This window comes from Gammaproteobacteria bacterium, from assembly GCA_030949385.1.
Taxonomy (GTDB): Bacteria; Pseudomonadota; Gammaproteobacteria; order JAUZRS01; family JAUZRS01; genus JAUZRS01.
Window position 1 is genome coordinate 1 of record JAUZSP010000010.1, and the last position, 113514, is coordinate 113514.

112 protein-coding genes, 3 tRNA genes and 6 pseudogenes (1 of these 121 only partly in view) are annotated in these 113514 nt (G+C 50.8%); 73 read left to right on the forward strand and 48 right to left on the reverse strand.

Features of this window, described 5'->3' with window-relative positions; all coding sequences use genetic code 11:
- The first annotated feature begins 115 nt into the window (after positions 1–115).
- The 4 genes from Q9O24_13280 to Q9O24_13295 are packed head-to-tail and all read left to right on the forward strand — an operon-like array spanning position 116 to position 1299.
- A complete protein-coding gene (locus Q9O24_13280; GenBank protein ID MDQ7076084.1) occupies positions 116–535 on the forward strand; it encodes a nucleotidyltransferase substrate binding protein in 420 nt (139 codons plus the stop codon).
- On the forward strand, positions 528–863 hold the full coding sequence (locus Q9O24_13285) for a nucleotidyltransferase domain-containing protein (protein MDQ7076085.1): 336 nt from the start codon (positions 528–530) through the stop codon (positions 861–863). The genes Q9O24_13280 and Q9O24_13285 overlap by 8 nt, the downstream gene beginning before the upstream one ends.
- Positions 863–1036, forward strand: a complete 174-nt coding sequence (locus Q9O24_13290) for a hypothetical protein (protein MDQ7076086.1) — start codon at positions 863–865, stop codon at positions 1034–1036. Before Q9O24_13285 ends, Q9O24_13290 begins: the two co-directional genes overlap by 1 nt.
- A gap of 59 nt (positions 1037–1095) precedes the next feature.
- Positions 1096–1299 (forward strand): hypothetical protein, encoded by a 204-nt coding sequence (locus tag Q9O24_13295; GenBank protein ID MDQ7076087.1) that lies wholly within the window; start codon positions 1096–1098, stop codon positions 1297–1299.
- A 211-nt stretch (positions 1300–1510) separates the two neighbouring features.
- Here Q9O24_13295 and Q9O24_13300 read toward each other — a convergent pair whose 3' ends face one another.
- Positions 1511–1882, reverse strand: a complete 372-nt coding sequence (locus tag Q9O24_13300) for a type II toxin-antitoxin system VapC family toxin (GenBank protein ID MDQ7076088.1) — start codon at positions 1880–1882, stop codon at positions 1511–1513.
- A 153-nt stretch (positions 1883–2035) separates the two neighbouring features.
- On the opposite strand from Q9O24_13300, the gene Q9O24_13305 reads away from it, so the two are divergent.
- The 18 genes and pseudogenes from Q9O24_13305 to pyrF all read left to right on the forward strand — a co-directional run bounded on the left by Q9O24_13305 (position 2036) and on the right by pyrF (position 19841).
- Positions 2036–2320, forward strand: coding sequence for a type II toxin-antitoxin system HigB family toxin (locus tag Q9O24_13305; GenBank protein MDQ7076089.1), 285 nt, complete (start codon positions 2036–2038; stop codon positions 2318–2320).
- Between the two features lie 12 nt (positions 2321–2332).
- Positions 2333–3535 (forward strand): ImmA/IrrE family metallo-endopeptidase, encoded by a 1203-nt coding sequence (locus tag Q9O24_13310; GenBank protein ID MDQ7076090.1) that lies wholly within the window; start codon positions 2333–2335, stop codon positions 3533–3535.
- A gap of 247 nt (positions 3536–3782) precedes the next feature.
- Positions 3783–4040, forward strand: a complete 258-nt coding sequence (gene rpsP / locus Q9O24_13315; GenBank protein MDQ7076091.1) for a 30S ribosomal protein S16 — start codon at positions 3783–3785, stop codon at positions 4038–4040.
- A gap of 3 nt (positions 4041–4043) precedes the next feature.
- Positions 4044–4559 (forward strand): ribosome maturation factor RimM, encoded by a 516-nt coding sequence (rimM, locus tag Q9O24_13320; protein ID MDQ7076092.1) that lies wholly within the window; start codon positions 4044–4046, stop codon positions 4557–4559.
- A 3-nt stretch (positions 4560–4562) separates the two neighbouring features.
- Positions 4563–5297 carry a tRNA (guanosine(37)-N1)-methyltransferase TrmD gene (gene trmD, locus Q9O24_13325; GenBank protein MDQ7076093.1) on the forward strand — a complete coding sequence of 245 codons (735 nt, stop codon included), beginning with the start codon at positions 4563–4565 and terminating at the stop codon, positions 5295–5297.
- A 39-nt stretch (positions 5298–5336) separates the two neighbouring features.
- Positions 5337–5681: a 50S ribosomal protein L19 gene (rplS, locus tag Q9O24_13330; protein ID MDQ7076094.1), complete on the forward strand. Its 345-nt coding sequence runs from the start codon at positions 5337–5339 to the stop codon at positions 5679–5681.
- A 23-nt stretch (positions 5682–5704) separates the two neighbouring features.
- A complete protein-coding gene (locus Q9O24_13335) occupies positions 5705–7423 on the forward strand; it encodes a hypothetical protein (GenBank protein MDQ7076095.1) in 1719 nt (572 codons plus the stop codon).
- Between the two features lie 132 nt (positions 7424–7555).
- Positions 7556–10171: a DNA gyrase subunit A gene (gyrA, locus tag Q9O24_13340; protein ID MDQ7076096.1), complete on the forward strand. Its 2616-nt coding sequence runs from the start codon at positions 7556–7558 to the stop codon at positions 10169–10171.
- Positions 10172–10247: 76 nt separating this feature from the next.
- Positions 10248–11330 carry a 3-phosphoserine/phosphohydroxythreonine transaminase gene (serC, locus tag Q9O24_13345; GenBank protein ID MDQ7076097.1) on the forward strand — a complete coding sequence of 361 codons (1083 nt, stop codon included), beginning with the start codon at positions 10248–10250 and terminating at the stop codon, positions 11328–11330.
- A gap of 40 nt (positions 11331–11370) precedes the next feature.
- On the forward strand, positions 11371–12456 hold the full coding sequence (gene pheA / locus Q9O24_13350; protein ID MDQ7076098.1) for a prephenate dehydratase: 1086 nt from the start codon (positions 11371–11373) through the stop codon (positions 12454–12456).
- The gene (gene hisC / locus Q9O24_13355) at positions 12457–13569 is read left to right on the forward strand and encodes a histidinol-phosphate transaminase (protein MDQ7076099.1); all 1113 of its coding nucleotides are present in this window, start codon (positions 12457–12459) and stop codon (positions 13567–13569) included.
- A complete protein-coding gene (locus Q9O24_13360) occupies positions 13566–14417 on the forward strand; it encodes a prephenate dehydrogenase/arogenate dehydrogenase family protein (protein MDQ7076100.1) in 852 nt (283 codons plus the stop codon). Before hisC ends, Q9O24_13360 begins: the two co-directional genes overlap by 4 nt.
- Positions 14418–14601: 184 nt before the next feature.
- Positions 14602–15927: pseudogene (aroA, locus tag Q9O24_13365) on the forward strand (3-phosphoshikimate 1-carboxyvinyltransferase).
- Positions 15924–16596: pseudogene (cmk, locus tag Q9O24_13370) on the forward strand ((d)CMP kinase). The pseudogenes aroA and cmk overlap by 4 nt, the downstream one beginning before the upstream one ends.
- A gap of 110 nt (positions 16597–16706) precedes the next feature.
- A complete protein-coding gene (gene rpsA / locus Q9O24_13375) occupies positions 16707–18377 on the forward strand; it encodes a 30S ribosomal protein S1 (protein ID MDQ7076101.1) in 1671 nt (556 codons plus the stop codon).
- 158 nt (positions 18378–18535) lie between these two features.
- Positions 18536–18823: an integration host factor subunit beta gene (gene ihfB, locus Q9O24_13380; protein ID MDQ7076102.1), complete on the forward strand. Its 288-nt coding sequence runs from the start codon at positions 18536–18538 to the stop codon at positions 18821–18823.
- An 11-nt stretch (positions 18824–18834) separates the two neighbouring features.
- Positions 18835–19098 carry a LapA family protein gene (locus Q9O24_13385; GenBank protein ID MDQ7076103.1) on the forward strand — a complete coding sequence of 88 codons (264 nt, stop codon included), beginning with the start codon at positions 18835–18837 and terminating at the stop codon, positions 19096–19098.
- A 29-nt stretch (positions 19099–19127) separates the two neighbouring features.
- Positions 19128–19841, forward strand: a complete 714-nt coding sequence (gene pyrF / locus Q9O24_13390) for an orotidine-5'-phosphate decarboxylase (GenBank protein ID MDQ7076104.1) — start codon at positions 19128–19130, stop codon at positions 19839–19841.
- Between the two features lie 52 nt (positions 19842–19893).
- Here the strand turns inward: pyrF and Q9O24_13395 are convergent, their stop codons facing one another.
- The 3 genes from Q9O24_13395 to Q9O24_13405 form a co-directional block, all read right to left on the reverse strand.
- Complete coding sequence (locus Q9O24_13395; GenBank protein MDQ7076105.1) at positions 19894–21603, reverse strand: proline--tRNA ligase; 1710 nt, start codon at positions 21601–21603, stop codon at positions 19894–19896.
- A 79-nt stretch (positions 21604–21682) separates the two neighbouring features.
- Complete coding sequence (locus Q9O24_13400) at positions 21683–22135, reverse strand: DUF4124 domain-containing protein (protein ID MDQ7076106.1); 453 nt, start codon at positions 22133–22135, stop codon at positions 21683–21685.
- Between the two features lie 75 nt (positions 22136–22210).
- Positions 22211–23413 (reverse strand): HDOD domain-containing protein, encoded by a 1203-nt coding sequence (locus Q9O24_13405; GenBank protein ID MDQ7076107.1) that lies wholly within the window; start codon positions 23411–23413, stop codon positions 22211–22213.
- Between the two features lie 139 nt (positions 23414–23552).
- Here Q9O24_13405 and queD point away from each other — a divergent pair, with 139 nt between their 5' ends.
- Positions 23553–23939, forward strand: a complete 387-nt coding sequence (queD, locus tag Q9O24_13410; protein ID MDQ7076108.1) for a 6-carboxytetrahydropterin synthase QueD — start codon at positions 23553–23555, stop codon at positions 23937–23939.
- A 25-nt stretch (positions 23940–23964) separates the two neighbouring features.
- Complete coding sequence (gene folE2 / locus Q9O24_13415) at positions 23965–24738, forward strand: GTP cyclohydrolase FolE2 (protein ID MDQ7076109.1); 774 nt, start codon at positions 23965–23967, stop codon at positions 24736–24738.
- Here folE2 and sthA read toward each other — a convergent pair.
- From sthA to dapA, 4 genes are all read right to left on the reverse strand, one after another.
- A complete protein-coding gene (gene sthA / locus Q9O24_13420; protein ID MDQ7076110.1) occupies positions 24735–26201 on the reverse strand; it encodes a Si-specific NAD(P)(+) transhydrogenase in 1467 nt (488 codons plus the stop codon). The genes folE2 and sthA overlap by 4 nt on opposite strands.
- Positions 26202–26284: 83 nt before the next feature.
- The gene (locus tag Q9O24_13425; GenBank protein MDQ7076111.1) at positions 26285–27043 is read right to left on the reverse strand and encodes an MBL fold metallo-hydrolase; all 759 of its coding nucleotides are present in this window, start codon (positions 27041–27043) and stop codon (positions 26285–26287) included.
- Positions 27044–27059: 16 nt separating this feature from the next.
- Entirely contained in the window at positions 27060–27299 is a 240-nt protein-coding gene (locus tag Q9O24_13430; GenBank protein MDQ7076112.1) for a hypothetical protein, read from the reverse strand.
- A gap of 2 nt (positions 27300–27301) precedes the next feature.
- A complete protein-coding gene (gene dapA / locus Q9O24_13435; protein MDQ7076113.1) occupies positions 27302–28192 on the reverse strand; it encodes a 4-hydroxy-tetrahydrodipicolinate synthase in 891 nt (296 codons plus the stop codon).
- A gap of 139 nt (positions 28193–28331) precedes the next feature.
- Between dapA and Q9O24_13440 the strand changes: the two genes are divergently transcribed.
- Positions 28332–28799 (forward strand): peroxiredoxin, encoded by a 468-nt coding sequence (locus tag Q9O24_13440; protein ID MDQ7076114.1) that lies wholly within the window; start codon positions 28332–28334, stop codon positions 28797–28799.
- A gap of 138 nt (positions 28800–28937) precedes the next feature.
- Positions 28938–31428, forward strand: a pseudogene (locus tag Q9O24_13445) (glycogen/starch/alpha-glucan phosphorylase).
- Between the two features lie 2 nt (positions 31429–31430).
- Here Q9O24_13445 and Q9O24_13450 read toward each other — a convergent pair.
- Genes Q9O24_13450 through Q9O24_13465 form a run of 4 tightly spaced genes read right to left on the reverse strand, consistent with a single transcriptional unit; the run spans position 31431 to position 34214 of the window.
- Entirely contained in the window at positions 31431–31832 is a 402-nt protein-coding gene (locus tag Q9O24_13450; protein ID MDQ7076115.1) for an antitermination protein NusG, read from the reverse strand.
- Positions 31822–32910 carry an AI-2E family transporter gene (locus tag Q9O24_13455; protein ID MDQ7076116.1) on the reverse strand — a complete coding sequence of 363 codons (1089 nt, stop codon included), beginning with the start codon at positions 32908–32910 and terminating at the stop codon, positions 31822–31824. The genes Q9O24_13450 and Q9O24_13455 overlap by 11 nt, the downstream gene beginning before the upstream one ends.
- Complete coding sequence (locus Q9O24_13460) at positions 32910–33254, reverse strand: hypothetical protein (protein MDQ7076117.1); 345 nt, start codon at positions 33252–33254, stop codon at positions 32910–32912. Before Q9O24_13460 ends, Q9O24_13455 begins: the two co-directional genes overlap by 1 nt.
- A gap of 24 nt (positions 33255–33278) precedes the next feature.
- Complete coding sequence (locus tag Q9O24_13465; GenBank protein MDQ7076118.1) at positions 33279–34214, reverse strand: LysR family transcriptional regulator; 936 nt, start codon at positions 34212–34214, stop codon at positions 33279–33281.
- Positions 34215–34630: 416 nt separating this feature from the next.
- Here Q9O24_13465 and Q9O24_13470 point away from each other — a divergent pair, with 416 nt between their 5' ends.
- The 13 genes from Q9O24_13470 to Q9O24_13530 all read left to right on the forward strand — a co-directional run bounded on the left by Q9O24_13470 (position 34631) and on the right by Q9O24_13530 (position 48241).
- A complete protein-coding gene (locus Q9O24_13470; GenBank protein ID MDQ7076119.1) occupies positions 34631–35308 on the forward strand; it encodes a polysaccharide biosynthesis/export family protein in 678 nt (225 codons plus the stop codon).
- Between the two features lie 126 nt (positions 35309–35434).
- On the forward strand, positions 35435–36916 hold the full coding sequence (locus Q9O24_13475) for a hypothetical protein (protein ID MDQ7076120.1): 1482 nt from the start codon (positions 35435–35437) through the stop codon (positions 36914–36916).
- A 64-nt stretch (positions 36917–36980) separates the two neighbouring features.
- Complete coding sequence (locus tag Q9O24_13480; protein ID MDQ7076121.1) at positions 36981–37868, forward strand: polysaccharide biosynthesis protein; 888 nt, start codon at positions 36981–36983, stop codon at positions 37866–37868.
- 38 nt (positions 37869–37906) lie between these two features.
- The gene (locus tag Q9O24_13485; GenBank protein ID MDQ7076122.1) at positions 37907–39271 is read left to right on the forward strand and encodes a hypothetical protein; all 1365 of its coding nucleotides are present in this window, start codon (positions 37907–37909) and stop codon (positions 39269–39271) included.
- A 209-nt stretch (positions 39272–39480) separates the two neighbouring features.
- Entirely contained in the window at positions 39481–39768 is a 288-nt protein-coding gene (locus tag Q9O24_13490) for a hypothetical protein (protein ID MDQ7076123.1), read from the forward strand.
- Positions 39769–39935: 167 nt separating this feature from the next.
- A complete protein-coding gene (locus tag Q9O24_13495) occupies positions 39936–40238 on the forward strand; it encodes a hypothetical protein (GenBank protein ID MDQ7076124.1) in 303 nt (100 codons plus the stop codon).
- Positions 40225–40986, forward strand: a complete 762-nt coding sequence (locus Q9O24_13500) for a polysaccharide deacetylase family protein (GenBank protein MDQ7076125.1) — start codon at positions 40225–40227, stop codon at positions 40984–40986. Before Q9O24_13495 ends, Q9O24_13500 begins: the two co-directional genes overlap by 14 nt.
- A 28-nt stretch (positions 40987–41014) precedes the next feature.
- Positions 41015–42841, forward strand: a complete 1827-nt coding sequence (locus Q9O24_13505; GenBank protein MDQ7076126.1) for an aminoglycoside phosphotransferase family protein — start codon at positions 41015–41017, stop codon at positions 42839–42841.
- 161 nt (positions 42842–43002) lie between these two features.
- Positions 43003–44457 (forward strand): oligosaccharide flippase family protein, encoded by a 1455-nt coding sequence (locus Q9O24_13510; protein ID MDQ7076127.1) that lies wholly within the window; start codon positions 43003–43005, stop codon positions 44455–44457.
- Between the two features lie 81 nt (positions 44458–44538).
- Positions 44539–45408, forward strand: coding sequence for an O-antigen ligase family protein (locus tag Q9O24_13515; protein ID MDQ7076128.1), 870 nt, complete (start codon positions 44539–44541; stop codon positions 45406–45408).
- A gap of 134 nt (positions 45409–45542) precedes the next feature.
- A complete protein-coding gene (locus Q9O24_13520) occupies positions 45543–45698 on the forward strand; it encodes a hypothetical protein (protein MDQ7076129.1) in 156 nt (51 codons plus the stop codon).
- A 247-nt stretch (positions 45699–45945) separates the two neighbouring features.
- A complete protein-coding gene (wecB, locus tag Q9O24_13525) occupies positions 45946–47073 on the forward strand; it encodes a UDP-N-acetylglucosamine 2-epimerase (non-hydrolyzing) (protein ID MDQ7076130.1) in 1128 nt (375 codons plus the stop codon).
- Positions 47074–47086: 13 nt separating this feature from the next.
- A complete protein-coding gene (locus Q9O24_13530; protein MDQ7076131.1) occupies positions 47087–48241 on the forward strand; it encodes a glycosyltransferase family 4 protein in 1155 nt (384 codons plus the stop codon).
- Positions 48242–48319: 78 nt separating this feature from the next.
- Here Q9O24_13530 and Q9O24_13535 read toward each other — a convergent pair whose 3' ends face one another.
- From Q9O24_13535 to Q9O24_13545, 3 genes are read right to left on the reverse strand one after another with little or no spacing between them, the layout of a single operon-like run.
- Positions 48320–49030 carry an RraA family protein gene (locus Q9O24_13535; GenBank protein MDQ7076132.1) on the reverse strand — a complete coding sequence of 237 codons (711 nt, stop codon included), beginning with the start codon at positions 49028–49030 and terminating at the stop codon, positions 48320–48322.
- 26 nt (positions 49031–49056) lie between these two features.
- A complete protein-coding gene (locus Q9O24_13540; protein ID MDQ7076133.1) occupies positions 49057–50097 on the reverse strand; it encodes an Ldh family oxidoreductase in 1041 nt (346 codons plus the stop codon).
- Positions 50075–51313 (reverse strand): ATP-grasp domain-containing protein, encoded by a 1239-nt coding sequence (locus tag Q9O24_13545; protein MDQ7076134.1) that lies wholly within the window; start codon positions 51311–51313, stop codon positions 50075–50077. Before Q9O24_13545 ends, Q9O24_13540 begins: the two co-directional genes overlap by 23 nt.
- A gap of 305 nt (positions 51314–51618) precedes the next feature.
- Between Q9O24_13545 and Q9O24_13550 the strand changes: the two genes are divergently transcribed.
- Positions 51619–52029 (forward strand): S4 domain-containing protein, encoded by a 411-nt coding sequence (locus Q9O24_13550; GenBank protein MDQ7076135.1) that lies wholly within the window; start codon positions 51619–51621, stop codon positions 52027–52029.
- A gap of 13 nt (positions 52030–52042) precedes the next feature.
- On the opposite strand, the gene Q9O24_13555 is transcribed toward Q9O24_13550, so the two are convergent.
- The 4 genes from Q9O24_13555 to Q9O24_13570 all read right to left on the reverse strand — a co-directional run bounded on the left by Q9O24_13555 (position 52043) and on the right by Q9O24_13570 (position 53854).
- Complete coding sequence (locus Q9O24_13555) at positions 52043–52480, reverse strand: universal stress protein (GenBank protein ID MDQ7076136.1); 438 nt, start codon at positions 52478–52480, stop codon at positions 52043–52045.
- 85 nt (positions 52481–52565) lie between these two features.
- On the reverse strand, positions 52566–52802 hold the full coding sequence (locus Q9O24_13560; GenBank protein MDQ7076137.1) for an SAP domain-containing protein: 237 nt from the start codon (positions 52800–52802) through the stop codon (positions 52566–52568).
- 132 nt (positions 52803–52934) lie between these two features.
- Positions 52935–53690, reverse strand: a complete 756-nt coding sequence (locus Q9O24_13565) for a LysR substrate-binding domain-containing protein (protein MDQ7076138.1) — start codon at positions 53688–53690, stop codon at positions 52935–52937.
- Positions 53687–53854 (reverse strand): LysR family transcriptional regulator, encoded by a 168-nt coding sequence (locus Q9O24_13570; GenBank protein ID MDQ7076139.1) that lies wholly within the window; start codon positions 53852–53854, stop codon positions 53687–53689. The genes Q9O24_13565 and Q9O24_13570 overlap by 4 nt, the downstream gene beginning before the upstream one ends.
- Positions 53855–53969: 115 nt before the next feature.
- Between Q9O24_13570 and Q9O24_13575 the strand changes: the two genes are divergently transcribed.
- The 6 genes from Q9O24_13575 to Q9O24_13600 all read left to right on the forward strand — a co-directional run bounded on the left by Q9O24_13575 (position 53970) and on the right by Q9O24_13600 (position 58038).
- Positions 53970–54314, forward strand: a complete 345-nt coding sequence (locus Q9O24_13575) for a TusE/DsrC/DsvC family sulfur relay protein (GenBank protein ID MDQ7076140.1) — start codon at positions 53970–53972, stop codon at positions 54312–54314.
- 165 nt (positions 54315–54479) lie between these two features.
- Entirely contained in the window at positions 54480–54713 is a 234-nt protein-coding gene (locus Q9O24_13580) for an ATP-binding protein (GenBank protein MDQ7076141.1), read from the forward strand.
- A 118-nt stretch (positions 54714–54831) separates the two neighbouring features.
- Positions 54832–55809, forward strand: a complete 978-nt coding sequence (locus tag Q9O24_13585; protein MDQ7076142.1) for an endonuclease/exonuclease/phosphatase family protein — start codon at positions 54832–54834, stop codon at positions 55807–55809.
- Between the two features lie 23 nt (positions 55810–55832).
- The gene (locus tag Q9O24_13590; protein MDQ7076143.1) at positions 55833–57353 is read left to right on the forward strand and encodes a S8 family serine peptidase; all 1521 of its coding nucleotides are present in this window, start codon (positions 55833–55835) and stop codon (positions 57351–57353) included.
- A gap of 55 nt (positions 57354–57408) precedes the next feature.
- A complete protein-coding gene (locus Q9O24_13595) occupies positions 57409–57690 on the forward strand; it encodes an SH3 domain-containing protein (protein ID MDQ7076144.1) in 282 nt (93 codons plus the stop codon).
- A 9-nt stretch (positions 57691–57699) separates the two neighbouring features.
- Positions 57700–58038 (forward strand): DUF2956 domain-containing protein, encoded by a 339-nt coding sequence (locus tag Q9O24_13600; protein MDQ7076145.1) that lies wholly within the window; start codon positions 57700–57702, stop codon positions 58036–58038.
- Here the strand turns inward: Q9O24_13600 and Q9O24_13605 are convergent.
- Positions 58018–58344, reverse strand: a complete 327-nt coding sequence (locus Q9O24_13605; protein ID MDQ7076146.1) for a hypothetical protein — start codon at positions 58342–58344, stop codon at positions 58018–58020. The two genes, Q9O24_13600 and Q9O24_13605, sit on opposite strands and share 21 nt — an antisense overlap.
- Before the next feature lie 121 nt (positions 58345–58465).
- Here Q9O24_13605 and Q9O24_13610 point away from each other — a divergent pair, with 121 nt between their 5' ends.
- The gene (locus tag Q9O24_13610) at positions 58466–59005 is read left to right on the forward strand and encodes a hypothetical protein (protein MDQ7076147.1); all 540 of its coding nucleotides are present in this window, start codon (positions 58466–58468) and stop codon (positions 59003–59005) included.
- Positions 58986–59117 (forward strand): hypothetical protein, encoded by a 132-nt coding sequence (locus Q9O24_13615; GenBank protein ID MDQ7076148.1) that lies wholly within the window; start codon positions 58986–58988, stop codon positions 59115–59117. Before Q9O24_13610 ends, Q9O24_13615 begins: the two co-directional genes overlap by 20 nt.
- On the opposite strand, the gene Q9O24_13620 is transcribed toward Q9O24_13615, so the two are convergent.
- Positions 59092–59523: a thioredoxin domain-containing protein gene (locus tag Q9O24_13620; protein ID MDQ7076149.1), complete on the reverse strand. Its 432-nt coding sequence runs from the start codon at positions 59521–59523 to the stop codon at positions 59092–59094. The two genes, Q9O24_13615 and Q9O24_13620, sit on opposite strands and share 26 nt — an antisense overlap.
- 101 nt (positions 59524–59624) lie before the next feature.
- Here Q9O24_13620 and ilvD point away from each other — a divergent pair, with 101 nt between their 5' ends.
- Entirely contained in the window at positions 59625–61472 is a 1848-nt protein-coding gene (gene ilvD / locus Q9O24_13625; protein MDQ7076150.1) for a dihydroxy-acid dehydratase, read from the forward strand.
- A 35-nt stretch (positions 61473–61507) separates the two neighbouring features.
- On the opposite strand, the gene Q9O24_13630 is transcribed toward ilvD, so the two are convergent.
- Positions 61508–62050, reverse strand: coding sequence for a rhomboid family intramembrane serine protease (locus Q9O24_13630; GenBank protein MDQ7076151.1), 543 nt, complete (start codon positions 62048–62050; stop codon positions 61508–61510).
- Positions 62047–62508 carry a YaiI/YqxD family protein gene (locus tag Q9O24_13635; protein ID MDQ7076152.1) on the reverse strand — a complete coding sequence of 154 codons (462 nt, stop codon included), beginning with the start codon at positions 62506–62508 and terminating at the stop codon, positions 62047–62049. The genes Q9O24_13630 and Q9O24_13635 overlap by 4 nt, the downstream gene beginning before the upstream one ends.
- Positions 62509–62606: 98 nt before the next feature.
- On the opposite strand from Q9O24_13635, the gene Q9O24_13640 reads away from it, so the two are divergent.
- A complete protein-coding gene (locus tag Q9O24_13640) occupies positions 62607–64163 on the forward strand; it encodes a SulP family inorganic anion transporter (protein ID MDQ7076153.1) in 1557 nt (518 codons plus the stop codon).
- On the opposite strand, the gene Q9O24_13645 is transcribed toward Q9O24_13640, so the two are convergent.
- The 5 genes from Q9O24_13645 to Q9O24_13665 all read right to left on the reverse strand — a co-directional run bounded on the left by Q9O24_13645 (position 64084) and on the right by Q9O24_13665 (position 67944).
- Positions 64084–64941 (reverse strand): metal ABC transporter permease, encoded by an 858-nt coding sequence (locus tag Q9O24_13645; GenBank protein MDQ7076154.1) that lies wholly within the window; start codon positions 64939–64941, stop codon positions 64084–64086. The genes Q9O24_13640 and Q9O24_13645 overlap by 80 nt on opposite strands.
- Complete coding sequence (locus Q9O24_13650) at positions 64938–65843, reverse strand: zinc ABC transporter substrate-binding protein (protein ID MDQ7076155.1); 906 nt, start codon at positions 65841–65843, stop codon at positions 64938–64940. The genes Q9O24_13645 and Q9O24_13650 overlap by 4 nt, the downstream gene beginning before the upstream one ends.
- Positions 65844–65854: 11 nt before the next feature.
- The gene (locus Q9O24_13655) at positions 65855–67036 is read right to left on the reverse strand and encodes a hypothetical protein (GenBank protein ID MDQ7076156.1); all 1182 of its coding nucleotides are present in this window, start codon (positions 67034–67036) and stop codon (positions 65855–65857) included.
- 45 nt (positions 67037–67081) lie between these two features.
- On the reverse strand, positions 67082–67402 hold the full coding sequence (locus tag Q9O24_13660; protein MDQ7076157.1) for a hypothetical protein: 321 nt from the start codon (positions 67400–67402) through the stop codon (positions 67082–67084).
- A gap of 89 nt (positions 67403–67491) precedes the next feature.
- Entirely contained in the window at positions 67492–67944 is a 453-nt protein-coding gene (locus tag Q9O24_13665; protein MDQ7076158.1) for a hypothetical protein, read from the reverse strand.
- A 120-nt stretch (positions 67945–68064) separates the two neighbouring features.
- Between Q9O24_13665 and Q9O24_13670 the strand changes: the two genes are divergently transcribed.
- Positions 68065–69009 carry a L,D-transpeptidase family protein gene (locus Q9O24_13670; GenBank protein ID MDQ7076159.1) on the forward strand — a complete coding sequence of 315 codons (945 nt, stop codon included), beginning with the start codon at positions 68065–68067 and terminating at the stop codon, positions 69007–69009.
- A gap of 33 nt (positions 69010–69042) precedes the next feature.
- On the opposite strand, the gene Q9O24_13675 is transcribed toward Q9O24_13670, so the two are convergent.
- From Q9O24_13675 to hemA, 6 genes and pseudogenes are all read right to left on the reverse strand, one after another.
- Positions 69043–69354 carry an alanine-zipper protein gene (locus Q9O24_13675; GenBank protein ID MDQ7076160.1) on the reverse strand — a complete coding sequence of 104 codons (312 nt, stop codon included), beginning with the start codon at positions 69352–69354 and terminating at the stop codon, positions 69043–69045.
- A gap of 115 nt (positions 69355–69469) precedes the next feature.
- Positions 69470–70213: a molybdopterin-synthase adenylyltransferase MoeB gene (moeB, locus tag Q9O24_13680; protein ID MDQ7076161.1), complete on the reverse strand. Its 744-nt coding sequence runs from the start codon at positions 70211–70213 to the stop codon at positions 69470–69472.
- 2 nt (positions 70214–70215) lie between these two features.
- The gene (locus tag Q9O24_13685) at positions 70216–70611 is read right to left on the reverse strand and encodes a hypothetical protein (GenBank protein MDQ7076162.1); all 396 of its coding nucleotides are present in this window, start codon (positions 70609–70611) and stop codon (positions 70216–70218) included.
- Between the two features lie 16 nt (positions 70612–70627).
- Positions 70628–71470: pseudogene (gene prmC / locus Q9O24_13690) on the reverse strand (peptide chain release factor N(5)-glutamine methyltransferase).
- A 36-nt stretch (positions 71471–71506) separates the two neighbouring features.
- Positions 71507–72595 carry a peptide chain release factor 1 gene (gene prfA / locus Q9O24_13695; protein ID MDQ7076163.1) on the reverse strand — a complete coding sequence of 363 codons (1089 nt, stop codon included), beginning with the start codon at positions 72593–72595 and terminating at the stop codon, positions 71507–71509.
- Complete coding sequence (hemA, locus tag Q9O24_13700; GenBank protein MDQ7076164.1) at positions 72592–73857, reverse strand: glutamyl-tRNA reductase; 1266 nt, start codon at positions 73855–73857, stop codon at positions 72592–72594. Before hemA ends, prfA begins: the two co-directional genes overlap by 4 nt.
- 227 nt (positions 73858–74084) lie before the next feature.
- Here hemA and Q9O24_13705 point away from each other — a divergent pair, with 227 nt between their 5' ends.
- The 9 genes from Q9O24_13705 to Q9O24_13745 all read left to right on the forward strand — a co-directional run bounded on the left by Q9O24_13705 (position 74085) and on the right by Q9O24_13745 (position 80969).
- The gene (locus Q9O24_13705; GenBank protein ID MDQ7076165.1) at positions 74085–75797 is read left to right on the forward strand and encodes a tetratricopeptide repeat protein; all 1713 of its coding nucleotides are present in this window, start codon (positions 74085–74087) and stop codon (positions 75795–75797) included.
- On the forward strand, positions 75794–76420 hold the full coding sequence (gene lolB, locus Q9O24_13710) for a lipoprotein insertase outer membrane protein LolB (GenBank protein MDQ7076166.1): 627 nt from the start codon (positions 75794–75796) through the stop codon (positions 76418–76420). The genes Q9O24_13705 and lolB overlap by 4 nt, the downstream gene beginning before the upstream one ends.
- Before the next feature lie 31 nt (positions 76421–76451).
- On the forward strand, positions 76452–77312 hold the full coding sequence (gene ispE / locus Q9O24_13715) for a 4-(cytidine 5'-diphospho)-2-C-methyl-D-erythritol kinase (GenBank protein ID MDQ7076167.1): 861 nt from the start codon (positions 76452–76454) through the stop codon (positions 77310–77312).
- Positions 77313–77318: 6 nt separating this feature from the next.
- Positions 77319–77393, forward strand: a tRNA-Gln gene (locus Q9O24_13720).
- Positions 77394–77434: 41 nt separating this feature from the next.
- Positions 77435–78373, forward strand: coding sequence for a ribose-phosphate diphosphokinase (locus tag Q9O24_13725; protein MDQ7076168.1), 939 nt, complete (start codon positions 77435–77437; stop codon positions 78371–78373).
- A 91-nt stretch (positions 78374–78464) separates the two neighbouring features.
- Positions 78465–79106 carry a 50S ribosomal protein L25/general stress protein Ctc gene (locus Q9O24_13730; GenBank protein MDQ7076169.1) on the forward strand — a complete coding sequence of 214 codons (642 nt, stop codon included), beginning with the start codon at positions 78465–78467 and terminating at the stop codon, positions 79104–79106.
- Positions 79107–79116: 10 nt separating this feature from the next.
- Entirely contained in the window at positions 79117–79701 is a 585-nt protein-coding gene (gene pth, locus Q9O24_13735; protein ID MDQ7076170.1) for an aminoacyl-tRNA hydrolase, read from the forward strand.
- A gap of 34 nt (positions 79702–79735) precedes the next feature.
- Entirely contained in the window at positions 79736–80827 is a 1092-nt protein-coding gene (gene ychF / locus Q9O24_13740) for a redox-regulated ATPase YchF (protein MDQ7076171.1), read from the forward strand.
- 65 nt (positions 80828–80892) lie between these two features.
- A tRNA-Met gene (locus Q9O24_13745) sits at positions 80893–80969 on the forward strand.
- A gap of 37 nt (positions 80970–81006) precedes the next feature.
- On the opposite strand, the gene Q9O24_13750 is transcribed toward Q9O24_13745, so the two are convergent.
- Genes Q9O24_13750 through Q9O24_13760 form a run of 3 tightly spaced genes read right to left on the reverse strand, consistent with a single transcriptional unit; the run spans position 81007 to position 84366 of the window.
- Positions 81007–81828, reverse strand: a complete 822-nt coding sequence (locus Q9O24_13750) for a citrate/2-methylcitrate synthase (protein ID MDQ7076172.1) — start codon at positions 81826–81828, stop codon at positions 81007–81009.
- Positions 81821–82642 (reverse strand): citryl-CoA lyase, encoded by an 822-nt coding sequence (locus Q9O24_13755; GenBank protein MDQ7076173.1) that lies wholly within the window; start codon positions 82640–82642, stop codon positions 81821–81823. The genes Q9O24_13750 and Q9O24_13755 overlap by 8 nt, the downstream gene beginning before the upstream one ends.
- Positions 82642–84366, reverse strand: a complete 1725-nt coding sequence (locus tag Q9O24_13760; GenBank protein MDQ7076174.1) for a thiamine pyrophosphate-binding protein — start codon at positions 84364–84366, stop codon at positions 82642–82644. The genes Q9O24_13755 and Q9O24_13760 overlap by 1 nt, the downstream gene beginning before the upstream one ends.
- 308 nt (positions 84367–84674) lie before the next feature.
- Here Q9O24_13760 and Q9O24_13765 point away from each other — a divergent pair, with 308 nt between their 5' ends.
- The 4 genes from Q9O24_13765 to Q9O24_13780 all read left to right on the forward strand — a co-directional run bounded on the left by Q9O24_13765 (position 84675) and on the right by Q9O24_13780 (position 86952).
- Complete coding sequence (locus tag Q9O24_13765) at positions 84675–85490, forward strand: enoyl-CoA hydratase-related protein (GenBank protein ID MDQ7076175.1); 816 nt, start codon at positions 84675–84677, stop codon at positions 85488–85490.
- Between the two features lie 80 nt (positions 85491–85570).
- The gene (locus Q9O24_13770) at positions 85571–85939 is read left to right on the forward strand and encodes a glutathione S-transferase N-terminal domain-containing protein (protein MDQ7076176.1); all 369 of its coding nucleotides are present in this window, start codon (positions 85571–85573) and stop codon (positions 85937–85939) included.
- 3 nt (positions 85940–85942) lie between these two features.
- A complete protein-coding gene (locus Q9O24_13775) occupies positions 85943–86326 on the forward strand; it encodes a hypothetical protein (protein ID MDQ7076177.1) in 384 nt (127 codons plus the stop codon).
- Positions 86327–86409: 83 nt separating this feature from the next.
- Positions 86410–86952 carry a cytochrome b gene (locus Q9O24_13780; GenBank protein MDQ7076178.1) on the forward strand — a complete coding sequence of 181 codons (543 nt, stop codon included), beginning with the start codon at positions 86410–86412 and terminating at the stop codon, positions 86950–86952.
- 61 nt (positions 86953–87013) lie between these two features.
- Here Q9O24_13780 and lpdA read toward each other — a convergent pair whose 3' ends face one another.
- The 3 genes and pseudogenes from lpdA to aceE form a co-directional block, all read right to left on the reverse strand.
- Positions 87014–88765, reverse strand: a complete 1752-nt coding sequence (gene lpdA / locus Q9O24_13785) for a dihydrolipoyl dehydrogenase (GenBank protein ID MDQ7076179.1) — start codon at positions 88763–88765, stop codon at positions 87014–87016.
- Positions 88766–88780: 15 nt separating this feature from the next.
- A pseudogene (aceF, locus tag Q9O24_13790) lies at positions 88781–90102 on the reverse strand (dihydrolipoyllysine-residue acetyltransferase).
- Positions 90103–90113: 11 nt separating this feature from the next.
- Positions 90114–92776: pseudogene (gene aceE, locus Q9O24_13795) on the reverse strand (pyruvate dehydrogenase (acetyl-transferring), homodimeric type).
- A 293-nt stretch (positions 92777–93069) separates the two neighbouring features.
- On the opposite strand from aceE, the gene Q9O24_13800 reads away from it, so the two are divergent.
- The 3 genes from Q9O24_13800 to Q9O24_13810 all read left to right on the forward strand — a co-directional run bounded on the left by Q9O24_13800 (position 93070) and on the right by Q9O24_13810 (position 100631).
- Positions 93070–95154, forward strand: a complete 2085-nt coding sequence (locus tag Q9O24_13800; protein ID MDQ7076180.1) for a TonB-dependent receptor — start codon at positions 93070–93072, stop codon at positions 95152–95154.
- A 74-nt stretch (positions 95155–95228) separates the two neighbouring features.
- Positions 95229–96170: an ABC transporter substrate binding protein gene (locus Q9O24_13805; GenBank protein MDQ7076181.1), complete on the forward strand. Its 942-nt coding sequence runs from the start codon at positions 95229–95231 to the stop codon at positions 96168–96170.
- A 21-nt stretch (positions 96171–96191) separates the two neighbouring features.
- Entirely contained in the window at positions 96192–100631 is a 4440-nt protein-coding gene (locus tag Q9O24_13810; GenBank protein ID MDQ7076182.1) for an EAL domain-containing protein, read from the forward strand.
- On the opposite strand, the gene Q9O24_13815 is transcribed toward Q9O24_13810, so the two are convergent.
- Both Q9O24_13815 and Q9O24_13820 read right to left on the reverse strand, forming a co-directional pair.
- Positions 100632–101141 carry a hypothetical protein gene (locus tag Q9O24_13815; GenBank protein MDQ7076183.1) on the reverse strand — a complete coding sequence of 170 codons (510 nt, stop codon included), beginning with the start codon at positions 101139–101141 and terminating at the stop codon, positions 100632–100634.
- Complete coding sequence (locus Q9O24_13820) at positions 101129–101368, reverse strand: hypothetical protein (protein ID MDQ7076184.1); 240 nt, start codon at positions 101366–101368, stop codon at positions 101129–101131. The genes Q9O24_13815 and Q9O24_13820 overlap by 13 nt, the downstream gene beginning before the upstream one ends.
- Positions 101369–101578: 210 nt before the next feature.
- Here Q9O24_13820 and Q9O24_13825 point away from each other — a divergent pair, with 210 nt between their 5' ends.
- The 4 genes from Q9O24_13825 to Q9O24_13840 all read left to right on the forward strand — a co-directional run bounded on the left by Q9O24_13825 (position 101579) and on the right by Q9O24_13840 (position 106261).
- Positions 101579–102358 (forward strand): Ig-like domain-containing protein, encoded by a 780-nt coding sequence (locus Q9O24_13825; GenBank protein ID MDQ7076185.1) that lies wholly within the window; start codon positions 101579–101581, stop codon positions 102356–102358.
- Positions 102359–102545: 187 nt separating this feature from the next.
- The gene (locus Q9O24_13830) at positions 102546–103463 is read left to right on the forward strand and encodes an Ig-like domain-containing protein (protein MDQ7076186.1); all 918 of its coding nucleotides are present in this window, start codon (positions 102546–102548) and stop codon (positions 103461–103463) included.
- Between the two features lie 247 nt (positions 103464–103710).
- Positions 103711–104343 carry a right-handed parallel beta-helix repeat-containing protein gene (locus Q9O24_13835; protein ID MDQ7076187.1) on the forward strand — a complete coding sequence of 211 codons (633 nt, stop codon included), beginning with the start codon at positions 103711–103713 and terminating at the stop codon, positions 104341–104343.
- Positions 104321–106261: a metallophosphoesterase gene (locus tag Q9O24_13840; protein MDQ7076188.1), complete on the forward strand. Its 1941-nt coding sequence runs from the start codon at positions 104321–104323 to the stop codon at positions 106259–106261. Before Q9O24_13835 ends, Q9O24_13840 begins: the two co-directional genes overlap by 23 nt.
- A gap of 38 nt (positions 106262–106299) precedes the next feature.
- On the opposite strand, the gene xseA is transcribed toward Q9O24_13840, so the two are convergent.
- The 4 genes from xseA to Q9O24_13860 all read right to left on the reverse strand — a co-directional run bounded on the left by xseA (position 106300) and on the right by Q9O24_13860 (position 110471).
- Positions 106300–107649 (reverse strand): exodeoxyribonuclease VII large subunit, encoded by a 1350-nt coding sequence (xseA, locus tag Q9O24_13845; protein MDQ7076189.1) that lies wholly within the window; start codon positions 107647–107649, stop codon positions 106300–106302.
- A gap of 101 nt (positions 107650–107750) precedes the next feature.
- A complete protein-coding gene (locus Q9O24_13850) occupies positions 107751–109472 on the reverse strand; it encodes an EAL domain-containing protein (GenBank protein ID MDQ7076190.1) in 1722 nt (573 codons plus the stop codon).
- Positions 109473–109484: 12 nt separating this feature from the next.
- Positions 109485–110102 (reverse strand): hypothetical protein, encoded by a 618-nt coding sequence (locus tag Q9O24_13855; protein ID MDQ7076191.1) that lies wholly within the window; start codon positions 110100–110102, stop codon positions 109485–109487.
- A 15-nt stretch (positions 110103–110117) separates the two neighbouring features.
- Positions 110118–110471, reverse strand: coding sequence for a response regulator (locus Q9O24_13860; GenBank protein ID MDQ7076192.1), 354 nt, complete (start codon positions 110469–110471; stop codon positions 110118–110120).
- Positions 110472–110664: 193 nt separating this feature from the next.
- Between Q9O24_13860 and Q9O24_13865 the strand changes: the two genes are divergently transcribed.
- Together Q9O24_13865 and Q9O24_13870 are read left to right on the forward strand one after the other, a co-directional pair.
- On the forward strand, positions 110665–111417 hold the full coding sequence (locus Q9O24_13865) for an ATP-binding protein (protein ID MDQ7076193.1): 753 nt from the start codon (positions 110665–110667) through the stop codon (positions 111415–111417).
- Complete coding sequence (locus Q9O24_13870; GenBank protein ID MDQ7076194.1) at positions 111407–111865, forward strand: response regulator; 459 nt, start codon at positions 111407–111409, stop codon at positions 111863–111865. Before Q9O24_13865 ends, Q9O24_13870 begins: the two co-directional genes overlap by 11 nt.
- 4 nt (positions 111866–111869) lie before the next feature.
- On the opposite strand, the gene Q9O24_13875 is transcribed toward Q9O24_13870, so the two are convergent.
- Both Q9O24_13875 and Q9O24_13880 read right to left on the reverse strand, forming a co-directional pair.
- Positions 111870–111946, reverse strand: a tRNA-Arg gene (locus Q9O24_13875).
- Positions 111947–111968: 22 nt separating this feature from the next.
- Positions 111969–113514 carry the 3' portion of an AAA family ATPase gene (locus Q9O24_13880; protein MDQ7076195.1) on the reverse strand. 23 nt of this gene lie beyond the right edge of the window, so 1546 of the gene's 1569 nt are visible here — the last part of the coding sequence; its start codon lies off the right edge, out of view; its stop codon occupies positions 111969–111971.

A 113514-nucleotide genomic window follows, 5' to 3' on the forward strand; every position in this document is an offset into this window, starting at 1 on the left:
GCAGGTGCAATGCCCTTCGGTTATTGCACCCTACGGAATGTGGAGGTCATAAATTTTGAGGTGGGTATAATATGATGCTCATGTTTCATGACCCAAAATGCAGTGAGGCCATTTTATTATGCAGCCGGACGTTCGTTGGAAGCAGCGTTTTCAAAATTATGTGAATGCCTTAGCTGAGTTGTCGGAAGCGATTGAGCTACAGCAGCAGAGGCCATTGTCAAAGCTGGAAAAACAGGGCTTTGTGAAAGCGTTTGAATTTACTCATGAGTTGGCTTGGAACGTCATCAAGGACTATTTTTTCTATCAGGGTAACAGTCAAATTATGGGCTCGCGGGATGCAACCCGTGAAGCCTTTCAAAAAGGTTTGATTACGGATGGCGATAATTGGATGCGCATGATCAAAACGCGCAACAAAGCCGTACATACCTACGATGAAGAGATGGCGCGTGAGGTGATCGAAACCACCACGACGCTGTATTACCCCTTGTTTGTTGATTTAGAAAAGGTCATGGCAGGGCTGGCGTTGCATGATTGATTTGAGCAAAACAGGCTTGCCCGCCAAGAGCATCGAAAAAATACAGCATGTGTTCTCTCATTATTCCGAAATCCAGCAGGTAATTTTGTACGGTTCCCGAGCAAAGGGCACGTATCGTCGCGGTTCTGATATTGATATGACGGTGATGGGTGACGAACTCAGCGGTGCGGCACTGTTGCAGCTTGAGGTGGAGCTGGATGATCTGTTGTTGCCCTATAAAATTGATTTAAGCCTGTTTCGACAGATTTCAAATGTGGCCTTGAAAGAGCACATTGAACGGGTTGGGGTTGAGTTTTATAACGTCAAAATTGATTTTCCTGTTCGCTGATGTTGGATCGCGTGGGTGTAGGGGCGAATTCTATATTCGCCCTTTTTATTTACGGTGATGTGATTGAGGCAAGGGCGGAAATGGATTCCGCCCCTACGGTGGTGATGTTCCAATGTTTGGGTTGGTTACAGCAGGTGCAATGCCCTTCGGTTATTGGCACCCTACGATCTTGAAAAACAGCTGAATGGGGTTAGGATGGGGTGGTGATCATTTATCAAGGGAGAACGTGTTGATGTCTAGAACAGTAGAGGAACTTGAGGCGGAGGTGACTCAGCTACCAAAGGATCAGTTGGCGCTGTTTCGTGCTTGGTTTGAAGCCTTTGATGCGCATCATTGGGATAAGCAGGTTGAGGCAGATGTGGCGGCAGGTAAGTTGGATGCTCTTGCTGATGCTGCGTTGGCGGAGCATCGTACTGGTAAGACGAAGCGTTTGTGATGGATCACTTTGCTAGCTTAAAATTGCGTGCATAATTTTCATCGTGCTGAAGGTTGGGTCGCGTGGGTGTAGGGGCGAATTCTATATTCGCCCTTTTATTTACGGTGATGTGATTGAGGCAAGGGCGGAAATGGATTCCGCCCCTACGGTGGTGAGGTTTACCTATTGGGTCTGTTTTATCGCAGGTGCAATGCCCTTTGGTTATTGCACCCTACGGTGCAACCATCTCAAGCGCATGAATAAAGCGAAAATCTTTTCTGTTGTAGGTAAGCAGCGGGATGCGGTGTTCAAGAGCGGTGGCGGCAATTAGGCTGTCGCTCATCTCCAAAGTGTGGCTTTTAGCGTAACGGCGCATCAGCGTGAGGGCGGTGGCTGAAATGGCGCTGCTGAGCTGGAGCGTCTCGAAGACGCGCAGAAAGTGTTCGATGTTCGCCACCTCCTGTTTGTTGTGTGCGCCGTGAATCAATTCCATGATAGAAAGTACCGAAATGCGGGGCGGTTGGCTCAGGGTGCAGATCTGCGCTTGGGTCTGAGGGTTTCGTTTCAGCAGCTCAATCAGCACATTGGTATCCAACAAAGTCATGCTCTTCCTTCTGTTTTGCAACTCAATTGTGTGTTGCTATAGTGCCATAGAGTTGCTTAAAATTCCCCGCTGCGTGATTCAGGTGAAGAAAAACAAAACTTCCCTTTTTTATAACTTTGTCTATACTTCCCTTTAAGGGAACTTTGAGGTGGCATGAAGCTTTTGGGTCGGGATAAACTACAAAAGTTTGGTAACAAGCATGATCGCGCCAAAAGTGCTTTGGATGCTTGGTTCAATGAGGTGGAAAATTCCGACTGGAAAACACCTCAAGAGATCAAAAATCGTTACAACAGCGCCGATTTTCTCTCAGGTAATCGGGTGATCTTTAACATCAAAGGCAATCATTATCGTTTGGTGGTAAAGGTGCGCTATAAAAATGGCATTGTGGTAATCCAATGGGTTGGCACACATGCGGAGTACGATAAACAGAGTTTTTAAAGGGGAAATGTGATGAATCACATCAAACTCATTTGCTCCGATGAGGAGCACGAAAAAGCGATGGATCGCTTGATGGATCAGATGGATCTGGAGCCAAAAGAGGGCAGCCGTGAAGCCGATGATTTGGAGCTGTTGGCTTTCTTGATTGAAGCGTACGAAAAAGAGCATTTTCCAATGGATCTACCCGATCCCATTGCTGCGATTCAGTTTCGCATGGAACAGCAGGGCTTGCGTAAAAAAGACCTGATCCCCTACTTAGGATCAGCATCGAAAGTGACCGAAGTATTGAACGGTACTCGTGGACTGAGCACCCAGATGATTCGCCGTCTTAGCGAAGGTCTCTGTATTTCGGCACAGGTCTTGATTCAAGCCCCAAAGCCGGTTAATAGCCATGCTCCAAAATTGGAGGGTGAACAGTTTCCATTGGCTGAGATGCACAAACGAGGCTACTTTAAAGCGTTTAAGGGCTCCTTGAGTGAGCTAAAAGCCAACGCCAGCGAGCAGATGCGCTGCTTTTTGCAGTCAGTGCAGGGCGGATTAGAGTTGCAACCAGCACTGCTGCGAAGCAGTGCGCAACGCAGTGGCAGCCATCGAGAGGTGGATTCGATGGCCGTTTGGGCGTGGCAGGTGAAGGTCTTACAACAGGCGGAAGCGGAGTCGTTGCCAGAGTATCGTGAAGGCTGTGTGACCCCTGAATGGATGCAGACCTTGGCGCAACTGTCGTGGTCAGAGCAGGGGCCAAAATTGGCCAAGGAGTATCTGAACCGTTATGGCATTCATCTGATTTTTGAGCAACATCTGCCTAAAACTTATCTGGATGGAGCAGCGCATCGGCACACAGGCTGCAATCCCGTGATTGCATTGACCTTGCGCTACGACCGAGTGGATCATTTTTGGTTTAGCTTGCTGCATGAGTTGGCGCATCTGGCGCTGCATTTGACTGAAGAGCAGTCGTGGTTTGTGGATGATCTGTACAGCGGAGAGCAAACGGATCAGCGAGAGCAGGAGGCCGATGCGTTGGCGCAACGGATCTTGTTGCCTATTGAAGAGGCTGAGTTGTTGGCCGTGAGTGAGGTTGATGAGGTGAAGGCTTTGGCGCAAAAGCTCAATGTTTCGGCCTGCATTGTGGCGGGTCGGTTGCGTCATGAGCGTGATAACCATCGTTTGTTTGGTAAACGTTTTCGGGATCGTCTGCCTGAGTGGGTTAAAACGTAAGGCTGTGTCAGGTGCAATGCCCTTTGGTTATTGACACCCTACGGTGGTTGGGTTGAACGGATAGGCTGTGAGAACGGCTGGGTAGGGCAGTTGAATCACATGTTTTTCCCACTCAAAACACCTTTTGGCAATTAATTTCTCTTTATCCCTTCACATTTGCCAGATTTCGAGTAAAATCCGCCGATCCATGTAAGGCTGCCGTGTGCAGCCCTTTTTTATGTTATGCAGATTTTGAGGTTTTGACCCGATGGTAACCATTCGTCTTTCCCGTGGTGGCGCTAAAAAGAAGCCGTTTTATCAAGTAGTTGTAACCGACAGCCGTAACCGTCGTGATGGCCGTTATATTGAGCGTGTTGGTTTCTTCAACCCAATGGCTCGCGGTCAGCAAGAACGTGTTCGTTTGGACATGGAGCGTGTAGATCACTGGATTGGCAATGGTGCACAGTTGTCTGATCGTGTTGCTAGCATTGTTAAAGAAAATAAAAAATCCCAAGCCAGCAGCTAAGACGTGAGTCAGCTGGAGTCCGATGACAGCCCCGTTATTTTGGGTACCGTCTCTGGGCTTTACGGTGTTCGGGGTTGGGTGAAGGTCTATTCTCACACGCAGCCTCGTGACGGTATTTTGGACTACAATCCGTGGTTGTTAAAAACCGCTCAGGGTTGGAAGTCCGTTAAGCGCATTGGCGGACGAGTACACGGCAAAGGCATTGTGGTCTGTTTTGAGGGCTATCAAGATCGTGACCTCGCAGCCACCTTGCTGAGTGCGGAGATTGCGGTACGTCCCGAACAACTGCCGGATCTGCACGATGAGGTCTACTGGCGCGACTTAGTCGGTCTGCGCGTTGAGACGATCAACGGAGTGCAGCTTGGTACCGTGGATCATCTGTTTGAAACCGGTGCCAACGATGTGATGGTGGTCAAAGGTGAGCGGGAACGCTTAATCCCTTGGTTGCCAAAGCAGGTCATCGTTGATGTGGATCTGGCCGCTGGTCTGATGCAGGTCGATTGGGATCCGGACTTTTAGCCGATGCGTTTTGATGTCATCACACTGTTTCCCGAGTTGGTGCAGAGTGTGACTGCTTGCGGTGTGGTGGGGCGAGGGCGAGACCAGCAGCGTTTGAGTCTCACCTGTTGGAACCCACGGGATTACAGCCACAATCGTCATCGTCGTGTGGATGATCGTCCTTACGGCGGTGGTCCTGGGATGGTGATGCAGCTGCCACCGTTGCGAGATTGCCTTGAGGCAGTCAAACAGCAGGCGTCGCAGAGCCGTGTGATCTATCTCAGTCCACAAGGGCGCAAGCTGGATCAGGCGGGGGTTTCGGAGCTGGCGCAGACGTCGGGTTTGATTTTTATCGCTGGACGTTATGAAGGCGTTGATGAGCGTTTTATTCAACGCTACGTTGATGAGGAGTGGTCACTGGGTGATTACGTTCTCAGTGGTGGCGAGTTAGCGGCGATGGTGATGATTGATGCCATCAGCCGTTTTATCCCTGGGGTTTTGGGGGATGCGGAATCGGCGCAACAGGACTCCTTTATGGAGGGTCTGTTGGACTGTCCGCATTACACCCGCCCAGAACAGGTGGACGGTGACACGGTGCCTAAGGTGCTGTGCAGCGGCGACCACAAAGCGATTAAACGCTGGCGTAGAATGCAGGCGTTGGGACGAACGGAGTTACGGAGGCCGGAGTTGTTGGACGGTCTGGAATTGAGTGAAGAGGATCGTTTGTTGTTGCAGCAATTTCAAGCGCAGCAGAGCTGATTTTTTTACAGCGATTATTATTGAGTTTTGGAGAAAGAGATGAGCAACATCATTGCAGAAATAAACGCGGAACAGATGGGCCAGGAAATTCCTGCCTTTTCTCCTGGCGATACGATTGTCGTTCAGGTTAAAGTAAAAGAAGGCACTCGTGAGCGTTTGCAGGCGTTCGAAGGCGTTGTGATTGCCAAACGTAATCGTGGCTTGCACTCTGCCTTCACCGTGCGCAAAATCTCTCACGGTGTGGGTGTTGAGCGTGTGTTTCAGACCTACAGCAAAATCATTTCTGAGATCGAAATCAAACGTCGCGGTCGGGTTCGCCAAGCGAAACTCTACTACTTGCGCGGTTTGACCGGCAGAGCGGCGCGTATCCGCGAAAAGCTGTAAGGCTTTTTATCAGCATGTTGTTGATGCCGATCAAAAACGGGCGGGTGATGCAGATCACTCGCCCGTTTTGCGTTGTGGCGGCGCTCTGTTTTGCTGGCTCGAATGTGGTCAGAGCCGATTCGGTGGCCGATTTACAGTCTCTATTGGACGGCGGCCAGCCGCAGTTGGCGCTGGCTTTGGCTGAGCGTTCATCTGATCCCAAGCTGGAAAGAGCTTCTATAGAGTGGCTGTTTCAGGCGCGTTTGTGGTCGCAGTTGGAGTCACGACTGAGACAGTCACAGCAGAGTGATGATCCGCAAACCGTTTTGTGGAGCCAAGAGCAGCAGGTCAGAATGGCGCTGCGACGGGGGCAAGGTGAGACCGCCTTGGCTCTGTTGCGAGAGTTGCTCTGGACTAAAGAGGCGACTGCAAGTGACGTGTCGCGCTGGCGGTTGCAGATTGTGCAAGCCTATCTGTTGATGCACAACGTCGCCGATACGGAGAGCGCATGGCGACGTTTTCAGCTTGATTACCCGCAGCAGGCGAGTCAGCACACTTTGTTGCAGGCGCGTCTGTTATTGATGGCGGGGCGTTTTTCTGAAGTGCTGAAACTGCCAAAACAGAGGTCGGCTCCGTGGTTGGCGTTGCAGGGTTTGGCGCAGCTGCAAGGCGAAAAAGAGTCTTCAGGTAAGCTGTATCGTCAGTTCAAAAAACGCGCTGAGAAAAACTCCAACAGCGATCAACAGCGTGCTTATTTTTGGTTGCTGGCGGCCAAAGCCGCGCAAGCGCAGGGTGAGTTGGTCAATATCGCTCTGGCGAGTGATTTTGCCCTGCGTTTTCAGAGCACCTTGTCCGTTGAGTTGTTATTGCAGATTAAGCCCAGAGAGGTTTGGCAGGCGTATTTAAACTACGGTCAGCGGCTGGGTAACGAAGCAAATTTGCTGCTGGGTGACGATGGGGCTTGGTTTACCGAGGTGGCGGCCTCTTTGCCACTGCACCCTGTTCGAGCCAAATCTTTGCTTGCGGTGGTGGCCTTGATGGGCGGCAGTGAGGCGGCACGAGCGCAGGCGCATTGGCAGCTGTTGGAATTGCTGCGTGGCGATGAATTGGGTGAAGCGCAGATTCGGGCGCTCTATCTCAATTCGGCGCGTTTTCCAGCAACGAGCGATGTTCCACTGGTGGTGCGTTTACACCTGCAACAACAGGCGCTGGATGATTCTGATGTGCGATTAGCCAAGCGGCTCGCCTTGCCGTTGCAGCCGTTGCCGGAGGGATTTGCTGGTATTGACCTTGGTCTGTCGCGGGTTTTGGCGCTGTTGTTGGTCAACGAGGTGCAGCAGGCCGCTGCACAAATGAGTGAGCTGCTGGCGTTTGAATCGGTCTGGACGTTGGCGCAACGGCTGCGTTTGCACGGTTTTGTTGCCGATCTGCTGGCACGTCAGCAGCCCCAGTTGGCCGCTGAATTGTTGGAGCAGATGGCGCTGTTGCCCCAAACGCGCTCCGAGCGGGTGCAGTGGTGGTTTGCGATGGCGCAGGTGAAGCAGGCCGAGGCTGAGTTGCTTTGCGCCAGTCGTTTTTATTTAAAGGCGGCGGAGTTGAGCGGGGGCGCACAGCGTTGGCGGCATACATCCTTGCGCCGCGCCGCGCAGAGTTTGAAACAGGCCGGTCTGCTGGCGGATGCACGGCGGCTTTATCGGCGTTTGTTGTCTGAGAGTCAAGATGCCTTTCAGCGCGCTGAGTTGATTGCTGAGATGGAGGGGTAGGGCAAATATTTTTTGGCTCTTAGAAGGCGTCTTTCCCTTGGAAATCCGCTTTGTCTCTGTTCCCAGAGCCATTTTGTGCTAGAATTCGCGCCTTTATTTATCCCCCTTCTCTGTCCAGGATAGCCCCTTTCAATGGTTGATGACACGCAAGAGATCCTACCGGTAAACCTCGAAGATGAGATGAAGCAGTCCTATTTGGACTACGCCATGAGCGTCATTATTGGTCGCGCATTGCCCGACGTTCGTGATGGTTTGAAGCCGGTTCATCGGCGTGCACTCTACGCCATGAGTGTTTTGGGTAACGATTGGAACAAAGCCTATAAAAAGTCCGCTCGGGTGGTGGGGGATGTGATTGGTAAGTACCACCCGCATGGTGATTCAGCGGTTTACGACACCATCGTGCGAATGGCTCAGCCGTTTTCGCTGCGTTACATGCTGGTGGACGGCCAAGGTAACTTTGGTTCTGTGGACGGTGATGCTCCAGCGGCGATGCGTTACACCGAAGTGCGCATGGCGCGCATTGCTCATGAGTTGATGGCCGACCTTGAGAAAGAGACGGTGGACTTCGTACCCAACTACGACGGCACCGAAAGTGAACCTGCGGTTTTTCCAACCCGTCTGCCTAACTTGTTGATCAACGGCTCCACCGGCATCGCTGTGGGCATGGCGACCAACATTCCGCCGCACAACATCAATGAAGTGGTTAACGCCACCATCGCTTTGATCGACGACCCTGAGCTGGACATTGCCGCTTTGATGCAGCATCTACCTGGGCCGGACTTTCCCACTGCGGGCATCATCAACGGTGCGCGCGGCATTCGAGAGGCCTACAACACCGGTCGAGGGCGTATCCATGTGCGCGCCAAGGCGGAGATTGAGACCAATAAAAAAGGCCGTGAGAGCATCATCGTCACCGAATTGCCTTATCAGGTCAACAAAGCCCGTCTGTTGGAAAAAATTGCCGAGTTGGTAAAAGATAAAAAACTGGAGGGTATCTCCGGTTTGCGTGACGAGTCGGACAAAGACGGTATGCGGATGGTGGTGGAGCTGAAACGCGGGGAGATGGCCGAGGTCATTCTCAACAACCTGTATCAGCAGACTCGAATGCAGTCGGTGTTCGGCATCAATATGGTTGCTCTGATCGACGGTGAGCCACGTCTGCTGAATCTGAAACAAATTTTGGATGCCTTTATTCGTCACCGGCGTGAAGTGGTCACCCGCCGGACGCTCTTTGAGCTGCGCAAAGCCCGTGAACGCACCCATGTTCTGGAGGGGCTGGCCATCGCCTTGGCCAACATTGATCCGATTATTAAAGTCATCAAAGACGCGCCGAATCCCGCTACGGCCAAAGAGCGTCTTTTGGCGACCCACTGGCCGCTCGGGCTGGTGGCGGATATGTTGCAGCGTTCTGGTGCTGATGCGTCACGGCCTGAACATTTGGCGGCGGAATTTGGTCTGCAAGAGAACGCCGAATACCGGCTTTCGCCCGTGCAAGTGCAGGCTATTTTGGATCTGCGTCTGCATCGCTTGACGGGGCTAGAACAGAATAAGATCCTGCAAGAGTACAATGAACTGCTGGCAAAAATCGCCGATCTGTTGGACATCTTGCGTAATCCTGAGCGTTTGATGCAAGTGATTCGGGACGAACTGGAACAGGTGTTAGAGCAGTTTGGTGATGAACGTCGCACCCAGATCTTGATTGATCACTCCGATCTGACCGTGGAAGACCTGATCACCGAAGAGGATGTGGTGGTGACCCTCTCTCATGCCGGTTACGCCAAAGCGCAACCGCTGTCCGATTACGCCACTCAGCATCGAGGCGGGCGTGGCAAGTCTGCGACGCGGATGAAAGACGAAGATTTTATCGACAAGCTGTTTATCGCCAGCACTCACGACACCATGCTTTGTTTCTCCAGCTTGGGCAAAGTCTACTGGAAGAAGGTCTATGAACTGCCGCTGGCCAGTCGCGGCTCTCGCGGTCGTCCCATCGTCAATCTGCTACCGCTGGAAAAGGAAGAGCGGATTAACGCCATTTTGGCGGTGCGCGAGTTCTCCGAGGATCAGTTTATCTTTATGGCCACCCGTAAGGGCGTGGTGAAAAAGACCCCGCTGTCGCACTTCTCGCGGCCACGCAGCAACGGCATTATCGCCCTTGATTTGCGCGACGGGGATCAGCTGATTGGGGTTGATCTCACCGATGGCGAAAAGGATGTGATGCTGTTCTCCAGCGGCGGTAAAGCGATTCGCTTTAAAGAGGAGACGGTACGTGCCATGGGTCGTACTGCGGCGGGCGTGCGTGGCATTCGTCTTGGCGAAGAGCAGCAGGTGATCTCCTTGATTGTGGTTAATGAAGGTGAAATTCTGACTGTGACTGAAAACGGTTACGGCAAACGCAGCCCAGTGGATGAGTACCGCTTGATCGGTCGCGGTGGCCAAGGGGTGGTTTCGATTCAGACCTCTGAGCGCAACGGCGCGGTGGTGGGGGCGATTCAGGTGCTGGAGGAGGATGAGATCATGCTGATCTCCGATCACGGCACTTTGGTGCGCACCGCCATCAACGAAGTGCGCAGCATGGGGCGCAATACCCAAGGGGTGCGCTTAATTCGACTCTCTAAAGGTGAGCTGCTAGCCGAGGTTGAGCGAGTGGTAAAAGAAGAGGGTGAGGAGACAGAGGAAAATGCAGATGCCAAACAGGCGGGTTCTGCTCTTGATTCTGATTCGTCTGATGTTACAGAAATACCGTCGTAATACCGGTCATTCCCGCGTGTCAGCGGGAAGCCATTATTCACTAAGCATTTTTTGATCTTCTGAGGACACCTTTGTTATGTCACGACTGTTTAACTTTAGCGCGGGTCCCGCCACGCTGCCCAGTGACGTTTTGCAGCAAGCCAGTGATGAGATGTTGGACTGGCGCGGCAGCGGCATGTCTGTGATGGAGATGAGTCATCGCGGCGAGGCATACACCGCCATTGCCAAACAGGCGGAGGCAGATCTGCGTGAGTTGTTGGCGATTCCAGATAACTACAAAGTGTTGTTTCTGCAAGGGGGGGCATCGAGTCAATTTGCCATGGTGCCGATGAACGTACTGCGTGGCAAAGGCAAAGCGGATTACTTCAATACGGGGCAGTGGTCGAAAAAGGCCATTAAAGAGGCGAGTCGTTACTGCAAAGTGAATCTGGTTGCCTCCAGCGAAGCAGATAACTTCAGTACTGTGCCCGATGCTGCCAGTTGGAATTTCAGTGACGATGCAGCGTACATTCACTACACCCCTAATGAGACCATCGGTGGGGTGGAGTTTGATTGCATCCCCAGTAACGGTGAGGTGCCGGTTGTTGCGGACATGTCTTCTACCATTTTATCGCGTCCCATTGATGTCAGCCGTTTTGGTGCAATTTACGCGGGGGCGCAGAAAAACATCGGCCCTGCGGGTTTGACCATTGTCATTGTGCGTGATGATCTGATCGGCCAGACCATCGCCGGTACGCCGAGCATGTTTGATTATAAAAAACAGGCTGACAACGGTTCCATGCTCAATACCCCCGCCACCTACGGCTGGTATTTGGCCGGTTTGGTTTTCAAGTGGCTGAAAAAACAGGGCGGTTTGGCGGCGATGGCAGAGGTTAACGAACGTAAAGCGGCCAAGTTGTATGCCGCCATTGATGGCTCTGATTTTTACGCCAATCCGGTGGTGCCTAAATACCGCTCTTGGATGAACGTGCCGTTCAGTTTGGCCAATGGGGATCTGGACGCTGAATTTTTGCGCGGTGCAGCAGAGGTGGGTTTGCTTACCCTTAAAGGCCATCGCACGGTGGGCGGAATGCGCGCCAGCATTTACAACGCCATGCCCGAAGCGGGGGTGGATGCGCTGGTGGCGTACATGGCTGATTTTGAAGCGCGCAAGGCTTAAGTTTTTGCGGCGCAGCTTTGATGAAAAATGGAACAGTGGCATGAGTGAAGAGAAAAGCCTAGTGCAGTTACGCGATGAAATCGACGGCATTGACCGTCAGATTCACACCTTGCTTAATCGGCGCGCCGAGTGCGCTCAGCAGGTGGCGCTGGTGAAACGGCGCAGCGATGCGGCGGCGGTTTTTTATCGTCCTGAACGCGAAGCACAGGTGCTGCGCGCGGTGGCCCAGCGCAATTCAGGGCCACTGCCCGATGCGAGTGTGGCGCGTCTGTTTCGAGAGATCATGTCCGCTTGTTTGGCGCTGGAACAGCCGATGACCGTGGCCTATTTAGGTCCCGAAGGCACCTTTACCCAAGCGGCGGTGATCAAGCAGTTTGGCCATGCGGTGGCGACTCAACCCCTTGCGGCGATCAACGAGGTGTTTCATGAGGTGGAGTCGGGGCGCGCCGCCTACGGTCTGGTGCCGGTGGAAAACTCCATCGGGGGCATGGTGACGCACACCTTGGATCTGTTTGTGAACTCGGCCTTGAACGTCTGCGGTGAGGTGGTGATTCGCATTCACCAGCAACTGTTGAGCAAAGTCGAGCAGCTCTCCGAGATCAAACGGGTTTACTCCCATCAACAATCTTTGATGCAGTGCCGTGATTGGTTGCAGAAAAATTTGCCTGAAGTCGAACGCATCGAGGTCAGCAGCAACGCCGAGGCGGCGAAGCTGGCTGCCGCTGAGCAGGGCAGCGCGGCAATTGCCAGTGAAAGCGCCGCTGAGCTGTATCAACTGCCCATCTTGGTGACCAACATCGAAGACAACGCCGACAACACCACCCGTTTTTTGGTCATCGGTGAAGATCAGGTGGCGGCCAGTGGCAAGGATAAAACCTCCTTGCTGGTCTCTACTGCCAACCGTCCTGGGGCGCTGTTTGAGCTGTTGCAACCTTTGGCGGAAGCGGGCTTGAGCTTGAGCCGGATTGAGTCTCGCCCCAGCGGCGAGGGTTTATGGAAGTATCTGTTTTTTATTGATCTGGAAGGGCACGCTGACGATGAAGAGGTCAAGTCGGCCTTGGCGCACCTGCAAGAGCAGGCGGCGCTGTTTCGTCTCTTGGGCAGCTACCCACAAGCGGTGTTGTAGATGAAGATGGAAGCCGTGGTTTGTGATGCGGTGGCGCACTTGACCCCCTACCTGCCAGGCAAGCCGATTGAGACCTTGCAGCGTGAGTTGGGTCTGACAGAGATCATTAAATTGGCCTCGAATGAAAATCCGCTGGGAGCCTCGCCGCTGGCACAAAACGCCCTCACAACGGCGCTGACGGAGTTGCACCGTTACCCTGATGGTTCGGGGTTTTTGCTGCGCCAAGCGTTGGCGGGCAAATTTAACCTACAGGCGGGACAGATCACGCTGGGCAACGGCTCCAACGATGTTTTGGATCTGATTGCGCGTACCTTTTTGACCACGGGTTGTAACGCGGTTTTTTCTGAGCAGGCCTTTGCTATTTATCCCATCGTCACTCAAGCGGTGGGAGCACAGGCGCGAGTGGCGAAAGCCTATCCTGCTGATCACGCCATGCCCTACGGTCACGATCTCGATGCGCTGCTGGCGCAGGTGGACGAAAAAACGCGATTGATTTTTATCGCCAACCCAAACAATCCCACTGGCACGTGGTTTGAGCGCCCCGCGTTGCTCGACTTTTTACAGGCCGTGCCGGAGCAGGTCGTGGTGGTGTTGGATGAGGCCTACACAGAGTACGTTGAAGACGACAATTTTCCCGATGGTTTGGCGCTGTTGGCGCAGTTTCCCAACCTGATCGTGAGCCGAACCTTCTCTAAAATTTACGGCTTGGCCGGTTTACGCTGCGGTTATGCCGCCTCTTCAGCGGAAATCGCCGACTATTTGAACCGAATCCGCCAGCCTTTTAATGTCAACAGTTTGGCTCTGGCCGCCGCGACAGCGGCGCTGGGTGACGACGATTTTGTCCAGCGCAGTGCGGAGCATAATCGCCTTGGTTTGAAGCAATTGAGAGACGGCGTGAGGGCGTTGGCGTTGAGCGGTCTGCCGTCGGTGGCCAACTTTATCACTGTGGACCTGAATCAAGTGGCGCAGCCGGTGTTTGCTGCCTTGCTGAAAAAAGGCGTGATCGTCAGGCCAGTGGCCAACTACGGTTTGCCCAATCATCTGCGCATCAGCGTGGGTTTGCCGGAAGAGAACCGGCGTTGTTTGGCCGCTCTGGCTGAGGTTTTGGCGTGAAACGCATTGTCATTGTCGGTGTGGGTCTGATCGGCGGCTCCTTTGCGTTGGCCTTGAAGGCGAATGGCTTTAAGGGTGAAATTGTCGGTGCGGGGCGCAGCGCCACTCGGTTGCAGGTCGCGCAGGATCTGGGCGTGATCGACCGCTTTGAGACCGATCTGGCCGAGGCGGTTCGGGGCTGTGAGTTGGTGCTGTTGGCCGTGCCGATGGGGGCGATGCGCAGCACCTTGTTGGCGCTGCGGTCGGGGTTGAGCGATGAGACGATTATTAGCGATGCGGGCAGCGTCAAAGGCAGTTTTGTTGCCGATGTGCGTTCGGTGCTGGCAAATTGCGCACGGGTGGTGCCTGGTCATCCCATTGCGGGTACGGAAAACAGCGGCGTGGAGGCGGCTTTTGCCACTTTGTATCAAGGCCGTCGAGTGATTTTAACCCCCCTCGAAGAGAGCGAACCCAGTGCGGTGGCGGCGGTGCAGGCGCTCTGGCAACAGACCGGCGCGCAGGTGGAGTGTCTCGCCGTTGAGCATCACGACCGTGTGTTGGCGGCCACCAGCCATCTGCCCCATCTGCTGGCGTTTTCGCTGGTGAACACCTTGACTGAGCTGCAAGAGCGCGAGGAGATTTTCCGTTACGCTGCCGGTGGTTTTCGGGATTTTAGTCGCATTGCCTCCAGTGATCCGCGCATGTGGCGTGACATCTCGTTGGCCAATCAAGAGGCTCTGTTGGCGGTGTTGGGTAATTTTCAGGCGAACCTTTCTCAATTGGCTGAGTCGATTCGCCAGCGCGACGGCGAGGCCATCGAGCAACGCTTTCAACGCGCCAAACTCAGTCGAGACGGTTTTTGCGGCTGAGATACTGTATTTATTGTAGGGGCGGATTCCATATCCGCCCTTGATGGAATATCAGCAAAGGTTAGCAGGGCAGATATGGAATCTGCCCCTACGGATCGGTGGATAGCACAGATCATAAATTAATGTTCGTGGGTGGTTTTTGCCACCCCTTTTTTTTATCTGCACTTTTTAACAAAGGTCCAAAGCTATGTCTGGATCAAAATTGCGTTATCAGCTTCAAGCGGGCGGTAAACTCTGTGGGGAGTTGCGTGTGCCTGGGGATAAATCCATTTCGCACCGTTCGATTATGTTGGGTTCTCTGGCCAACGGCACGACCCGCATCACGGGGTTTTTGCAGGGTGAGGACAGCCTGAATACCTTGCGTGTGTTTCAGGCCATGGGGGTCGAGATCGACGGCCCGACGCAGAGCGGCGAGGTGATGATTGAGGGCGTGGGGCTGCACGGCCTCAAAGCGCCGACGGGGGTGCTTAATGTGGGCAACTCCGGTACCTCCATGCGCCTGCTGTCGGGGCTGTTGGCGGCACAGAAATTTGATTGCGAACTGGTGGGGGATGATTCGCTCAGCAAACGTCCGATGCGGCGGGTGATCGAGCCACTAACACAGATGGGGGCGCAGATTGAAAGTGCTGAAAATGGCGCGCCGCCGTTGAAAATTCACGGTGGGGCGAGTTTGAAAGGCATTGAATACGAAATGCCGATGGCCAGTGCGCAGGTGAAATCGTGTCTGCTGCTGGCGGGGCTGTACGCCGAAGGTGAAACGGCGGTGTTGGAACCCGCGCCGACCCGTGACCACAGCGAACGCATGTTGCGTGGTTTTGGTTATGAGGTAACGGTGGAGGGCAACCGTGCCCGTTTGCGCGGCGGCGGTGAGCTGAGCGCCACGGAGATCGACGTGCCTGCGGACATCTCTTCGGCGGCGTTTTTTTTGGTCGCGGCCAGCATTGCCGAAGGCTCGGATTTGACTCTGCGCCATGTGGGAGTGAACCCGACTCGCACCGGCATTATTGATATTCTCAGACTGATGGGGGCGAACATTCAGCTGCAAAATGAGCGGTTGGTGGGCGGCGAGCCGGTGGCGGATTTGCGTGTGCGTTCAGCGTCGTTGCGGGGCATTGATATTCCCCGCGAATTGGTGCCACTGGCGATTGATGAGTTTCCGGTGCTGTTTGTCGCCGCCGCTTGTGCCAAAGGCCGTACGGTGTTGACCGGAGCGGAAGAGCTGCGGGTGAAAGAGAGCGACCGCATTCAGGTGATGGCCGATGGTCTGCACATTTTGGGCATTGATGCGCTGCCGACCAGTGATGGCATGATCATCGAGGGTGGGCGTTTGACCTCGGGTACGGTGGATTCTGCCGGTGATCATCGCATTGCGATGGCCTTTGCAGTGGCTTCTTTGCGTTCGCAAGGCTCGATTAGGATTGATGATTGTGACAATGTGAACACGTCGTTTCCTGATTTTGTTGCTCTGGCGGGACGTGTGGGTCTCTATGTGCGGGAGAGCAAAGTATGAGCATTCCAGTGATTACCATTGATGGCCCGAGTGGTTCGGGTAAGGGTAGCATTGCTCAGCGAGTGGCCACGGCGTTGGGCTTTCATCTGTTGGACAGCGGGGCGTTGTATCGCCTCACGGCGTTGGCGGCGAGTAAAAAAGGCGTTTCGATGCAGGCGGAAGCAGAGTTGGCGACGTTGGCCGAAGAATTGGACGTGCAGTTTGTGGCGCAAGCTGAGGGTGAAGCGCAGGTGCTGCTGGCGGGTGAAGAGGTCAGCTTGGCGATTCGTGAAGAGCAGTGCGGCATGAACGCCTCTAAAATTGCGGCTTTGCCGTCGGTGCGAGCGGCGTTATTGCAGCGCCAACGTGATTTTTGCCAAGCGCCAGGGCTGGTGGCCGATGGGCGTGATATGGGTAGCGTGGTCTTTCCCGAGGCGGTTTTAAAAGTTTTTTTTAACCGCTTCGGCAAAAGAACGCGCCAGTCGGCGTTTTTTACAGTTGAAGGCGCGGGGAATTGATGTTAGTTTGCGCGGCTTGGTAAAGGACATTGAGGAGCGCGATGCGCGGGACATCAACCGCAGCGTTGCCCCTCTGAGACCCGCCGACGACGCTGTTTTGCTCGACTCCACCTCCATGTCCATTGACGCGGTGGAAGCAAGAGTGTTGTCTTTGGTGGCGTCCATAAGCTAATTGCAACGAAAGGGTCGGAGTACCGGTTTCGTTATTTTTCATAACCGTACGGCTTGATAAGGATGTTGTGCAAGTCTGTATTGCTCGTTTAACTCAAGGTTACTATCTAAATGTCTGAATGTTTTGCGGATCTCTTCGAAGAAAGCTTAGCCACAACCCAAATGAAACCGGGTTCCATCCTCATGGGCACCGTGGTCGAAATCAATCAAGATTTTGTCATGGTCAGTGCAGGTCTAAAATCAGAGGGTGTGATTCCTCTGAACCAATTCTTCAATGAAAAAGGTGAATTGGAAGTTGCGGTTGGTGATGAGGTGGAAGTGGCGCTGGATTCCGTCGAAGACGGTTTTGGTGAAACTCGTCTCTCGCGTGAAAAAGCCAAACGTGCGCGTGCTTGGACGGTGCTGGAAGAGGCGCAAGAGTCTGACGAAATCATCAAAGGCATGATCACCGGTAAAGTCAAAGGCGGCTTCACCGTTGAGATCAACGACATCCGTGCGTTCTTGCCTGGTTCCTTGGTTGATGTGCGTCCCGTGCGTGACACCGCGTACTTGGAAGGCAAAGAGCTGGACTTTAAAGTCATCAAATTGGATCGTCGTCGCAACAACGTGGTGGTTTCACGTCGTGCAGTGGTGGAATCTGAGTTCAGCCAAGAGCGTGAAGAGCTGCTGAAAAACTTGCAAGAAGGTCAAGACGTTAAAGGCATCGTCAAGAACCTCACCGATTACGGTGCGTTCTTGGATCTGGGCGGCATCGACGGTCTGTTGCACATCACCGACATGGCTTGGAAACGGGTCAAACATCCTTCCGAAGTGGTTGAAGTCGGTGATGAAGTCATGGTTAAAGTGCTCAAGTTCGACCGCGAGCGCAACCGTGTTTCTCTTGGTCTGAAACAGCTGGGCGAAGATCCTTGGGTCGAAATCAGCCGTCGTTACCCTGTGGGCAGCCGCCTGTTCGGTAAGGTCACCAACATCGCCGATTACGGTTGTTTTGTTGAGATCGAAGAGGGTGTTGAAGGTTTGGTTCACGTTTCCGAAATGGATTGGACCAACCGCAACGTCAATCCTTCTAAGGTTGTGCAGTTGGGTGATGAGTCTGAAGTGGTCATTCTGGACATCGACGAAGAGCGTCGTCGCATCTCCTTGGGGATGAAGCAGTGTCAGTCCAACCCTTGGGACGATTTTGCAGTGAACAACAGCAAAGGCGACCGTGTTGCCGGTAAGATCAAATCCATCACCGATTTTGGTATCTTCATCGGTCTGGAAGGCGGCATCGACGGCTTGATCCATCTCTCTGATCTTTCTTGGAGCGAAACCGGCGAAGAAGCCGTACACAACTTCAAGAAAGGCGACGAGATCGAAGCGGTTGTGTTGTCCGTTGATCCTGAGCGTGAGCGCATCTCCTTGGGTGTTAAACAGTTGGACAAAGACCCCTTCGCTAACTTCGTGGCCGATAACCCCAAACGCAGCATTGTGACCGGTAAGGTTCTTTCTGTTGATGCTAAGGGTGCGATCATTGATCTGGGCGACGGCGTGGAAGGCATGTTGCGTTCTACTGAACTCTCTCGTGACCGTGTTGAAGATGCGCGCAGCATTTTGAACGAAGGTGACGACGTGGAAGCCAAGTTCATCGGCATCGACCGCAAAAACCGCGTCATCAGCCTCTCTATCAAAGCGAAAGAGAGCGATGAAGAAGCGGAAGTGTTGCAGGATTACAGCAACACCGCTCCTGCGGGCAGCACCACTTTGGGCGACATTCTCAAAGAGCAGATGAGCAAGAAATAAACCTCTGCTCAACAGTGAGAGGCGGATATCGCCTTTCATCTGATTTTATAGGGTTAAGCAGTTGTTTCTATTAACCTTATCAACGAAAGCCGCCCTTGTTTAAGGGCGGCTTTCGTTGTATGGTTTGTCGTGCCGTTTATGATTTTTAGGAAAAAAGCATGACGAAGTCTGAATTGATCGAAATACTCTCTAGAAAACAGAGCCATCTGGCACAAAAGGACGTTGAGCTGGCGGTGAAAAGCTTGCTTGAGAAAATGAGTCAAGCACTTGCTGGCGGAGATCGCATCGAGGTGCGCGGCTTTGGCAGTTTTTGCCTGCACTTTAGGCCGCCACGTTCGGGGCGAAACCCAAAAACAGGTGAATCGGTGCTGCTCGATGGCAAATACGTGCCGCATTTTAAGCCCGGAAAAGAGCTGCGCGAGCGGGTCAATAACGGCGCTAAATAGGATTGATCTCAATGTTACGTCTGTTGTGGATTTTGGTGGTGATGGCGCTGCTGGCTTTGGTGGCGGTGTTTGCTTATTTTAACGCCACCCCCGTTGAGCTGAGTTACCTCTCTGGTGAGGTGAGTATGCCACTCTCTCTGATTGTGGCGGTGGCCTTTGCCCTCGGGTGCATCTTCTGTTATTTCCTCTATCTGCCGTTTTTCTTCGGTCAAAAAGCAGAGATCCGCCGCCTTCAGCGTTTGGATCGAAAAACGCTTGAGCGTAAAAAAGTCTAATTCCTACCTTTAAAACAGAACCCTGAAAGATGAATCTGCCTGAAAAAACCCCGCGCGTTATTGTTGCTCTTGATTACCCCCGTGCTGAATCTGCGCTGGCGTTTGTGGCCAAGTTAGAACCGAAACTGTGCCGTCTGAAAGTGGGTAAGGAGTTGTTTACCCGCGCAGGACCCAAGCTGGTTTCACAGTTGGTGGGTCAGGGTTACGACGTTTTTCTTGATCTAAAGTACCATGATATTCCCAATACCACCGCCGCTGCCTGTCGTGTGGCCGCTGATCTGGGGGTCTGGATGATGAACGTGCATGCCTTGGGTGGTTCACGCATGATGCTGGCGGCTCAAGAGGCGTTGGATAAAAGCAGTGGCCAAACGCCGCTTCTGATCGCAGTGACCATTCTCACCAGTATGCAGCAGCATGATTTACAGGAGTTGGGCATCAGTGATGCACCTGCCGAAATGGTACGGCGTTTGGCGGGGCTGGCTCAGCAGAGCGGCTTGGATGGGGTGGTCTGTTCGGCACAAGAGGCGAGTGTGTTGCGTCAGCAGTGTGGGGAGGGCTTCTCTCTGACCACCCCAGGGATTCGTCCAGCGGGTGCGGATGTCGGGGATCAAAAACGGGTGATGACGCCCGCAGAGGCGTTGCAAGCGGGCAGTGATTATTTGGTGATTGGGCGACCGATTACGCAGGCGGCTGATCCTTGTCAGGCCTTGCTGGATGTTAATGAGTCGATTGAGGTGATTTAGGTGTGAGAGGACGAAAGGGCGGAACATTTTCCGCCCCTACCGTGCGGGGGATTTACAACTTTTGCTGTAAAAACTCAATCACGTTGGCCAAATCAATGTCTTGGCTTTTTTCATCGGAACGACCTCGGTACTCCAGTTTGCCCTCTTTCAAGCCGCGATCACTGATGACGATGCGGTGCGGAATGCCGATCAGCTCCATGTCGGCAAACATGAAACCCGGACGGGCTTGGCGGTCATCCAACAGCACCTCAATGCCCGCTGCTTGCAGTTGCTGGTAGAGTTTGTCGGCTTCGGCTTTCAGCCCTTCTGATTTGTGCATGTTGATTGGTACCAGAGCGACCTGAAACGGGGCGATGGCGTGTGGCCAAAGAATGCCGTTGTCGTCGTGGTTCTGCTCGATGGCGGCAGCCACCACGCGGGAAACGCCGATGCCGTAACAGCCCATGCTCATGACCTGCGGTTTGCCTCTTTCATCCAATACCTTGGCTTCCAGTGCGGTGCTGTATTTGTCACCCAGCTGGAAGATGTGGCCTACCTCAATGCCGCGCACAATCTCCAGTTTGCCCTGTCCGTCGGGGCTGGCATCACCGGCTTGTACGTTACGCAGATCGGCAGCGCTGGCTTCGGGCAGATCTCGTTGCCAGTTCACCCCAGTGAGATGTTGGCCGTCTTGATTGGCGCCACAGACAAAATCGGCCACGTTCAAGGCGCTGTGATCGGCAATCACGGGGATCTCTAGGCCACGAGGGCCGATGGAGCCGGGCGCACACCCGGCAGCGTCTTGCACCGCCGCTTCGCTGGCAAATTCAAAGGGTTCGGCCACTTGCGGTAGTTTTTCTGCTTTGATTTCGTTCAGCTCGTGATCGCCACGCAGCACCAGCGCCACCACGGGAGCCTCTTCCTCTGCACCCACCACCAGCAAGGTTTTTAGGCAGTGAGCGGCAGGCACCTTGAGGAACTGGCTTAGCTCTTCGATGCTGTGTTGGTTGGGGGTTTCGACGGTGCTGAGTTTGGCGCTGGCCGCAGGGCGAGGTTCGGTGGGGGGCAAGGCTTCGGCTTTCTCTACGTTGGCGGCGTAGTCGCTGCTGTCAGAGACGGCGATGGCGTCTTCACCGCTGTCGGCCAGCACATGGAACTCGTGGGAGGCGTTGCCGCCGATGCTGCCGGTGTCCGCTTGCACTGGGCGGAAGTTCAGCCCCAGCCGAGTGAAAATACGCTGGTAGGCAGAAAACATATCGTCGTAGGTCTGTTGCAGTGATTCTTGAGTCAGATGAAACGAGTACGCGTCTTTCATTAGAAATTCACGGGCGCGCATCACCCCAAAACGGGGGCGGATTTCATCGCGGAATTTGCTCTGAATCTGGAAAAAATTGATCGGCAGTTGTTTGTAGCTTTTCAACTCGCGGCGCGCCAGATCGGTGATGATCTCTTCGTGAGTGGGGCCAAAGCAAAAATCGCGCTGGTGACGGTCTTTAAAGCGCAAAAGTTCAGGGCCATATTGCTGCCAGCGTTCCGACTCTTGCCACAGCTCTGCCGGTTGCACGGCGGGCATCAGCAATTCGATGGAGCCTGCCGCTTCCATCTCTTCGCGCACGATGCGCTCCACTTTGCGCAGTACGCGCAGCCCCAGGGGCAACCAAGTATAGAGACCAGAGGCGAGACGGCGGATTAATCCGGCGCGCAGCATCAGTTGGTGGCTGCTGATTTCGGCATCAGCAGGGGTCTCTTTGAAGGTGGAGATATGAAATTGGGATACGCGCATGGTGATGGAATCGTCCGCTAAAAAAGCCGCCATTGTAGCAGTTATGGCGTTTTTTTCGTGGGCAAAAATGAAGCGGAGATTATGGGCAGTGTTCTGCTATTTGCGCTCTGATTTTTTGAATTTTGGCGGCTTTCTGTTCCGCACCGAGAGCGATGATGCTGCCGTCAGGGGCTTTTTCGGAGATGTGTTGGCGGGTTTGCAACATGTTGATGTTTTGGCGCGATTTTTCGCAGAAGGCTTGACGTTGTTGCTGCTCTTTTTTCTCTTTGGCGCTGAAGGTTTGGGTGAGGTTTTTCAGCTCTCGTCGTTCAGCGAGGCCGTCGGTTTGCTGTCGCAGCGTGTCTTGTGCTTTGGTTGCGGCGCGGTAGTGGCGTTGGCTGATTTTTTCAGCGGGTCGTCCCAAGGGGGGGTGTTGGGTGTATTGGGTTACGCCTTGATCGTCAGCCCAGCGATAAACAGCGTTCTCTGCGCTGGCGCTGAGGGTGAACAGAAACAGCAGGCCGCCAAGCAGCCAGTGGGAAGGTGTGGGCATCGCGTCGGTTCCTCATGCAGCACAGGTGGAGAGTGGGGTGACGCGATCCACTTTAGCAGAAAATCTTCCTTAGGTTTAGAGGGCTTTCATCGCTTCGTCGCTCCAGTGCAGTGAGAGCAGATAGAGCGAGGTGATCTCTGACCACTCTAAAGATTGAAACTGCACTTGATCGCTGTTGCCCATCTCCAGATCAAGGGCGCATTGCAGTGCTTTGCCTTTGTCGCCTTTCAGATGCAGCAGCGCCTCTTGCAACTCTTGGGTTAAGGGCAAAGTGGCTAAGATCTCTTCCATCGGGCTGTTTAACATGGTATCTAAGGCGGAAAACAGGCCGACGGTGAAGTAGGCATCGGGGCCTTCCATGTCGGCCTGTTTGGCCAGCTCTTCGCAGGTACGAGCGCGCACCAGAGCGGTGGTCATCAGTTCTTGAGGGCTGTCGCCGACACCGGCCAGTACGATCAGTGTGACCCATTTTTTAATGCTGTCGCGCCCCATAAAAATAACCGCTTCACGAATGGATTCGACTTCGCGGCGCAGGCCGGTGGAGGGTGAGTTCATAAAGCGTAAAATTTTGGTGCTCAGGCCGATGTCCAGACTGATGAGCTGTTCCAATTCATCCACTTCCACGTCGGGGTTGTTGACCTTGGCCAAGAGCTGCAACAGGGTGACGCGGTTGCTAGATAGGCTGCCTTGGCTGAGGGTTTTGGGTTTGCCCAGCAGCTGCCCCTGAAAATAGTCAAAAGGCAGCGTGGTGAGGTAGGTCAGTTCTTCGGGCGTTTCGATTTTGCTGGCAATCAAACGGCAGTCGCGGTCTTTGAGCGGTTCGATCTGCGCTTCGATCTCAGCATGAGAGAGGCCGTGGATGTCGATTTTAATGATGTCGGCCAGATCCACCAAGGGGTCCAGATGAGGCTGATAGACAAAGTTATCCAGAGCGATGGGGTAGCCGGAGGCGGAGAGTTTGCGCAGTGAATCGGTCACCTCGGGATCACAGCCGATCTCTTTGGGCACCTCGATCACCGTCTGTTCGGGGGGGAAGCAGATCAGCTCGGGGTCGTCGATAAAGGTGCGGCTGAGATTGAAAAAAGCCAATTGATCCCCTACCGCTTGTTCCAAACCCATCTCCATAAATGTGTTGATCAGAACCTGTGAGGTGGCGCTGTCGTCGTTGTCACTGGCGTTGCTTTTGGCATCGGGGCTGTCGCGGTAGAGCAACTCGTAGGCGTAGAGGTTGAGTTTGTCATCAAAGATTGGTTGGCGGCCAATAAAAATTTTGTTCATTTTCAGTTCCTTGATTGGGGTCTGGATAAACGTAGGCATAGGCAGTGCCAGAAACTACACCGTTAGTAGGATTGCCAAATTCCCCGCTGTAACGTAATATCCAACCCCTTTTGTCGGACACTCATTTAATCATCTTGTTATGGCTGCTATTTACACCCTAAAAGTGCTGACGGAGTTCGCCTCCGCCCACACCCTTCGAGATTACCCAGGGGCGTGCAGTCGTCTGCACGGTCATAATTGGAAGGTTGAAACCGAAGTGCAGGCGCGTGCTTTGAACGCCGTTGGCATGGCGGTGGATTTCAAAACCATTCGCCGAGCAGCGCATGAGATTGGTGAGCGTCTTGATCACTATTATCTGAACGAAATCGAGCCTTTTACCGAGATCAACCCAACGGCTGAAAACATCGCGGCTTATTTTTATCGTGAACTTGCCAGCCAGTTGAACGACGATTCGGTTAAGGTCCATGCGGTCACCCTTTGGGAAACGGATCGCGCCTGCGTACGCTACAGCGAAGAGGAGGCTTAGTACTTTGGTGGCTAACTTCAATGAAATGCCCGATGTTCAAGGTCATGCGGATACCCGCGAGATTGCCATTCAACGGGTGGGTATTAAAGACATTCGCCATCCGATTACGGTACACGACCGTTCTGGAGCGCAGCACACCGTTGCCACGGTGACGATGGCGGTGCATCTGCCGCATCATCTGAAAGGGACGCACATGTCCCGTTTTGTGCAGATTCTCAACGAGCAGGAATTTAATCTCTCGGTGGGGCATTTTCGCTCCATGTTGGCGGACATGCGTCAGCGTTTGGAGTCGGAATCCGGTTATGTGGAGATGACCTTTCCTTTCTTTGTGCGTAAAAAAGCGCCGGTCACAGGCGTTGAGAGCGTGTTGGATTACGAAGTCACCTTTATGGGTGAAATTGACGGCGATCAGACGACGATCAACATTAAATTGGTTGCGCCGGTCACCAGCCTCTGCCCCTGTTCGAAAAAGATTTCCGACTACGGTGCGCACAATCAACGCTCCCACGTCACCATTAATGCTCGGATTGAGGGTGAATACTGGATTGAAGATCTGATTGAGTTGGCGGAGAAAGAGGCTTCGTGTGAGCTTTACAGCTTGCTCAAACGCCCTGATGAGAAGTACGTCACGGAAAAGGCGTACGATAACCCCAAATTTGTGGAAGATATGATTCGGGACATTGCCGCTCAGCTAAACAAAGAAGAGCGGATTCGCGCGTACTGTTTGGAAGTGGAAAACTTTGAAGCGATCCACAACCATTCAGCGTACGCCATGATTGAGTTGGATAAAGAGACCTAAGCGGGTTCGACCTCTTTTTTAGCCTCGGATGGTGTGTCTGAGGTCTCTGGTTTTTTAAGCTCGCACTGGCGCGGATAGGTGGTGTTGAGTTGGTTGCTACAGGCCAGCGCCGCTGTTTTGTAACATTCGGCCAGCGTTGGGTAATTAAAAACGTGCTCCGCCAAATCATCGACGCTGCCGTCAAAATTCATCACCATTTGGCCGATGTGGATTAACTCACTGGCCAATTCACCCACAATGTGTACCCCCAGCAGTTTTCGACTCTGGCAATCCACCAATACTTTTAGTAGGCCGTTATTGTCGCCAATAATTTGCCCGCGCGCCGTTTCTCGATAAAGCCCTTTGCCTGATACGTATTTAATGCCCTGTTTGTCCAGTTGCGCCGTTGTTTGACCGACCCAAGCCACTTCGGGAATGGTGTAAATCGCCATCGGCAGGTGTTTGGCGGCTACTTTAGAGCTGGCATCACAGGCGTGAATGGCGGCAATGCGCCCTTGCTCCATGCCGGTGGCCGCCAGTGCCGGTGGACCGATTAGGTCGCCCACGGCGTAAATATGGGGAAGGTTGGTTTGGTACTGATCATTGACCTGCACCCAACCGTGAGGCTGGGCTTCGATACCTAAGTGTTCTAAACCAAGCCCATCACGGTTGGGGGTGCGCCCCAGCGCGTAGAGCAAGCAGTCGCTTTCCAAGCTGGTTTTATCACTCTCCACAATGACTTTGGTGCCGTCACAGCGGATGGTTTCAATCCGCTGCTGCATGTGAAAATTAATCCCCATATTGAGCATGGAGGATTTTAGGTTGGCGGAGATGTCGTTGCAGAGAAAGGCCAGAATTTGTGGGTGGCTGTCAATAATGGTGACTTTGACCCCCAAGGAGGCGTAGATGGTGGCAAATTCGCAGGCGATCACGCCACCGCCCACCACGGTTAAAGTCTGTGGCAGGCGGCGCATGTGCAAAATGGAGCTGGAATCGAGCACCCGTTCGTTATCAAAAGGGACGTTGTCGGGGCGGCGTGGACGGGAGCCGGTGGCGAGAATAATCTGATCTGCTTGCAGACGTTGCTCAGCGCCATGAGGGCGGCTGATCAGCAAGGTATGCGCATCTTCAAAACGAGCGCTGCCAGGGATTAGGGAGACGCCGTTGCGCAGCAGTTGGTTGAGGATGACCGACTCTTGTTTGTCGATAATCACGTCTTTTTTATCGACGGATTCACCTAAAAAGTTGTGTTGGCGCGGCATACTTTTGTAAATATCCCGCATACCGTGGCTGGTGCCCATGGTGCTGCTGTAGGCAATTTCGCGCAGGGATTTGCTCGGGATGGTACCGGTCTGTAGTCCGGCTCCGCCGATGCGCGCTTTGCGATCAATCAGACCCACACGTTTGCCGTATTTGGCCGCTTGAATGGCAGCACGTTGTCCCGCTGGGCCGGAACCGATCACCAAAATATCAAAATGACGCATAACCTCTCCTTGTGAAATCACTGCACAACGCCGTTGTGCCTGTGGAGGTTAAAAGCAGGTTTAAGGCCATTTTTGCGGGTGGTTTAAGTCAGTTCTTGCCACTCACCACCTTGTTGCTGATCTAAAACAGTCAGCCATTCCGGTTGGCCGATGACGTTTTGAATGGCCGCCAGAGCCAATTCAGGGCGGTTGTTTTTTTCACTCAGATGGCCGAGAGCCAATTTTTTCAAGCGGCTGCGATCCATGCGTTGCAGCAGATCGGCGGCTTGGCTGTTTTCCAGATGACCGTAATTGCCACCGACTCGGGCTTGTAAATAGTCGGGGTAGGGGCCCGTGAGCAGCATGTCACGGTCGTGATTGCACTCCAGTAGCAGGGCGTCACAACCTGCCAGAGAGTCCACCACAAAAGGGGTGATGCTGCCCAGATCGGTGAGCAGACCAAATTTTTGTTTGTTCTGTTCAAAGACAAATTGGCAGGGTTCAGCGGCATCGTGAGGAACGGGAAAGGGGCGCACAGTCAGGGAGCCGATTTGAAAGCTTTGATGGGCGTGAAACAGTTTCAGGTTGGGGATTTTGACATCCCGCGCTTTACGGTGAGTGCCGTGGGTCATCCAGACGGGGAATTTATAACGCCGTGCCAGTGGTGCCACACCGGAGAGGTGGTCGCCGTGTTCGTGGGTTACCAACAGGGCATCAAGGTCATCGGGGGTAAGCTCAAAACGCTGTAACCGTTTGACCGTTTCTTTAATACTGAAGCCACAGTCGATCAGCAGCCGAGTGCCATCTGCTTCAATTAGGGTGGCGTTGCCAGAGCTGCCACTGCCCAAAGAGGCGAATCGCATCGCTTATGCGCGCCGCTTAGGGTGAGGTGGCGAGATTGGGTGGGTAGTCACTGACTTTGATCGGGGTAGCGTTGGTCTTTTTTAGCTCAGGAATGATAAAGGCTGTTGGCTCTTTTTTAATCTTTAAGTCGCTGGGCAGCTGTAGAGCGGGGTGTGAGGTGGCGCTGAAGTAATCCACCAACGGCTTGTCTTTTCCCGAACTACAGGCGCTGAGCATCAGTAGGGGTAAGAGCATGAGAGACAATAAATGTTTCATGCTTATGGTTGCTCCGTGGTGAGGCAATCGGCAGCCTGTAGAGCCGCGCGCAGGGTGTTTTGATGCTGTTTTGCCAATGGGGTCAGAGGCAGGCGAATGCCAGCGGGAATCAGCTCCATCTCCAGCAGCGCCCATTTGACCGGAATGGGATTGGCTTCCAAAAACAGGTTTTGGTGCAATCCCAAGAGAGGCTCATTGAGGGTCGCGGCTTTTGCTGCATCGCCTGCTAAGGCCAAGGCGCACATCTGTTGCATCGCTTTGGGAGCCACGTTGGCGGTCACCGAGATGTCGCCTTTGGCACCGAGCAGAATGCACTGCATCGCGGTTTCGTCATCACCACTGTAAAGTTCAAAGTCATCACCACAGAGCGTCATGACCTCTTTGGCGCGTTCCAGATCGCCGGTGGCTTCTTTAATGCCGATGATGTTGTCGATGCTGGCCAGACGTGCCACGGTCTCGGGCAGCATGTCCACAGCGGTGCGTCCGGGGACGTTGTAGAGAATTTGTGGGATCGCAACCGCTTCGGCTATGGCCTTGAAGTGCAGATACAAACCCTCTTGGGTGGGTTTGTTGTAATAGGGGGTCACCAGCAGGCAGGCATCGGCTCCGGCTTCGTAGGCAAAGCGGGTTAACTCAATGGCCTCGCGAGTGGCGTTGGCACCGGTACCGGCGATGACCGGTAGGCGGCCATTGACCAGTTTGATGATCAGTGCCATCAGAGCGCAATGCTCTTTAAAGCTGAGGGTGGCTGACTCACCGGTGGTGCCCACTGCAACAATGGCGTTGGTGCCACTCTCTACGTGGAATTCGATTAAGTTTGCCAAGGAGGCCTCATCAAGAGAGCCGTCATCGTGCATGGGGGTTACTAGCGCTACCATACTGCCGTGAAACATTGTTCTACACCACTCTAAAATCAAGGTCGTTATGGTACTTGGCATGAGGAAAGTTGACAAGTGAACTGTGGATTTTCAATGCCTTTCTGCACGGTGTACACTGCCTTCTTTTCTCGATTAATGAATTTTAGGAGTAGTAATGGACGATAGCCTATTGGGTAAACGCGCCCCCGATTTTGAATTGCCTGCCACTGGTGAACAGAGTGTGCGTCTTTCTGATCTTAAAGGTCAAAATGTGGTGCTCTATTTTTATCCGCGTGACAACACCTCAGGGTGTACCACCGAGGGATTGGATTTTGGTGAGAATATCGAGGCGTTTAAGGCCGCCAATACGGTGATCTTTGGGCTTTCCAAAGACAGCGTAAAGAGCCACGAAGGTTTTAAAGAGAAGCAGGACTTTCCTTTTGAGCTGCTTTCCGACGAGAACAGCGATGTTTGTGAAAAATACCTCTGTTTCAAATTGAAGAAAAATTACGGCAAAGAGTACATGGGCATCGAGCGCAGCACCTTTTTGATCAACGCCGAAGGGGAAGTAGTGCAGGAGTGGCGCAAGGTGAAAGTGCCGGAGCATGTGCTTGAAGTGTTGGCAGCAGCAAAAGAGCTTTAATTCTTCTTTGATGCAAAATATGGATCACCCTTTGCTCTGAGAATATCTACACTTTGTACCGTATGGAGGTGTCTGTGAGATTGCTTTGTGTGATGATCAGGCTTCTCCCCTTCTACCTCAACTTCAAGAGAATCGACAATGACCGCCAATACTCCCCTTCAGCCAACCGATCTGCCACCTTTGGGTATGGATGAAACCAGTCTGGTGCATGATTTTCAGCACTACTTCAGCCACACCTTGGGGCGTGATAAATATTCGCCTCATCTGCACTACGCTTATGAAGCCTTGGCGCTGACGTTGCGAGATCGGCTCATGGAACGCTGGCGAAACACCCGTCAAGCCTATGAAAGCAGCGGTTGCAAGCAGACGTTTTATCTCTCTTTGGAGTTTCTGATGGGGCGGGCGCTGGGTAACGCCATGCTGAATTTGGGCTTGAACGAGGAAACCGCCGCCGCCATGCATCAGCTGGGGCTTTCCTTGGAAGAGGTCAGCGAAGCGGAACACGATGCGGGGCTGGGGAACGGCGGCTTGGGACGTTTGGCGGCCTGTTTTCTTGACAGTTGCGCGACGTTGCAATTGCCGGTGACCGGTTACGGCATTCGTTACGAATACGGCATGTTTCGTCAGCACATCTGCGATGGTCATCAAGTGGAAGACCCCGATCACTGGTTGCGGGACGGCAATCCGTGGGAGCTGGAGCGGCCTGAATACACTCAGACGATTAAGTTTGGCGGTCGCAGTGAGATGTACCACGATGCCAAGGGGGGTGCTGCGCAGTCGTTGGGTGGAGAGCAATGATGTCTATGCGGTGCCTTACGATACCCCCGTGCCAGGTTATCAAAACGGTACGGTCAATACGCTGCGCCTTTGGTCTGCCAGTGCGACGGATGCCTTTGATCTGAATGAGTTTAATGCAGGCAGTTATTCTGATGCGGTGTCGGCCAAAAATGACGCTGAAAAGATCACCATGGTGCTTTATCCCAATGACAGCAGTGAAAATGGCAAAGATCTGCGTCTGCGTCAGCAGTATTTTCTCGCCTCCGCCAGTTTGCAAGATGTCTTGCAGCACTGGTGTCGTCAGCATGGCGATGATTTTAGTCAGTTTGCAGATAAACACTGTTTTCAACTGAACGACACGCATCCCACTATCGGCATTCCTGAATTGATGCGCTTGTTGCTGGATGAACACGGTCTGGGTTGGGATGAGGCGTGGCAGATCACGCGCAAAACCATGGCGTACACCAATCACACCCTGTTGCCAGAGGCATTGGAGCGGTGGCCGGTGCGCCAGTTCCGTGATCTGTTGCCGCGTATTTTGGAAATCATCTACGAGATTAATGCGCGCTTTTTAAACGAAGTCAGCCAGCGTTGGCCAGGCGATACGCAGCGCCAGCGACGAATGTCGTTGATCGAAGAGGGCGGTGAGCCGCAAATTCGCATGGCTTATTTGGCCATTGTTGGCAGCATGTCGGTGAATGGGGTGGCTGAGCTGCACTCGAAGCTGTTGGTGGCCGGTCTGTTTAAAGATTTCCATGAGTTGTGGCCGACCAAATTTAACAACAAAACCAACGGTGTTACCCAGCGGCGTTGGTTGGCGTGGTGTAATCCCGAACTGAAAAAGCTGATTGATGGTCGCATTGGCAGTGAGTGGGTGACGGATCTTTCGCAGTTGAAACAGTTGGCTCCGTTGGCCGATGACGCTGCGTTTCAGACCCAATGGCATGAGGTCAAGATGGGCAACAAACGCCGTTTGGCGGCGTTGGTCAAAGAGAGTTGTGGGGTGGAGTTTGACCCTGCGGCGATGTTTGATGTGCAGGTGAAACGCATTCACGAATACAAACGTCAGTTGCTTAATGCCTTGCACATCATTCACCTTTACAACCGGATTAAACGCGGAGATACGGAGAACTGGACTCCTCGCTGTGTGTTGATCGGCGGTAAAGCCGCCCCTGGTTACGTCATTGCAAAGTTGATTATCAAGTTAATCAATAACATTGCTCAGGTGGTCAATAACGACCCTGATACGCAAGGTTTGTTGCGGGTTGCGTTTATTCCGAATTATCGCGTCTCGGCGATGGAGATTATCAGCCCAGGCAGCGACTTGTCGGAGCAGATCTCCACTGCGGGTAAAGAGGCTTCCGGTACCGGCAATATGAAGTTTATGATGAACGGTGCCATTACCATCGGTACTTTGGACGGCGCTAACATCGAAATTTTGGAAGAGGTGGGGGATGAGAATTTCTTCCTCTTTGGGCTGGATGCGGCGGAGGTGGAAGCCGAACGTGGGCAGTACAATCCACAAGCTTATATTGATGCCGATGAGGATCTAAAAGAGGTGTTTAAACTGCTGCACTGCGGTCATTTTAATCAATTTGAGGCGGGTTTGTTTGATCCGCTGTTATTGACCTTAACTCATTCGCATGACCCTTGGATGACCTTGGCGGATTTTCGCAGTTACGTTGATGCTCAGCACGCGGTGGCAGAGGCCTATCAAGACCGTTCACGCTGGTTAAAAATGAGTATTTTGAACAGCGCCTGCAGCGGTAAATTTTCCACCGACCGTACTATGATGGATTACAACCGCGAGATTTGGCATCTACCACAAGTAGAGGCCTTGGCTTTGAAATAGAGTTAGGGGTCAGGAGAGGTCAGGTTCTTCGGAGTCTGGCGAATCTCCAACCGCTCTACGGTAGCTAAAAAGATATAACGTCCGTCTAAAGTACGAAAGCTGCGCCCAGCGATCTCTCCCTGTTTGGCACGATACTCACGACTCTCTCCTGTTTCGCTGTTGATCACAAAGACCTGTACTTGCACCTGTTCGTCGTCCCAATTGAGATAAAAAAGCAGGCTGGAGAGAGTGAGTGTGACCGCCAGAAAACTGTAGGCGATAAAACGCCCCGAAAAGATCGGGGCTTTGGTTTCAGTGTGGGACAGCTCTGCTTTCCTCTGTATGACTTCGGGTGGCCGTTTGGCGCGATAAAAGAGCGCAACCCCCACGATCAGCAACAGAGTAAAAAACAGTTTAGTTAGCATGATCGACACTTGCAGTGGAGGTTTCGTGATCAATTGCCGCGGGCCAAGCGTTGATCACCGCTTGTACCAACGTGGCGAGGGGAATGGCAAAAAAGATTCCCCAAACACCCCAAATACCGCCAAAAAAGAGCACCGCAACGATAATGGCGGTGGGGTGAAGGTTGACCACTTCGGAGAACAAAATGGGGACGAGAATGTTGCCATCCAAAATTTGGATGAGTTGGTAAAAGAGCAGCAAGTAACCTAATTCGGCACTAAATCCCCATTGAAAATAGGCGATGAGCGCCACCGGTAGGGTGACGGCCACGGCACCGACAAAGGGAATGATGACGGAAATGCCCACCAAAAAACTCAGCAGCAGCGAGTAGTTTAATCCCATAAAAGCAAAGGTGAGAAAGGTGGCGGCCCAGACGATGATGATTTCGATAAATTTACCACGGACGTAATTGCCGATCTTCTGATCGACTTCGGACCAGACCTGTGAGGCCAGCTCCATGCGCTTGGGCATAAAACGACAAAACCACTCCAGTAGCAGCTTTTTGTCTTTTAGAGCAAAAAAGACCAGCAGTGGCACTAAGATGGTGTAGATCAGAAAGGTGAAAAAGCCGACCATGTGAGCCAAGGAGAGGGATAAAATGGTTTGTCCCATACCGGCTACAGCGCTGCGCAGGGCGGCGATGATTTCTTGAATTTGCTGGGCAGTAACGAGGGTGGGGTACAGCTCAGGCAGTTGCAGTAAAGTGCTCTGCGCACTGACGATCATGTTTGGCAGTTCACGAATTAAGGCCACTACTTGTTGTGATAGCAGGGGTAATAAGCCTATGAATATGATCAAACAGAAGAGCAAGAAGATCAAAAAGACAAAGGTGACCGCCAACATACGAGGGATTCGGTAGGATTCGATGAACTGCACGGTGCCTTCCAGAAGATAGGCTAAGACCGTGGCGATCAGCAGTGGAGCAAGCAGGTCTCCCAATAAGACGATGGTGGTGAAGACGACGATGAGCAGCAGCGCCAGAATGACCACTTGAGGGTCGGAGAAATGCTCTCGATACCAAATGCGCAGTACGCCCCACATCAGCGTGTCTCCACTAATTTTTGATAATGATCGGCAAACAATTGTTCCAGCTCGACAACGACTTCTGCGGCTTTGCGACCTTGCAGTAGATGTTGGCTCATTAGGCCGGAGGCTTCGTGCAGCACTTTGCTCTTATCCAGCATGGGGTAACTGCGTGACAGGCGTTTGATGGCGGTGACGACGGTTTCGTTTGCTGCGGCTTCTTCCAGCTGCGGTTCTGTGAGAGGTTTTTCATCAATGCCGCAGCGCTGGTAGAGAAACTCGGCAAACTGTACCAAGGTCTGCTGTTCTTCAAGCGGCAGGGCATCAAAACAGTGGTTTAATTTTTTTGCACGGGGATTCATAAAAAGATCATTCTTATCGGTTGTTTACTGGGGGGGGGTGATGCTAACAGAGCCACTGCCCTGTTGGTTTTTTTTGCAATACTGGCGTGAAAAATCCAATAATTCATCCAGTATTCGTACCCGAAATTTTTGTCGTTGGCGCACAAAGGAAAAGGGCCGTTCTAGGGGTGGGTCAAGACGCACGGCTTTTAAGGTTCCCAATTTCAACTCTTTTATCACCGTTGCACAAGAAGCAATGGAGAGGCCGAGACCGGCTTCCACTGCGCCTTTAATTGCCTCGGGGCTGCCCAATTCCAAACAGTTGTCCAGTTCGTCTTCATTGATGTCTTGGCTGCGCAGGTATTTGGAGATCACTTCGCGAGTGCCAGAACCCACCTCGCGAAAAATAAATGGGTAGGCCAATAAACAATGGACATCGAGTGACATTTCATTGGCCAACTCATGGTGGGGGTGCATGATCACCAGCAGCTGATCCATGCGACAGGTTTCGGACAGCAGCAGTTTGTTGTTAATGGAGCCTTCAACAATGCCAAGGTCAATCAAGTTTTCTTCCATCATCGAGACCACGTTCTCGGTATTGCCGACTTTGAGGCGGATGTTGATTTCGGGGTATTTTTGTTTGAAGCTTCCGAGTAGGGCTGGAAGCATGTATTCGGCAATGGTGGTGCTGGCACCCAATACCAATGCGCCGGTGACGTCACCGGTCATTTCTTTGACCACCTCCTGCATTTCGCTGTAGAGCACGAAGATGCGTTCGGAGTATTCGTAGACCCGTTTGCCGGTTTCCGTTAGACCAATCTTGTTGTGGCCGCGATCAAACAGGCGGGTATTGAAGTCCTCTTCCAGTTGGCGAATCTGAAAGGTAACCGCCGGTTGAGTCATGCTGAGGCTTTCTGCGGCTTTGGTAAAACTCAGCAGCCGCGCTACGGTATGAAACACCTGCAATCGTCGGTCGGACATATGTAGTTCCCAGAAAAATAGACAGCAAAGTCGTATCTTACCAGTTAGGCTGAGCAACATACACGCCCGCTAGAATAAATGTTTGCTGGAAGTGTTTGTTGTTACGTTTGATGGGATTTTGCAAAGTGGGTGGCTTGTTCGGGCTTTGGCTTTGATTTAGTATCGTCAGGGCGTTGTGGCGGATTGTTGGAATCCAGTACTGCATGGCTGGAAAAATCTGCCGTTATGCAAGGTAGTGGGACGAGGTTTGGAACAAGATGGTTAGGAACTAAAATGACATCAAGATGTTGCCTAGAGAGGTTATAGGATATTTAGGTCTTATTTGTTGGTTTTTTGATAAAATTTCCTGAAAACCGTGGTTAAATCACGGGTTTATGGTTTTAAAGTAGTGGAAAATGAGAGCTAAAGGTATGAGGATGGATCAAAGCGTTGCTCCAGATGACGTACAAATGAGTGAGAGGTGGTCGGTGAGAAATAAGATGCGTTGGTGTGTGGGGGGCTGGTTGAGTGGTTTTTTACTGCTTATGGGTGTTAGTGGAGTGCTTCACGCTATTGAAGAAAATGAAGTTTCGCCTTATTACTTAGTGAAAGAGTATTACATTGGTGTTGATGATGAACTTGATGTCAATGTCTGGCGTCAGCCGGAACTGTCGGTCAGCGTTCCCGTGCGTCCAGATGGCATGATCTCCTTGCCTTTGGTGGGGGAGTTGAAGGCCGAAGGTTTGACCCCCAAACAACTCTCTGATCTGGTTCGTGATCGCTTGGCAAAATTTGTTCGTGATCCCAAAGTGGCCATTATTTTAACCCAGTTACGCAGTCACGAATTTTTATCCCAAGTGCGTGTGTTGGGTGCAGTGGGATCGGTGACCTCGTTACCGTACCGGCCTGGCATGACCGTTTTGGATGTGGTGCTGGAGGCGGGTGGGGTGAGTGAATTTTCTTCACCTAATGGGACTAAACTGTACCGTAAATTTGACGGTAAAACCCGAACCATTGAAGTAAATCTTAAGGATATTCTGAGCGAAGGAAAGCTGGAAACCAATTATACCTTACGTCCTGGTGATGTAATTACTGTTCCTGAAAAGCTTTTTTAGGTTTTGAATAACATTTTACGATAAAAATGGCGGTGTGAATTATGGCTCAACCAATCCCTATGGATCAGTTGATTAAGCTTGTTTTTAAGGAAGTTGCGGTAAGACGAATCATGGTAACGGTGATTTTTGTCATCGTTAGTCTTATTCGTATTGGGGGCGGGTTTTGTGTTGCCAAAAAAGTATACGGCAACCACCACTATTGTGGCGAATAACAGTAATATTATTGCGCCGTTGATGGAAGGTGCCGCAGTACCAACGGAGATGGATGTCAGCGAAGAGGCGGTGATTGAGGTGGTTTTCAGTCGGCGTTTGCGCGACCAACTGTTGGAATACGGCGGTTGGCTGGATGAGGATTTATCTCAGATTGACCGAGAGAGATTGTTAGAGAGCATTAAAGAACGGACTGTGATTACCAAAGAGTCCGCGAATTTAATTAAGATTAAATACGTTGACAGTGATCCAGTGCGGTCTTTTAAGGTGACGCAAAAACTGGCTTCTTTGTATGTGGCCGAAAGTGGCCAGAGTAAACGTGAAGAGAGTCAAGAGGCTTACGATTTTATCGACAAGCAGGTCAAAGCGTACGAAGCCAAGCTGAAAGAAGCCGAACGTAAAATGAGTGCTTTTAAGGCAAAAAATGAAGATGCGCTGCCTGGTACTGGAGACTCAATTGGTTCTCGTATCGAAAACTTGAAGCTCTCTTTGGAGAAGATGGATCAAGAGGTTAAAGAGGCAAGGATTCGAAAAAAATCTCTGGAAAAGCAGTTGTCCGGTGAGGTGAAAGTCACCGCCAGTTTTTTGAAAGAAAATCAATATCGAGGGCGAATCAGTGAGCTGCAAGGACAGTTGGACACCTTACGTCTGAGCTATCATGATTCTTACCCAGACATCGTGCGGATTAAAAAACAGATCTCCGATCTAGAAGGGTCGATAGAGGGCGAGGTGGGGCAGAGAGACCCCAATGCGGGCAGTGCGGCAAATAATGATATGGGTTTTATGGGGGATGGTGGGGCCACACCTGCCAACCTGTCACAGCAGATGCGCGGACAGCTTTCTGAAACCAAAACTTTGATAGCGACCTTGAATGGACGCAAGGAACAGGCGCGAAAATCCTTGGCTCGAGAACGGGATCGAGCCGGTCGAGTGCGCTTGGTAGAGTCTAAAATTGATGAGCTGGTGCGTGATTACGAAGTGAATAAAGAGCTGTATAAAGACCTCTTGCAACGTCGTGAAATGGCGCGCATCTCAATGCATTTGGACATTGAAAAGCAAGGCTTAAAATTTAGTGTGCAGGAGCCAGCAGCATTGCCATTGGTGCCGACCGGTTTGCGCTTTTTGCATATTTTGATGTTGGGTCCATTGATTGGTTTGCTGCTGCCCATTGCCCTTATTTATGTTTTGTTGGCCTTTCTTGATAGCCGTATTCGCCTTGAGCCGGGAGTCACTTTTGTTGCTCCAAAAGGGGTTATGGTAACCACGATTAGGCATATGGTTTCACCACAGGAGCAACGTTCTCATCGGCGTGGCAGTTGGTTGATTGCGTTTGTGGTGATGTTGGTTTTGATGGCCTACGTGGTGGCGGGTAGTTTGAAGTTTATGCAGGTGATTTAACCTCAAAATCAGGGCTACATGATCTAGAAAACATCAGTGGGTTTACCGTTTAGGTTGAAAAAAAATGAGTAAAATTGAAGAGACGCCAGAAAAGGTGATAGAGGATGATATGTTGGACGACTCATTGGATTTTGAGTTGGACGATGATCTCGGGGCTGATCCAGAACCACAACGGGTGGTGCCGACCCTTTCTTCGCACGTTGAGTCGGTGGCAAATTCAGGTGCAGCTTCCACTGCGGGTACGAGTTTGCAGCTTCGCAGTACCAGCAGCAGTGGCGATATTGCCAAGATGGAATACAAACGCTGTTTAACCGCCGATGAGCTTGATGCAAAGAAAATTATCCATCCGGATATGAAATCTCGAGAAGCCTTTAATACCTTCCGAGAGTTGCGTACCAAGCTATTAAAAATCAGCCAAGGCGATAACTTTATCGTTATGGTGAGTTCGGTGGTACCAAAGGGAGGCGCTAGTTTTTTCTCGCTTAATTTGGCTTCTGCGTTTGCCTTTGATGAGAGTAAAACGGCTCTATTGATTGAGTGTAATTTGCGTAGCCCATGTCAGCACGATGTTTTGGAAGTGGATTCGGATGTGGGTTTGAGAGACTACTTGGCCGATGCGGTGGTGGATCTGGAAGAGATTATTTGTGATTCCGGCATTGAGCGTCTGCGGCTTTGTCCAGCGGGGCGTAACCGTGAGGTTTTCAAGGAATTTTTTACTACGGATCGGATGCGTGAGTTTATTGAGCTGGTTCGGCGGCGTTATTCTGATCGCTTTATTTTCATTGATGCACCTTCAGTGGACGATACAGACGCACAAATTCTCGCTGAATTGAGTGATTATGTTTTGCTGGTGGTGCCTTATGGCGGTGTTGAAGAGACACAAATTACGGATGCGATTGATGTGATGGGTGAAGAGAAGGTGGTTGGTCTTGTTCTCAACAACATACCATAAACGTTTTTTTTATAACCTTTAATGGAAAGATGGAAAGGATGATGATGTCTGTTCGAAATACGGTATTGCTTTTTGTAGTTGGATCTTTTTCTGTTTCCAATGCGTATGCCTTACAGGCGAATTATCAGCTTTCTTATCAGGGTGAGTACAGCTCAAACGCAAAAAAGAGTGGTGCGACCACCACCAATGTGCAGGGTGTGGCTGATTACCGCAGTGTGTTTCGTGGAGAGCTGGGTCTTAAAGAGGCCAGTGGGCGTTTTCGTTATGATGTCAGCAGTGCGATGGAGCTACGCCATTACGCCAATGGCAGTTATAAACCCGATGCGGTGTTAATGCTGGATGCAACGTCTAACTGGTTGATTTCACCGCGTCGTTTTGAATGGTCATTTGAGAATTATCTGGGGGAGTCTCAAATTAGAGTTTTAAATGCAAATACACCGGATAATCGTCAATTTACCAATACCTTTGTAACAGGGCCCTCGATTACCTTACGTTTTGGTAAAACCGATAATTTAGTTTTGAATGCTCGCTTTTCCGATGACTACGAAGAGGTCACTAATAATGCTGCACAACGGGTAAATGCTTCGTTGGAGTGGGATCATCGAATTTCATTGTTGAGTTCAATTTCGGCAACTATTAGCAGTACCGAAGTAAAATACAAAGACCTTTTATCAAATAGAGGAGACAGTAAAACTTTAGATGCCTTTGTCAGTTTTCAGACCCAGCGAGCGCGTTCGACGTTTTCTCTTGATCTAGGGGAGAGTCGTGGCGAGAGTGATCGGCGTGGCACGACCAGTAACGTTTTAGGGCGTATGGCATGGGCGTATCAGATGTCGGATAGCAGCCAGTTTGGGCTCTCGGCAGCTCAAGAATTAACCGACTCTGGTCGGCGGCGGGTGGCTGTGGCGCAGCAGGGAGCCGTTGTTGCAAACCCTGTTGTTCAGGTAGCAAGCAGTGGTGTTTTTGAGTCTCGCCGTTTGAATTTTTCTTTCTCTCAAGGCTGGCAGACAGACAGTGTTAATTTTTCTGCTTATGCTGAGCAACAAGATTATTTAAACGATCCTGCTGATGTAGCGCAAGTGGTGACAACCGTTAATAAAATTTCTGGGCGCGATTCAGAGGTGTTTGGTTTTGATGCCAGTTGGAGCCACAGTATTAATCGACGTTTGGATGTGGCGTTTAATGGCAGTTATTCCCTCTCAATGTACCCCACTGTTTTAAGTCCAGTTAGTCAGACGGCGCGTGAAGACACTAATCAAAGCGTGGGCTTGTCGTTGCAATACCAATGGGGAAAACTTTTGGCTCTCACCAGCAATCTCAGCCAGAGTGAAAGGGACAGTAATGAGTTTGGCCAAGATTACCAGGACACCCGTTTTTCTGTGACGATCACCTACGGCCGTTAAGTTATCACTTGTGCCTTACTCTGTTATCGACAGCGATATTTTGGCCGATCGTCAGGCTGTTTTGGCGTTGTGGTCGGATGGTTTGGCCATAGGCCAAAATCACCTTGCTAAATATCGTTGGTTTTATCAGGATAACCCCATTGCAGCCGCCACTGGTTTTTTGTTAACGGACGGTGGTTGTATACCTTCGATGCCCGTTTTGATCGTTTATGGCAACGGGTGGCTCAGAAGAAATCAGCGGTTATATTATCTGTTACGTTGATGAGGAACAGGTGGTTCACATAATTGACCGGTTAGCCATTGACTTTGAAGGTACGCTTTCTTTTTTGTTAAAAAGTTTTATTTTTACGGCACGTCGACAGGGTTATGTTTCGATATTAATGGAGTTTTATGGGCTTGAATCGGTGGTGACCTTATTGGCCTCTGTATCACGTCTGGTCGCACTGCAAAAATATGATGTACATGGAGCATTTAGATTGGTTTATGACTGCCGCTGATGAAGACGGGTGACAGTGAATTCATGAAATAAGTGGGAAAGTTTGGTGTATTGTTCTCAGTTTTTATGAGAATGCTATGGTGGTTTACAACAGGGAGGATATAAAAAGCATGGTTTTTTTTTATTAGGATCTCAAACTGCTCTAGTATCATGGTAGGAGTATAGTGGGTGTATAAAAAAGGGCTGTTAGCAAAGTGTCTTCATTTTTCTAAACTGTTGCCGGTGATCAAGTTCGCCAGACAGAAAATGTTGCAGGATGTTTTAATCCTTGCGTATCATCGGGTCAAGGATATAGAAAACCTAACTGAATATGAATTTGATACCGAATTGGTAAGTGCCAGCAGTGCTGATTTTCATTGGCAGATGGCTTTTGTTAAAAAACATTATAACCCAATACGTTTTAGCGATTTGATTGCCTCTTTAGACGGTAAAAAAATCACTGCCGCCAAACCCCTTAATTGTTACCTTTGATGATGGGTTTGAGGATAATTACAGTGTTGTTTTTCCTATTCTAAAACAGTTGGATGTGCCTGCGACTATTTTTATTTCATCAGATTACATTGGGAAAACGGAGACATTTTGGTTTGATTGGGTGGTTTATTTACTGAAAAAGGCAGCACCTGGAGTTCTTAATTTGCCAGCTATCCCTCTTGACCTCTGCATTGAGAACAGCTTTGACTCAAGGATGTCTGCGGTAGATATTTTATTAGGGGCACTGAAACAAGTTTCTAATGAGGCGCGTCTGCAGACGATTGTTGATTTGGAGCAGCAAGTGGGAGCCCATAAACCTGAGAAGGGTTTTGAGGAGAGTTATCCCATGACCTGGCAACAGGTGAAGGAGATGTCAGAGTGGGGGGTGGAATTTGGCTCTCATTCCGCCAGTCATCCGATATTATCCCAGCTGGACGATAAGGAGCTTTGGCATGAGATTGCTGATTCCAGAGAGGTGATTGTTGAAAAAACAGGACAAGCATGTGATGTGATTGCTTATCCTGTGGGAGGGGCCTGTACCTATGATCAACGGGTTTTGGACATGGTGGAACGCTCCGGTTATCGCTTAGGTACCAGTTATCGCAGTGGGGTTAATGTCTTGGATGAGCTGGAGCCTTATGCCTTGCGGCGAATTCACGTTGAGTTGGAGACCAGTCGTGAATTGTTTGCTGCGACCTTGGCATTGCCTTCTCTGTTTATTACGAAATACACACTTACTAAGCTTTAGGGCTTTAATCTAAGGAAAAAGAGAGATTATGCCTTTAGGGGAAAGCCAATTTTGTTGGGATTTGCTGCGCCGTACTGGCTTGGATGCCAATTTACGACGGGGTTCAGGCCCTCGATTTGATATTCAAGAGCCGATGGCGCTACGCCCTTTTGTAAAGCTGTTAAGAACCTTGACCGTGGATCAATGTTTTTGGATGCCTTTGTTACCCTCCATGCCCAAAGAAGGCACAGTGTTGGTCATTGATGACAGCTGTGGCAATTTGAGTCGAGGTTTGGCACTGCATTTTCAGCGGGTGATTTCGATGCAACCGAATGCCGTGGCGGCGGCGTTGCTGGCAGACTCTTTGAGGCGATCTGAGGTTGATAATATTGTGGTTGTGCAGGCAGATTTGTCAAAACCTCTGCCCATTGCCGTTGGCACGATCAATTTATGTGTCAGTTTGCGGCTAGGACACTTGCTGGCACGCCATTATGGTGCAGATTATTTGAATATTTATCGTCATGTGCTGACTTCAATGGGGGAAGCCTTAACAGTCAATGGCGTTATGTTGATTGCGGATGATAACTGCCAAAATTATTTCAATATGGCCAAGCAGGTTTTGGGGCGTAAAATCACCGGCTATCAGGGGGTTCCTTGGTTGGAGACGCGTGAAATGTTGCGCTCTTTTGGGATGCAGATACAAGAATATGTGGGTAAGTTTGATTATAATGAGGGTTTATTGCCCCTGCCAGATTTGGTTTTACGCGAACACGCTGCTTTAGCAGAGCCGCTAAAAAAGAATCTGACCGGACGGATTAAACAATATTTACTCAATCGACGTTTGAGTACCCGTTATTGGCCCGCTTTTCTTTTTTGTGCCAGTAAACAAGGTGTGCTTAACAGTGTGCAGGAGATGGTGCAGGCAGCTGATTTGGCCACTTTGCTCCATTGGCAGACCTCCAAGGTTGAAGTGCGACGACTGATTGCCGGTAATGCCGATGTTACGGTAGTGATGGTGGGGCCGGTAGGCAACACCGATATTGAGGTGGTTTTGCGTTTGCCTCGCTCTAAAGCCGGTTTTGTCTCTGCGGGTCGTAATGCCGATGTGATTACGGCATTGCAGAAGGGATCGTTTGCGGCATTGACACCTAAATTATTGGCATCGGGTGAATATTTAGGCCAACGTTATTACATCGAAGAGAAAAAAGCGGGGCGTGAGTTACAAGAGTTCAGTGAGTTGGCGGATCAGATGGTGCGGGAGGCCTGTTTGGTCTTGGCGCGGGGACAGGCTAAAACCGCTGTGCGGCGGGTGTTAACAAAAAACGATTACGACATTTTGATTGGCGGTTGCATTGGAAATTTGCGGCCTTATTGTAATAAGGCCGAACAGGCTGTATTGCAGCGGGTTGATGAACTGCTACAGCTGTTTTTTATCGGAAAAGAGACGCCGTTGGTGCGAACCCACGGTGATTTTAAACTCGGCAATGTGCTGTTTTTAGCCGATCAAAGTGTTGGCGCGATTATCGACTGGGATCTGTCGGAAACCTCGGGTTTGCCATTGAGTGATCTGTTTGTGCTGATGACCTATCGTCGCGATCCAGAAGAGCAGAAAAACTACAATTTGATCGAGTTTTATCGTCAAAAGGTGCTGCCTTGGAAGATGCCCGTTTTTTACCAAAAATTATTGCCTGAAGTGGCAGCAATATTAGACGTTGATGAGCGTCTGTTTTTGCCGATTCGCTGTCTCTCTTGGTTGATGAACTTAAGAGATCGACTTGATTGGACTTTAAAATCTCATGAAGGGTGGGCTAGTGAGGGTATTGGTGCGGTTTTAGGCGATATAGAGCAAATTTTAGCGGATGCTTCTTCCAAATAGCAGAGTTCCCTTTATCGAAATGTAAAGGATCGTCTTTTTTCTAACGAATCTCTCTTCTGGTGTTGAGTGAAAAATATCATTCTGGTTCCAGAGGCGATTTTTTGACGGGCTTGGTCTTATACTTTCGCCCTACTACTTGACGCTATTTTTTAAGAGTTTATATGGCTGGCAATCTGAAACATTTGTTAAAACATACCGGTGTTTATCTGGTCGGTAATGTTCTTAATCGTCTGGGCGCATTCATACTTCTGCCCATCTACACCAATTATCTGAGTGTGCCTGAATACGGCGTCTTAGAGATCCTCTATTCGATCAATGCGGTGCTGTCGGTGTTGTTTGGGGCCGGTTTGGCGCATGCGACCCTGCGTTTCTATTTTGATTACGATGATCAGAAAAGCCGAAATTCGGTGGTCACCACCAATCTTTTGGTCACGTTTATTTTGGTGGCAGCGGGCGTTCTGTTTGTCAATATCTGGAGCGAAGAGGTTACGCTGTTGCTGTTGGATGATCTTCAGTTTGAGCGCGCGTTACAGATTGCGCTGCTGATTATTGTGGTTGAGTTGAGCAGTGAGGTGTTACTGGCCTATTTGCGTGCTCAAGAGCGTTCGGGGCTTTATGTGCTGTTGTCAGCACTGCGTCTGGTTTCTCAGATCAGCGTGACCTATTACTTGTTGGTTGGCCAGGGCGGTGGGGTTGATGCCGTTTTAAGTTCGAATCTGATCAGTGTGTCGTTGGTTGCAGTGGTGTTGTTGGTCTTCACCTTGAAAGAGTGTGGCTTTCAGTTTGACTTTGCAAAGGTCAAGCCGATCTTGAAATACAGCATTCCCTTTGCCGCCAGCTCCATTGTTGGGGTGGTGGCGGGCAATGCGGATCGGTTTTTCCTGAAAGAGTATGAAGGTTTTGCTGAGGTCGGGGTGTACGGTTTGGCAATGAAATTTGCCTTGTTGCTGACCTTTATTTTGGCTGAACCGCTGTATAAAAGTTACGGCCCATACCGCTTTTCGTTGATTGGTAAACCAGGGGCTGAGCTGTTTCATGCGTCGGTGGCGAAATATTTAACCTTTGCAGCGGTGTTTGTGGCTTTGAGTTTGTCGCTGTTTATTTCTGATCTGCTGCGGGTTTTGTCAGCACCAGAGTATTGGGCGGCGGCGGGTATTGTGCCCATTTTGTTGTTGGGCGTGATTGTGCAAACCAATTCGTACTGTTTCCAAACAGGAATATTAATCCATAAGAAGAGCCAATATATTCTCTATATTATTATGGCTTCGACTAGCGTCAACTTGATGATGAATTACTTGATGGTGGTCTATTTTGAGTTGGCAGGTTATGGTGCGGCGATTGCGTATACTTGTGGCACGCTATCAACCGCGCTGTTGACCAATGTGGTATCACAGCGTTTGTACGCGGTTCCTTATCCCTTTATGAAAATGTTGATGGTTTTGGTTTTGGGTGTTTTGACTTATCTGTTTTCATTGTTGATTCCAAGTGGTGTTGTGTGGCTCAGTTTGTTGCTTAAAAGTACGTTATTGATGGCTTTTTTTGTGTTGCTCTATTTCCTTGATGAAGAGGTTCGAGTGGCAATGGCGAAGGCGCGTCAGTGGATTGGCAGACGTTAATTGTTCGTGTTTTGCTGTAGGGAGAGAGGCAAACCGGCAGGTATAACAAGGAGGGGAGTGCGACTCCCCCAATGATAAATCATGATTTTTATTTACCTCTATTTGATCTTTCTCTATATTCGTCCGCAAGACTGGGTGCCGGCCTTTTATGGTTTTCCCACCGCGATGACGGTGATTCCAATGGGTCTGTTGGCGGGGTTTCTGCGTAAACAGCAAAATCCCGACCTCTATATTCTGCCGCAAACCACGCTGGTACCTTATTACCTGATCATGATTTTGGTCGGTACCACCATTGCTGCTGGGTTTGCGACCGCATTGGGTGAATTCATTGAGTTCCTGCTGCGTGGCATGGTCTTTTTTATGATCGTTTGGAACGTGGATACGCCCAAACGGCTGAAAAGCGTGATTAATTTCACCATCGGTTTGACTCTCTTTTTGGCCTATCAAGGCATTCTGCAAGGCGAGACGGGGCAGTGCTGGGGGGGGATGACCGTGTTTCCGGGTTATGAAGAGATTCGCATTCGTTGGTACGGCGATTGGGATGGCCCCAATGTGCTTGGTATTTTGTTTGTGGTGGGCATTGCACTGATGTTGGAGTACGCCTTCGGGCCGTGGAAACAGCATGGCTTGATTACCCGTTTGGTGGCTCTGGCTTGTATAGGTTATGCGGGTCAGGCGATGTTCTTTACCAATTCTCGTGGTGCTATTTTAGCCACTTTGGTGGGGATTTTGTTTTTCTTTCGTAAAGAGATGGTTAAGCCCTATTTTTTGGTTTTGGGGACGGTGATTTTGATAGGGGCGATTGCAGCGATGCCGTCGCGTATGACGGAGGTGAACTCAGAAGAGGAGTCGGCACACGAACGCATTCAGCTCTGGGATAACGGCATCAATATGTTGCGTGCTCACCCGTCTGACGGGGGTGGGAAAAGGTCAATTTGCGAAACACTCTAAATTGAAATTGATCGCACATAATAATTATGTACAAAACTTTGGCGAATCAGGTTTTCCTGGTTATTACATTTTTATGGCGCTGCTGTGGTACTCCATCTGGTACAACATGGTCTATGGATAGGCCAGAGTACAAGGTGCCTGATGAGGTCGCTGGGGCAGGTCGAATGATGGTCGCGGCCTTTATCGGTTACATGGCATCGACCTTCTTTGTGGTAATGGAGAATGACCTGCTGTTCTATTTCTTTGGCTTGGCTGCTGCGACGCAGATGACGGCACTCAATACGCAGTAAGGACTATCCGCGACCCCAATTCACCGACATGGGATCGCAATATTATTATTGCGATTATGCACTGACGATTTTGAGGGTGATTATTGTGCAGGTTTACGGCAAGGTTATTTAAATTTTGGGTTGCTAAATGATGCTTAATGGTGGTTTTTTAAGGTGCGTGTTGGCAGCTGTGTGGTAAATTAACACCTCAATTTAGGTGACTAAATTACTTAAACCTTGTACGTTGTGTGAATAGGAATAAAACACCATGAAGCAGAAAAAACGGATCTTGATTGTCTTTGGTACTCGTCCTGAAACCATCAAGTTTGCTCCTGTGATTCAGGCTTTGAAGGCGAAAACGGATGAGTTTGAAACTGCGATTGCGGTGACCGGTCAGCATCGGGAGATGCTGCATCAGGCCTTGGCTATTTTTGCTATTAAACCTGATTTTGATCTGGATATTATGCGTGCCAATCAAGATCTGTTTGATGTCAGTATTCATGCTCTGCAAGGCTTGAAAGAGGTGATGAAAGAATTCAATCCCGATTGTGTTTTGGTACAAGGCGATACCACCAGTACCTTTATCGGTGCTTTGGCGGCGTTTTATATGAAGGCCAAAGTGGGGCACATTGAGGCCGGTTTACGCACCTTTAATCGCTGGAACCCTTTCCCTGAAGAGGGCAACCGTAAATTGACCTCCTGTGTGACCGATTTGCATTTTGCTCCTACGGCGCAGTCAAGGCAGAATTTACTCGGTGAGGGTTATTCTGAGGCGGATATTTTTATCACCGGTAATACCTCCATTGATGCGCTGCTTTGGGTATTGGAAAATACCCAGCCGGAGTTTGAGAAGGTCTTGACTGCTGAACAGTGTGAGGTGATTGAGGGTCGTTTTATTCTCTTGACCACCCATCGACGCGAGAATTTTGGTAAGCCGATGGAAGATTCCCTGTTGGCGGTGTGCGACATTGTTGAACGGCACCCCGATGTGAAGGTGGTGATGCCGGTTCATTTTAATCCCAATGTGCGTTCCAAGGTTGATCAAATTTTACGCGGCAATAAAAACATCATCTTGATCGAACCGTTGGATTACCTCAATTTTGCTCACCTGATGGGCAAAGCGGAGTTGATTTTGACCGATTCGGGTGGGGTGCAAGAAGAAGCGCCGACGTTGGGGAAACCGATTTTGGTGTTGCGTGAGACCACCGAACGACCTGAAGGAATTGAGTCGGGTACGGCCAAGTTGGTGGGGTCGGATCGGGAGTTGATTGTGGCCGAGGCCTCGCGCCTGTTGAGCGACAAAGCCGCCTATGAGGCGATGGCGAATAAGGCCAATCCGTACGGTGACGGCAAAGCCGCTCAGCGGATTGTTGATGCTATGAGTACACATCTTTAAAGGGAGTTGATTGATGAAAATTTTGTTTCCGTATATGGCGCGTTGGTTTGCGGTTAACTGGACTCGTTATCACTCCTTGCTAGAGGTGTTGGGTCGTCAGGGGCATGAAGTGCATGTCTTGCAGCCGCCTTCGATGGATTCGGAAGAGACCAATTTTCGTGAAATTGCTCATCGTGAGATGCCCAATGTGCATTTGCATGATGTGAAGTTGAGCGACGGTTTTTGGAATAAAAAACTGCCCTTGGATAAATTGGTGAAAAAAGCCTATTTTTCTATGGCAGCTTATAAAGACGCAAAAAAGATTGTTGAGGAAGAGGGCATTGATTTGGTGCTGTTGTATAACATTCCCCAATATCAATTTATGCGTCTGAAAGGCCCTAAAATTGTCTTTGATTTTGCTGATGATTACATTGACATGCTCGCTTACGAGCTAGGTTCGTTGAATATTGCCCCCATTCGTGGCGTGGCGCAGAAGATGTTGGATAGCATGATGAAACGTTCTGATGCGGTGTTGTGTGTTTCTCATGAGCTGGCTAAATTGGCCAAGGGCAATGTGCATGTGCTGGCCAACGGGGTCAGTGGTGATCAGATGGTGGCGCTGGTGGATGGCAAGCCGATCAATGTGGTGGCGACAGAAAAATTCACCGTCGGCTTTTTAGGTGCGTTTGAGTATTTTATTGACTTCGATATTATTCTTGATGCCGCTGAAAAATTGCCCGAGGTGCATTTTTTATTGGTTGGGTCAGGTCGTGACTGGGAAGGGGTTAAACAAGAGGTCTCTGACCGTAAGCTCGAAAATATTGAGTTGACCGGCGGTGTGCCTCACGATGAGGTGTTTGATTACATTGATCGTATGGACGTCTGTTTGAACATCTTTAAACCAATCCCTGTTTCTCATCGTGCCTGTCCGATCAAACTGTTTGAGTATTTGAGTCGGCATAAACCGGTGATCAGTACCCGTTTGCATGAAATGCCCTACATTGATGACGGTGATTTTCTTTATTATGCCGATCAACCAGCAGAGCTGGTTTTGGCCATTGAGCGCATTCAGCAGAACCCTGAGGAAGCCTTTGAAATGGCGCACAAAGGTTATAATAAAGTGGATGAGAGTTTTACTTGGGAAAAATTGGCAACGCAGTTTTTAGAATTGTCTACGGTGAAAAATTAGGCCGGTTTTAATTTAGAGCCGAATAAAAAAGCCCCGTTTTGGGGCTTTTTTTATGGCTTGATTTGGCCTCAACTCATATTAATCAATGTACTCTACATCGGAGCCGTCCAACAAACGATCCGCCCATTCATTATTAAAATTGCCTTTGGCCACCTCTTGGCAATAAATGCTGAATTCTTTATCCCAATTGTGCAAGCGTTCTAAAAGGGTTTCCATGTAATCGTTACGCACGACGACAACCCCAGTCTGATCGGCCACAATCAAATCACCTGGGTTTATGACGATGCCACCGCAGCTGATTTGATGGTTGATCTCCCCAGGGCCGCGTTGCATCGGCCCCACTGGGGTGGTGCCTCGGGCGTAGATGGGCAGGCCGATCTCTTTTAGGCCGGGCAAATCGCGGATCAGACCGTCAATGACAAAACCGGCAATGCCCCGATGTTTTGCTTTTTGGCTCACCAGTTCACCGCAGATGGCATTGGTTTGTCGCCCGCCCGTATCCACCACAATGACGTCCCCCGGTTTGGCCAGATCCAAGGCTTTATGCACCATCAGATTGTCACCGGGAAAGACTTTTACCGTGCAAGCGGGGCCGATCAGTTTTTGTTTGTTGACCAGATTACGAATTTTAGGCGAGAGGGCATAGAGCCGATTCATCAGGTCGGAGATGTCGGGAGTGGGGTATTTGGCGTACTGTTCGATTAACTCCTTTGGCGGACGTTCAAAATCACGCCGAATACGAAAGCCTGGGCCGGGGTGGACTGCGGTTGTCTGTGGTTTTCCTGCCATTTTATGCTCCTAGGGCTTGCGCCACTTCACCAAGGTAATGGAATGTTTCGGTTTTTTGCCAAGTTTTTGAGTGCGTTACAAGTGTGTTCATCAAGGCTAATGCCCTCGCGTTGGCTTTTATCATAGGCTTTCCAGCGGGATTCGCCGGGCAGTGCGGGAATGTTATTGGTTTTTCCGCCAGCGGCGTGAATTAAATCGCTGAGGTGTTCAAGGCGTTGGTAGTACTGTTCCAGCGGCATAAAACGGCGGATATCCAAAGCGATAAAGAGGTGGCCGTTGTTGCTGTTGCGGTCAAAATCGTCGTGCATGGAGGCCACTTGATGGGAGATTCCTGCGCCGGTAATGACTGCGCTGAGGATCTCCACCATCAGCGAGAGACCATAACCTTTAGCGCCACCAAAAGGCAGCACGGTGCCATTTTTGACCTCATTGGGGTCGGTGATGGGCTGACCGTCTGCATCGACGGCGATGCCTTCGGGCAGCTGTTGACCGGCTTCAATGGCGCGCTTGATGCTGGAACCGGCGCTGGCGGCGGTGGCCATGTCGAGCAAAATGGAGCGTCCATCACGGCGCGGAATGCCAAAGGCCATCGGGTTGGTGCCAAAGACCGCTTGGTTGCCACCAAACGGTGCGACTTTGGGTACTGAGTTACTGGTACTGATGCCGATCATGCCTCGTTCAGCGGCCAGTTGGGTGTAATAGGCACCTGAACCGTTCCAGTTGCTGTTGCGCACGCCGACCACGCCCACGCCTTGGGTTTCTGCCAACTCAATGGCCTTTAACATGCTGTGATGGCTGACGTATTGGCCAAAGCCGTTATTGCCGTCCATTAAACCCAGAGAGGGGCTTTTTTGTTCAAAGTTGAGCTGGCAAGGGGTGGTGATGCGGCCTTTTTGCAGCCGATTAATCAACACCGGCAGCCGCCAAGCACCTTGGGTGGGGCGATTGATCTGGCTGTTCCAGCTCAAAACGCTGCTCAGAATTTCGGCTTGTGCTGCGTCACAGTCATAGGCCAACAGCAGCGTTTTAATCAGTTGGTGCAGCTCAGGCGTTGGGATCTGCGGCACGGTTGCCTCCCATAAGTTGTCTTGCCTTTTTCAGTAGGCGGGAGCCGATGTAACTGAGGTCGTCGCGGACCTTGATCACCCATGGCATGGGGTCGTAGAGTTTAAAATAGTTGACCACCTGTCGATGCGCCAAACTTTTCAGCCAGCCGAAAAAGCTCAGTTCGCCACGCTGTTTCAGTTGCCTAAAGGCGTGGAAGTCTCGATCTGGAATCCAGAGGTGCAGGTGTTGTTGATACGCTTCGATTTTATCGGGAGTCTGGCCATCAAGGTATTGGTAGACGATTTTGGCGATGTCCATGCCGCTCTGGTAGACCAGCTCTTGAGAGGCGACAAAACGAGCGTTGATCTCGATCAGTTTTAACTCACCGTCACGCAGATCCCGTTTAAACTCCATGTTGCACAGGCCGGTGAAGTGAATGTGTTTCAGTAGTTTTTGCCCTAACTTTGCTACTTCCGGTTGCCACTCGGTGACGTGGTAGGTGGCTCCGCCGTGATTGACCGGATAGCGGCGTTTGATCCGTTTGGTAAAGTGATACAGCGGCTGTTCTGCTTGATTGTGGTAAGTGAAATAGCTGCAAAGTAGGCTGTCGGGGCCGGGAATGTATTCGCTGATCATAAATGCCAAACCGGCATTTAGGACACGGCTGGCTTTGTCGAGCAGCTCTTGAGCGTTTTCTACCGCAAGGTATTTTTGGCCGTCAAACTGGGCTTGGAAGAGGTGAGAATGAATCGGTTTGATAATGGCCGGATAACTGACCTCGTGCATAATGTCGATGACGTCTTGTTGTTTGCTGACTTGCCAAAATTCGGGAATGGAAATGCCCGCCTGTTTGGCAACCCTCAGGGTGTGCTGCTTGTCTAGCAGCTCTTGGCGTGATTGCAGGCTTTGGCCTTCGAGCCGGTAGTGCTGCTCCAGCTCGGCTTGATGGGCAATGACAAATTCAAGCGCTTTGTCGCTGCAAGGAAAGAGAATGGCTTCTTTCAATTCTTCCGCTGGGTCTTCCAGCAGCAGTTTGTGCCAGTAGTTGAGCAGGGGTACACCCTCAGGGATGAGGTAGGTTTGCTGACAATAACGTGAATGCAGGGCGTAACATTCTGCGGGGGCTGAGAGGTAAATGGGCACTCCTTGCCTGCCTAAGCTGCGTACGACGGAGAGGGCATTGGCTTGACCGTCTAGGATCAAGACGGCGCGTTTCTGAGTGGTTTTTCTGGTCATATTGAATTCTATTCGTTGTGGCAAAAGGGTTGTGATTGTTTTAGTGGATTTGACCTAATAAGGAGTCCAGTTTAACCGCTTGTTTTCTAGCCAGATAGATTTGGTCGGAGGCGAATATTTTTTGCCTTACTGACTTGGCGGCAATAATCTCTCTTTTGTAAGATTTTCATGCTGATGAAGTGTAGAAGATCAATCATAATTTCCTCTGACAATGTTTTAAGATTAAATTAAGACTAAGTGTGTGTGTTTGCGGCATGATGGCTTCTAAGCGATTAACATTCCAATTAATCCAAGGAGGTGGGAGGGTGGTTAAACAGAGATTGGATGCAGAGCAACTTTTACAGGTTCGGATTGATAAGTGGCTATGGGCTGCGCGTTTTTTTAAAACTCGTTCACTGGCTTCAGAAGCGATTAAGGGCGGCAAAGTCCATATTAACGGTCAGAAAAGCAAACCGGCAAAAATGGTACAGATGGGAGATGAGCTGAAAATTCGGCGCGGTTTTGATGAGTATTGGATTGCCGTGCGGCAGCTGTCGGCGAAACGAGGCTCTGCCAAGGTGGCGGTTTTGCTTTACGAAGAGAGTGCCGAGAGTCTTTCTCGCCGCCAAACGGCAGCGGAACAGCGCAAGGTTTTGGCTGTTGGCCGTGGCTTGAATGAGAAGCCGAATAAAAAACAGCGTCGTCAGTTGGTCAGTTTTACCAAAGGACGGCTGTAAATGAGCGCTCTGTTTAGGGTTCGGTGATGCGAACGGCCAGTACATCGCAAGGGGCGGAGTGCAGTACCGCGTTGGCGGTGGAGCCGAGCAGCAGTTGCAAACCTTGGCGGCCGTGGCTACCGACGATGATCAGATCGACGTGCTCTTTTTCGCTTAAACGAATGATTTCCGTTTTGGGTGAGCCGATTTCAACCCACTGATTTTTTTCGCTGACCTTCAGCTCTTCGCCAAGCTGTTTGATCTGTTCTTTGGAGCGCACGATCAGCGAGGTTTCTAGGTCGTCGTTGGGCATAATAAAGTCGTCGATGTAACCGGGCGGCAGGTAGTCTACGACGTGAATCAGGCTGAGCTTGGCTTGATAATGTTCTGCCAGCTCCTTGGCTTTTTCGATGACCGCATCGCTTTCTGGGGAGAAATCGACGCCGAGAAGAATGTGTTTGTAGATGTGCATGTCACCCTCCTTGTATCTCAGTCTGGAATTTATCGCCTACGGTTTCAGTTTCTACCCCGCTTTGGACAGCGTCAACCCTTATCTTTTAGTTATGTTTTGCCTGTGTCTGCTTTGTCCTTTTTTTGCCGGTTTTTTGTGACAGGCTGAGGCAGTCATCGCGCCAGATGCAGCCATCTTGATCGCAATAACCACTGATGGCGGTGGCAAAACAGTCAAAATTGCCTTCACTGGATTGAATGCTGCGTATTAAGATTTTTTTTGGCAGCTTGCCTGGTTTGAGGTTGATGCTGCGGGCGATGCTGCGAATTTGTTGCATGTTCATGGTTTGTTCTCCGGTTTGGTTATGGGTTGGATGGATTATAAATCTTGTTGGCTTAAGGTAGGGTTGAATTTTCAACTGTTTGGGGGTTGTTATGCTGAAAATCTTGATTTCTTAAGCAATATTTGGGGCAAGTTACTTTTGCGTTGGATTTTTGGCGCTGATCCAGTGGGTTTCTTGTTGGAACAGTTCGATAAAACGCCGTTGAAAGGTGCGCAGATATGTGTCATTGAGGTAGGCAACCTTGGTGGTCTCCCAGGGAAATAGATGGCTGAGATCGCGTTTTTGTAAATCATGGTCTTCTTTCTCGTTGAAGGCTAAATCGGCAATAATGCCGATGCCCAAACCCTCACGAACATAGGTTTTTATTACATCCGTATCAGCCGCGCTGAGGGCAATTTGGGGTTGCAAGTCGGCTCGTTTAAACGTCTGGTTTAGGTTGCCACGACCGGTAAAACCAAAGATGTAGGTGATCAAGGGGTAATCGCATAGGTGTTTGAGTGTGATTTGTTTATATTGAAGAATGGGGTGCTGTTGTGGTGCAATTAAACAGCGATTCCAGCGGTAAATAGTTTTGAATGAGAGTTCAGCGCTTTTATCCAAAGCTTCGGTGCAGATGGCGAGATCGACATGATCTTTGATTGCCATGTTGACCAACTGTTCAGGAGTGCCTTGATGCAGTTGAATTTCTACATCGGGATAGATTTGTCGAAAGCGATGAATGGCCGGTGGTAAGACATAACGGGCTTGGGTATGAGTTGCTCCAATACGTAGTACACCGAGATTCTGCTGTTGATGCTCTGTGCCAATGGCGGTGAGGCTGGCAACGGCGCTGAGAACTTTGCGGGCGTAATGCAGGACTTCTTTTCCTGGTTCACTGAGTCCGATCAAACGTTTACCGTGGCGTTGAAAAAGGGGGTGCCTAATTCGTTTTCCAGTTGCTTCAGGTGTTGAGAGACCGCAGGTTGGACTAAATGCAGCTGTTCGGCGGTACGGCTGACATTGAAACCTTGGTCGACCAAGGTGATTAGAGAGCGGAGTTGGCGCAGTTCCATATCATTATTAATTATATTGATGAATGAATTATTATTTCTAATGCTTGAGTATGGCAGAGATAATGGACTCTCACTACTGAATAGAACGTTGGCTCAAGGTGCCTTGGAGAATATTATGTTGAACTTTAATGCAGAACAGGTGGTTCATAATCCCAACTTTGCTGGTTTGTTTGATGAATACGGTTTTTTGCTAAACCCTGATCTATGGACAGAGGTTCTGGCAGAAAAAATTGCGCATCTGCAAGGACTCGGCTCTTTGGGCGAAAAACATTGGCGCGTGGTTCACCATATTCGGGCAAAATATTTGGAGGTGGGCGGTGTGCCCACCATGCGCTTGGTCTGCCGTGCGGTGAGTTTGTCAAAAGAGGAGGTGTATGAGCTGTTTGGTGGCTGTTTGCCGGTCTGGCGCATTGCGGGCTTGCCCGATCCTGGCGAAGAAGCGAGGGCGTATATGAGTTGATCTGCTCGGCCACCGTTGATTTATCTTTAGCCTGAATCAACAAAAATATACGATGTAGCTGGCTTTTTTTGGAAAACGGGTCTACATAGGTACAAGACTCTGGGTTTCGGTGGCCTATTTTGCCGTAATTTAGTTGTTTTGGTGTTAACAGGTTAGGAGTTGGCGATGGATATTAAAATGGTTGATATTACGGTTCATATTGACGAAACCCTCGACAGAGAGAGTTGCCAAGCGTTGGACAATCAAGTTCGAGCCAATGACGGTGTGTTGGGGATTGGACATCTGGAGACTCAACCTCATTTGATGATGGTGGAATATGATCCAGAAAAATTGACTTCAATGGACATATTGATGGTGGTGAGAAATCAAGGTGTACATGCTGAGTTATTGGGTCTGTAGTTTTTCTGAGTAAGATGATTTGAGGCTGGAGCTGGAAAGGCTCTGGCCTTTTTTTGTTGTTTTTTTCAAGCTAACCCCGCTACTATGGAGAACGATTTTTCTAAGGAGTGGGGGAGTTATGAAGCTGCGCATCGCGTCATTTAATTTAGAGAACTTGGACGAGTCAGCCCGTGATCGTACGGTTTTGGATCGACGGATCGAGGTCTTGCAGCCGCTGTTGTTGAAGTTGGATGCGGATATTTTGTGCCTGCAAGAGGTGCATGGCCAGACAGGAACGGATAACAGGCGTAGTTTAAAAGCATTAGACCTGCTGCTTTTAGGCACAAAATACGAATCTTACCACCGTGTTTACACCCAGACGGAACGCAGCAAACAGGTTTATGGCTTGCGGAATTTGGTCATTTTAAGCGCCTATCCGATTACCTATTTTGCTCAATATCGCAATGATTTTGCCTCCGCTCCACATTATAAATACATTACCGCCGAGCCTGCGGATCAGACCGCTTCGTCGGTGCGTTGGGAACGGCCTATTTTGCACGCTCAGATTGATTTGGGTTTAGATCGACCGTTGCATGTGCTCAATTTGCATCTGAAATCGCGCCTGCCGACACCGGTTGAAGGTCAAACCATCGGTCGCAGTAAGTGGCGTTCGGCTTCCGGTTGGGCCGAAGGTTATTTTGTTTCGAGTATGAAACGGGTCGGGCAAGCGTTGGAAGTGCGGCGTTTTATTGATCATATTTTTGATCAAGATGAACAGAGTTTACTGCTGGTCTGTGGTGATTTTAACGCCGATGTGGAGGATGTGCCGGTGATGGCGATTTGTGGCGATGTGGCTGAAACGCGCAACCCCGATTTGATTTCACGGGTGATGGTGCCTACTGAACGCAGTTTGCCTCCCTCGCAACGTTTTAGTTTTGTCTATCAGGGTAAGGGGCGAATGTTGGATCATATTTTGTCTTCACGAGCGTTGTGGCGTTACCATCAACACAGTGAAGTGCATAACGAGCTGTTACAAGATGAGTCTTTGAAGATTGGTGGCGATAAATTATTCCCTGATTCTGATCATGCCCCTTTGATCGCGGAATTTTTACTTTAACGGTCTGTTGAGTGAGGAAAATCATGAGTGAAAAACGCGCTGTCTTAACGCTGTGGCGTAACGGTGAATCTTTAACGGCTGTGAAAGTAGCAGACCAACTTAGCCTGCGTCTTGTCTCAGGCGGTTCTTTTGATGCGTTGTTGGAGCAAAATTCGCTCTCTCTGGTGCGTTATTTGGCACGTCAAAACCTTTATCTGGTGAAGGTCAAAGAGGCGAGCCAATTGGGGGCAGCGAAACAGAGTTTACGTTCATCCCCTGAGGTGCAGTTTGTCTCTCATGTTTATTCTCAAGAGGATATGTCGAACAGTCACTTTTATCTTATGGATCAGGTTACGGTCTCTTTTTCCTCCATGACCACTGATGCCTCTATTGAGGCGTTAAGTGAACGTTACGGTTTACAGTTGTTGAAAAAGTTACGTTTTGAGCATGCGTATCTGTTTGTTTTGAATGCGGATGCAACAGTGAATCCGATCAAACTCTGCAATGCTCTGGCTGAAGAGAATGAGGTGATTTTGGCCGAACCGAACTTGGCCTATCTGAGCCAAGCGTGCCAAATTCCGACGGACACGGAGTTTGAAAAGCAGTGGCACTTAAACCATAACGGTGGCCCATTTTTAAACCCCAGTTCTCACATTGATGCGCCCCGTGCTTGGTCGGTGACTGAGGGTGAGCGTTCGGTGGTGGTGGCACTAATGGATGACTCCATTGAGTTGCAGCATGCGGATTTTCAAGGCCGTAATAAAACAGTCGCTCCGGTGGATTTTGCTGAGCGGGATCGTGATCCCTCACCCGGTTTTAGCGCGAGCCACGGGACAGCGTGTGCTGGTTTGGCGGTGGCGGAATCCAATGGCCGTGGTGTGGTGGGTGTGGCACCGAACTGTGCTTTGATGCCGATTCGTTTTAGGGCACTTGATGATGATTCGATGGTGGAGATGTTTGAGTGGGCAGTGGATCACGGTGCCAGCGTGATTTCGTGCAGTTGGAATGCGGGCAGTGGTCATTTTCCCCTTTCGCTGCGTCAACATCGTATTTTAAGTTACGCCGCTCGTAAGGGGCGTGGTGGCAAAGGCTGTGTGATTTTATTTGCGGCGGGTAACGATAATCGCCCCTTGAATGGGCTTCAAGAAGAGTTGTGGGGCAGTGGTCGCTGGCATAATGGCTATGCGGCTCACCCCGATGTGATTGCGGTTTCGGCCTGCACCAGTCAGGCAAAAAAAGCCTTGTACAGCAACTGGGGCAAAGAGGTTTCGATCTGTGCGCCGAGCAGCAATGGCTTGCCACAAAACAGTGACAACTCTCATGTTCGAGTCAGATTGAGGGGGAGAACAATCGTTACCACCGATAATTCAGGCAGTGCAGGTGCCTCGCCCAGCTCCTATCGTTACGATTTTGGGGGTACATCAGCGGCCTGCCCGATTGCCGCAGGCGTGGCCGCGTTGGTGTTGTCGGCCAATCCTGATTTGAGCGCCGCAGAGGTCAAAGATATTTTGCAGCGCAGTGCGGATAAAATTGTAGATTCACAGCCCCGATGCGCAGCTGGATAACAACTTTGGCCATTACGATCAAAAGGGTCATTCGTGGTGGTTTGGTTACGGTAAAGTGAACGCCCATCGTGCCGTGCAGGAAGCGCAACGTCGGCGTGGACGGCGTTTTCCGGCTCCCGCAGCACGAGTGGAACCCAGCACAGAGCTGTTGTTCGGTACCGTCAATGCGTTGGTGCTGAATTTGCGCCCTCGACCTTCTACCGCCAAACCGCCTATTTTACAGTTGCGCCGAGGGATGCAGGTGGAGGTGTTGGATCGTCTCGGTTCGTGGTATCGGATTCAAGCGGGCAGTGTGGCAGGTTACGTCAGTCGTCGATTCATTACCCTGTTGAGGTAAGTCAATAAGATGTCACGTTACTCAAAAAAACAGAGCGTCTCGGAAGAGACTCAGCAAGAGGCGCTGAAAATCGCCAAGCAGACGCAGCGACCTGGGCAAAACAAGGAGCAGACGCGACTGATTGCACTGGGGGTGCAAAAAGGCATTGAGTTGTATAAAAAACAGCAAAAATCAGTGGCGCGTGAGCGCGACAAACTGCGCAAAAAGGCCTTAAAACAGGGGCAGGATGTAATGGAGTCTCGGCCTGAAAAAGCACCTTTTTTTCAGCGCAGTGCGGTGCCGTGGTTTTTGTTGCTGCTCAGTTGGGTCGGTTTTTTGCTGTTCACGCTATTTCTGCGAGACCTCTAAATAGCCTCGTTCAATCGCTGTTTCTAAGGCTTGTGTGGCCTGTACCAGTTCTTCAAAAACGGTGCGCAGATCGCGTAGCTTCTCAATTTGTTGCGGTGAGGTGACTTCACCGTTGACCTGTTCTGTGATCACAAACAGCTCTTTAAGATAGGCCGCTCGTGCTTTGGCCACCAGTGACATAATCGGTTTGAGTTCATTCAAGACAAGTTGGGGTATCTGGGGGCTGATGATTTCTCGGTTGAGTTTTTTGATTTGATTGTCGATGGCGAGCAGTAAACGGTTATGAGTGGTTGAGTTGCCTTGCACGATGACTCTCCTGCTAGAGTGGCTTGGGTAGTTACCTTAACGGCTTGAAGAAGTTTCCCTGTATTGCCTTGTTCTCAAAAAAATTATCGGCGTTTATCGATTTTTTCTGATTGGAGTTTTTATGTCATTTGATGTTTTGTGGTTGTTGTTGAGCTGGTTGGCCTATTTTGTGATTCACTCCCTTTTGGCTTCGCTGTCGGTGAAAAATTGGGTGGCGAGCAACTGGCCGACAAAAATGCCACTCTATCGTTTGAGCTTTAATTTTCTGGCGGTGCTGCTATTGATTCCGCCGATGGCCTTGACCTTTGCATGGCAGGGCGAGTGGTTGTGGCAGTGGCAAGGCGTGGGGCAATGGGTGGCCAACGGCATGGTGCTGGTGGCGGTGGTGGGCTTTATTTGGTCGATGAAATACTATGATGGCAGTGAGTTTTTGGGTTTTCGGCAGCTAAAAAATCGGGTTGAATCGGTAGAGGATCAGGAGCATTTTCAGCTCTCGCCCTTGCACCGTTGGGTGCGTCACCCGTGGTATTTTTTTGCTCTGTTGCTGATCTGGAGCCACGATATGCATCTGGGTTGGCTGATTTCAGCTTCGATGATGACGCCTTTATTTTATTATCGGCTCACGCATGGAGGAGAAAAAATTGGTGGTGTATCACGGTGAGGTTTATCGCCAGTATCAGAAACTCGTACCTTGGGTGATCGTATTGCCGTGGCGACACATTGATGATGCGCAGTTGGCCGAGTTGCTTAAAATTGAGCGTGCTGCTGAATAAACGCCTCGATAAAGTGGCGCGGTTTCGCGCCATGAAACCGCCCCTGTTCCGCGCCGTTCTGGAATAAAATCAGGGTCGGAAAACCGCGCACCTGATATTGCCCCGCCAGCTTCATGTTTTTGCCCTCATCAAGCTCCACTTTGGCCAGTAGCAGCTCACCGTCGTACGCTTCGATCAGTTGTTTTAGGATGGGCGCAATGACCAAGCAGGGCCCGCACCAATCAGCCCACAGATCCACCAAAATGGGGCGCTGATGTGAAGCGTCGATCACCTCGTGTTGGAAATTTTCATAATCGACGCTAAAGATGGGGCTAACGATTGTGCTGTCGGACATGGGGTTGCTCTGCTGGTTGGGTAATATTGCGTTGGATTTTGGCAAAAACAGCCCTGCATTACGATCTCCCATTGAGGGGGTGTCCGTTTTTGGGCTAAATCAAACTTACAGCTTCTGTGGCTGTTGTTCTATAATAGGCGACCTATTTTCGTTTACCGATGCAAGGAAAGACCATGCCACGCTACCGCTCTCATACTTCCACCCAAGGCCGCAATATGGCCGGTGCTCGTGCGCTTTGGCGCGCCACCGGCATGAAAGACGATGATTTTAAAAACAAACCGATCATTGCGGTGTGCAACTCCTTTACCCAATTTGTCCCCGGTCACGTTCATCTGAAAGACCTCGGTCAGTTGGTCTGTCGTGAGATTGAAGCGGCGGGTGGGGTGGCGAAAGAGTTCAATACCATCGCCGTGGATGACGGCATCGCCATGGGGCATGACGGCATGTTGTACTCGCTGCCCTCGCGGGAAATCATTGCCGATTCGGTGGAGTACATGGCCAACGCGCACTGTGCTGATGCGCTGGTCTGCATCTCCAACTGCGATAAAATCACCCCAGGCATGTTGAATGCCGCCATGCGGCTGAACATTCCGGCGATTTTTGTCTCCGGTGGGCCGATGGAAGCGGGCAAAGCGGTGATCCATGAGCAGACCATTTCATTGGATCTGGTGGATGCCATGATTGCCGGTGCCAGCCCCAATGTGAGCGATGAGGACGTGGCTACCTTGGAACGTTCTGCTTGCCCCACCTGCGGTTCTTGTTCGGGCATGTTCACCGCCAACTCGATGAACTGCCTCACGGAAGCGTTGGGGTTGTCGTTGCCGGGTAACGGCTCGTTGCTGGCCACCCACGCGGATCGGGAAGAGCTGTTTAAGCGCGCCGGTCGTCGCATTGTCGGTTTGGCAAGACGCTATTACGAAGAAGACGATGAATCGGTCTTGCCGCGTAAGGTTGCTTGCAAGGCGGCGTTTGAAAACGCCATGTGTCTGGACATCGCCATGGGCGGCTCCACCAACACCATTTTGCATCTGTTGGCAGCCGCGGAAGAGGGCGAGGTGGATTTTGATATGAGCGACATTGATCGCCTCTCGCGCAAGGTACCGCAGTTTTGCAAGGTGGCTCCCAGTACGCCTAAATACCACATGGAAGACGTGCATCGTGCCGGTGGTGTGATGGCCATTTTGGGTGAACTGGCGCGCGCCGGTCTGCTGCACACGGAGATCAATACGATTCACGGTTACAGTGTGGCGGAGATGATTGAGCAGTGGGACATCACCGTGAGCAAAGATCCGGCGGTGTTGGATTTTTATCGCGCCGCCCCAGGCGGTGTGCCGACGCAGGTGGCGTTCAGTCAGAACAAACGTTACGCGACGTTGGATGACGACCGTGAAAACGGGTGTGTGCGCAGTTTGGCCAACGCCTACAGTCAGGATGGCGGTTTGGCGGTCTTGAGCGGCAACATTGCGCTGGACGGCTGTGTGGTGAAAACCGCTGGAGTGGACGATTCAATTTTGGTTTTCTCGGGGCCTGCGCGTATTTTTGCCAGCCAAGATACGGCGGTGGAAGCGATTTTGGGCGATAAAATCGTTGCCGGTGACGTGGTGGTGATTCGTTACGAAGGCCCTCGCGGTGGGCCTGGAATGCAGGAGATGCTTTACCCCACCACCTATTTGAAGTCGAAAGATCTGGGTAAAGCTTGTGCGCTGCTCACCGACGGGCGTTTTTCGGGTGGGACTTCGGGGCTGTCTATCGGTCATGTTTCACCGGAAGCGGCGGAAGGCGGTGCGATTGCCTTGATCGAAGAGGGCGATACCATTGAGATCGACATCCCCAATCGTTCTATTAATGTGGCGGTCAGTGATGAGGTACTGATCGAGCGTCGAGCCGTAATGGATGCCAAAGGGACTGAGGGTTGGCAAGCGGGGCCGCGTCCACGCAAAGTGACGGCGGCGTTGAAAGCCTATGCGGCCATGACCACTTCGGCGGCTCGGGGTGCGGTGCGGGATGTGGATCAGTTGTAATTTGGCGGATTGTGGTTGAATAAGAGACGGGGCTATTAGCCCCGTTTTAGTGTGTTGGATAAATAACGAGCCGCCAAAACGCCAGCCAACAAACCAAACAGATGCCCCTCCCAAGAGACCTGGCCGCCTCGGGGCAGCACGCCAAAAATCAAACTGCCATACACAACGGCCACCAACAAGGCGATGGCAGCGGATTTTAGGCTGCGTTCAAACCAGCCTCGGGCGAGCAGGTAGCCAAAAAAGCCGAAGATCAAACCACTGGCTCCGACGTGCCACGCGGTACGGGCAAAGAGCCAGACACCGAGGCCGCTGGTTAGAGTAATAAAGAGAGTGAGGTGAACGAAATTTTTTGTCCCGCGTAGGGAAACCAAATAGCCCAAGATCAGCAGCGGCACCGTATTGGAGATCAGATGAAAAAAGCCGCCGTGCAGCAGCGGCCAGAGCAAAATTCCGGGCAGACCTGCTAACTGGCGCGGCAAAATGCCCCAAGTGTTGAGGCGATGACCGAGCAGGGTATTGATGATTTCGATAAGCCAGAGCAGAGCGATAAAGTACAGCAGGGGTTTGGCGTTGTTCATGAGGGTTTTTTCGGGACGTGTTTGGCTAAAAACCGATCCAAAGCATTGGCAAAGGTTTGACGATCCGTGTGGTTGAGGGTGGGTGGCCCACCGCTGACCAGACCGGCACCGCGCATCTCTTCCATAAAATCACGCATATTGAGCCGTTGGCGAATGTTCTCGATGGTGTAGAGCTGGCCGCGCGGGTTGAGCGCCGTGCCGTTATTTTCGATCACTTCGGCGGCCAGTGGAATGTCGGCGGTGATGACCAGATCGCCCGCTTGCATCTCTTGCACGATGCGATTGTCCGCGACGTCGATGCCTGCTGAAACCTGAATGCTGCGAATCAACCGCGAAGGTGGGGTGCGGATGTATTGGTTGGCAACCAAAATCGTCGCCACTTGCTTGCGCTCGGCGGCACGAAACAAGATCTCTTTGATTACATTGGGACAGGCATCGGCATCAACCCAGATCTGCATGGCGTTTCTCCATTAAACGTGCGCGGGATGATAACTCAAATCTTAAGGCCACTCTGTTACAATCGCCGCCTTTTGTCGATTTTGTGTAAGGAAGAGTTATGTTTCAACTGACGTGTCCGGGAAAGGGGTGTGTGCGTAACGATCTGCTGTCGGGTTTGACCGTGGCGTTGGCGCTGGTGCCGGAGGCGGTGGCCTTTGCTTTTGTGGCTGGAGTTGAACCGCTGGTAGGGTTGTATGCGGCCTTTATGGTTGGACTGATTACCGCTGTGATCGGTGGCCGTCCTGGGATGATTTCCGGTGCTACCGGTGCTTTGGCGGTGGTGATGGTGGCGTTGGTGGCGCAGCACGGAGTGGAGTATCTGTTTGCTACCGTGGTGTTGATGGGGGTGATTCAGGTCTTGGCTGGAGTGCTGCGGCTGGGTAAATTTATTCGCTTGGTGCCTTATCCGGTGATGCTCGGGTTTGTGAATGGGCTGGCGATTGTGATCTTTTTGGCGCAGTTGCAGCAGTTTCAGGTGGCCGATGAGAACGGTGTATTGAATTGGATGACCGGTTCCAGCCTCTGGATTATGTTGGGATTGGTGGCGCTGACGATGGCAATCATTCACTTTTTGCCGCGTTTGACCAAAATCATCCCTTCTTCTTTGGCCGCCATTGTGGTGGTGACGGCCTTGGTCTTGGCTCTGGATCTGGATGCCCGCTCGGTGCAGGATGTGTTGCGCGACATGAGCGGCGATCCTTTGGCCTCCATTGCCGGTGGTTTCCCTGCCTTTCATATTCCCAGTGTGCCGTTTACTTGGGAGACGTTGCAGATCATCTTCCCTTACGCGATTATTTTGGCTGCCATCGGCTTGATCGAATCGCTGCTGACCTTAACCCTGATTGATGAGCTAACCGACACCCGTGGTCGTGGCAATAAAGAGTGTGTCGGCCAAGGCGTAGCCAACACGGTAACGGGCTTTTTTGGTGGCATGGGCGGCTGTGCCATGATCGGTCAGTCAATGATCAACATTAAATCCGGTGGTTTGGGTCGTCTGTCGGGCATTTCGGCAGCGTTGTTTCTGCTGGCCTTTATCCTTTTTGCTTCGGGGCTGATTGAGATGATTCCCGTGGCGGCTCTGGTTGGGGTGATGTTCATTGTCGTTATTGGCACCTTTGAGTGGACCAGTTTTCGCCTCTTTGGTCGCGTTCCGGCGGCGGATCTGCTGGTCAGTGTGATGGTGGCGGCAGTGACGGTCTGGACTGATTTGGCTGTTGCGGTGGTGGTAGGGGTGATCGTTTCGGCCTTAGTGTTCGCATGGCAACACGCCAAACAGATGAGCGCCAAGAGTTTTATTAACTCCGAAGGCAGCAAGGTCTATGAGTTGAATGGGCCGCTGTTTTTCGGTTCAGTACACGCTTTTAATGAGCTGTTTGACCCGAAAAATGACCCCGATGATGTGGTGGTGGATTTTTATGATTCACGGGTGGCGGATCACTCCGGTCTAGAGGCGATTGATGCCTTGGCAGAGCGTTATATTCGAGCGGGTAAAACTTTGCATTTAAAACATCTTAGCCCTGAGTGCCGTGATCTGCTTAAGCGGGCGGGGGATTTGGTGGAGGTGAATGTGATCGAAGATCCGCTTTATCATGTGGCGGATGACCGTATTGCTTAGAGCGTTTTGATGGTATGCGCGTGAGTTTTGGTGGTGCAATAAAACGTATGGCGAGTGCTACCACAGCGATCATCCAGACAATCACCGCTCCGCTGGGTAGATTCAGAAGAGCAGAGAGCAGTAGACCCAACCCATAGCCCAATGCACCGATCAGATAACCGATAAACAGCGCTTTTTTCGGTGGATAAACCAGACTGCCCAAAGCAGGAATAATCAAACTGGAAAAGACCAGATAGACTCCCACCAATTGCACTGAGCTGGTGACCGCCACAGCAAACAGAAAATAGAAACCAGAGCGAGAGATCCATGTTTGACAGCGATACCAAATGATCAGCGTAATGGCCGTTACCAGCGCCAGAGGCCAGAGCTGTGGCCAATCAATCCATAAAATTTGCCCTATCAACAGCTCTTTGAGAGATTCGCTGCCGTGTGGGTTGTCTGCCAAAAGTAAAATGCTGGCCGTTGCTGCCAGAATAAAAACCACCCCGATCAGCGCTTCTTGGTTTTTTTTCCAGCGCCGTTCCATCCAGCTTAACAAGGCCGCTCCTAATAAGGCGCTGCTTACGGCCAACAGCTGTACCTCCCAACCGTGCAGCTGCCAATCAAACCGAGTGGCCGCAATTAATCCCAGTCCGGCAATTTGTGCGATGGCAAGGTCAATAAAAATAATGCCTCGTTTTAAGACCTCTTGACCCATTGGCACATGGGTCATCAATACCAGTAGACCGGCAAAAAAAGCGGGGCCTAGAATACTAAAATCCATTCCCTCTAAGCTCATGATTTAGCAGCCAATAAAAGGTTGATAACACGCTCATACCATTGGCTTAAGGTCTCACCATCGGCAACGCTAAAAGGGATTGCCACTGTTGGTGTGTTGGTTTTTTCGGCTAGCCAGTGTGTGGCTTTATTCCCTTGATAATCAGCATAAATGATAAAGTCTGCTGGTTTTTTTTTCATCGCAGCCAGTACCTGAGAGAGGTGGACGCTGCTGGGAGGAATGCCTGGTCTGGGTTCTAAGGTGGCCAGTTGAGTTAATCCCAGCCACTGTTCCAGATAGATCCAGCTTTGATGCTGAACCACAATGGATGTGCCTCGCAGTGGTTTTGTTTTACGTTCCCACTGTTTTATGGAGGATGTCCAGTGTTGTAAAAAGTGCTGTAAGTTTTTTTTATATTGATTTTGATGGCTCGGGTCAATGGCACTCAGACGTTCTGCCAGTGCTTGGGCAACCTGAGCAATACGGTGCGGGTCAAACTGAATATGAGGGTTGCCTGCGGCATGAACATCGCCCATACGTCGATCCAGAGCGACTGGTTTACCCAGCAGCTCAACCTGCTCCGTTGCCATAAAGTAGCCTGCTTTTCCTAGCTGAATACGGGCATTGGACGATTTACGCAGCAGCAGGGGGAGCCAACCTATTTCCAATTCAGCACCGGTACAGACGAGCAGGTCGGCACGTCGTATTTTGGCGATCAGGCTGGGTCTGGCTTGGATGTGATGTGGGTCTTGTTTCGCAGTTGTTGCTGTGACAATGTGCAGTTGCTCGCCCCCCAGCTCTTTCGCCAGTGCGGCCCATTCCGGTTCACAGGCAAACAGGTTTACCTTGGCCAACACCGTATGGGAATAGGAAAATAGGCTTATCACGGCACTGAATAAAATAATATGTTGTCGAATATTCATTTCTTTGATCCTTAGTATGCGTGTGCGCTGTGACTGCCTAAGCTGACGCTGTAATCCAAAAAGAGCCGGTTGTCAGGCTCACTGCGCGAATCATCGCGGCTGTATTGCAAGCGAATGCGACTGAATTCACTTGCTTGCCAAGAGGATACGAGGCTGTAACTGTGAGGTGTATTGATGTCGTCAATGATGCCTTCACGCTTTAAAAAGAGGTCATCAGAACCTTGGTTATTTTGGCTTAAATGATCGTAACGCAGCCCAATACTCCACTGCGGCATAAATTGATAAATGCCTTCAATATAGCCGCCTCGTTGTGTGCCGTGATAGCTTGAGCTGCTCAGATCGGAGGTCAATTGTCCCGATTCACGCCGCTCAAAATATTCAAATTGCAGTTTAACGTTTTGATTGATCGGGTTGCCGTTGGGTGCCCATTTATAGACAAAATCAACACTGCTGATTTCACTTGTTCCGCTAAACGATAACTCGGAGAGTAAACCAGAGGCGAGGCGATCCGTTACCTCTTGGCTACGCCAATAATTAAGCCCGATTTGCCAACTTTGTGAAATATCCCAGTCATCGCCTACGGTGTAAAACAACGTCCAGGCTCCCGCTCCTTGGTGAACGCCAGCAGAGGGGAAATGTGTGCCACTGAGTGCCTCAACGCCCAGTTGCATAAACCGGTCGGTAGGCAGTAGCGCACTCAGTTGTAGGCCATCGACCTGCAATTGATTGCCAAACAGTGCCTGATAAATCAGCGGTGCATCGCTAAAGTCCCACCTATGAGCGTGTTGTTCATTTAGATAGCCTAAAGCAGAAAAAAAGCGTCCCATTTTTAAAGTCACGCCATCGCTTAAATCGAGGCTCTGCACAAAGGCTTCTTCCACTGAGGCACCGGATGCGTTGGGATCACCTTCGAACGCCAGTGTGGTTTGGGCAAAAAAATGTGAATCAATGTTGGCGCTGAGCGTCATTTCTGACTCACCTAAAGTAATGCCTTGGCTGCGTAACCCAGCGTCGGAATTCAATAAAAAAGGGGCCAGTCGTTCGCTCTCTGGGTTTGTGCTGTAGTGAGCGTATTGGCCATTTAAGATCAAGCTGATCGCAGGGTTGAAGCTGTTTGTGTTTGTTGAAGCATCGACAATAACGGGGGTTAACGTTGCAGCACACAGTACTGCGAGCAACAGTGATTTACTCACAATTGTTCTCCTGTAATAAAAAATAGAGGGGTTTTTTAGAGAGGTTTACAGAAAAACAGGTGGAGCGCGTGCCAGAAAAGTGGGGTGTAGAGGGGAAGACCATAACGTGATGATCTTCGCTGGGGCTTGTATAGCAGCAAGGTGCTGTGGAGCAGGGCTGCACAGATTAAAGGTGCCACTATTTGGCTGTTCTGCTTGGATAAAGAGGGCGCAGGTTTCGCTGGGGGTATGGAAAGCGTGTTTAACGGAATGGTCGAGCAGCGTAAACTGTGAAACCAGCAGCACAACGGATAAAAGAGAGAGGCGTAGGTATGGACTCTGCCAGATGCAGAGAGCCGAAATTGCTTTTTTCCGTTCCAAAGTCATACGTTGTCGTTGGTCGCTAGTCAGACTTACATTAAACTCGCAGCGGGGGAGTATACTGATTAATCGAAGGCAATGGGCTGGTTATTTATTTATTCTGCTGGGTCGTCATGCTGTTTACGCCAACTGCTGGCAATGCTCTGAATGCACATCTGCAAGCCTTCCTTGTTGTAGGTGCTCTCCAGTTGTGTGTGTTTCATACGTTTTTTCAGTGCTTCCCACTGAAGTTCTTGGTATTTTTTATCGCATTGGGCTTTGGCATTTTCAAACAGGTAGTCGATGTCCGTTCTCGCCCACTGGTAATAATTGTCGTAACTCATAGCACTGAGGACAAAACGTGTGCTGAGCTGTTGTTCGCATTTTTGTTGCAGGCAGTGCATCACGTCATCGACCTTTTGCTCCAGTGGAGAGTCGAAGCGTTTAGTCGGCTGAGGAGCGGGTTCAGTTATTTTGATTTCTTTGCTGGCCAAGGTGCCACAGGCGCTGATGCTAACCATCAGAGGCAGGAGAAATAAGAGTTTATAGCGGCTGGCTGTTGTTTGCATTTATCATTACAAATTGAGGCAAGAATCGCTTCAGGATACGATAAAATAACGGCCTTTCACAGCAAACAGGGTATAAAGTTGCTTTGAAGGGCTAAAATATGTTGGATAAGGCGGTAATTCATGATCTTTTCTCGGTTGTCTATTTATACTTTAGTTGCTCTTGGTGCGCTGTTAATGAGTCTGTCGGCTCGGGCTGAACAGTTGATTTTGCCCCCCTTGGGGACGGACTTGGTGGGCAGTTTGCGCGAGGTGGTGGCGCAACAAAATGAGTCACTGTCGGATATTGCGCGCCGTTTTGATCTGGGCCACAACGAAATTGATCATGCCAATCCTAATGTGGATCATTGGTTGCCAAAGGCGGGTACGGAGGTGTTGTTGCCAACCCGTTATATTTTGCCTGCGGCTCCGCGTCGGGGTTTGGTGCTGAATTTGCCGGAGATGCGGGTCTATTATTACCCCAAATCCAGCGCCAGTGACGAGACCGCCAAATTGATTACTTATCCAGTCAGCATTGGCCGCATGGATTGGAAAACCCCAATGGGCTTTACCCGCATTGTGAAAAAGGTTAAAGATCCCGCGTGGTACCCACCAGCCTCGATTAAAAAAGAGGCGTTGGAGAAGGGTGAGCCACTGCCCGATGTGGTGCCAGCAGGGCCGGATAACCCTCTTGGTCAGCACTCACTGCGTTTGAGTATGAGCGGTTATCTGATGCACGGCACCAATAAACCTTATGGGGTTGGGATGCGGGTTAGCCACGGCTGTTTGCGTTTTTACCCAGAAGACATTGCTGAGTTGTTTGATTTGGTGAGTGTGAATACCAGGGTCAATATCATTAATCAACCGGTTAAGGCGGGTTGGTTTATGGGCATGTTGTATCTGGAAGTACATCCACCTTTGGATGAGGATGAGCATATTGAACAGACCTTGCGGCATGCGGCTATGGAGGCGATTAATCAAGCGAGGTTGGGATACGAAGATCTGGGTTTGGTGAGTGGTCGAGCGGTAAAACGAGCAGTAACAGAACGGCGGGGTATCCCAGTGCCAATTCTTAAACAGCCGCTGTGATAAAAAATCCGCCGTCCTTGGCGGCAAGATGACTTACTTCATCATCGAACCTTTGAAGGCACTGTTAACGCGCGCGTTGGCATCGTTAGCGGTGGCTTGTGCTTCGCTGGCCATGGTTTTGGCGTCTTCAGAGTTGGTCCAAGCGTCTTTTGCAAGGCGTTTGGCTTCGTCTGCTTCACGGCGAGCAACTTCAGCGTTGCTGGCAGCGTCGTTAGCGGTTTTAGAAACGGTCGCCATTTCATCTTGCAGGCCAGAGAGGCTATCGCCATCGGAACCGCAAGCGCTTAAGCCCAGGGTGAGGACAACAGCGGCGGCGATGGACATAGAACGAGTGACAGCTTTCATAACGTTTTTCTCCGTAATACTAGGATATTTTTGTTTAGTCCAAAAAAAGCGTTAAAACGTAATTTTTTGGATCAGGGCAATCTTGCCAGAGCTGATCTTAGCAGGCAATGCTTTTCTATCCGCCACAGACAGAGCAGTTGGGGTCTTTGCGCAGCTTCATGGTGCGCCACTCCATGTTTAAGGCATCGAGAATCAGTAAGCGCGCGTTGAGTTCGGTGCCGATGTTCATTAAGACTTTTATCGCTTCCAGTGCCTGAATGCTGCCAATAATGCCAACCAACGGTGCTAACACGCCGTTGTCACTACAGGTTTGAGCTTCTTCTTCTGTGTCAGAATAGAGGCAGCGATAACAGGGGCTGTTATCCAGATCGTTGCGAAATACAGAGACTTGTCCCTCCATACGAATGGCAGCCCCTGAAATCAGCGGTGTTTTTTGGGTTACACACGCTTGGTTAATGGCAAAACGGCTGCTGAAATTGTCTGTGGCATCAATGACCAGATCGCTGCGGGCGATGAACTCCAGAAGTTGTTTTTCGTTGGGGCAGATTGAGACGGTCTGAATTTGGATCAGTGGATTGAGTTGTTGGCAGCTCTCTTTGGCGGATTGTACTTTGTCTTTGCCAATGTCTTCTGTGCTGTGAATGATTTGGCGTTGCAGATTGCTCAGTTCCACATGGTCAAAATCCACCAAGGTGAGTTTACCAACCCCCGCGGCAGCCAAATAGAGGGCAATAGGTGCGCCCAGACCACCTAGCCCAAATAGGAGAACGTGGCTGTCGAGAAGTCGTTGCTGGCCTTCAATGCCTACTTGGGGCAGCATAATATGACGGCTGTAACGCAGCAGTTGATTGTCGTTCATGGTTAGAGATAACGTCGCCAGTATCCTGGTCGGTTGTCTCGGCAGCCGTGTTCACTCTGGTGATAACGGCGAATAAAGACGTTTTGGGTGCTGTTTTTTTCTTCGTCGAGATAGCGATTGTGGATCTCGGTCTCTTCGCTGTAGTGATAGAGTGAGCGGCGCAAATTGGCCAGCAGTGTGTTGTCTAGATGGTAGCCTTGCTTTTCCAGAAGGGTTTCGATCTGCAACAGCGAGGTTTCACGAAGGCTGTAACTGATCTGCAGGTGGAGACCGTCTTCAAGCGGGGTGACGTCTAAGACACCGTCGAGATCGGAGAGCAGCAGTGCCGCGTTTTGGGCTTGCTGGTGGTCGGGGTGCAGTTGGCAAAAGCCGATTTCACGGTGTTTTATCAGTGGCATAACAGGTCTCCAAGGCCTAACTTGGCAGGGTGCTCTCATCTGAGTGGCAACGTTTAAAGGCTAGAGTAACACGTTCATTTGCCCCTAGATCAGATCGCGTTTGCAAATCTTGAAAGTGATTCTTTCTCAGCAAGTTACGCACCTCTTTCCCTTGTTGATGGCCGTGTTCCAACAGCAGCCGTCCATTTTTGCTTAAAAAGGCGGCGGTGTGTTGGATGATGGTGTTTAGATCCGCGAATCCGTGGTCTGCACTGACCAGTGCTTTTTTGGGTTCAAAACGCAGATCACCTTGTTGCAGGTGAGGGTCGTCAGGATCAATGTAAGGTGGGTTGGAGAGAATTAATTCAAATTGTTGCTGCGGAATATGGCTGAACCAGTCGCTGCGCAGGAAGGCGATGTTGTTGCAGGACAGTTTTTTGGCATTTTCCATTGCCACGGTTAAGGCCGCCTGAGAAAGGTCGGTGGCGATGATGTGCAAATCAGGGCGTTCGCTGGCCAGTGCCAGAGAGAGCGCGCCACTGCCAGTGCCCAGTTCCAAAACGTGTGCTTGTGTGGGCAAATTTTCCAGAGCAATTTCAACCAGAAGTTCACTGTCGGGGCGAGGAATCAGGGTGTCGGCAGTGATTTTGATGGGCAGCGACCAAAATTCGCGCTCTCCAGTAAGGTGGGCAATGGGCTGGCCTTTTAGTCGCTGTTGCAGCAGGGTGTTAAAGGTGTCTTGTTCTGCATCAGAGAGGGGTCTGTCGGGCCAGGTAAAGAGGTGGCTGCGTGGTTTTTGCAGCACAAAGCTCAATAAGACGTCAGCATCCAAACGTGGGCTGTCGCTGCTGTTTTTTAACAGCAGCGTTGCCTTTTTAAGCTGTTTTTTTTTATCGAAAACACGGTGTTTTAATGCTTAAAAACCACCGCTGAGGGCAGCCAGTTGATCGGCTTGATGTTCACTCAGCAGAGGCTCAATGAGCTGATCCAGTGAACCTGCCAAAATTTCATCCAGTTTGTAAAGGGTGAGGTTGATGCGATGATCGGTGATCCGCCCTTGTGGGTAGTTGTAGGTGCGAATGCGTTCGGAGCGGTCGCCGCTGCCCACCTGTAGGCGGCGCGACTCGCTCTGTTCGGCGGCCTGTTTGTCGCGCTGTTCGCCGACGATGCGCGATTGCAGCAGAGACATGGCGCGGGCGCGGTTTTTGTGTTGTGAGCGTTCGTCTTGACACTCCACCACGATGCCCGTGGGCAGATGAGTAAGACGAATGGCGGAGTCGGTTTTGTTGATGTGCTGTCCGCCAGCACCGGAAGCGCGAAAGGTGTCTACGCGCAGATCACTGGGGTTAATGGTGATCTCTTCGATGGCGTCCAGCTCCGGTAAAATGGCGACGGTGGCGGCTGAGGTGTGTACTCGACCTTGTGATTCGGTCTCGGGTACCCGCTGCACGCGGTGCGCTCCTGATTCAAATTTAAGTCGTGAATAGGCACCGGTGCCTATGATGCGCGCGATGATCTCTTTGTAACCGCCGTGTTCACCTTCGCGTTCGCTGAGGATTTCAATTTGCCAGCGATGATTTTCGGCGTAACGGCTGTACATGCGAAACAGATTACCGGCAAACAGCGCCGCTTCGTCGCCGCCGGTTCCGGCGCGAATTTCCAAAAAGACGTTGCTCTGATCGTGTGGGTCGGTGGGCAGCAGCAGTTTTTGCAGTTCGACTTCCAGTTCGGTCAACTGCGCTTTGACCGTTTTGATTTCATCGCTGGCCATGTCGCGCAGTTCGGCATCTTCTTCAGCCAGCATTTCGTTGGCGTTGGTTAACTCGTCTTGCGCGTGTTGATAGGCGGTGTAGTTTTGCGTTACCGGCTCCAGCTGGGCGTATTCCATCGACAGAGTGCGAAAGCGATTTTGATCGCCGAGTACTTCTGGCTCAGAGAGCAGAATACCGATCTCTTCATGGCGGGCGGCGAGCTGTTCCAGCTTGTTTAAAATTGAGGCTTTCATTGTTTTAAGTCGTTGAGATTAAAGAGTTCACGCGCTGCGATGATCAGCTCACGCTGGCCGTTTTGCCCCGCTTCGCGCAGTTGTTCGCTGGGGGTGTGCAGCAGCTTGTTGGTCAAGGTGTGGGCAAGGTAGTCGAGCACTTCCGTGGCTGGCCGCCCTTGCGCAAGGCGTTTTTGCGCCTGATCCAATACCTCTTGCTGTGTTTTTTGTGCCTGTTGCCGATAGGATTTGATCGTGTCCACTGCATCCAGTGAGCGTAGCCAAGCCATAAACCGTTCGACGTGGACTTCGATCATCTCTTCTGCTTGGGCGGCGGCTTCGCGGCGTGATTGCAAATTTTCTTCGATTACTTCTTCTAGATCATCGACGCTGTAGAGATAAACGTCGTCCAGCTCGCTCACTTGGGATTCAATGTCTCGCGGTACGGCGATGTCCACCATGAACATGGGGCGATGTTTGCGCACCTTGAGGGCGTGTTCCACCGCACCTTTGCCCAAAATAGGCAGTGGGCTGGCGGTGGAAGAGATCAAAATATCCGCTTGCGGTAAGACGTTAGGAATATCATTAAGGCTAATGGCGTTGGCACCGTCAAACTCATCAGCCAAATTACGAGCCCGCTTAACGGTGCGGTTGGCGATGGTGATGTGGCCGATGTTGTTGGCGTGCAGGTGGCGTACGGCCAATTCGATGGTTTCGCCTGCGCCGATCATCAGTGCCGACAGTGGTTTTAAATCGCCGAAAATCTGTTTGGCCAAGCTGACCGCAGCAAAGGCAACCGAGACGGGACTGGAGCCGATGGCGGTGTCGGTACGCACCTGTTTAGCGACGCTGAAGGCGTGTTGGAAGAGTTTGTTCAGTTGTTGATTGAGGCTGCCAAATTGGCTGGCGCTTTGGTAGGCGGTTTTGATCTGGCCGAGGATTTGCGGTTCACCTAAGACCAGTGAATCGAGGCCGCTGGAGACGCGCAGCAGGTGTCTGATGGCCTCTCGGTCTTGGTGCTGAAACAGGTAGGAGGTGATCTGCTCGGCGTCAATATTGTGGTATTGATGGAACCAATTGATCACCGCTTGTGACGAATCACCGTTAAGACAGCAGTAGAGTTCGGTGCGATTGCAGGTGGAGACAATGGCTGCTTCGCGCACGCCCTGCACCTGTTTCAGACTGTTGAGCGCCTGTTGGAGTGTGTCGGGCGCAAAAGCGACGCGCTCCCGAATTTCCAGTGGCGCTGTTTTATGATTTAGACCCAGAGCAAGCAGTGACATGGCAAGTGGAGCTGTCCAAAAGCGCAAAATTCTGCGCTATCGGGCAGGGGATTACAAGCGCTGATCCATTGTGTGATTCGCTTGCATCTTTTTTGGCTGAAAAATCGGGTATAGTCGAGAATATCAAGGTGGCCTTAATTAAGGTTAGAGGATTATCTATGTGCAAAAGGTTATTGCTGGTTTGTTTGTTGGGGTTGAGCGGTGCAGCTTGTAGTGGCGTTCCTAGTGTGTCTCCATCGTCTTCACCGCAGACGGCCTCTGGCGTGTCGGCGCAGGATCTGGAAAATCGAAAGGATCGTCGGCGCGAACGGGCTTTAAAGGCACCTATTCCTTTTAGTTCGGCTGATGATCCCGAGTTGATCTATCGCGTGTTGGTGGCTGAGTTGGCGGGTCGGCGGGGCAATATGTCCTTGGCTTTGCAGCAATATTTGATCGCTGCGGAGTCCTCTAACGACGTGCGTTTGGCGCGTCGTGCGACGCGAATTGCGCTGTTTGGCCACGCTTGGCCGCAGGCTTCGCAAGGCGCAGCGCGGTGGTTGGAGTTGGATCCTGATGGATTGGAAGTGCATCGGATTCTGGCGGTGGTGCAACTGAAACAGGGCAAGACGGAGCAGGCGTTACGGGCGTTTAAAAAGATGATCGCTCTGAGTTCAACGGACAGCGTTGCTCAGCAGCAGGTGCTCTCTTTGGTTGCCGCTATTTTATTGCAAGAGAAAAAGCCTACGGTGGCCTTGCCGATTGTGACTGAGTTATTAAAGCGCCATCAGGAGAGTGCGGTGTTGCACTTTACTCGGGCGCGTTTTGAACTGCGAAATAAAGATCAAGAGGCGGCTTTGGCCTCTTTGGATAAGGCGCTGTTGTTGGAACCCAGTGATGCTGAGGCGCTGTTGTTGCGCGCCAAATTGTTATTGAACATGGGGCGCGCTGAACAGGCCATTGCTGGTGTGTCGGATGCCATTGAGAAGAGCCCTGAAAATCGCTCCCTGCGTTTGGGTTACGCACGTCTGTTGGTGAAGGCGCGTCAATACGAGCGTGCCTCAGTGCAGTTAAAAGCTCTGTTTGAGCGTTATGCCGATCAAGAAAACGTGGTGTTTGCTTTGGGTCTATTGGCGGTGGAGTCACGTCGTTACGATGAGGCGGCTGAATATTTCATTCAGTTATTGACTTTGGGTCAGCGTACCGATGAGGCAAATTATTATTTAGGCCGCATTGCTGACAGTCGTCGTGATTATGAGAACGCGCTGGGGTACTACCAAAACGTAAAAGAGGGCGAGGATCGGCTTGACGCGCAGGTGCGGATGGCGGAGATGCTGGCTAAGTTGGGTCAAACAGAAGCCGCACGTTTGCATTTAAAACGTCTGCGTTTGATGCACACGGAAGCGTCGTATGCGGTGCGGTTTTATCTTACCGAAGGGGAAATATTGCGTGCGGCAGGTGAGCATGGACAAGCTTTGACGTTGTTTGATGAGGCGTTGCAAGCTCAGCCAAAAAATGTGGATTTGCTTTATGCGCGGGCGTTGGTGGCGGAAAAATTGCAGAAATTTGAGCGTTTTGAAACGGATCTTAAACAGCTCTTGACGCTGGAGCCAGAGAACGCCCACGGTCTGAATGCCTTGGGTTATTTTTTAATCGAACAGACAGGGCGATTACAGGAAGCAGGTGATTATATTCGCCGAGCGTTTGTTTTGAGTCCTGGTGATCCTGCGGTGATCGACAGTTTGGGGTGGTGGCACTACCGTTCCGGTGATCGGGGCAAGGCCTTAGAATTGCTCAGTCGAGCGCATAAGTTATTGGAAGACCCCGAGATTGCGGCTCATTTGGGTGAGGTGTTGTGGGTCAGCGGTGATAAGCAGCGCGCCAATACGGTTTGGAATCACGCGTTAAAAAGTGCCCCTGACGATGACATTCTTAAAGAAGCGATGCAGCGTCTTAAACCGTGAGAGCTGTTCTGCTGCTGATCTTACTGCTCAGCGGTTGTTCCATTGTTCCTAAAGCACCTCCGGTAGAAGACGTTGATGCGGCGTGGGCTGAACATCAGCGGCGGTTGTCGGCCATTCAACGTTGGCAAATGCAGGGTAAGTTGGCTTTGCGCAGTGAGCAGCAGAGTGGCAGCGCCCAGCTGTGGTGGCGACAAAACCGTCAGCAGTTTGATCTGCGTTTAACACCGCCTTTTGGGGTGGGTAAACTGCGCATTCGTGGCAACGAGTCGTCCGTGGTGCTCTACCCTGCTTCGGGAAAATTGCTGCGTGCGGATAATGCCGAAGTTTTATTACAGCAAGTTGTGGGGTGGTCTCTGCCATTGCAAAGTTTGCGTTACTGGGTGCTGGGTCTGCCTGCTGAGGCAACAGAGATCCAATTGAATGATCAGGGGCGTTTGCAATCGCTTGTTTATCAAGGCTGGCAAGTGAGTTTTGTCGCTTATCAGTTATTTGAAGCGATGATCTTGCCGAGTGAGCTTGTGTTGCGTTATCAGACTTTGGAGTTGCGCCTCGCCATCCATGAGTGGCTTTTGAATCCAAAACGAGTTGTATCGTCGTCTCGCTTGCGTCCGCCAAGCGATTGAGTTTTTCCTTTGAAGCTTTGTTGAGATTGGAATGATGTTGTCAAAATCCTGGCCTGCACCAGCAAAATTAAATCTTTTTCTTCATATTACGGGCTTGCGAGAGGATGGATATCATCAATTGCAGACTCTGTTTCAGTTTTTAGATTATGCGGATAGCTTGGATTTTAGCTTGCGTGATGATGGTCAAATTGTCCGTCTTACGGATTTTCCTGGAGTGGCGGAAGAGGATGATTTGGTGATTCGGGCGGCAAAATTGTTGGCGCGACAAAGTGAAAGATCCTTGGGAGTGGGCATTACACTGAATAAGATTTTGCCTATGGGCGGTGGTTTGGGCGGCGGCAGCTCCGATGCGGCGACCACGTTGGTGGCCTTGAACTGGCTTTGGGGGTTGGCTCTGAGTGACGATCAATTGGCTGAGTTGGGGCTGCAATTGGGTGCTGATGTACCGGTTTTTGTGCGTGGTTTAGCTGCTTGGGCGGAAGGTGTGGGCGAGCAATTAACCCCAGTGGAGATAGCTCAGCCGTGGTATCTGGTTGTTGTGCCGGATTGTCAAGTTTCCACCGCAGAAATTTTTTCAAATTCGCAATTGACAAAGGACTGTTCTGCCATCAGAATACGCGCCTTTCTTGCAGGCCAAACAACGAATGTTTGCCAACCTGTGGTGAAGGCGCTCTACCCAAGAGTGGCAGAAGCGCTGGATTGGTTATCCGATCACAGCGTGGCACGATTGACCGGAACCGGCGCTTGTGTCTTTGCTGCTTTTGAGAATAGAGAGCAAGCGGAGCGGATTTTTTCTCTCCTGCCAAGTGGATGGTCGGGTTTTGTAGCCAAGGGCTGCAATTCTTCTCCTCTGCTTCGGCGGTTAAGGACAGAAAAAACGCTTCGCAGATAAATTTATTGGGTCGTCGCCAAGCGGTAAGGCCCTGGGTTTTGATCCCAGTATGCGCAGGTTCGAATCCTGCCGACCCAGCCATTTTTCAGTAGTTAGAGTAACCAATCGTGGCCGATAGTCCGATGATGGTCTTTGCCGGTAATGCAAATCCTGCCTTGGCTCAGCAGATCGTGAATAACCTTAATATGTCACTCGGTAAAGCTCATGTTGGAGCGTTTAGCGACGGCGAAATCACCGTAGAAATTCTTGAAAACGTCCGTGGTCGAGATGTCTTTCTGCTGCAACCCACCTGTTCGCCTACCAATCATAACTTGATGGAGTTATTGGTGATGATTGACGCGTTGCGTCGTGCGTCTGCCAATCGGATTACGGCGGTGATTCCCTATTTTGGTTATTCTCGTCAGGATCGACGAGTGCGCTCACAGCGAGTGCCGATCACCGCCAAAGTGGTGGCGAATATGCTCACCAGTGTGGGTGTGGATCGGGTCTTAACCGTTGATCTGCATGCGGATCAGATTCAGGGATTTTTTGATATTCCGGTAGACAATGTGTACGCCTCCCCCTTGTTGTTGGGCGATATTTGGCGACAAAAATACGAAGACTTGATTGTGGTTTCGCCCGATGTGGGCGGTGTGGTGCGAGCGAGAGCCGTTGCCAAGCGCCTTGATGATGCCGATTTGGCGATTATTGATAAACGTCGCCCGAAAGCGAATGTGGCTAAGGTGATGCACATCATCGGTGAAGTGGAAGGCAGATGTTGTGTCTTGGTGGATGATTTGGTTGATACGGCAGGTACTTTAGTACAAGCGGCCAAAGCCTTAAAAGAGCGGGGCGCGAAGAAAGTGGTAGCTTACGCTACTCATCCCGTATTATCAGGCCCTGCTTTGGATAATTTGGCCAGCTCGGAACTGGATGAATTGGTGGTCTCTGACACCATTCCCTTGACCGAGTTGGCGATGAAGTGCAGCAAAATTCGTCAAGTGTCGGTGGCAGGCATGTTGGCGGAAACCATTCGCCGGATTCATATGGAAGAGTCTGTTAGCTCACTTTATATGGATTGAGCTGAAATGTTTTTTTATTCCCCTTGGTCGCAAAGGGGATCTTATAATGCCGCCTTTGAGCGGTATTTTTGTTCTTTTAGGAGTAACACAAATGAGTATTTCTTTCACGGTAGAAGCTGAATTGCGTCAGGATGTGGGGAAAGGTGCGAGCCGCCGCTTACGTCATGCCGGTAAAGTACCTGCGATTGTCTATGGTGGCAGTGAAGAGCCGGTCTCTTTGAGTTTGTCACACAATGAAATTTCAAAAAGCTTGAGTAATGAAGCTTTTTATTCACATATTTTGACTTTGAATGTTGCAGGTAAATCAGAGAGCGTCGTGTTGCGTGATCTGCAACGCCACCCCTTTAAACCCACCATTTTGCATGCGGATTTTCAGCGCGTCAGTGCCAATGAAATCATGCACGCCCATGTGCCACTGCATTTTATTAATGAAGATGTTTGTGTGGGGGTTAAAGCCGGTGGTGCCGTCAATCATGTGTCCGTTGAGGTGGAAGTCTCTTGTCTGCCAGCCAATCTGCCTGAGTTTATCAATATAGATTTGAGCAATATTGGGATGGGCGAGTCGGTACATTTGTCTGAAATTGCGCTGCCTAAAGGGGTTGAGCTGGTTGCATTGAGCCACGGTGACGGTCATGACAGCGCTGTTGTCGCAGTACACGCGCCACGGGTTGCGAAAGATGTAGATGCAGCTGATGCAGCTGATGATGCTGCTGAAGAACCCGCAGCTGAGTAAGGTTTAAACGATGCCGATTCAGGCGCAGTTTGAGCTTATTGTGGGGCTGGGTAATCCTGGCTCCAAGTACCATGAAACCCGCCATAACGCGGGTTTTTGGTATTTGGATGCTTTGGCTGCCGAGTACTCCGCGACATTTTTATCAGACACAAAATTTCAGGGTGAGGTGGCAAAAATAAACCACCGTGGGCGTGATGTGCGCTTGTTAAAACCGACCACCTTTATGAATCGCAGTGGCCAGTCTATTGCGGCCATTGCACGCTATTTTAAAATTCCGGTTGAACGTATTTTAGTGGTTCACGACGAGTTGGATCTGCCTGTGGGTGCGATGCGTCTGAAAAAAGGCGGTGGTCATGGTGGCCATAACGGTTTGCGCGATACGATTAACCAGTTAGGTAAAGAATTTTGGCGTTTGCGACTGGGGATTGATCACCCAGGACATCGTGACAAAGTAGTGGATTACGTTTTGGATCGTCCCACACGGGAACAAGCGCGGTTATTGGATGAAGTGATAGTGGATTTATTAAGGGAGACAGCGTTGATGTTGGACGGTGAGCTGAATAAAGCCATGAATACGCTGCATCGTAAGGTGTAAGTTAAATTTTTGTATTTTATAGGTGTGATAACTGATGGGTTTTAAGTGCGGTATTGTGGGTATGCCCAATGTGGGTAAATCAACCCTGTTTAATGCGTTGACACGCGCTGAGATCGCAGCGGAAAACTATCCGTTTTGCACCATTGAGCCGAATGTGGGTGTGGTGCCGATGCCCGATCCACGCTTAGCTGCTTTAGCCGAGATTGTTAATCCTGAGCGAATTTTACCGACCACGATGGAGTTTGTGGACATTGCCGGTTTAGTTGAAGGGGCGTCTAAAGGTGAGGGTTTGGGCAATCAATTTTTGGCCCACATTCGTGAGACCGACGCCATTGCCCATGTGGTGCGCTGTTTTGAAGATGACGATGTGATTCACGTCAGTGGCCGTGTAGAGCCGTTGGCAGACATTGATGTGATTCACACGGAATTAATTTTAGCCGACATGGAGACGGTGGAAAAGGCGCTGTTGCGGGTGGCCAAAATGAGCAAATCGGGCAATAAAGAGGCTCTGGCTCAAAAAGGTTTTTTGCAAGGTCTATTGACCCATATGGATCAAGGTCTACCCGCACGCTCCTTGCAAGCGACGGATGTGCAGAAAAGTTATTTGTCTGATTTGCACCTGCTGAGCATCAAACCGACCATGTACATTGCCAATGTCGATGAGTCTGGTTTTGCAGAGAATGCCTTGTTGAATCAAGTTAAAGCCCATGCCGCTACGGAAGGTGCGGGTGTGGTGGCGGTGTGTGCTTCAATGGAAGCAGAAATTGCCTTGTTAGAGGACGATGATAAAGCGGAGTTTTTAGCTGACATGGGTCTGCAAGAGGCCGGTTTGGATCGGGTGATTCGTGAAGGTTATCAATTGCTGGGTTTACAGACCTATTTTACCGCTGGGGTAAAAGAGGTGCGTGCTTGGACGATTGAACAAGGTGATACCGCACCACAGGCAGCGGGTAAGATTCATACGGATTTTGAGAAAGGTTTTATCCGTGCAGAGGTCATTGCCTACGATGATTTTATTGCAGGTAAAGGTGAGCAGGGTGCTAAAGATGCGGGTAAATGGCGGCTTGAAGGTAAGGAATATGTGATGCAAGAGGGCGATGTGGTTCACTTTCGTTTTAATGTTTGATTGCTTGCAGATAATGCTTGACGAAGGCGGGGTGATGTTGCAAAATCGCGCCTGCTTTGAAATATGGCTATGTAGCTCAGTTGGTTAGAGCACAGCATTCATAATGCTGGGGTCGGTGGTTCAAGTCCACCCATAGCCACCATATTTCCCCTTCTGTTTTTTCTTTCTAGTTCGCTTTTTTATTCCGTTTTTCTGTCACTCCATTGACGTTGTTTTACCCCTCGATACTCAATACGTTCACAGCGTATGGGGAAAAAATGCCCCTCTGGTTTTTCGCTGGCTTCAATAAAACAGGGATAGATGCCGGCAGAAAATCCCAGCCCCATAAAATAATAACCTTCCTTTGTAGTCAATCCTTGGTCAGTAAGTAGGCTGGCTATGATTGCTGCAATATTCATAAAATTGCGTGAATGTTTTTTTAGCAGCATGGCTTCTATTTTGAAAGCCAGCTGAAGGTAGTCACCACCTGCTAGATTGAGTGCGGTTGCTTTTGCTAGCAGTGGTTTGATACGTTCATCTTGAATGGGGATGGGGCGTCCATAACCGGAAATGTTTTTATACTTTTTCAATTCATATTGAATAATTTTTTCTAAGCTGAGACCGGTTTTTTTCTTTTTCATACTTCGTTGGAGAAAATCCATGCAGCGGAGTTCTGCTTTCCAGCCGTATACGACAGCCTCAGAGACTGCATTGGATGCAGAAATGGCTAAGGAAGCCGTGCTGCGTGCCGTGCCTGCCAGCGCGGCCACACGATTATTCCAAAGGCGCGGGTCGGGGTAACTGGTGCTGATGACCCAAAGGGCGTTAAAAAGCTCAATCTGTTGTTTGGAAAATTCTCGACCCGTGATGCCAAGCAACAGCAATTCAATCCAAGAGTGATCTTGCAGTTCGTGAAAAAGGTCTTTGCCACGATAGACTACACGTTGTTCAGCACCAAACCAGCCACCCATTTGGGTTTTCCAGAGTTTCTCAGCGCTGAGCAGATCATTTTGTTTATTCACTGAACGAACCGGGGTCGTTTTCAACCTGTAAGCCATCGGCAAAGAAAGGGTAATGGATCCAGCCCCGTGGCATCTGTTCCAGCGCGTGTGCCGCCGCCCCTGGCAGACGCAGCAATAAATAGAGCATTTCGCTTTGCTGGGGCGTGAAGCCCAAATCGTAAAAGGCGGTCGCTGCAACACCCAGCATGGAGAGTGGGTTGTGTGCGACTTGTTCAAAGGCTTGGCGGTTTTTTTGCAGCCAAGAGAGTGCGCCTTCACCTTCCGTGGAGTGTGTGCAGCACTGTCGCAGCGCCTGTAAAACGGGGCTGGCGCAGGAGATACCATGAGGGTCAAAACCAGGAAAGTGTTCCATCTCAGGCCAAATATCGGCGCGTTCATTGTCGTTGAGAGAGTCAAACCAGCTTTGCCAAGCTTTGAGGTCTAAGCCGCACTGCTGCCAGCCTTGCAGTGCCAGCGCTAATTCATGCGCACCGCCATTTTGTCCTGCGCCAACGGCCAGTGCGGCAATTAAACAAGAAGCGCTGGTGGATTGACCCACGCCACCGTTCATGGCCGCTCGCACACTCAGATCTCTCGGGCCTGGGTTGGCTAAAATCAGTGCGACATCTTCGAGCAGGTTGGCTTGCCAAGGCAGAGGTGCTTGGCGTTGAAACAGCAGAAAAAGATACTCTGCCCAACGGGCGTTGCCGAGCAGGTCGCCATAAACATCGTAACCGGCGCAGTGACAGGTTTTGGCGGCAAAGGGGTTGTCAGCTTCGGCTTCTTCTTGCCAAATGCGGCTGCGAATGGTTTCGATTTTGGTGCGTTTGGCCATCATTGACCGCCTAAGACTTTGACTCTGGCACCCATTGGCGGAACTTCTTCTGGGTCAATATAGACATCAATGAGTGTCGGGCCTGGGTGGTTGCAGATGGCGTTAAAATCCAGCGTTAATAGGTCATTGGGTTGCTGAATACGGACGTTCTGTATCCCCATCGCCTGTGCCATTGCGGCGTAATCAATCTGAGGCAGTGCATGGCCGATGGACTCTGCTTTGCTCAAACATTGGCCGTGTTTTACCATTCCTAGAGAGGAATCATTGAGAATGATAAAAATAACAGAGAGATTTTCTTGCGCGGCGACGGTGATCTCTTGGCCTGACATAAGCCAACTGCCATCGCCTGTGACGCAGACCACCGCTTGGTTTTTACTGCCGATAGCGGTGCCGACCGCAGCACCAATAGCCCAGCCCATCGAGGCAAATTCCAACGCGCCACGAAACAGCGGTTTGTCGCCGTCTCGTGCGGTTAAACGCCGCTCTGGGGGGTGAAAATAGTGAATGGCCCAAGCGATGCTGTTGCCAGAATCGGCAAGAAACAGCGTGCCTGAGGGCAGTAACTTGCCTAGAGTTTGCATTAACCATTGAGGTTTTATACAGGTCTCTGGATTGGATTCTAATGTGAATTTGTCATTTTTAATCTGTTGTTGGTAGGGGGAGTATTTGTTTTTCTTGGATGTTTGCGCTGATGTTTGCTGTTTTTGGGCGTGGCTCAGCAGTTCTGTGCAGATTTTTTTCAGGTTGCCGCAGAGTTGCATTTTTGCCATTGGTGAACGGGTGAGATTGGTCGCGACCTGTTCTACATGCAGCAGTCGATTGTTCAGCAGGGCGTTATCCCAGCCGTTGCTGGCCCATTCACCCAAGCCGGTACCGATGGCCATAATGGCATCAATGTGCTTCTCTTTTAGAATGTCGAGGGCGCTTTGATGACCGGCAAAACCGAGTACGCCACAAAATTTTGGGTGATCGTGATTGATCAGACCTTTTGCGTGAGGGGTGGCAATCAGCCAAGCACCTAAGGTTTCTGCCAATTGGCAGAGAGGTTCAATGGCGGCTTCGGCGTCACTGCCCACCACAAAAACCAGCCCCTGCGCCTTGTTTAAGTGCTGCGCTAATTGTTCGACTTGTTCTAAATCCACGGCAAAATTGGTTTTGCTCAGTTGCGCTACGTCGTATTGAGGGGCTTTGAAGGGGGCGGGGGCGCGCAGAATGTCTAAGGGCAGGGTGAGGTGAACGGGGCCTGGGGGTGATTGGAAGGCGGTCATAATGGCGGTGATCAGTTTGCGTTCAAATTGATCAATGTGTGAGATTAAGCTGTTGTAGCGTGTGCAGGACTGAAACATGCTGACGGTGTCGATGCCACTGCAAGAGGATTCTTGCAGTGCGCCTTTGCCAAAATTGCTCAGCGTTGTTTGGCCGGTTAAGACCAGCATCGGGATTTGGTTTTCGTAAGCAGAGGCCACACCGGTAAGCAAATTGGTGGCACCAGGGCCGGTGGTGGCGCAGCAGACACCCAGTTTTCCGGTTTGGCGAAAATAACCATCGGCCATAAAAGCCGCACCGGTTTCGTGACGTGCAACCACGGCTCTGATGCCGCCAGTGCGTTGGCTGCGAGCCAGTGCATTAAAAAGGGGTTCAATGCCGCCACCTGGCACACCAAAAATGGAATCAATTGAAAGTTGGTTAAGGTAGGCCAAGAGTAGGTCGCCAACTTCAAACAGGGGATTGCACTCTTTTTTTAGACATAAATTTCCTGATTTGTTGCGATGACGTAATATTGTGTTGCCAGATAAAAAGTTATTTATGTTACGAATGAACGGATTGTCCAGTATAGCGCACTGCTTCTTGTAAACCAAAATAGGCTTCTTAACGGTTATGAAACTGGCTTATAAATGACAGATATTGTGAGATTTATCTATGGGATTGCGATCCAGTTCACAAAAGCGCTGTCAAAATCAGTAATTTGTTGGCCAGCCTTATCATGCTTGGTTCACACTTTTATACATATTGAAGGGACTAGGAGGTCTCTATGCGCAACGATCCACCTTTAATTGAGCAGCGAGTGCGGCATACGGTGCGTTTGATGCTCAATCGACCAGAGCAATACAATGCCTTGAATACGGTACTAATTCAGCGTTTACGCGAAGCGCTGTGGCGTTTGGCAGCTGATGATACGGTGCGTCAAATCGTAATTGCTGCCAACGGCCATAAATTTTGTGTTGGCAGTGATGTGGAGGAGATGCAGAAGTTACTTGATGCCGGTGAGGATAAGGTCGAAGACCTGTTGCAGCTGGGGCAGCTGTTGCGCGAGTTGGATCGTTTTCCTAAGCCGGTGGTGGGGTTGGTGCAGGGGGAAGTGTACGGCAGTGGTGTGGGTTTGCTGGCCTGTTGTGATGTGGTGTTTGCCACGGAAAAAGCTCGATTTTGTCTCCCCGAGGTGCGTTTAGGGTACGTTGCAGCCCTCATCAGCCCTTATATTTTGGCTGCGATGGGCAGCCGAGCTGCGGGGCGTTATATGTTGACCGGCGAGCATTTTAGCGCCGCTGAAGCAAAACGCTTGGGGTTGGTGCATGAGGTTTACCCACGCAGCCAATTGGCCTTAGAAGCGAATAAACTATTGAAAAAATTGCAAGCTACGGCTCTGCACGCCCAGTTAGAGACCAAAGCCATGTTGGCTCGGCAGCAGCAGACGCCGGTTGATAAAGAGGCTTTATTGGAGAGTGTGCAGTTGGTGGCGCGTTTACGCTGCTCGGATGAGGGGCGTGAGGGGATTCATGCGTTTGCTGAGGGGAGGCGTCCCAGCTGGCGACCGGCTCCGCAAGAGGAGTTGGCTGATGATCTGTGAGTAGTGCAGTACTCTTTTTTCTTGGATCAGGTAAAATGGCGCTCAATTTTTGTGGTTTATGCGATTTTTAGGAGTTGAGTGTGAAGATTATTCGTTGGGTATTGGGTCGGATTATTTTGTTATTGAATTTTATTTTCTCGCCAAAAAAAGCCAAACATGATGCACAACAACAGGCGCGTTTGGATGCCGAATGTGCAAGTTTAGCCTTGTATCAATTTGAAGCGTGTCCGTTTTGTGTCAAGGTGCGCCGTGCGGTGCGTCGCTTGGGTTTAAACATTGAGATTCGGGATACGCGCAAGGAGGGGCGTTATCGTGATGAATTACTGCAAGAGGGTGGTGAGATCAAGGTGCCCTGTTTACGGATTAGCGAGGAGGACGGTTCGGTGCGCTGGATGTACGAATCCAGCGACATTATTGCCTATCTTCAGCAGCGTTTTGCAGCGGCTTGAAGGGTGAATCTGCTCTCTGTGGTGGAATCACCTAATCATCCTAATTTTTCAGCACTGTACGCCCGTTTTGGTTTTGCTGAGTTAAAAGTGGCCTCGCAACGCACGGCGATGAAGGTGGTGAAAAAAACACCACCCGACTGGCTGGTGGTGGAGTTTTTTTACGGTTACGCGAATAATTACGCAGGCATCAATATGTGTAATTTAGATGTGCTGTTTTATGCGTTGCAGCGTTACGCACCCAACAGCAAAGTGGTCATTTTGGTGCAAAAATCCGAACGTCAGTACGTCGATAAATTGAGCCGTATCTTTCCGATTCACGGGGTTCTTTGCCAGCCGGTGGCCGAAGCGGAGATGCAGGAATTACTGAAAAATTCGGGATTGAGCTGAGGCGTTAAGTTTCTGTTTAGATGGGTGTGTTATAACTCTATTTTGATTTATTTCTGGTTTTTTAACGTCTTAAGGTGATCGTGATGAGCGAAGTAGAAAGAATTAAAGGCTATGGTCTGACGGCGCGGGTACTGCATTGGGGCATGGCCATTTTGATTGTGGCGCTGTTTTTGGTCGCCTGGAATATGGAAGATCTGCCTAAGGACAGCGATGAACGCAGAGACATGTTTGCTCTGCACCGTGCATTGGGTGTCTTTGCTGGGTTGTTGATTTTACTGCGTCTGCTTTGGGTGAGTCTCAGTGTGGATTATTTGTTGCCCGCACAGGGGCCAAAATGGCAAGCTTTGGCGGCTAAATTGGGGCATTGGGGGCTTTATGCTTTGCTGCTTTCCATGCCGTTGACGGGTATTTTGGGTTCGATTTACGGTGGTCATTCGATTGATGTGTTTGGTCTGTTTACCCTTCCTCGCCAGCCTGACAGTGATTTTATTGCCGGTTACACCGATCTTGCTCACTATTTAGGTCAATACGCTTTGATGGCTTTGGTGGGGATGCATGTGTTGGCGGCCTTGCTGCATCAGTTTGTGCAAAAAGACGGTACCTTGACTCGCATGATCAAAGGCTAGGGTAGATCAAAGGATAAGGGCGGAAGATTTTCCGCCCTTGGTATCTACGGCCTTGTGTGAATTATTTTTTCTTACGTGGAATGTAGAGGTCGGTGATGGTGCCCTCGGCCATTTCAGCGGCGAAATTGATCGTCTCTGACAAGGTCGGGTGGGCGTGAACCGTCAGCGCGATGTCCTCCACGTCTGCGCCCATCTCCAGTGCCAAGACCGCTTCGGCGAGTAATTCTCCGGCGTTGGTACCAACAATGCCTGCGCCTAAAATGCGCTTGGTCTCTTTATCAAACAGCAGTTTGGTCAGGCCTTCGTTGCGGCCAATACTCAAAGAACGTCCGCTGGCCGCCCAAGGGAACGCGCCTTTTTCGTATTCAATCCCCTGCTTTTTGGCTTCCGTTTCCGTCAACCCCATCCACGCTACTTCAGGGTCGGTGTAGGCCACCGAGGGAATGGTCAAGGCATCGAAGTGGGATTTCATGCCGCTGATCACTTCAGCGGCCACTTTGCCTTCGTGGGTGGCTTTGTGTGCCAGCATCGGTTGGCCAACAATATCCCCGATGGCAAAAATATGCGCCACGTTGGTGCGCTGTTGTGAATCAACGGCGATAAAACCGCGTTCATCCACCGCCACTCCGGCGTTTTTAGCGCCGATGTTATGCCCGTTGGGCACTCGACCCACGGCCACCAACACTTTGTCAAAGGTATCGGAGTCGGGGGCTTTTTTGCCTTCAAAACGGACCTTGAGGCCTGTCTCTTGTGCTTCAATTGCAGTTACACGGGTGTTGAGGTAGATGTTTTCGTAGCGTTTTTTAATGCGTTTTTCCAGCGGGCGTACCAGATCACGGTCACAACCAGGGATCAAACCGGGTGACAGCTCCACTACCGTTACTTTGGAGCCAAGAGCATCATAAACCGTGGCCATCTCCAGACCAATAATACCGCCACCGACCACCAGCAAGCGTTCAGGAATGCCGTCCAGTTCCAGTGCGCCAGTGGAGTCGATTAGGCGCGGATCGTCGTTGGGAAAAACGGGGATCTGAGTGGCTTCGGAACCGGCGGCAATGATCAGCTGATCAAAACCGATGATTTTAGTCCCCTCGTCGTTCTCCACTTGGATCTGATTGGGGTTGAGAAGGGTGCCAAGGCCGTGAACCACGCTCACTTTGCGTTGCTTAGCCAAGACTTTCAGGCCGCCGGTGAGCTGCTTGATGATCTTGTTTTTCCAGCCAACTAAGGTGGTCAGGTTGATTTTGGGTTGACCAAAGGTGATGCCGTGTGAGGCCATCTCATCGGCTTCGGTGATGATGTGGGCGGTGTGCAGCAGCGCCTTGGAGGGAATGCAGCCGACGTTCAAACAGACTCCGCCCAAATTGGGGTAACGTTCGATGAGGAGGGTTGTTTTACCCAGATCGGCAGCACGGAAGGCGGCGGTGTAACCGCCAGGGCCGGAGCCGAGCACCACCACTTCGGCGTGCAGATCGCTGTCGCTGCTGGGGTTAGCCGCAGTGGGGGCGCTGGTTGTGGTTGTTTCGGCAGCCGCTGGTGCAGCTTCTTTCTCAGGAGCCTTTGCAGCAGTGCTCGCCAGCTCCAAGGTCAGCACCGCATCGCCTTCGCTGAGGCTGTCGCCAAGGGCGATGTTAATCTCTTTCACCACTCCCGATTCAGGTGAGGGAATTTCCATACTGGCCTTGTCGCTCTCCAATGTCACCAAAGAGTCTTCGGCAACAACAGAGTCGCCCACGGCGACTAAAATTTCGATTACTTCAACGCCAGCAAAATCGCCGATGTCGGGTACAGTGACGGTAGTCAATTTGCTCATAAATAAAATCCTCAGTTAAAGCAGCAGGCGGCGCATGTCGGCCAACACACGGCTTAAATAGCTGGTGAAACGTGCGCCATCGGCACCGTCGATGACGCGGTGATCGTAGGAGAGTGACAGCGGCAGCATCAGGCGAGCAGCAAATTCACCATCGGGTTGATAGATTGGTTTCATCGCGGAGCGGAAACGCCCAAAATGGCCACTTCCGGCGCATTGACGATGGGGGTGAAGGCGCTGCCACCGAGACCACCCAAGCTGGAGATGGTGAAACAGCCGCCTTGCATATCCTTGGGGCCGAGTTTTTTGTCGCGGGCTTTGATGCTGATGGCGGTCAGCTCTTGTGCCAGCTCCACTAAGCTTTTTTGATCCACGTCGCGCACCACCGGCACCACCAAACCGTCGGGAGTCGCGACGGCAATGCCGATGTGATAGTACTTTTTCAGGATCAAGTTTTCGCCGCTGGCATCCAGTGAGGCGTTGAAACGGGGGAACTGTTTTAGGGCGGAGACCACCGCCTTCATCAAAAAGGCGAGCAGGGTGATTTTGATCCCTCGATCTTTGTATTCGCCCACCAACTGTTTGCGAAACGCCTCCAGATCGGTGATGTCCGCGTCATCAAATTGGGTCACATGTGGGATCGTGACCCAGTTGCGGTGCAGCACTTGGCCGGTGATTTTGTTGATTTTGCTCAAGGGCAGATTTTCAACTTCGCCGAACTTGCTGTAGTCGATGTTGGGCATGGCGGCCACGGCCAGACCGCTGCCACTGGCAGCAGCAGGTGCGCCAGACCCAGAGCCGCTCAGCGCGGCTTTGATAAAGCCCTGCACGTCGCTTTTTAGGATACGGCCTTTGCGGCCACTGCCACCGATGCGGCTGATGTCGGCACCCAGTTCACGGGCAAAACGGCGTACCGCTGGGCTGGCGTGAGCGGAGTTGCCGCTGGTGGGCGCAGCTGCCACAGGCGCAGCTACTGGCGTGGGTGCCACTGTCACAGGTGTTGGAACCGCTGCTTTGGGCGCTTCAGGAGCGGGGGTTGGTTTGGCGGTTGCAGCGGCGGGTGCGGCCTTTGTGGGCGCGGCTTCGGTGGCGCTTGAATCAGCCGCGTGCAGCCACATCACCAGATCGCCTTCGGAGATGGTGTCACCGATATTGACCTTGATTTTACCCACCACGCCGTTGGCGGGCGCGGGAATTTCCATGGTGGCTTTGTCGCTCTCCAGAGTGACCAGAGAATCTTCGGCGCTGACCGTGTCGCCGCTGGCGACCAGTATTTCGATCACCTCAACAGCGGCAAAATCACCGATGTCGGGTACTAAAACTTTTTCTTCGTTAGCCATGTTTCTGCTCCCTAGACCGTGATTGGGTTGGGTTTGTTGATGTCGATGCCGTATTTTTTGATCGCTTCGCTGACTTTGCTGGCGGCGATTTCTTTGCGATCCGCCAAGCTTTTCAGGGCAGCAACGGCGATGTAGTGGCGATTGACTTCAAAGAAGGTGCGCAGTTTTTCGCGGCTGTCGGAGCGGCCAAAGCCATCGGTGCCGAGCACTTTGTAGTCACTGGGAACATACGCGCGAATCTGATCGACGTAGGCGCGGATGTAATCGGTGGCCACCACTACTGGCCCTTCGCTGCCAGACAAACATTCTTCGACGTAGCTGATGCGGGCTTTTTTCTTCGGGTTGAGCATGTTGTAACGCTCTACATCGTGGCCGTTGCGCGCCAGTTCGTTGAAGCTGGTGACGCTCCAGACATCGGCGCTGACCCCGAAGTCATTTTGCAGCAGTTCGGCGGCGGCGATGGCTTCGCGCAAAATGGTGCCACTGCCCATCAGTTGTACTTTGGGGCCTTTGTTGGGATTCTGTTGCAGGCGGTACATGCCTTTGAGGATGCCCTCTTCAACGCCCTCTGGCAGCGGCGGTTGCTGGTAGTTTTCGTTCATGGCGGTGATGTAGAAGAAGACATTTTCTTGTTTCTCTACCATGCGCTGCATGCCGTTGTGAATGATAATCGCCATTTCGTACGCAAAGGTGGGGTCGTAGGCGACGCAGTTGGGGATGGTGTTGGCCACCAACAGACCGTGACCGTCTTGATGTTGCAGCCCTTCTCCATTGAGGGTGGTGCGTCCTGCCGTTGCGCCGATGAGGAACCCCCGTGCCTGCATGTCACCGGCAGCCCAAGCGAGATCTCCGATGCGCTGGAAGCCGAACATGGAGTAGTAAATGTAGAAGGGAATCATGTTGACGCCGTGGTTGCTGTAGGCGGTGGCCGCTGCAATCCAAGAGGACATGGAACCGGCTTCGTTGATGCCCTCTTCGAGGATCTGACCGGATTTGTCTTCTTTGTAGTACATCAACTGATCACGATCTTGTGGTTCGTAGAGTTGACCGACGGAGGAGTAGATGCCGAGCTGGCGGAACATGCCTTCCATGCCGAAGGTACGTGCTTCATCGGGGACGATGGGGACGATGTTTTTGCCGACTTTTTTGTCGCGGGTCAGGGCGGTCAAGATGCGCACAAAGGCCATCGTGGTGGACATTTCCCGTTCGCCGCTGCCTTTGAGCATCGCCGAGAAGGCCTCCAGTGGGGGAACTTCCAGCGGCGCGGCCAGATGTTGGCGCGAGGGCAGATAACCGCCGAGGGCTTTGCGACGCGCTTGCAGGTACTGCATCTCTTCGCTGTCGGCGGGCGGTTTGAGGTAGTCGGCGTTGGTGGCTTGTTCGTCGCTCAAGGGCAGGCGGAACCGATTGCGGAAGGCGAGCAGGTCGTCGTTGTCGAGTTTTTTCTTCGAGTGGCTGATGTTCTGCCCTTCGGCGGATTCACCCATGCCGTAGCCTTTGACCGTTTTGGCCAAAATAACCGTGGGCTGGCCTTTGTGGGCGACGGCTTCGGCGTAGGCGGCGTAGACTTTGTGTGGGTCGTGACCGCCGCGATTGAGGTGCCAAATGTCGTCATCGGAGAGGTGGGATACCAGCTCTTTCAGTTCGGGGTATTTGCCAAAGAAGTGTTCACGGGTGTACGCACCGCCTTTGGCTTTGTAGTTTTGGTACTCGCCATCGACGCACTCTTCCATGCGTTGGCGCAGCAGGCCGGTTTTGTCTTTGGCCAGCAAGGGATCCCAATAGGAACCCCAGACCACTTTGATCACATTCCAGCCCGCGCCTCGGAAGACCGCTTCCAGTTCTTGAATGATTTTGCCGTTGCCGCGCACCGGTCCATCAAGGCGTTGCAGGTTGCAGTTGACCACAAAGGTGAGGTTGTCGAGTTTTTCCCGCCCGGCCAGCGAGATGGCACCGAGGGATTCCGGCTCGTCGGTTTCACCGTCACCCAAGAACGCCCAGACGCGCCGAGGTTCGGTGTTGGCCAGTTTGCGGTGCTGCATGTATTTCATGAAGCGCGCTTGGTAGATGGCCATAATGGGGCCCCAGTCCCATGCTGACGGTGGGAAACTGCCAAAAGTCGGGCATCAACCACGGATGTGGATAGGAGGAGAGGCCAATGTCTTTGCCTTCCGATTCTTGACGGAAGTGGTTGAGCTGATCTTCGCTCAAGCGGCCTTCGAGAAAGGCGCGAGCGTAGATACCAGGCGAGGAGTGGCCTTGCAAAAAGAGCAAATCACCGCCGTGTTCGGGGGTTTGGGCGTGAAAAAAAGTGGTTAAACCCCACATCGTAGAGGGTGGCTGAGGAGGCAAAACTGGCGATGTGGCCACCCAGGTCGGGGTTATGACGGTTGGCACGCACCACCATTGCCAAGGCGTTCCAGCGAATGTAGGAGCGCAAGCGGCGTTCCAGCTCTTGATTGCCGGAGCTGCGTTTTTCCAAATGGGTCGGAATGGTGTTGAGGTAGGCGGTGTTGGCACTGAAGGGCAGGTGCGCACCCGAACGGCGCGCCTGATCGATTAATTTCCCGAGTAGGTAGTGGGCGCGTTCAGGTCCTTCAGCATCAATGACCGCTTCCAGGGCTTCGAGCCACTCTTGAGTCTCTTGGGGATCAATGTCGGGTAGTGTAGTCATAGTGTCCTCACGCCAAAGTGACGAGTGATTTTATGTGGTGGCAGAAGCCGTGTTTACGGATTGGCTCGACCTTAAAAAAAGGGAGTCATTATGCCTGAACTGGGTGATGCTTAGAAGCCTGTGAATGATTCGCTGGGGTTGGAAGTGGTTTTTTATCTTTGGCCGGAAGGGTTGGCTGGGTGCGTTGTGAAGAATTTAAGGTTAGAATGAGCCAATAAAATGTTAGGTCAGCGATTCGAATAACAATAATAACGAAATGCTGCGTATTGAATGTAAGGGGGGGGGGGGAGTTGATGTTGGGTTACGTGCCATTGCTGTTTTTTGTGAGCCTTTTAAGTGCTGCGGTGCAGGCTGTGGAGTACAGCCGTGAGGAGCAAGATTTGCTCTTGCTTTACGGTGATGAAGAGATGATCACCATTGCTACGGGTGAGCAGCAACCGCTTTCAAAAGCACCGGCGGTGGCCAATGTGATCACCGCTAAGCAGATTAGAAGGATGGGGGCGACGGATCTGGATGAGATTTTGGAGAGTGTGCCTGGGCTGCATGTCTCTCGCAGTAGCAGGTACAACCCACTTTATTTGTTTCGTGGCATTGCTTCCAGTTTCAACGCCGAAGTATTGATGTTGATCAACGGCGTGCCGATCAACACCTTGTTTGTCGGTGATCGGCATCAAGTCTGGGGTGGCATGCCGGTGCAGGCGATTGCTCGGGTTGAGGTGATCCGGGGGCCGGGTGCGGCGATTTACGGTGCCGATGCCTTTGCGGGGGTGATTAACGTCATTACTAAAAACGCGGCGGACATTAACGGCACCGAAGTGGGTTTGCGTTACGGCAGTTTTGCTAGCCAAGAGGTCTGGTTGCTGCACGGCAGTGAGTGGGCGGGTTGGCAGTGGGCCTTTGCACTGGAGGGCAGTCGAACGGATGGGGCTAAAAGCATCATTGAACAGGATGCACAGAGCGGTCTGGATCAGCTTTTGGGCAGTCAGGCTTCCCTAGCACCTGGGGCGGTGAGTTTGCAGCGAGACAGCCTTGATCTGCGTCTGGAATTGGGGCGTGGCAATTTTGTGGCGCGCTTGGGTTTGCAGCGTCGTACGAATTTGGGTGTGGGTGTGGGGGTGGCATCGGCATTGGATCCTAATGGTCGTCTGGGCAGTGATCGTTGGAATCTGGATCTGAATTATCACAACGCCAATTTGGCTGAAGATTGGGATATCAGCTCGCAATTGAGTTTTTATGACACGTCGCAAGTGGTTGAGCAGGATTTGCATCTTTTCCCAGCGGGCAGTCTTGGTTTTCAGGAGGGTATTATTGGCAACCCTGAAGTGTTTGAGCGGCATTTTCGCGGGAGTGTTTCGGCTGCTTATGCCGGTTTTTTTGGTCACCGAATTCGTTTGGGTTTCGGTTATACGGTAAGCGATCTTTATCGGGTTAATGAGACAAAAAACTTTACCTTCGCTGCGGGCTCTCCTCTGCCGATGCCTCTGGGTGGGGTGCAGGATGTTTCGGACAGTGATGCGGTTTTTTTGACGGAAGGGAAACGTAAAAATGCTCATATTTTTCTGCAAGACATCTGGAAACTGGCCAACGATTGGGAGTTGACCGCTGGTGTGAGGCTGGATGATTACAGTGATTTTGGTCAGAGCGTTAACCCACGCTTGGCTCTGGTTTGGTCGATGGGACAAAATTCAACTCTGAAGTTGTTGCACGGTCAGGCGTTTCGAGCACCTTCTTTTTTGGAGACTCAGGGGCGTAACAACCCCGTCGCCTTGGGTAATGTGGATTTGAAACCCGAAACGATTCAGACGACGGAGCTGGCGTTTGAGTACTACCCACAAGAACGTCTGCGTTTGAGTACCAGCCTGTTTCGTTATGTCTGGCAAGACATCATTCGTTTTGAAGCGGTGGATGCCAGCGGTTCGGACCCTTCAAGGCAGGCACAAAACAGCGGCAGTCAGAGTGGTGCGGGTCTGGAATTTGAGATTGATTGGCGCGTGAACGCGGATCTTCATTTGATGATGAACTCCGCTTACCAATATTCGCATGATGAACGCAGCGGTCAGTCTGCTGCCAACGCCCCCAATCATCAGCTTTATCTGCAGGCCAATTGGCAATTCCAGCCTGCTTGGAGTTTAAACTCACGTTTGAACTTGGTGATGTCGAGAGCCAGAGAGGCGGGGGATCTGCGTGCTGAGGTTGCTGATTACAGCACTCTGGATGTGAGTGTGCGGCGGCGTTCGGTCGTTGCAGGTTGGGCGGTTGCTGTGGGGGTGCGTAATCTGTCGGATACGGATCGTCGCGAGCCGTCAGGAGTAGAAATTCCAAATGATCTGCCTCTACCAGGGCGAAATGCCTTTGCTGAGTTGAGTTACACCTTTTAGGCTGAGTTGAAATTTGATTTTATGGATATAGGTTATTTCAAACAGGCTGTTATCATCGACTTTTGGGGCGATTGGTGTTGATTGCGCTGCGGAAGGTGGTGTACGGAGTGGGATTTTTAATTCTTGCTCTTATGCCGTTGCAACCTGTGTTGGCGCAGCAGCCTGTGGCGGTGGTGTATCCGCAGGTGGATGGGCGGTTTCAATTCATTTTTGCCGAGATGTTAAAGGGCATTGAGTCCGTTATGGGTGAGCCGGTACGCGGTTATGTGTTGCCTGCTGACTATCAATTGGACGACTTGGATCGCTGGTTGGATCAAGAAGAGATTGAGGTGGTTATTGCCTTGGGTGGCTCCAGCTCCCGAGCGTTGGCGCAGCTGAAGGGGCTGGTGAACGTAGTTTATGGGGGAACCGATCTCTCCGTGAGTCGGGCGGGCAATACGGGGATTAGCTTGATGCCGGATCCCAAGCTGTTATTTGAGCGCTTGCTCTCTTTGGTTCCCGAAATAGAGACGGTCACGGTCATTTACAGCATGGAAAACAACGCCTGTTTAATTGAAAAAGCGCAGCAAGAAGCGCGTGACAGGGGGCTGATTCTGGAGGCGATTCCCGCAGAGAATATGAAAGAGGCGGCGGGTTATTATCGCCGTTGGTTGAAACAGCTGGACGCTAAAAAAGACGCACTCTGGCTGCCGATGGATCGGGTCACGGTGGATCAAAGTCGGCATTTTTCCAATCTATTGAGCCAAGCGTGGGAGCGAGAATTTGTGATTTTTTCCAGTACGTCGGTACACGCGAAACGAGGTGCGCTTTTTTCTCTCTATGCGGATAATAACGCCTTGGGGCAAAGTTTGGCGCGGATGGCGCGACGTCAATTGCAGTCTGAGGGCGATGAGGGCATTCGCCCTTTGTTAGAAGTGAAGTCTGCCCTTAATCGACGTACCGCAGATCATCTTGGTTTACGTTTGGTGCCACGCCAAATTCGATCTTTTGATCTCTTATTTCCTCGACGTTATTAGCCCATAATCTGAGCAATTGGTATGCACTTTACGCACATTTCACGTTGGGGTTTTAAACAGCAGCTTATCTTGGCGTTTACGTTGGGCATTTTCTGTTTGGCGTTGATCTCTTCTTTGACCATTTCTGCTTATTCCAGTGACGGCTTGCGTCAGCAAGCTCTTGAACAGGGTTTGAAGGTAACGGAATCCTTTGCCCGTCAGAGTGCGTTGGCTCTGCTCTATGAGAGTGCAGAAAACGCCAAAGAGGCAGGACGGTTGGCGCTCTCTTTTCCCGATGTGGTTTCCGTTAGCATTTTTCAACCGAACCATAAGGTGCTCTTCTCTGCAGGGGTGAAGGTGGCGGATTTGCAGCAGGATGGAGATGGCGCAAAACTGTGGCTCTTGTTGGGTCGTTTGGAAGGTGAGACCGATCAGGCATGGCATTTTTTCGCGCCCGTGTTCAGCGATAATATTAGCGACGATTCCCCTTTTAGTGTGCAGGCGGCGGATCCCGATTTGATCGGTTATACCCGTTTGGTGATGAGCAAAGCCTCGCTTAATCGGGTGCTTGATGAGGTCTTTAAAGTCAATCTCTACATTTCCCTGTTGCTGGCGGCGCTGCTGTTGTCGGTTTTATTGGCCATTACCACACGGGTAACCAAACCGTTGATGGAGCTGGCGGGTGCGATGAAACGGGCGCAGTTGGGGGAGAAAAAGGTGCGTTCTTCGGTCAATGGGCCGCAGGACATCATGCTCATGGAGGAGGCTTTCAATACCATGATGGATGTCTTGGAGACCCGTGAATTGGAGTTGCAAAAAGCCCGTGATACGGCGCTGAAATCGGCGCGTCTCAAAGGCGAATTTGCCACTAATGTGAGCCACGATTTACGTACGCCGCTGAACGGGGTGTTGGGTATGTTGGAGTTGCTAAATTCAATGGGTTTGACTCCCAAACAGCAAGAGTATGTGGAAGTGGCTTTGGGTTCGGGGCGGGCGTTGTTGTCTCTGATTGAGGACATTCTTGATTTTTCCCGCATTGAGGCAGGCCGCCTGAAAAGCAACAACGAAGATTTTAATCTGCGTGAAGTGCAAAAAGACGTGGTGGGTCTGTTGGCCGGTCAGGCTCAGCGCAAGGGCTTGGATATCAGTTACCTGATTGAATCCAATGTGCCGACCCGACTGTTTGGTGATGCAGGGCGTTTGCGGCAGATTTTAATGAACTTGCTGGGGAATGGAATTAAATTTACCGAGCACGGTGAAGTGACGGTTTTGGTGTCCGTTGTGTCTCATAAAGAACAGCGTTATTTGCTGCGTTTTGAGGTGAAAGACAGCGGTATTGGGGTCTCTAAGGAGGCACAGGGACGTATTTTTGAGCCCTTTTCACAGGCGGATGGTTCTACTACTCGGCGTTATGGGGGTACGGGCTTGGGGTTGGCCATCTGTCGTCAGCTGGTGGAGTTATTGGGTGGCGAGCTTGGGGTGGAGAGCCGAGTGGGCAGAGGCAGTCGTTTTTGGTTTAGCTTGCCAATGGATGCGGTGGATAAACAAGAGGAGGAGTACAGCAGTACCTTGGCGGGTGAGAAAATTTTGGTGGTGGATGACAGCGAAGTCAGTCGTCAATTTTTGCAGCAGACCTTGGAGCGTTGGGGCATTCAGCAGCACGGGGTCTCTTGTGGTCATGAGGCACTGAAAGCGCTCAAAGTCGCTGCTGCGATAGAGAAACCGTATCACGTGGTGATGGTGGATCAGGAGATGCCGCACATGGACGGTGCCAGCTTGAGTCACTCCATCAAAGCCGATCCGAAGTTAAGTGATACTTCGGTGATTATGATGATTCGGCGTTGGCAGGTGGGGCATGAGACCATTCAGCTGGTGGATGCGGCGGGTTACATTGAGACCCCGATTGAGGAGTCGGCGTTGCACGATGCCATTTTCAATGTGCTGCGGCCACCGCAATTGCTGCTGAAACCGTTAAAGACCGCTTCAGTTCGTAGCACGGTCAATTTTGCTAAATCGGTGCTGGTGGTGGAAGACAATCGCGCCAATCAGCAGGTGGCTTTGGGCATGTTGCAGCGATTGGGTTGTTCGGTAGTATTGGCCGGTAACGGTCTGCAGGCGATTGAACAGCTGGCAGAACACCATTTCGATGCGCTGCTGATGGATTGTCACATGCCGGAGTTAGACGGTTATGAAGCGACTTTGCGCATTCGGGCTGCTGAGCAGTCAGATCGTCTGCCGATTATTGCCATGACCGCCAATGTTGGGGAAGCCGAGGTAAAACGCTGTTATGAGGTGGGGATGGACGATTACCTTAGCAAACCTCTCAATCTACAGACTTTAAAACAGAGTTTAGCGCGTTGGTTTACGGATCATAACGATGTCACCTCCGAGTCTGTCCAGCCTTTGGTATTGAGTGTTAAGGGTGGCGTTGCCTCTGCTTCCTTGGACCATGCTTTTTTGGATGAACTGCGTGACAGCGTTGGCGGTTCATTTTCTATGTTGTTGACGGTGTTTCTTGAGGACACGCCGATCTATTTGCAGGCGTTGCGTAATGCGATTGCCGATCAAAATACGCTTGAGGTGGCCAACGTTGCTCACAGTGTGAAGGGCAGCGCGCGCAATTTGGGTGCGAAACCGATGGCTGAGTTTGCGGCCTCTCTGGAGATTTTAGGGCGCGAGCAGCAACTGGGAAATGCTGCTGAGTTACAACGCAAGTTAGAAACAGAGTACCACTTGGTTAAAGTGGAGCTGGAGTCGCTCTCTGAGGTCGAAACGGAGTTTGAGAGTGTGTCAGAGGTTGGGGATTCCTTCTCGGTGCTGGTGGTGGATGATGATCGTGGTATTCGTTTGGCACTGCGAACCGTGTTGGTGGGAGACGGTTATCAGGTTAAAGAGGCCAGTAACGGTCAGCAGGCGTTGGCGCTGTGTGAGCGTCAGCTGCCTGATTTGGTGTTAATGGATGCCTTGATGCCGGTGATGGGCGGGTTTGAAGCGTGCCGACGTATTCGTCGTTTGCCAGCGGCTGAGAATTTGCCGGTGTTGATTATCACAGCTCTGGATGATGAACACTCCATTGATAATGCCTTTGCTGCTGGAGCGACGGATTTTATTCCCAAACCGTTGCACTTTGCGGTGTTAAGACAGCGGGTCGTACGATTGTTAACCGCCAGTCGGGCAGAAAAACACGTACATCAATTGGCCTATCACGACACGTTAACGGGGTTGCCAAATCGAGCTCTGTTTATGGAGCGTATTCAAGAGCTGTTGGAGCATGGTGAAGAGAAGCGACGCTTTGCGGTGCTGTTTTTGGATCTGGATCGCTTTAAAAGCGTGAATGACACTTTGGGACACGATGTGGGGGATTTGTTGCTGCAAGCGGTGGCGGAACGGCTGCTGCATTGTGTGCGCAGTGGCGATATGGTGGCACGTTTGGGCGGTGATGAGTTCACCATTATTTTGGATAACATCGCTGAATTGGAACCGGTTGCCAAGGTGGCAGCAAAAATTTGTGAGGCGATTTCAAAGCCCTTTACGTTTACGGAACAGCCGGTGTATATCGGTACCAGCGTCGGTGTTGCCATTTATCCTGAGGATGGTAAAAACAGCATAGACCTGCTTAAACACGCCGATACGGCGATGTTTCGGGCTAAAGAGAAGGGCGGAGAGTTTCAATTTTATGAGCCGGGCATGGGAGCCATGATCAGTCAGCGGTTGAAATTGGAGCAGGATCTGCGCGGTGCTTTGGAACGAGGTGAATTTGTGCTTTATTACCAGCCGCAACGCAGTTTGAAGAGCGGTCGGATGGGGAGCATGGAAGCGTTGCTGCGCTGGCAGCATCCGAGCCGTGGTTTGATCTCTCCAGCGGAGTTTATTCCTTATTTAGAAGAGAGTGGTCTGATTGTCACGCTGGGAGAGTGGGTGTTGGATAACGCCTGTCAGCAAGCGCGTATTTGGTTGGATGAGGGTTATCAGGCGATTCGTATGGCGGTTAATCTTTCAGCTAAACAGTTGGATGAGGTGGCTCTGCTGGGGATCGTGAATAGCTGCTTGCAGAAAAATCGCCTTTCTGCTGATGCGCTTGAGTTGGAGATTACCGAAAGTGCGATGATGAAAGAGCCAGAAAATGTCATTACTACCTTGAGGGCACTGAAAAAAATGGGGGTGCAGTTGACCATTGACGATTTTGGTATTGGTTATTCCTCTTTGAGTTATCTCAAACGTTTTCCCGTTGACTGTTTGAAAGTGGATCGTACTTTTGTTGAGGGGGTGATGACCGAGCAGACCGATGCTGAAATTCTGCGTGGCATTATCGCTTTGGCGCACGGTTTGGGTTTGAACGTGACCGCCGAAGGGGTGGAGTCTGCACAGCAAGAGCAATTTTTGCGGGAGTGTGGCTGCGATCAAATTCAGGGTTATTTTTTCAGTCGTCCTCTGCCCGCAACGGACATCGAGAGTCAGTTTTTGCAAAGAAATCCGGGGTAATCAGCTCTCAGGTGGATCTCCATCGGGTTTGGGTTTGGACTTTTTACGTCGTCGCCAGCGGGTTTCAACCGCATTAATTTCAGCTAAAAATTTCTCGTAGGGTAAGTTATCCAGCTCTTGGAACTGGGTTATGGCCTGTTCCAGCAGAGTAAAAATATCCTCTATGATTCCTTCGTTTTTCTCATTTTGCAGCACATTTCGTAGACCACGCAAACCGCCTGTTTGTACCTTGATCTCTTTTGAGTGCGGCAGTGGTCCTTCGATTTGGCTCAGTTGCAAAGTGAAACGGGCGTTGTGGCGCAGTAGTTTGAGCAGTTGCTGACAGCGTGGCTGAGCGCTGGCTGATTGGCAGCTAAGACCACTGCGATCCGCAATGCGAAACTGCTGAGCATGGCGGCATTGACTGTGACGCGCCAGCTGCGTTTTTTCAAACGGACAAGGCCGATAGCTGAGGGCGTGGTAGGCTTTTTTTAAATTCAGGTTCGTCCATAAAAAGACTACTTTTCCCACTCTTGCAAAATGGGCGCTTCGCGTTTTTCCATGAGCTGTTCTTCTGCTTGCAGGGCGTTGGCGGCAAAGACCACTTGATAACTTTGGCGACTGTCGCTGGCCAATTTTTTACGTTGCTCTTTAAGGTGATTTTTGGCTTCGCGGTAGTTTTCAAAGGTCGCTTCTAACTTAAGCTGCTTTAAAATATCGGTAGGGCCTGGGGTAACTTGGTAGACATAGTAGGGCATGTTTATTCTCGATTTATAAAGGTGAGTAACCGTTGTGGTGGAAGTATACCCGCAACGAGGCCTCTGACAAAGTGGCTGAAAGAGGCGTTGCATGAGACGCCCCATCTGCTTTTTTCAGGCTTTGGTAAGATTGTTGCTGGTGTGGTGAGACAGACATTCTGGAAACTTCCATAATGCGCCTAGATTTTTTTTGATGGGGGTTTTAGGCCAATGGAAATAAGAAGAACGAATTTATATCGCTGTCTCCTCTGGGCGGTTGTTTTAGCCGTTTCAGCGTGCAGTGAATACGATCTCAGTCAAGATCAGACCCTGCCATCGCTGCTGAGTACAACGGCCAGCAACGATGCGATTGTGCTGCAATTTGATGAAATCATTGAGGCGTCGAGTTTGAGTTATCAGACCTTTACGCTGCACGATGATAGGCAGCGTGATCTGACCAGAAATGGGCAGTTTTATTTGTTTGATGAGTTTATTGAGCTGCGCGCACCGCACTTGCTGCAAAGTGGAAAAAGTTATCAAGTGACGCTGTCCGGTTTGACCGATAGGGCAGCCAACCCTTTGCCAAAAGTGGTGGTCAGTGTAACGCCAGAGGCAGCGGTGGTTAACAGTGTGGTGGTGCTTGATCAGCGTGCGCCATCGTTGCTTTCGCACATACCTGAGGCGGATGCGAGTGCGGTTGAGTTAAGCCAGTCGCTGGTGCTTAATTTTAGTGAAGCGATGAGCTGTGCTAGCTTGCAAGGGGCTTTGACTCTGTCGGGCGTTGATACTGAATTAACGTCTTGCCAAGGGAGGCGAGTGGTTTATAGGCCGCTTGAACCGTTGCAAAGGGAGGCTCGTTACGAGGCGGTGTTGCTGGGAGCAACGGATTTGGCTGGTAATCTATTGCCGTTTGCCAACTGGAGTTTTTCCACCGAAGGTTCGTTTGTGTCTGAGAGGGATGCCGACGTTGATGAAGAGTGTGATGAGCTGTGTGAAGAGGAGGATCGTTAGCGGTACTGTGTGAGGTTGTGAGGGAGATCAAGCTTTAGACGTTGGGTGGGTTTTTATAGTCGAGAGTGTGAACTGGGCAATAAAAAGGGAAAGGTGGACGGGTATTCTGGTATCTTAAGTATTTGTTAAGATATGTGTCGTGAGATTTACGTTTGTTTTGCGGTCGGCGTGGCACTTAAGGAGTGGGATGATGAGCATAGATTGGAAAGATAATTCTGGAATGCTGTCGAAAGGGTGTCGTCTGCTGAGTTGGTTGCCCCTGTTATTGATTGTCGGTTGTGGCTCCTCGAATCCTCCAGCGACGGGGAATGCGGATAAAACAGCACCCAAAGTACTGGCCATTAAGGCGGATTTGCAGAAGATTGAGGTTCAATTTGATGAGCCGATCAGTGCCGCTTCCCTCAGTTCGTTGTCATTTTCCGTGTTGGATGGCGGTGGTGAGTCGATTGCCAATAATGGTGAGTTTCGCATTGTTGATAACCGTATTTTCTTTTTGACCGGCCAAGATTTTGTTGTGGGTCAGAATTACAACGTGACGTTGTCTGGTTTGAGCGATCAAGCGGGTAATACGATTATCCCTGTGACGTTGACGGTGACCCCCAGTGTGGATACCAGCGTTACGGGAGGGGTCGATAATTTGGTGCCGGTAGTGACCTCGCGTACGCCGGGGATTAATGCCAGTGGTATTGCGGTTGATCAGATTGTTAGTGTTAGTTTTAGTGAGCCAATGGATTGCAGTACGCTTGAAAATACGTTTACGATTTTTGGTTTGCACGGCGGTCAAGTGGTGTGTACGGGCAATAGCGCAGTCTACCAGCCACCGAGTTCGTTGCAGGCGAACACACGTTATACCGTCGCCTTGGTTGACGCTGCTGATCCAGCCGGTAATAAAATCAACAACATCAGTTGGAGTTTCACGACTGCGGCAGCGGGGTGGTTCTACGGGGGGTGGAAACGGTGGCTCTGGAGGTGGCGGGACTGTGGGTTCTGGAAACGGTGGCGGCTCCACCGGTGGTGGCACAGCACCTCCGGTCAGACCGGCAGATCCAACCACGCCAGGCGTAGGAACGGGACGCAGTTATTACGTTGCGACCAACGGCAATAATGCAGCCGATGGCAGTTTGGCCAATCCGCTGTTAACCCTCAAAGAAGCCGTGAGTCGGGTTGCTCCAGGAGATGTCATTGAGATTCGAGCAGGCAGTTATGCGGGGGTGAGAATAGATCCGATTCATGCTGGGCTGGCCAATGCTTGGATTACCATGCGTCCCTATCAAAATGAGCACGTTGTACTTGATGGCGGTCGCTCAGAGACCATTTATTTTTGGCTGAAAACAGGTACGACTGCCACTCCTATGTACTGGCGAATTGAGGGCTTGGAGATTATTGGTGGTGGTACTTACGCGGTACAGATTGAAAACCCCAATGTGGTGTTGATTAATAACGATCTGCACAGCGCGCCCAATGACATCATTAAGGTGAATAACAAAGCCGATAACGTGGTGATCGCGAATAATAAAATTCATGATAATTTAGGTTGGGCGACTTTGGCAGCACAAAACCCACCCAATTCTCAGACTGTTAATCCGCGTCCGGCCAACGCTCAAGGGGTTGATTGTGTCGGGGTGAAAAATCTCTGGGTGGTGAACAATCACGTTTACAATATTCCCTCCATTGGCATTTATTGCAAAGGCAATGCGCGTAACGCTCTGATTGAAAATAACTTGGTAGAAAATGTGTATGCAGAAGGCATTATGCTCGGTCAGCAGACCGATGCCATTCTTCTGACCGATGGTTCTTATGAAACCTACGATGGTGTGATTCGTAACAATGTCATTATGAATACGCAAGAGTCTTGTTTGGCGACCTCTTCCTCACGGGATGTAAAGATCTATAACAACACCTGTTATAACGCCGCCAGCAACCGCCATGCGGCCATTCATATTTCGAATCAATCGGAGATTAGTGAGTCAGACGTTTGGTATTAATATCAATATTTTTAATAATATTATTATTGGTACCGGCGCTCGTTCGGTGCTTAAGATTGATTACCGTTCTTTGGTCACGGATGCAGAGCTGCACATGGACAATAATCTTTATTGGAATGTGGACGGTTCTTCTCCTACATTAATTTGGAAAGACAAGCTGGGAGATACAGCGGTTTCTTTTAGTGAATGGGTGGCGCGCAGCGGTGTGGATCAAAACAGTCTGGCCACAGATCCTCTGTTTGTTAATGTCAGCGGCGGTGATTATCGTTTGAGTGATAACAGCCCTGCTTTGGATGTGGGCGCTGATTTAAGCACAGATGTACCGAAAGATTTTGCCAATACGCCGCGTCCGCAAGGCAGTGGTTGGGACATCGGTGCATTTGAAAGCAGTGTGGGTTTGACCGTCAGCAGCGGTGGCACAACCGGTACGGGTGGCGGCGCTGCCGGTGGTGGCGGCAGCGTGGTGGCGGACATCAGTGGTTTGGCTACCGAGATGCCGACCGCTGCGGGTAAACCTATTTTGCGTCGTTACCCCTATATTCAAGGCTTTACTTCGGATCATTTGAAGGTGATCTGGGGTACCGAGAATCCGGGTAAAGCGACCATTACTTATCGAAAATTAAGTGACAGCAATTTTCAGACGGTGATTGCAGTATCCACTTCTAATAGTCGCAGCTATTTTTATCAAAAAGCGGATTTAATCGGTTTGCAGGCAGACACCCAATACGTTTATAACTTGTATCATAATGATGTTTTATTGGTTAAAGAGATGACCTTTAAAACCCTGCCCGATACCAATGCCAATGGAGTGAGCTTTTTGGTTATTGGTGACAGCGGTACTCGTTACAGCCAACCGCGTGGGGTGCGTGATCAGATGTCACGTAAAGACAGCACCGGTAATTTTTATTACCCGCATGACTTTATTGTGGGGGTAGGTGATCTGGCTTACAGCAGCACGGGTTTTATTGATGGAGTGTTACAAAAATTGGATGACGGCACGCCAGAGACCTTTGATTTTAATTTCTTTGATCTGATGAGCGGCAAAGCCAATGTGGCATCGCTTAATCCGGCGGAGGTCTCGATTCTCTCGCGACGGCCTTTTTTTGGTACTTTGGGAAATCATGAGTACGGTAATAATGCCAGCAATATTCCGACGGGATTTACCGAATCATTTGAGTTCCCCGTAATGATGGGCATTCCGCCAGAAGACGCAGAGCATTATTACAGCTTTGATGTTGGGAACGCCCATTTCATTATGTTGGATACGGAAAAATTTGTTCCCAGAGACCCAGCGGTGTTGCGTTTACCGGCGATGTTGGCTTGGTTGGAAGCGGATTTACAGGCGAGTACGAAGCCGTGGAAAATGGCCTTTTTTCATCACTCTATTTTCTCTTCGGGTAAACACGGTTACGCCGCTGATAAACGCGAGAACGTCGATATGAGAAAAAAACTCTCCACCTTATTTCAGCAGTACGGAGTGAAATTGGTGCTGTTTGGCCATGAACATGCCTCGCAACGCAGCGTGCCACTGAAAGTGGATGGCGCAACAGGGCGCATCGTGCGTAACGCCGACGGGTCGATTGATCAAACGAATGGGGTGACCTACGTTTTGAGCGGCCATGGCGGTAAAGATCACCATCAGCGTGAGACCAGCCCGACGATTCCGAATACGCCAGAGTGGGATAAGCAGGTGAGAGAGTCTGGGGTGGGGCATGATTTTACCGCCACCAATGTACAGACCGGCGAACCGGTGTTGTTTGATGATCCACGACGCAATCAAGTCAGTGGCCAGACGGATCAGCCGGAGTTTCCGTTGGATCGCTGGGGATTTGTGCATGTGGTGGTGGAGGGCAATACGGTGCGGGTGGGCAGCTACAACCGCAGCGGTGATATTTTGGATGAATTTACTTTGAATTGATTTCTTGAAAGAGAGCAGGGTGCATATGGAATGCGCCCCTAGCGCACGCTTTCAATTTTGCTGATGACGTTTCCTGCTGCAAATTGGGTCTCAATCTGATCACCTACGTTCAGGTTTTGGCTGTGGCTGATGATCTTTTGATCGGTCAAACGACGGCTGATGCTGTAACCCCTTCCTAAGGTGGCCAGTGGGCTGACGGCCTGTAGGGTTCGACTTAGAGCGGACAATTTGAGTCGTTGCTGTTGCAGTTGTTTTTCTTGCGTGTTTTCAAGGCGTTGCTGTAGTTGACTTAATAGGGTGTGCTGTTGTTGCAGTTTTTTGTGGGGTGAGTGATTGCTGAGGCGTTCACTGAGTTGAAATAGGTGTGTTTTGTGTTGTTGCAATTGTCGGTTTATGTGTCGGTTTAGGCGGGCTTCGAGCTGATCCAGTTGTTGTGTTTGGCGTTGAATCTGTTGCTGAGGGTGTTGAAGTAGCAGGCGTTTTTGCAGCGTGTTGAGCCGATTTTTGGCGTGTTGTTGTTGCTGTTTTAGCAGCTGAATAAGGCGTTGCTGCTGGTTTTGAATCTGTTGTTGGAGTTCCTTTTGATCTGGAGTGGCCAGTTCAGCAGCAGCGGAAGGGGTGGGTGCGCGCAGATCGGCAACAAAATCGCTGATGGTAAAGTCAATTTCATGACCAATACCGCTGATGATTGGCAGGGAGCAGTCAAAAATAGCTTGGGCAACGATCTCTTCATTAAACGGCCACAGGTCTTCCAAACTGCCACCTCCACGCACCAACAACAGCAGATCACATTCGGCGCGTTGCTGAGCCAGTTGCAGTGCGCTGACGATTTCGGCGGCGGCCTTTTGGCCTTGCACCGCACAGGGGTAGATGATCACCGGTAGGCTGGGGTAGCGGCGCTGCAAAACGTGCAGCACGTCGTGCAGCGCCGCCCCTTTGCTGGAGGTGATGACCCCCAATTGTTTGGGAAACGCGGGCAGGCTTTGTTTCTGTTCTGGCGCAAACAATCCTTCGGCTTGCAGAGCGGTTTTTAGTGCTTCAAATTTGCGTTGCAGCAGGCCGCTGCCAACCTCTTCCAGTTGATCAACAATAAATTGGTAATCACCCCGAGGTTCGTAAAGGCTTATTTTGCCTCGTGCCAGCACCTGTAGGCCGTTTTTTGGCGTACAGCTTAGGTAGCGACTGCGACCCTTAAACAGCGCGCAGCGGATCTGAGCCTTGCTGTCTTTAAGAGTGAAATAACAGTGGCCAGAGGCAGCGCGGAGGAAATTTGAGATCTCTCCCTCGACCCAAATTTGGCTAAAATGGTTTTCCAGCAGTTCACGGCTTTGGCGATTGAGCTGGGTGATGCTCAGTGGTCGAGAGGGAATGGTTCTGGTGTTGAGCATGATTTTGGGATTACGGCATGAGTGGTTTTCGATAGATCAGGATCATAACGAGTTTGTTGAGAGGGGGGAAGGCGAGTGATGGGTTTAGTTGCCCGTTGTGCCTAAGCCAGCGTGGTCTGTTTTCGCTTTTCATGCAGTAGCCGCGCAAATTTTTGCGCTTCAATGGGAGGGCTAAAGAGATACCCTTGGCTTTGAGCACAGCCGTGTGCTTGCAAAAAACTGAGCTGGGCGCGGTTTTCGACCCCTTCGGCAATGACCTGTAAGCCCAAATTTTGTGCCATCTGAATGATGGCGGCAATGACGACATTTGTGGGTTTGTGGGTGGTAACCCCCTGTAAAAAACGTCGGTCTATTTTAACGCTGTTGAGTTGATTGCTCATTAGGCAGCTCAGAGAGGTGTCGCCATAACCAAAATCATCAATGCAGAGGCCGACTCCCATGGCACGAATGCTGTCGAGGCTCTCTTTTTCTGTGCTGCTGGGGTGGGTGAAAATACGGCTGCTGATCTCCAGTTCCAGAAATTGGGCGGCCAACTGACTTTCATTGAGTGCGTCTTGAATCCATTGCAGTGTATCGGGACCACGCAGCTGTTGTGGGGAGAGATTGACCGTAATGCGTAGGTTTTCTGCACCCGCATCGTGCCATGTTTTGCATTGCAAACAGGCGTTACGCAAGACCCATTTACCGACGGATACGATCAACCCTGTCTTTTCTAAAATGGGGATAAATTCCAGTGGTGGGATCAGTTCTTGATGGCCGTTACGTCGCCATCTTAGCAGGGCTTCGGCTCCTAAAATGGCACCTGTCTGAGTTTCTATGATCGGTTGATAGTGGAGTTGCAGTTCGTTCTGTTTCAGTGCGCGGTGCAGTTCGTGTTCGGTTTGTAGACGGTGGCGTTCATTGGGGGTGAGGTCATCGCTGTAAATTTGGTAGTTGTTGCGGCCTCGGTTTTTGGCGCGGTACATGGCGATGTCGGCGTTTTTTATTAGCTCTTCGGCGCTGTTGCCTGCCGTTGGGTAGGTGGCAACGCCGATGCTGGAACTGACGGCGACTTGTTGACCGTTGAGGGTAAAGGGCGCAGACATCGCTTGCAGAATTTTTTGTGCCACAATTCCGGCATTGGAGATGGCGGCAATGCCTTCGACAATGACGGTAAATTCATCACCGCCCAAGCGCGCGGCAAAATCCCCTTCTCGAATGACGTTTTTAATCCGTTGCGCCACGTTGCGCAGCAGTTCATCTCCAGCATCGTGACCCAGGGTGTCATTGATCATTTTAAAACGATCTAAATCAATAAAGAGCAAACCGAGCAGAGACTCTTTACGACGACTGCGTGCCAGAGCTTGACGTAAATTATCATCAAACAGGGCGCGATTGGCTAAACCGGTGAGGGAGTCGTAGTGGGCCAGATAGGTGAGGCGAGATTCGGCACTTTTGCGCTCGATGGCGTAACGAATGGTTTTATCCAGAAAACGGGCGTCGTTTTCACCTTTAATTAGAAAATCTTGTGCGCCTATTTTGACCGCTTCTTGCACGGCGCTGGGGTCTTGATTGCCCGTCATGACAATGATCGGTGTATGTGGTGCGATGTCGATGATGGCCGTTACGGTCTCCATGCCTTGGCTGTCGGGCAGGGAGAGATCCAATAAAACAATGTCGGCTTGATAACCTGCTTCAAATTGCTGCTGAGCTTCTTTGAGACGTGTCACATGCTGTACTGAAAAGTTTTGACCTTCAATGTGTTGTAACATGTATTGCAGTAAAAAAGCATCGGCGGGGTTGTCTTCAATCAGCAATAATTGGATGTCAGCAGTAGAGGTCATAATCAGTTCGCTTTAGACGAGATTGAGAAGGTGATCGAGGTCGGTTTTTAGAGCCTGGAGTGCTTCGTGATTCATAATAATGCTGATGTAGAAGCTCTGTTTTTTCTTGGCCAGCGTAAGTGACATGCACAAAACCAGCGCGGTTCCTGTTTTGTAGTGAAAGGTTGTTGTGCTCTCATTTAACAAGGTGTAAACAGCCCCTTTTTTAAACTGTTTTTTTCCCATTTTGATCGGGTCTGGAAAGAGGCTTTGCAGACTTTTTAGAGTGGTGGAGAGTATCAAAGTGCCGATGTGGGTTAACACTTCGGCTTCTTGTTGTCGTCGTTCTTGCTCTGTGTGTGGAGGCAACAAAATTTCAATGATCTCTAGGCTGTCTTGTGGTGTCAGTGCCAACAGCGCATCTCCCCAAATGGGGCCTGAAAACGTTTGTGTTACCAGACAGGCTTCCGATCCTGTCATTTGTTCAAGCACCGTGGCAGCTTCTTGCAAGGTGTAGAAGCTGATGTTGGGGATGGAGAGCAGAACTTCTTGTTGTACCTGTTCGCTAAAGGTGGCGGCGGCTTGGCCAAGACCAATATTAAGCAGTTCGCCGATGGCATCTTGCTGCATCTCATTTAGATTATGGTTCATTTTTATGGGCTTAATTTAGGAGACGTAGCCGACGATTTTTTCTTCCGTGATCGGTTTACTGACAAATGAGATACCCAGCTTACTGGCGCGTTGTTGTACGCTTTTTTGCACGTTGGCGGTTAACAGACACATGTTGGCCTGTGGGAATTGGTCTTTTAATTGTTCAGCCAGTTCCATGCCGTCGATGCCCGGCATATTGAGATCGATGGTCATCCAGTCAATTTGCTCACCGTTGACTTTTTGCAGTGCCTCTTCCCCTGAACCTGCTTCAATGATTTTCCACTCGGGGTGGGCAACATGAACAAAATTTTTCACCATCATGCGAGTTAAGCGGCTGTCGTCTACCACCAACATGGTTTGTACTGTCATCGGTAATGCCCTTTATTGTGTGGTTGGATTGTGAATCACCTGTTACTTGGCTCTATCGGTCTGAACTAGAAATACTTAAAGGTTTATTTTGCTCGGTGATTTTTTTGTGGCCTGCTTTAAGTTCGTACCGAGATAACCGATAAGTAGGATAGGCAATATGTTTTTATCCCTATTAATTGATGCGAGGGTGTTTATGCAGACGTTAGCAGTGCAGGACATTGAAGTTGAAAGTCTGAAAGCGATAAATCGGGATTTGCTTCGCTCCAATGCAGAGTTGGAGCAGTTTGCTTACATTGCTTCCCATGATCTGCAAGAGCCACTCCGTACCGTGACCAGTTTTTTACAGCTGTTACAGAGCAACTGCGGTAATGAGCTGAGTAGCGAGGGCAAGCAGTACATCGATTTTGCGGTACAGGGCAGCAATCGCATGAAGATGTTGGTTAATGGTCTGTTGGAGTTTTCACGTCTGAGCAGTCAAGAAAAAGAGCTGAATGAGGTGGGCAGTGGCGCGGTGTTGTTGGCGGTGTTGGAGAATTTGGAATTGTCGATTGGTGACAGTGGGGCTTTGATTGAATACGGGCAATTGCCGATGGTGATGGCGGACAGTCACCAATTGCAGTTGCTGTTGCAAAATTTGATTTCAAATTCGATTAAGTACCGTTGCGAAGGAGATCTGAAAATTCGCCTTAATGCAGAGTGGCTGGAGGGTTTTTGGCGGTTTTCTGTGACGGATAACGGCATTGGCATGGAGCCGCAACATTTTGATCGGATTTTTAAAATATTTCAGCGCTTGCACGCGCAAGGTGAATATTCTGGGGTTGGTATTGGACTTGCGATGTGTAAAAAAATTGTTGAACGCCATGGCGGAAAAATATGGGTGAAGTCTGATGTGGGTGTGGGTGCAACGTTCTATTTTACTTTAAAAGGTCTGCCGCATGATGAATAAACAACTTGAAAAAAGTTCGATGGATGTGTTGCTGGTGGAGGATGATATGGCGCATCAAATGTTGACCAAAAAAGCCTTTATGAGTGTTGGTTTGCCGTGTCGCATTAGCATTGCCAATAACGGCGAAGAAGCGATGGCCTTTTTATACAAAGAAGCACCATTTTTTGACGTTAAGCGGCCGGATCTTATTTTATTGGACCTGAATATGCCCAAGATGGACGGTCATGAAGTGTTGAAGGAGGTAAAAAATAACCCTGATTTAGCACAAATACCGGTGGTGGTGTTGAGTACTTCGAATAACCCCATTGACGTGCAAGCCTGTTACGCAGAACACGCCAACTCTTTTTTGCAAAAACATGTGGATATGGAGTGTTTTATCAGAGCGGTGGATGTGTTAAAGCAGTACTGGTTTGAACAGGTGCTGTTACCCGAAGAGCTGGACCATTAAAATTTGGCGCCCCGAGCAGGATTCGAACCTGCGACTTCTCCCTTAGGAGGGGAGCGCTCTATCCAGCTGAGCTACCGAGGCGTGCGCTGCATTTTAATCCCCCTTAATCCATAAACGCAAGTTGCAGAACGTAGCCTTCTTGATTGTCGATGTTGATGATCTGATCTGCTTCGTCGGGTTGCAGCGCTTGGTATTTTTTTATCTGCTGTTGTAATACCTGAAGATCCGCTTCTGAAGCGTCATTGCCCTTTTCTTGACGCGCCTTGATGCGTTGTTTTAACAGCGTTTCATCGGCGTGAATGTCGAGAAGAACAAAGGCGATGCTGTTATCGTGTGCCAATTGTTTAAACCCAGCGCGTTGGGCTGGATCCAGCAGCGTGGCGTCAATCAGCGGCGAGAAGCCGCTGGTTAAAACCAGCTCACTCAGATCTTGCAGGTGTTGGTAGGTTTTTGTTGTTGCTTCAGAGCTGTAAAGGTCGTCATTGAGGCTGCTGTTTGAGTTTTGGTGTGTCTCCAGACCGAACAGGCGTTTGCGTTCCAGATCGGAGCGCAGACGAATAAAACCGTACTGTTCTACTGCCTGTTGGCTGAGGTGACTTTTGCCGCTGCCAGAGAGGCCGTGGGTGGCGCAGAGATGGGGTTTTTTAGCGCTGGTGTAGGTTTCGGCCAGATCGGTGTAACTGCGATACTGTGCCATGGCTTGCTGTTGTTCTGTGTCGCTTAGACCCTCTTGTGCAAGGCGAAAGCTGGCGATTTTAGCCCGTACCAAAGCCCGGTAAACCTGATAAAAACGCAGCAGTTGTAACCCTTGATAATCGCCACTCTGTTCCAGATAGGCGTTCAAAAACCGACGTGCTAATTTTGGCGCTTTGCGGTCGTCCAGATCCATAATCAAAAAAGCAATTTCGCTGATGACGTCAATCCAACGAAAAGATTCATTAAATTCAATGCCGTCAAAGAGGCTGATTTTGTCATCTTGAAGGGTCATGTTGCCCAGATGCATGTCACCGTGACACTCACGGATAAAGCCCTTCAATTTGCGTTCTTGTAGCAGGGGTTTGAGTTGCTGGTAGTGCTGTTGGCTCCACTGTTCAAGGCGTTTTAGCTGAGCCACCGCGTCAGGTTCTTTGATCAGTGGATAGAGTTGATCAAAGTTTTGCTGCATCGGAGCAAAGACCTCTTCGGCGGTGCCTAAGGTTGAGCTTTCGTCTGCAATCGCCACCTGCTGATGAAAGCGCTGCACGTCGGTGGCGAGGGCATCCATCTGTGAACCGTTGAGGTTGCCTTTTGCCAGCTGTTTATCGAGCAGGTCCTGCTGGGAAAACTGCCTCATTTTTACCGCGTATTCGATGATCTCTCCCTCAGAACCAAAATGTGGCGCGTCAATGCTGCCGCGCAGGGCAACCACATCAAGGTAGAGGTCGGGTGCCAAACGGCGATTGAGACGCAGCTCTTCTTCACAAAAATGGCGGCGTTGTTCCAGTGAGGTGAAGTCGAGGAAACCAAAGTTGACCGGTTTTTTGATCTTGTAGGCAAACTCACCGCAGAGAATCACGGTGGAGATGTGGGTTTCGATGCGTTCCAGTTGTTTGACACTGTGCGGAAAATTATTTTCAGAGGAACAGAGATTTTGGATCAAGGTTTGCTGT

Coding starts and splice junctions, on each gene's coding strand:
- Q9O24_13285 (MDQ7076085.1), top strand. CDS start 528: ATGATTGATTTGAGCAAAACAGGCTTGCCCGCCAAGAGCATCGAAAAA.
- Q9O24_13290 (MDQ7076086.1), top strand. CDS start 863: ATGTTGGATCGCGTGGGTGTAGGGGCGAATTCTATATTCGCCCTTTTT.
- Q9O24_13295 (MDQ7076087.1), top strand. CDS start 1,096: ATGTCTAGAACAGTAGAGGAACTTGAGGCGGAGGTGACTCAGCTACCA.
- Q9O24_13300 (MDQ7076088.1), bottom strand. CDS start 1,882: ATGACTTTGTTGGATACCAATGTGCTGATTGAGCTGCTGAAACGAAAC.
- Q9O24_13305 (MDQ7076089.1), top strand. CDS start 2,036: ATGAAGCTTTTGGGTCGGGATAAACTACAAAAGTTTGGTAACAAGCAT.
- Q9O24_13310 (MDQ7076090.1), top strand. CDS start 2,333: ATGAATCACATCAAACTCATTTGCTCCGATGAGGAGCACGAAAAAGCG.
- rpsP (MDQ7076091.1), top strand. CDS start 3,783: ATGGTAACCATTCGTCTTTCCCGTGGTGGCGCTAAAAAGAAGCCGTTT.
- trmD (MDQ7076093.1), top strand. CDS start 4,563: ATGCGTTTTGATGTCATCACACTGTTTCCCGAGTTGGTGCAGAGTGTG.
- rplS (MDQ7076094.1), top strand. CDS start 5,337: ATGAGCAACATCATTGCAGAAATAAACGCGGAACAGATGGGCCAGGAA.
- Q9O24_13335 (MDQ7076095.1), top strand. CDS start 5,705: ATGCCGATCAAAAACGGGCGGGTGATGCAGATCACTCGCCCGTTTTGC.
- gyrA (MDQ7076096.1), top strand. CDS start 7,556: ATGGTTGATGACACGCAAGAGATCCTACCGGTAAACCTCGAAGATGAG.
- serC (MDQ7076097.1), top strand. CDS start 10,248: ATGTCACGACTGTTTAACTTTAGCGCGGGTCCCGCCACGCTGCCCAGT.
- pheA (MDQ7076098.1), top strand. CDS start 11,371: ATGAGTGAAGAGAAAAGCCTAGTGCAGTTACGCGATGAAATCGACGGC.
- hisC (MDQ7076099.1), top strand. CDS start 12,457: ATGAAGATGGAAGCCGTGGTTTGTGATGCGGTGGCGCACTTGACCCCC.
- rpsA (MDQ7076101.1), top strand. CDS start 16,707: ATGTCTGAATGTTTTGCGGATCTCTTCGAAGAAAGCTTAGCCACAACC.
- ihfB (MDQ7076102.1), top strand. CDS start 18,536: ATGACGAAGTCTGAATTGATCGAAATACTCTCTAGAAAACAGAGCCAT.
- Q9O24_13385 (MDQ7076103.1), top strand. CDS start 18,835: ATGTTACGTCTGTTGTGGATTTTGGTGGTGATGGCGCTGCTGGCTTTG.
- pyrF (MDQ7076104.1), top strand. CDS start 19,128: ATGAATCTGCCTGAAAAAACCCCGCGCGTTATTGTTGCTCTTGATTAC.
- Q9O24_13395 (MDQ7076105.1), bottom strand. CDS start 21,603: ATGCGCGTATCCCAATTTCATATCTCCACCTTCAAAGAGACCCCTGCT.
- Q9O24_13400 (MDQ7076106.1), bottom strand. CDS start 22,135: ATGCCCACACCTTCCCACTGGCTGCTTGGCGGCCTGCTGTTTCTGTTC.
- Q9O24_13405 (MDQ7076107.1), bottom strand. CDS start 23,413: ATGAACAAAATTTTTATTGGCCGCCAACCAATCTTTGATGACAAACTC.
- queD (MDQ7076108.1), top strand. CDS start 23,553: ATGGCTGCTATTTACACCCTAAAAGTGCTGACGGAGTTCGCCTCCGCC.
- folE2 (MDQ7076109.1), top strand. CDS start 23,965: ATGCCCGATGTTCAAGGTCATGCGGATACCCGCGAGATTGCCATTCAA.
- sthA (MDQ7076110.1), bottom strand. CDS start 26,201: ATGCGTCATTTTGATATTTTGGTGATCGGTTCCGGCCCAGCGGGACAA.
- Q9O24_13425 (MDQ7076111.1), bottom strand. CDS start 27,043: ATGCGATTCGCCTCTTTGGGCAGTGGCAGCTCTGGCAACGCCACCCTA.
- Q9O24_13430 (MDQ7076112.1), bottom strand. CDS start 27,299: ATGAAACATTTATTGTCTCTCATGCTCTTACCCCTACTGATGCTCAGC.
- dapA (MDQ7076113.1), bottom strand. CDS start 28,192: ATGTTTCACGGCAGTATGGTAGCGCTAGTAACCCCCATGCACGATGAC.
- Q9O24_13440 (MDQ7076114.1), top strand. CDS start 28,332: ATGGACGATAGCCTATTGGGTAAACGCGCCCCCGATTTTGAATTGCCT.
- Q9O24_13450 (MDQ7076115.1), bottom strand. CDS start 31,832: ATGCTAACTAAACTGTTTTTTACTCTGTTGCTGATCGTGGGGGTTGCG.
- Q9O24_13455 (MDQ7076116.1), bottom strand. CDS start 32,910: ATGTGGGGCGTACTGCGCATTTGGTATCGAGAGCATTTCTCCGACCCT.
- Q9O24_13460 (MDQ7076117.1), bottom strand. CDS start 33,254: ATGAATCCCCGTGCAAAAAAATTAAACCACTGTTTTGATGCCCTGCCG.
- Q9O24_13465 (MDQ7076118.1), bottom strand. CDS start 34,214: ATGTCCGACCGACGATTGCAGGTGTTTCATACCGTAGCGCGGCTGCTG.
- Q9O24_13470 (MDQ7076119.1), top strand. CDS start 34,631: ATGGATCAAAGCGTTGCTCCAGATGACGTACAAATGAGTGAGAGGTGG.
- Q9O24_13480 (MDQ7076121.1), top strand. CDS start 36,981: ATGAGTAAAATTGAAGAGACGCCAGAAAAGGTGATAGAGGATGATATG.
- Q9O24_13485 (MDQ7076122.1), top strand. CDS start 37,907: ATGATGATGTCTGTTCGAAATACGGTATTGCTTTTTGTAGTTGGATCT.
- Q9O24_13490 (MDQ7076123.1), top strand. CDS start 39,481: ATGGCAACGGGTGGCTCAGAAGAAATCAGCGGTTATATTATCTGTTAC.
- Q9O24_13505 (MDQ7076126.1), top strand. CDS start 41,015: ATGCCTTTAGGGGAAAGCCAATTTTGTTGGGATTTGCTGCGCCGTACT.
- Q9O24_13510 (MDQ7076127.1), top strand. CDS start 43,003: ATGGCTGGCAATCTGAAACATTTGTTAAAACATACCGGTGTTTATCTG.
- Q9O24_13515 (MDQ7076128.1), top strand. CDS start 44,539: ATGATTTTTATTTACCTCTATTTGATCTTTCTCTATATTCGTCCGCAA.
- wecB (MDQ7076130.1), top strand. CDS start 45,946: ATGAAGCAGAAAAAACGGATCTTGATTGTCTTTGGTACTCGTCCTGAA.
- Q9O24_13530 (MDQ7076131.1), top strand. CDS start 47,087: ATGAAAATTTTGTTTCCGTATATGGCGCGTTGGTTTGCGGTTAACTGG.
- Q9O24_13535 (MDQ7076132.1), bottom strand. CDS start 49,030: ATGGCAGGAAAACCACAGACAACCGCAGTCCACCCCGGCCCAGGCTTT.
- Q9O24_13545 (MDQ7076134.1), bottom strand. CDS start 51,313: ATGACCAGAAAAACCACTCAGAAACGCGCCGTCTTGATCCTAGACGGT.
- Q9O24_13555 (MDQ7076136.1), bottom strand. CDS start 52,480: ATGCACATCTACAAACACATTCTTCTCGGCGTCGATTTCTCCCCAGAA.
- Q9O24_13560 (MDQ7076137.1), bottom strand. CDS start 52,802: ATGAACATGCAACAAATTCGCAGCATCGCCCGCAGCATCAACCTCAAA.
- Q9O24_13570 (MDQ7076139.1), bottom strand. CDS start 53,854: ATGGAACTGCGCCAACTCCGCTCTCTAATCACCTTGGTCGACCAAGGT.
- Q9O24_13575 (MDQ7076140.1), top strand. CDS start 53,970: ATGTTGAACTTTAATGCAGAACAGGTGGTTCATAATCCCAACTTTGCT.
- Q9O24_13580 (MDQ7076141.1), top strand. CDS start 54,480: ATGGATATTAAAATGGTTGATATTACGGTTCATATTGACGAAACCCTC.
- Q9O24_13585 (MDQ7076142.1), top strand. CDS start 54,832: ATGAAGCTGCGCATCGCGTCATTTAATTTAGAGAACTTGGACGAGTCA.
- Q9O24_13590 (MDQ7076143.1), top strand. CDS start 55,833: ATGAGTGAAAAACGCGCTGTCTTAACGCTGTGGCGTAACGGTGAATCT.
- Q9O24_13600 (MDQ7076145.1), top strand. CDS start 57,700: ATGTCACGTTACTCAAAAAAACAGAGCGTCTCGGAAGAGACTCAGCAA.
- Q9O24_13610 (MDQ7076147.1), top strand. CDS start 58,466: ATGTCATTTGATGTTTTGTGGTTGTTGTTGAGCTGGTTGGCCTATTTT.
- Q9O24_13620 (MDQ7076149.1), bottom strand. CDS start 59,523: ATGGGAGATCGTAATGCAGGGCTGTTTTTGCCAAAATCCAACGCAATA.
- ilvD (MDQ7076150.1), top strand. CDS start 59,625: ATGCCACGCTACCGCTCTCATACTTCCACCCAAGGCCGCAATATGGCC.
- Q9O24_13630 (MDQ7076151.1), bottom strand. CDS start 62,050: ATGAACAACGCCAAACCCCTGCTGTACTTTATCGCTCTGCTCTGGCTT.
- Q9O24_13635 (MDQ7076152.1), bottom strand. CDS start 62,508: ATGCAGATCTGGGTTGATGCCGATGCCTGTCCCAATGTAATCAAAGAG.
- Q9O24_13640 (MDQ7076153.1), top strand. CDS start 62,607: ATGTTTCAACTGACGTGTCCGGGAAAGGGGTGTGTGCGTAACGATCTG.
- Q9O24_13645 (MDQ7076154.1), bottom strand. CDS start 64,941: ATGAGCTTAGAGGGAATGGATTTTAGTATTCTAGGCCCCGCTTTTTTT.
- Q9O24_13650 (MDQ7076155.1), bottom strand. CDS start 65,843: ATGAATATTCGACAACATATTATTTTATTCAGTGCCGTGATAAGCCTA.
- Q9O24_13660 (MDQ7076157.1), bottom strand. CDS start 67,402: ATGACTTTGGAACGGAAAAAAGCAATTTCGGCTCTCTGCATCTGGCAG.
- Q9O24_13665 (MDQ7076158.1), bottom strand. CDS start 67,944: ATGCAAACAACAGCCAGCCGCTATAAACTCTTATTTCTCCTGCCTCTG.
- Q9O24_13670 (MDQ7076159.1), top strand. CDS start 68,065: ATGATCTTTTCTCGGTTGTCTATTTATACTTTAGTTGCTCTTGGTGCG.
- Q9O24_13675 (MDQ7076160.1), bottom strand. CDS start 69,354: ATGAAAGCTGTCACTCGTTCTATGTCCATCGCCGCCGCTGTTGTCCTC.
- moeB (MDQ7076161.1), bottom strand. CDS start 70,213: ATGAACGACAATCAACTGCTGCGTTACAGCCGTCATATTATGCTGCCC.
- Q9O24_13685 (MDQ7076162.1), bottom strand. CDS start 70,611: ATGCCACTGATAAAACACCGTGAAATCGGCTTTTGCCAACTGCACCCC.
- prfA (MDQ7076163.1), bottom strand. CDS start 72,595: ATGAAAGCCTCAATTTTAAACAAGCTGGAACAGCTCGCCGCCCGCCAT.
- hemA (MDQ7076164.1), bottom strand. CDS start 73,857: ATGTCACTGCTTGCTCTGGGTCTAAATCATAAAACAGCGCCACTGGAA.
- ispE (MDQ7076167.1), top strand. CDS start 76,452: ATGATGTTGTCAAAATCCTGGCCTGCACCAGCAAAATTAAATCTTTTT.
- Q9O24_13725 (MDQ7076168.1), top strand. CDS start 77,435: ATGATGGTCTTTGCCGGTAATGCAAATCCTGCCTTGGCTCAGCAGATC.
- Q9O24_13730 (MDQ7076169.1), top strand. CDS start 78,465: ATGAGTATTTCTTTCACGGTAGAAGCTGAATTGCGTCAGGATGTGGGG.
- pth (MDQ7076170.1), top strand. CDS start 79,117: ATGCCGATTCAGGCGCAGTTTGAGCTTATTGTGGGGCTGGGTAATCCT.
- ychF (MDQ7076171.1), top strand. CDS start 79,736: ATGGGTTTTAAGTGCGGTATTGTGGGTATGCCCAATGTGGGTAAATCA.
- Q9O24_13755 (MDQ7076173.1), bottom strand. CDS start 82,642: ATGGCCAAACGCACCAAAATCGAAACCATTCGCAGCCGCATTTGGCAA.
- Q9O24_13765 (MDQ7076175.1), top strand. CDS start 84,675: ATGCGCAACGATCCACCTTTAATTGAGCAGCGAGTGCGGCATACGGTG.
- Q9O24_13780 (MDQ7076178.1), top strand. CDS start 86,410: ATGAGCGAAGTAGAAAGAATTAAAGGCTATGGTCTGACGGCGCGGGTA.
- lpdA (MDQ7076179.1), bottom strand. CDS start 88,765: ATGAGCAAATTGACTACCGTCACTGTACCCGACATCGGCGATTTTGCT.
- Q9O24_13800 (MDQ7076180.1), top strand. CDS start 93,070: ATGTTGGGTTACGTGCCATTGCTGTTTTTTGTGAGCCTTTTAAGTGCT.
- Q9O24_13810 (MDQ7076182.1), top strand. CDS start 96,192: ATGCACTTTACGCACATTTCACGTTGGGGTTTTAAACAGCAGCTTATC.
- Q9O24_13820 (MDQ7076184.1), bottom strand. CDS start 101,368: ATGCCCTACTATGTCTACCAAGTTACCCCAGGCCCTACCGATATTTTA.
- Q9O24_13825 (MDQ7076185.1), top strand. CDS start 101,579: ATGGAAATAAGAAGAACGAATTTATATCGCTGTCTCCTCTGGGCGGTT.
- Q9O24_13830 (MDQ7076186.1), top strand. CDS start 102,546: ATGATGAGCATAGATTGGAAAGATAATTCTGGAATGCTGTCGAAAGGG.
- Q9O24_13835 (MDQ7076187.1), top strand. CDS start 103,711: ATGTACTGGCGAATTGAGGGCTTGGAGATTATTGGTGGTGGTACTTAC.
- xseA (MDQ7076189.1), bottom strand. CDS start 107,649: ATGCTCAACACCAGAACCATTCCCTCTCGACCACTGAGCATCACCCAG.
- Q9O24_13850 (MDQ7076190.1), bottom strand. CDS start 109,472: ATGACCTCTACTGCTGACATCCAATTATTGCTGATTGAAGACAACCCC.
- Q9O24_13855 (MDQ7076191.1), bottom strand. CDS start 110,102: ATGAACCATAATCTAAATGAGATGCAGCAAGATGCCATCGGCGAACTG.
- Q9O24_13860 (MDQ7076192.1), bottom strand. CDS start 110,471: ATGACAGTACAAACCATGTTGGTGGTAGACGACAGCCGCTTAACTCGC.
- Q9O24_13865 (MDQ7076193.1), top strand. CDS start 110,665: ATGCAGACGTTAGCAGTGCAGGACATTGAAGTTGAAAGTCTGAAAGCG.
- Q9O24_13870 (MDQ7076194.1), top strand. CDS start 111,407: ATGATGAATAAACAACTTGAAAAAAGTTCGATGGATGTGTTGCTGGTG.